Annotated in this window: 90 protein-coding genes, 2 riboswitches and 1 other annotated feature (2 of these 93 cut by a window edge); of the genes, 76 read left to right on the forward strand and 14 right to left on the reverse strand. The window is 32.2% G+C overall.

What is annotated here, in order from left to right:
- The 34 genes from uvrB to pyk all read left to right on the forward strand — a co-directional run.
- On the forward strand, positions 1-57 hold the end of the coding sequence (gene uvrB / locus JHL18_RS06740) for an excinuclease ABC subunit UvrB (protein ID WP_200267395.1). It extends 1,914 nt beyond the left edge of the window; only the last 57 of its 1,971 coding nucleotides appear in the window; its start codon lies beyond the left edge, outside the window; its stop codon occupies positions 55-57.
- A gap of 17 nt (positions 58-74) precedes the next feature.
- The gene (locus JHL18_RS06745; protein ID WP_200267397.1) at positions 75-917 is read left to right on the forward strand and encodes a MurR/RpiR family transcriptional regulator; all 843 of its coding nucleotides are present in this window, start codon (positions 75-77) and stop codon (positions 915-917) included.
- Between the two features lie 304 nt (positions 918-1,221).
- The gene (murQ, locus tag JHL18_RS06750) at positions 1,222-2,130 is read left to right on the forward strand and encodes an N-acetylmuramic acid 6-phosphate etherase (RefSeq protein WP_200267399.1); all 909 of its coding nucleotides are present in this window, start codon (positions 1,222-1,224) and stop codon (positions 2,128-2,130) included.
- A gap of 25 nt (positions 2,131-2,155) precedes the next feature.
- Positions 2,156-3,505: a PTS transporter subunit EIIC gene (locus JHL18_RS06755; protein ID WP_200267401.1), complete on the forward strand. Its 1,350-nt coding sequence runs from the start codon at positions 2,156-2,158 to the stop codon at positions 3,503-3,505.
- Between the two features lie 69 nt (positions 3,506-3,574).
- A complete protein-coding gene (locus JHL18_RS06760) occupies positions 3,575-4,678 on the forward strand; it encodes a DUF871 domain-containing protein (protein WP_243277816.1) in 1,104 nt (367 codons plus the stop codon).
- Between the two features lie 389 nt (positions 4,679-5,067).
- Positions 5,068-7,890 (forward strand): excinuclease ABC subunit UvrA, encoded by a 2,823-nt coding sequence (gene uvrA / locus JHL18_RS06765; protein ID WP_200267403.1) that lies wholly within the window; start codon positions 5,068-5,070, stop codon positions 7,888-7,890.
- Between the two features lie 543 nt (positions 7,891-8,433).
- Positions 8,434-9,684, forward strand: coding sequence for an ATP phosphoribosyltransferase regulatory subunit (hisZ, locus tag JHL18_RS06770; RefSeq protein WP_200267405.1), 1,251 nt, complete (start codon positions 8,434-8,436; stop codon positions 9,682-9,684).
- Positions 9,671-10,327 (forward strand): ATP phosphoribosyltransferase, encoded by a 657-nt coding sequence (gene hisG / locus JHL18_RS06775; RefSeq protein WP_200267407.1) that lies wholly within the window; start codon positions 9,671-9,673, stop codon positions 10,325-10,327. Before hisZ ends, hisG begins: the two co-directional genes overlap by 14 nt.
- Entirely contained in the window at positions 10,320-11,609 is a 1,290-nt protein-coding gene (hisD, locus tag JHL18_RS06780) for a histidinol dehydrogenase (protein WP_200267409.1), read from the forward strand. The genes hisG and hisD overlap by 8 nt, the downstream gene beginning before the upstream one ends.
- Positions 11,602-12,666: a histidinol-phosphate transaminase gene (hisC, locus tag JHL18_RS06785; RefSeq protein WP_200267411.1), complete on the forward strand. Its 1,065-nt coding sequence runs from the start codon at positions 11,602-11,604 to the stop codon at positions 12,664-12,666. The genes hisD and hisC overlap by 8 nt, the downstream gene beginning before the upstream one ends.
- 1 nt (position 12,667) lies before the next feature.
- Entirely contained in the window at positions 12,668-13,255 is a 588-nt protein-coding gene (gene hisB / locus JHL18_RS06790; protein WP_200267413.1) for an imidazoleglycerol-phosphate dehydratase HisB, read from the forward strand.
- 130 nt (positions 13,256-13,385) lie between these two features.
- Positions 13,386-13,988, forward strand: a complete 603-nt coding sequence (hisH, locus tag JHL18_RS06795) for an imidazole glycerol phosphate synthase subunit HisH (protein WP_200267415.1) — start codon at positions 13,386-13,388, stop codon at positions 13,986-13,988.
- A complete protein-coding gene (gene hisA, locus JHL18_RS06800; RefSeq protein ID WP_200267417.1) occupies positions 13,985-14,704 on the forward strand; it encodes a 1-(5-phosphoribosyl)-5-[(5-phosphoribosylamino)methylideneamino]imidazole-4-carboxamide isomerase in 720 nt (239 codons plus the stop codon). The genes hisH and hisA overlap by 4 nt, the downstream gene beginning before the upstream one ends.
- A gap of 122 nt (positions 14,705-14,826) precedes the next feature.
- Positions 14,827-15,588: an imidazole glycerol phosphate synthase subunit HisF gene (gene hisF, locus JHL18_RS06805; RefSeq protein ID WP_200267419.1), complete on the forward strand. Its 762-nt coding sequence runs from the start codon at positions 14,827-14,829 to the stop codon at positions 15,586-15,588.
- Between the two features lie 28 nt (positions 15,589-15,616).
- On the forward strand, positions 15,617-15,922 hold the full coding sequence (hisI, locus tag JHL18_RS06810) for a phosphoribosyl-AMP cyclohydrolase (RefSeq protein ID WP_200267421.1): 306 nt from the start codon (positions 15,617-15,619) through the stop codon (positions 15,920-15,922).
- A 136-nt stretch (positions 15,923-16,058) separates the two neighbouring features.
- Positions 16,059-16,385 carry a phosphoribosyl-ATP diphosphatase gene (hisE, locus tag JHL18_RS06815; protein ID WP_200267423.1) on the forward strand — a complete coding sequence of 109 codons (327 nt, stop codon included), beginning with the start codon at positions 16,059-16,061 and terminating at the stop codon, positions 16,383-16,385.
- Positions 16,386-16,749: 364 nt separating this feature from the next.
- Complete coding sequence (locus JHL18_RS06820) at positions 16,750-17,190, forward strand: FHA domain-containing protein (RefSeq protein WP_200267425.1); 441 nt, start codon at positions 16,750-16,752, stop codon at positions 17,188-17,190.
- A 32-nt stretch (positions 17,191-17,222) separates the two neighbouring features.
- Positions 17,223-18,443 (forward strand): FtsW/RodA/SpoVE family cell cycle protein, encoded by a 1,221-nt coding sequence (locus JHL18_RS06825; RefSeq protein WP_200267427.1) that lies wholly within the window; start codon positions 17,223-17,225, stop codon positions 18,441-18,443.
- A gap of 3 nt (positions 18,444-18,446) precedes the next feature.
- Positions 18,447-19,919: a peptidoglycan D,D-transpeptidase FtsI family protein gene (locus tag JHL18_RS06830; RefSeq protein ID WP_200267429.1), complete on the forward strand. Its 1,473-nt coding sequence runs from the start codon at positions 18,447-18,449 to the stop codon at positions 19,917-19,919.
- Positions 19,920-20,131: 212 nt separating this feature from the next.
- Positions 20,132-21,997 (forward strand): excinuclease ABC subunit UvrC, encoded by a 1,866-nt coding sequence (gene uvrC / locus JHL18_RS06835; protein ID WP_200267431.1) that lies wholly within the window; start codon positions 20,132-20,134, stop codon positions 21,995-21,997.
- 21 nt (positions 21,998-22,018) lie between these two features.
- Positions 22,019-22,750, forward strand: a complete 732-nt coding sequence (locus JHL18_RS06840; protein WP_200267433.1) for a phosphatase — start codon at positions 22,019-22,021, stop codon at positions 22,748-22,750.
- 65 nt (positions 22,751-22,815) lie between these two features.
- Entirely contained in the window at positions 22,816-23,736 is a 921-nt protein-coding gene (gene murB / locus JHL18_RS06845) for a UDP-N-acetylmuramate dehydrogenase (protein ID WP_200267435.1), read from the forward strand.
- 301 nt (positions 23,737-24,037) lie between these two features.
- Entirely contained in the window at positions 24,038-25,504 is a 1,467-nt protein-coding gene (locus tag JHL18_RS06850) for a spore germination protein (RefSeq protein ID WP_200267437.1), read from the forward strand.
- Between the two features lie 5 nt (positions 25,505-25,509).
- Positions 25,510-26,700 carry a Ger(x)C family spore germination protein gene (locus tag JHL18_RS06855; protein ID WP_200267439.1) on the forward strand — a complete coding sequence of 397 codons (1,191 nt, stop codon included), beginning with the start codon at positions 25,510-25,512 and terminating at the stop codon, positions 26,698-26,700.
- Between the two features lie 10 nt (positions 26,701-26,710).
- Positions 26,711-27,829, forward strand: a complete 1,119-nt coding sequence (locus tag JHL18_RS06860) for a GerAB/ArcD/ProY family transporter (RefSeq protein ID WP_200267441.1) — start codon at positions 26,711-26,713, stop codon at positions 27,827-27,829.
- Positions 27,830-27,915: 86 nt separating this feature from the next.
- Positions 27,916-28,132, forward strand: a binding site (T-box leader).
- Between the two features lie 438 nt (positions 28,133-28,570).
- Positions 28,571-29,854 carry an aspartate--tRNA(Asn) ligase gene (aspS, locus tag JHL18_RS06865; protein ID WP_200267443.1) on the forward strand — a complete coding sequence of 428 codons (1,284 nt, stop codon included), beginning with the start codon at positions 28,571-28,573 and terminating at the stop codon, positions 29,852-29,854.
- Between the two features lie 490 nt (positions 29,855-30,344).
- Positions 30,345-31,229 (forward strand): RNase adapter RapZ, encoded by an 885-nt coding sequence (gene rapZ / locus JHL18_RS06870; protein WP_200267445.1) that lies wholly within the window; start codon positions 30,345-30,347, stop codon positions 31,227-31,229.
- Entirely contained in the window at positions 31,226-32,548 is a 1,323-nt protein-coding gene (locus JHL18_RS06875) for a gluconeogenesis factor YvcK family protein (protein WP_200267447.1), read from the forward strand. The genes rapZ and JHL18_RS06875 overlap by 4 nt, the downstream gene beginning before the upstream one ends.
- 16 nt (positions 32,549-32,564) lie before the next feature.
- Positions 32,565-33,515, forward strand: a complete 951-nt coding sequence (whiA, locus tag JHL18_RS06880; protein ID WP_200267449.1) for a DNA-binding protein WhiA — start codon at positions 32,565-32,567, stop codon at positions 33,513-33,515.
- A gap of 271 nt (positions 33,516-33,786) precedes the next feature.
- Entirely contained in the window at positions 33,787-34,782 is a 996-nt protein-coding gene (locus JHL18_RS06885) for a DUF4349 domain-containing protein (protein ID WP_200267451.1), read from the forward strand.
- 258 nt (positions 34,783-35,040) lie between these two features.
- Positions 35,041-35,994, forward strand: a complete 954-nt coding sequence (locus tag JHL18_RS06890; protein WP_200267453.1) for a galactose-1-phosphate uridylyltransferase — start codon at positions 35,041-35,043, stop codon at positions 35,992-35,994.
- Between the two features lie 147 nt (positions 35,995-36,141).
- Positions 36,142-39,723, forward strand: a complete 3,582-nt coding sequence (locus JHL18_RS06895; RefSeq protein WP_200267455.1) for a DNA polymerase III subunit alpha — start codon at positions 36,142-36,144, stop codon at positions 39,721-39,723.
- A gap of 704 nt (positions 39,724-40,427) precedes the next feature.
- Positions 40,428-41,387, forward strand: a complete 960-nt coding sequence (gene pfkA / locus JHL18_RS06900; RefSeq protein ID WP_200267457.1) for a 6-phosphofructokinase — start codon at positions 40,428-40,430, stop codon at positions 41,385-41,387.
- Between the two features lie 431 nt (positions 41,388-41,818).
- Entirely contained in the window at positions 41,819-43,237 is a 1,419-nt protein-coding gene (gene pyk / locus JHL18_RS06905; RefSeq protein ID WP_200267459.1) for a pyruvate kinase, read from the forward strand.
- A 609-nt stretch (positions 43,238-43,846) separates the two neighbouring features.
- Here the strand turns inward: pyk and JHL18_RS06910 are convergent.
- Positions 43,847-44,191: a hypothetical protein gene (locus JHL18_RS06910; RefSeq protein ID WP_200267460.1), complete on the reverse strand. Its 345-nt coding sequence runs from the start codon at positions 44,189-44,191 to the stop codon at positions 43,847-43,849.
- A 380-nt stretch (positions 44,192-44,571) separates the two neighbouring features.
- Between JHL18_RS06910 and JHL18_RS06915 the strand changes: the two genes are divergently transcribed.
- Positions 44,572-44,934: a DUF1540 domain-containing protein gene (locus tag JHL18_RS06915; RefSeq protein ID WP_200267462.1), complete on the forward strand. Its 363-nt coding sequence runs from the start codon at positions 44,572-44,574 to the stop codon at positions 44,932-44,934.
- A gap of 296 nt (positions 44,935-45,230) precedes the next feature.
- The gene (rlmD, locus tag JHL18_RS06920) at positions 45,231-46,598 is read left to right on the forward strand and encodes a 23S rRNA (uracil(1939)-C(5))-methyltransferase RlmD (RefSeq protein WP_200267464.1); all 1,368 of its coding nucleotides are present in this window, start codon (positions 45,231-45,233) and stop codon (positions 46,596-46,598) included.
- Between the two features lie 166 nt (positions 46,599-46,764).
- Here the strand turns inward: rlmD and JHL18_RS06925 are convergent, their stop codons facing one another.
- Entirely contained in the window at positions 46,765-47,829 is a 1,065-nt protein-coding gene (locus tag JHL18_RS06925) for a hypothetical protein (RefSeq protein ID WP_200267466.1), read from the reverse strand.
- Between the two features lie 16 nt (positions 47,830-47,845).
- Complete coding sequence (locus JHL18_RS06930) at positions 47,846-48,670, reverse strand: alpha/beta hydrolase (RefSeq protein ID WP_200267468.1); 825 nt, start codon at positions 48,668-48,670, stop codon at positions 47,846-47,848.
- A 114-nt stretch (positions 48,671-48,784) separates the two neighbouring features.
- Here JHL18_RS06930 and JHL18_RS06935 point away from each other — a divergent pair, with 114 nt between their 5' ends.
- A complete protein-coding gene (locus JHL18_RS06935) occupies positions 48,785-49,453 on the forward strand; it encodes a helix-turn-helix domain-containing protein (protein WP_200267476.1) in 669 nt (222 codons plus the stop codon).
- Between the two features lie 20 nt (positions 49,454-49,473).
- Here JHL18_RS06935 and JHL18_RS06940 read toward each other — a convergent pair whose 3' ends face one another.
- Complete coding sequence (locus JHL18_RS06940) at positions 49,474-50,268, reverse strand: SDR family NAD(P)-dependent oxidoreductase (RefSeq protein WP_200267478.1); 795 nt, start codon at positions 50,266-50,268, stop codon at positions 49,474-49,476.
- Between the two features lie 258 nt (positions 50,269-50,526).
- Between JHL18_RS06940 and JHL18_RS06945 the strand changes: the two genes are divergently transcribed.
- The 5 genes from JHL18_RS06945 to JHL18_RS06965 all read left to right on the forward strand — a co-directional run bounded on the left by JHL18_RS06945 (position 50,527) and on the right by JHL18_RS06965 (position 56,429).
- Positions 50,527-51,291: a MurR/RpiR family transcriptional regulator gene (locus JHL18_RS06945; RefSeq protein ID WP_200267480.1), complete on the forward strand. Its 765-nt coding sequence runs from the start codon at positions 50,527-50,529 to the stop codon at positions 51,289-51,291.
- A 331-nt stretch (positions 51,292-51,622) separates the two neighbouring features.
- Positions 51,623-53,203, forward strand: a complete 1,581-nt coding sequence (locus tag JHL18_RS06950; protein WP_200267482.1) for an alpha-glucoside-specific PTS transporter subunit IIBC — start codon at positions 51,623-51,625, stop codon at positions 53,201-53,203.
- 86 nt (positions 53,204-53,289) lie between these two features.
- Positions 53,290-54,615: a 6-phospho-alpha-glucosidase gene (locus tag JHL18_RS06955; RefSeq protein ID WP_200267484.1), complete on the forward strand. Its 1,326-nt coding sequence runs from the start codon at positions 53,290-53,292 to the stop codon at positions 54,613-54,615.
- Positions 54,616-54,656: 41 nt separating this feature from the next.
- Positions 54,657-55,145, forward strand: coding sequence for a PTS sugar transporter subunit IIA (locus tag JHL18_RS06960; RefSeq protein WP_200267486.1), 489 nt, complete (start codon positions 54,657-54,659; stop codon positions 55,143-55,145).
- A gap of 129 nt (positions 55,146-55,274) precedes the next feature.
- Positions 55,275-56,429, forward strand: a complete 1,155-nt coding sequence (locus tag JHL18_RS06965; RefSeq protein ID WP_200267488.1) for an MFS transporter — start codon at positions 55,275-55,277, stop codon at positions 56,427-56,429.
- 85 nt (positions 56,430-56,514) lie between these two features.
- On the opposite strand, the gene JHL18_RS06970 is transcribed toward JHL18_RS06965, so the two are convergent.
- Positions 56,515-58,350 carry an ABC transporter ATP-binding protein gene (locus tag JHL18_RS06970; RefSeq protein ID WP_200267490.1) on the reverse strand — a complete coding sequence of 612 codons (1,836 nt, stop codon included), beginning with the start codon at positions 58,348-58,350 and terminating at the stop codon, positions 56,515-56,517.
- The gene (locus JHL18_RS06975) at positions 58,337-60,082 is read right to left on the reverse strand and encodes an ABC transporter ATP-binding protein (protein WP_200267492.1); all 1,746 of its coding nucleotides are present in this window, start codon (positions 60,080-60,082) and stop codon (positions 58,337-58,339) included. The genes JHL18_RS06970 and JHL18_RS06975 overlap by 14 nt, the downstream gene beginning before the upstream one ends.
- Before the next feature lie 109 nt (positions 60,083-60,191).
- Here JHL18_RS06975 and JHL18_RS06980 point away from each other — a divergent pair, with 109 nt between their 5' ends.
- Positions 60,192-61,004 (forward strand): MerR family transcriptional regulator, encoded by an 813-nt coding sequence (locus JHL18_RS06980; protein ID WP_200267494.1) that lies wholly within the window; start codon positions 60,192-60,194, stop codon positions 61,002-61,004.
- Positions 61,005-61,286: 282 nt separating this feature from the next.
- On the opposite strand, the gene JHL18_RS06985 is transcribed toward JHL18_RS06980, so the two are convergent.
- Together JHL18_RS06985 and JHL18_RS06990 are read right to left on the reverse strand one after the other, a co-directional pair.
- Positions 61,287-62,597 (reverse strand): sensor histidine kinase, encoded by a 1,311-nt coding sequence (locus JHL18_RS06985; protein WP_200267495.1) that lies wholly within the window; start codon positions 62,595-62,597, stop codon positions 61,287-61,289.
- Positions 62,590-63,279 carry a response regulator transcription factor gene (locus JHL18_RS06990; protein WP_200267496.1) on the reverse strand — a complete coding sequence of 230 codons (690 nt, stop codon included), beginning with the start codon at positions 63,277-63,279 and terminating at the stop codon, positions 62,590-62,592. Before JHL18_RS06990 ends, JHL18_RS06985 begins: the two co-directional genes overlap by 8 nt.
- A gap of 164 nt (positions 63,280-63,443) precedes the next feature.
- Here JHL18_RS06990 and JHL18_RS06995 point away from each other — a divergent pair, with 164 nt between their 5' ends.
- From JHL18_RS06995 to JHL18_RS07085, 19 genes are all read left to right on the forward strand, one after another.
- On the forward strand, positions 63,444-64,169 hold the full coding sequence (locus JHL18_RS06995; RefSeq protein WP_200267497.1) for a TVP38/TMEM64 family protein: 726 nt from the start codon (positions 63,444-63,446) through the stop codon (positions 64,167-64,169).
- Positions 64,170-64,173: 4 nt separating this feature from the next.
- Positions 64,174-64,692, forward strand: a complete 519-nt coding sequence (gene pssA, locus JHL18_RS07000) for a CDP-diacylglycerol--serine O-phosphatidyltransferase (protein WP_200267498.1) — start codon at positions 64,174-64,176, stop codon at positions 64,690-64,692.
- A 128-nt stretch (positions 64,693-64,820) separates the two neighbouring features.
- Positions 64,821-65,828 (forward strand): AI-2E family transporter, encoded by a 1,008-nt coding sequence (locus JHL18_RS07005; RefSeq protein WP_200267499.1) that lies wholly within the window; start codon positions 64,821-64,823, stop codon positions 65,826-65,828.
- 339 nt (positions 65,829-66,167) lie between these two features.
- The gene (locus JHL18_RS07010) at positions 66,168-66,491 is read left to right on the forward strand and encodes a PadR family transcriptional regulator (protein WP_200267501.1); all 324 of its coding nucleotides are present in this window, start codon (positions 66,168-66,170) and stop codon (positions 66,489-66,491) included.
- Complete coding sequence (locus JHL18_RS07015; RefSeq protein WP_200267503.1) at positions 66,491-66,838, forward strand: DUF1048 domain-containing protein; 348 nt, start codon at positions 66,491-66,493, stop codon at positions 66,836-66,838. The genes JHL18_RS07010 and JHL18_RS07015 overlap by 1 nt, the downstream gene beginning before the upstream one ends.
- Before the next feature lie 9 nt (positions 66,839-66,847).
- On the forward strand, positions 66,848-67,198 hold the full coding sequence (locus JHL18_RS07020) for a DUF1048 domain-containing protein (protein WP_200267505.1): 351 nt from the start codon (positions 66,848-66,850) through the stop codon (positions 67,196-67,198).
- Between the two features lie 119 nt (positions 67,199-67,317).
- A complete protein-coding gene (locus JHL18_RS07025) occupies positions 67,318-67,506 on the forward strand; it encodes a cysteine-rich KTR domain-containing protein (RefSeq protein WP_200267507.1) in 189 nt (62 codons plus the stop codon).
- A gap of 61 nt (positions 67,507-67,567) precedes the next feature.
- On the forward strand, positions 67,568-68,329 hold the full coding sequence (locus tag JHL18_RS07030; RefSeq protein ID WP_200267509.1) for an ABC transporter ATP-binding protein: 762 nt from the start codon (positions 67,568-67,570) through the stop codon (positions 68,327-68,329).
- Positions 68,330-69,094 carry an ABC transporter permease gene (locus tag JHL18_RS07035; RefSeq protein WP_200267511.1) on the forward strand — a complete coding sequence of 255 codons (765 nt, stop codon included), beginning with the start codon at positions 68,330-68,332 and terminating at the stop codon, positions 69,092-69,094. It abuts the gene before it with no gap.
- 309 nt (positions 69,095-69,403) lie between these two features.
- Positions 69,404-69,517: riboswitch (FMN riboswitch) on the forward strand.
- Positions 69,518-69,851: 334 nt separating this feature from the next.
- Complete coding sequence (gene ribD / locus JHL18_RS07040) at positions 69,852-70,952, forward strand: bifunctional diaminohydroxyphosphoribosylaminopyrimidine deaminase/5-amino-6-(5-phosphoribosylamino)uracil reductase RibD (protein ID WP_200267513.1); 1,101 nt, start codon at positions 69,852-69,854, stop codon at positions 70,950-70,952.
- Positions 70,953-70,958: 6 nt separating this feature from the next.
- A complete protein-coding gene (locus tag JHL18_RS07045) occupies positions 70,959-71,609 on the forward strand; it encodes a riboflavin synthase (protein ID WP_200267514.1) in 651 nt (216 codons plus the stop codon).
- 24 nt (positions 71,610-71,633) lie between these two features.
- A complete protein-coding gene (locus tag JHL18_RS07050) occupies positions 71,634-72,842 on the forward strand; it encodes a bifunctional 3,4-dihydroxy-2-butanone-4-phosphate synthase/GTP cyclohydrolase II (RefSeq protein WP_200267516.1) in 1,209 nt (402 codons plus the stop codon).
- Between the two features lie 73 nt (positions 72,843-72,915).
- Positions 72,916-73,377, forward strand: a complete 462-nt coding sequence (gene ribH / locus JHL18_RS07055) for a 6,7-dimethyl-8-ribityllumazine synthase (protein WP_200267518.1) — start codon at positions 72,916-72,918, stop codon at positions 73,375-73,377.
- A gap of 80 nt (positions 73,378-73,457) precedes the next feature.
- Positions 73,458-73,883 (forward strand): MarR family winged helix-turn-helix transcriptional regulator, encoded by a 426-nt coding sequence (locus JHL18_RS07060; protein ID WP_200267520.1) that lies wholly within the window; start codon positions 73,458-73,460, stop codon positions 73,881-73,883.
- Between the two features lie 21 nt (positions 73,884-73,904).
- Positions 73,905-74,267, forward strand: coding sequence for a VOC family protein (locus tag JHL18_RS07065; RefSeq protein ID WP_200267522.1), 363 nt, complete (start codon positions 73,905-73,907; stop codon positions 74,265-74,267).
- Positions 74,268-74,518: 251 nt separating this feature from the next.
- Positions 74,519-75,250 carry a phage replisome organizer N-terminal domain-containing protein gene (locus JHL18_RS07070; RefSeq protein WP_200267524.1) on the forward strand — a complete coding sequence of 244 codons (732 nt, stop codon included), beginning with the start codon at positions 74,519-74,521 and terminating at the stop codon, positions 75,248-75,250.
- Between the two features lie 204 nt (positions 75,251-75,454).
- Positions 75,455-76,996, forward strand: a complete 1,542-nt coding sequence (locus JHL18_RS07075; protein WP_200267526.1) for a glycosyltransferase family 39 protein — start codon at positions 75,455-75,457, stop codon at positions 76,994-76,996.
- A gap of 686 nt (positions 76,997-77,682) precedes the next feature.
- Positions 77,683-79,611, forward strand: a complete 1,929-nt coding sequence (abc-f, locus tag JHL18_RS07080) for a ribosomal protection-like ABC-F family protein (protein ID WP_200267528.1) — start codon at positions 77,683-77,685, stop codon at positions 79,609-79,611.
- Between the two features lie 45 nt (positions 79,612-79,656).
- The gene (locus JHL18_RS07085) at positions 79,657-79,899 is read left to right on the forward strand and encodes a hypothetical protein (RefSeq protein ID WP_207752979.1); all 243 of its coding nucleotides are present in this window, start codon (positions 79,657-79,659) and stop codon (positions 79,897-79,899) included.
- 138 nt (positions 79,900-80,037) lie between these two features.
- Here JHL18_RS07085 and JHL18_RS07090 read toward each other — a convergent pair whose 3' ends face one another.
- Entirely contained in the window at positions 80,038-81,810 is a 1,773-nt protein-coding gene (locus JHL18_RS07090) for a glycoside hydrolase family 64 protein (protein ID WP_200267532.1), read from the reverse strand.
- Positions 81,811-82,841: 1,031 nt separating this feature from the next.
- On the opposite strand from JHL18_RS07090, the gene JHL18_RS07095 reads away from it, so the two are divergent.
- The 7 genes from JHL18_RS07095 to JHL18_RS07125 all read left to right on the forward strand — a co-directional run bounded on the left by JHL18_RS07095 (position 82,842) and on the right by JHL18_RS07125 (position 102,572).
- Complete coding sequence (locus JHL18_RS07095) at positions 82,842-86,111, forward strand: CARDB domain-containing protein (RefSeq protein ID WP_200267534.1); 3,270 nt, start codon at positions 82,842-82,844, stop codon at positions 86,109-86,111.
- Between the two features lie 287 nt (positions 86,112-86,398).
- Positions 86,399-86,481, forward strand: a riboswitch (cyclic di-GMP riboswitch).
- A 192-nt stretch (positions 86,482-86,673) separates the two neighbouring features.
- The gene (locus JHL18_RS07100; RefSeq protein ID WP_200267536.1) at positions 86,674-93,486 is read left to right on the forward strand and encodes a tandem-95 repeat protein; all 6,813 of its coding nucleotides are present in this window, start codon (positions 86,674-86,676) and stop codon (positions 93,484-93,486) included.
- Positions 93,487-93,852: 366 nt separating this feature from the next.
- Positions 93,853-95,475, forward strand: coding sequence for a glycoside hydrolase family 5 protein (locus tag JHL18_RS07105; protein WP_200267538.1), 1,623 nt, complete (start codon positions 93,853-93,855; stop codon positions 95,473-95,475).
- Positions 95,476-96,045: 570 nt separating this feature from the next.
- Positions 96,046-97,521, forward strand: coding sequence for a methyl-accepting chemotaxis protein (locus JHL18_RS07110; protein WP_200267540.1), 1,476 nt, complete (start codon positions 96,046-96,048; stop codon positions 97,519-97,521).
- A 295-nt stretch (positions 97,522-97,816) separates the two neighbouring features.
- Positions 97,817-99,535, forward strand: coding sequence for an ABC transporter ATP-binding protein (locus tag JHL18_RS07115; RefSeq protein WP_200267542.1), 1,719 nt, complete (start codon positions 97,817-97,819; stop codon positions 99,533-99,535).
- A gap of 3 nt (positions 99,536-99,538) precedes the next feature.
- The gene (locus JHL18_RS07120) at positions 99,539-101,404 is read left to right on the forward strand and encodes an ABC transporter ATP-binding protein (protein ID WP_200267544.1); all 1,866 of its coding nucleotides are present in this window, start codon (positions 99,539-99,541) and stop codon (positions 101,402-101,404) included.
- 187 nt (positions 101,405-101,591) lie between these two features.
- Positions 101,592-102,572: an alpha/beta hydrolase gene (locus tag JHL18_RS07125; RefSeq protein WP_243277817.1), complete on the forward strand. Its 981-nt coding sequence runs from the start codon at positions 101,592-101,594 to the stop codon at positions 102,570-102,572.
- A gap of 163 nt (positions 102,573-102,735) precedes the next feature.
- Here the strand turns inward: JHL18_RS07125 and JHL18_RS07130 are convergent, their stop codons facing one another.
- A complete protein-coding gene (locus tag JHL18_RS07130) occupies positions 102,736-104,031 on the reverse strand; it encodes an Nramp family divalent metal transporter (protein WP_200267546.1) in 1,296 nt (431 codons plus the stop codon).
- 202 nt (positions 104,032-104,233) lie between these two features.
- Here JHL18_RS07130 and mntR point away from each other — a divergent pair, with 202 nt between their 5' ends.
- Positions 104,234-104,704 carry a transcriptional regulator MntR gene (mntR, locus tag JHL18_RS07135; RefSeq protein ID WP_200267548.1) on the forward strand — a complete coding sequence of 157 codons (471 nt, stop codon included), beginning with the start codon at positions 104,234-104,236 and terminating at the stop codon, positions 104,702-104,704.
- 84 nt (positions 104,705-104,788) lie between these two features.
- Here mntR and JHL18_RS07140 read toward each other — a convergent pair whose 3' ends face one another.
- Positions 104,789-105,394, reverse strand: coding sequence for an HAD family hydrolase (locus JHL18_RS07140; RefSeq protein ID WP_200267550.1), 606 nt, complete (start codon positions 105,392-105,394; stop codon positions 104,789-104,791).
- Between the two features lie 212 nt (positions 105,395-105,606).
- Here JHL18_RS07140 and JHL18_RS07145 point away from each other — a divergent pair, with 212 nt between their 5' ends.
- The 3 genes from JHL18_RS07145 (at position 105,607) to JHL18_RS07155 (ending at position 108,426) form a co-directional block, all read left to right on the forward strand.
- Complete coding sequence (locus tag JHL18_RS07145; RefSeq protein WP_200267552.1) at positions 105,607-106,779, forward strand: sensor histidine kinase; 1,173 nt, start codon at positions 105,607-105,609, stop codon at positions 106,777-106,779.
- The gene (locus JHL18_RS07150) at positions 106,779-107,423 is read left to right on the forward strand and encodes a response regulator (RefSeq protein ID WP_200267554.1); all 645 of its coding nucleotides are present in this window, start codon (positions 106,779-106,781) and stop codon (positions 107,421-107,423) included. The genes JHL18_RS07145 and JHL18_RS07150 overlap by 1 nt, the downstream gene beginning before the upstream one ends.
- 85 nt (positions 107,424-107,508) lie before the next feature.
- On the forward strand, positions 107,509-108,426 hold the full coding sequence (locus JHL18_RS07155) for a CPBP family intramembrane glutamic endopeptidase (RefSeq protein ID WP_200267556.1): 918 nt from the start codon (positions 107,509-107,511) through the stop codon (positions 108,424-108,426).
- A 61-nt stretch (positions 108,427-108,487) separates the two neighbouring features.
- Here the strand turns inward: JHL18_RS07155 and JHL18_RS07160 are convergent, their stop codons facing one another.
- Entirely contained in the window at positions 108,488-108,907 is a 420-nt protein-coding gene (locus JHL18_RS07160) for a hypothetical protein (protein WP_200267558.1), read from the reverse strand.
- Between the two features lie 494 nt (positions 108,908-109,401).
- Here JHL18_RS07160 and JHL18_RS07165 point away from each other — a divergent pair, with 494 nt between their 5' ends.
- Positions 109,402-111,060: an oleate hydratase gene (locus tag JHL18_RS07165; RefSeq protein WP_200267560.1), complete on the forward strand. Its 1,659-nt coding sequence runs from the start codon at positions 109,402-109,404 to the stop codon at positions 111,058-111,060.
- 221 nt (positions 111,061-111,281) lie between these two features.
- Here the strand turns inward: JHL18_RS07165 and dhaS are convergent, their stop codons facing one another.
- Positions 111,282-111,836: a dihydroxyacetone kinase transcriptional activator DhaS gene (dhaS, locus tag JHL18_RS07170; RefSeq protein WP_200267562.1), complete on the reverse strand. Its 555-nt coding sequence runs from the start codon at positions 111,834-111,836 to the stop codon at positions 111,282-111,284.
- Positions 111,837-112,158: 322 nt separating this feature from the next.
- Here dhaS and JHL18_RS07175 point away from each other — a divergent pair, with 322 nt between their 5' ends.
- Both JHL18_RS07175 and JHL18_RS07180 read left to right on the forward strand, forming a co-directional pair.
- Positions 112,159-113,865: a potassium channel family protein gene (locus JHL18_RS07175; RefSeq protein WP_200267564.1), complete on the forward strand. Its 1,707-nt coding sequence runs from the start codon at positions 112,159-112,161 to the stop codon at positions 113,863-113,865.
- Between the two features lie 163 nt (positions 113,866-114,028).
- Entirely contained in the window at positions 114,029-114,964 is a 936-nt protein-coding gene (locus JHL18_RS07180; protein ID WP_200267565.1) for a DMT family transporter, read from the forward strand.
- A 197-nt stretch (positions 114,965-115,161) separates the two neighbouring features.
- Here the strand turns inward: JHL18_RS07180 and JHL18_RS07185 are convergent, their stop codons facing one another.
- Positions 115,162-115,343: the end of a DUF1284 domain-containing protein gene (locus tag JHL18_RS07185; protein WP_200267567.1), read on the reverse strand. Its footprint extends 199 nt past the window's final position; the window shows 182 of its 381 coding nt (coding positions 200-381); its start codon lies beyond the right edge, outside the window; it ends in the stop codon at positions 115,162-115,164.

The raw sequence follows: 115,343 nt of genomic DNA on the forward strand, positions 1-115,343 counted from the left end.
TTTGAAAGAGCGGCAGAATTAAGAGACTTAATAAATGGATTAAAGAAGAAAAGTTAGGATTAGGTGATGGTTTTATGAGCTGCATTACAAAGATTAGACAAAACTATGAGTATTTCACCCAAACTGAAAAGAAGATAGCAGATTATGTAATTGAGAATAGCAAGGATGTAATAAATATATCTACACAAGAATTGGCGGAATTAACTAAGACATCTCCAGCTTCTGTAGTTAGATTTTCTAGGAGTTTAGGGTTTGACGGGTTTGGTGAATTAAAGATTGAACTTGTTAAAAGTCTTCAATCCTTTAATGATGAGGAGATTGATACCATCTTAAAGTATGATGATACGGTAGAAGAGATGGTTCAAAAGATAGAAGGAAGAGTACAAAACACTCTAGAAGAGACTGTTAGATTAATTAATTTTAAAAACTTAGAAGAATCAATAGACTCAATAAAAAAAGCAGAAACTATATATTTACTTGGAGTTGGAGCATCAGCTCTAGTAGCCATGGATCTTCAACAGAAGCTTCTAAGGATAAATAGAAGATGTGTGTTTAGTTTAGATAGTAATTTAGCATTAGCAACTTCAGTACATATAACTGAAAGAGATGTTGTTATAGCCATATCATATGGTGGAAGGACTAAGGAGGTTAACCTTGCAGTAAAAAGAGCAAGAGACAATGGAGCAAAATGTATTGCTATAACAAAGTGGGGAAAAAGTCCATTATCAGCTCTATCACATATATCTATATTTTTACCAAACAACGAAGGTGAGCTAAGAATAGGTGCTATTAATTCTAGATTTGCACAGCTATTTATAACAGATGTAATATATTTGGGTATGGCAAAAGAAAATTTTGAATTAACGGAACACCATTTAAGAGAAACCAAAAAGATTGTGCAGCCGCTTAAGGAATAATAAATATGAAACAGCGTAGTTTTATAAAGAGTTTAAAACTCTTATAGAACTACGCTGTTTTTATTCTTTAGAAAATTATGCGTAACAGACTCAAAACATAATATAAATTGAGAAGATATAATCAATTTCTAATTTTAACAATGAAGCTGTGAAAAAATTGAGGTAATACTAAAAATATTAATATAAAAAATATAAGTTAACAATTATTGAAATATTATTTCGTTTTATTAAAGAAAGTATTGAAACAATATTTCTTGGGTGTATAATTATAGATATAAGGTAAATGTTTTCAGGAGGATAAGAAATGAACCTAGATTTGGGAAGTTTGATTACAGAGACTAGAAATAGCAATACAAGAAATATAGACAAGGTATCAACTATTGATATGTTAAAAATGATTAATGAAGAAGATAAGAAAGTAGCTTTTGCTGTTGAAAAGGAAATAGATAACATAGCTATTGCTGTTGATTACATATCCAATGCATTACAGTGTGGTGGAAGATTAATTTATTGTGGAGCAGGGACTTCAGGAAGACTTGGGATTATAGATTCATCTGAATGCCCTCCTACATATGGAGTAAAAGAAGATCTTGTACAAGGGTTAATAGCTGGAGGATATGGTGCAATATTTAAGTCAAAGGAGGGGGCTGAAGATTCAGAAGAATTATGTGTAGAAGATCTAAAAAATATAAGCTTTAGCAAAAAAGACATTTTGGTTGGTATTGCAGCAAGCGGAAGAACTCCATATGTAATAGGTGGATTGCACTATGCAAATTCACTTGGTGCCATAACTATAGGGCTGACATGCAATCCAGATTCAAGTATCTCAAAAATTGCTAAGATATCAATAGCACCTGTGGTAGGACCAGAAGCGATTACTGGATCTACAAGGATGAAGGCAGGTACAGCTCAAAAAATGGTGCTAAATATGTTGTCTACTGGGGCTATGGTTAAAATTGGTAAGGTTTATAGCAATTTAATGGTAGATGTTAAATCTACAAATGAAAAGTTAATAGAGAGAGCTCAAAGAATACTAATGGAAGCTACAGGGATAGCTAGAGAAGAGGCTATAGCTATGCTTGAGCACACTGGGTATGATGTTAAATTATCCATACTGATGGTTATATCAGGATTGCAAAAAAAGGATGCTGAGTGTGTACTTGAGAGTAATAAAGGATATGTAGCAAAAGCTCTTAAGAGTCTAGAAGGTTAATATAAAAAGAATGGGGGTAAGTTTAATGAATAATCGTATTGATGTAAAAGGTGTTGCGGAGCAAATTCTGTACAATGTTGGTGGAAGAGAGAATATATCTTCAGTTGCTCATTGTATGACAAGACTTAGACTAGGAATTAATGAAACTTCTTTATGCAACATTGATGATATTAAAAAGATTGAAGGGGTATTAGGTGTAGTAGAACAACAAGGACAACTTCAAATAATTTTAGGCCCTGGGAGAGTAAATAAAGTCACTGAGGCTTTCGGAGCTATCACTGGGATTAGCGTTGGAGAGGTGGATGATGCTAAAGCTTTAAAGGCAGAGATTAATAAGAAGAATGCAACTCCATTTAAACTATTTTTAAAGAAATTATCCAATATTTTTATACCATTAATACCTGCTTTTATTGCATGTGGACTTGTAACGGCCATATTAAACATTGTCTTGAAGATAGATCCTAATTATGCTAACACAACTATTGGTGGAATATTAAAGATAACAGGTAATGCAGTTTTTTATGGACTTAACTTGTTTATTGGTGTTAATGCTGCTAAAGAATTTGGGGGATCGGCTATGCTTGGTGGTACCATGGCAGCTATAATATCTCATCCGGACTTAGCAAAAGTTACTATAGGTGGTACAGCACTTCTACCTGGAAGAGGTGGAATAATTGCTGTTTTATTGGTAGTTGCATTCTCAAGCTGGTTAGAGAAAAAACTAAGAAAGATTATTCCAGAGACCTTGGATTTATTTTTAACTCCTCTTGCAGTAATACTTATTTCGGCCTTCGCTGCTCTTTTTGCACTTCAACCTCTAGGTGGAATGATATCAGATGGAATTGGATACGCTGCTAAAACAGCTATTTCTGGTGGAGGGGCAATAACAGGATTTATATTAGGTGGATTATTCTTGCCATTGGTCATGACTGGGTTGCATCAAGGATTGACACCGATACATGTAGATTTACTTAAAACTGCAGGTATTAATATCTTACTTCCTATACTAGCTATGGCTGGGGCAGGCCAAGTAGGTGCTGCAATAGCAGTATATTTTAAGACTAAGAATAAAAGGCTGAAAAAGACAATAATATCAGCACTTCCAGTAGGAATTATGGGAGTGGGAGAGCCTCTTATATATGGTGTTACCTTACCACTTGGAAAACCTTTTATAGGGGCATGTATAGGGGGAGCTTTTGGTGGTGCAGTGCAAGCTCTATTTAAGGTTGGTTCAACATCAATGGGATTATCAGGTATACCTCTTGCTGCAATAACTAATAAACCAATACTATTTGTTGTGGGATTGCTTGTTGCTTATGCCGCAGGATTTATAGCTACTTATTTGCTTGGTTTTGATGATCCTGTTGAGGAATAAAGAGTTAAGTTAAAATACGTATTTTTTATATAATTAGAATATTGAAATTAAAAGTATATTACTCTATGTATGAGAAAGGAAGTAACCATGGGAAAAGGAATATCTGTATTTTTAGGTATGGGGTACTCTTTAGATAGTATACTGCAAATTATAAAATTGTCTAAAGAAAATGGTTTTGATAGAATTTTTACATCTTTTCATATACCAGAAGCTAATTATGATATTGTATTAGAACATTTTAGTGAAGTATCAAAGTTGGCACAAAAGTTAAATATGAAGATAATAGCTGATATTTCTCCAAATGCATATAATTTTCTTGGAATAGATGAGGATGATCTGGCAAGAGTTAAAGATTTAGGGGTAGATGTTTTAAGACTAGATTTTGGATATTCTGAAGAATTCATAGCAAATTTAAGTAGGAATAGGTTTGGGTTAAAAGTAGAAATTAATGCATCAACTGTTACTGAGAGGTTCTTTGATGAGTTGCAAAAGCATACTCCTAACTACAGCAATATTCAAGCATGTCATAACTATTATCCCAGAAAAAATACAGGAATTTCAGAAACTTTATTTATAAGAAAAAATCAGTTATTAAGAAGATATGGAATTAGAATTTCAGCATTTCTTCCTTCATTAACAGGAAAGAGGGGACCAATTTATGAAGGCCTTCCTACACTTGAAGCTCACAGATACTTAGAGTCATACACAAGTGCCAGACACTTAATTGCTTTAGGAGTTGATGATATATTCTTCGGAGATGGAAATCCTAGCAACGATGAAATATTATCAGTAGGAGCTATTAAGGATACTGGTATTGAGCTAAGAGTAGTAGCTTATGTAAAAAATTATATAACACAAAGATATATGGAATATGCTTGTTATACTAATAGAGCTGATTGTGCACAAGATGTAGTTAGAGCAGTTGAAAGCAGGAGGTTGCTTATAAATAATGAAGTTATAAAAGCTGATAATTGCGTAAATAGAGAGAAAGGCTCCATAACCTTAGATAACGAAGGGTATATGAGATATATGGGAGAACTTCAGATAACAATGAAAGCATTACCCCAGGATAACAGAGTAAATGTTATTGGGAAGGTAGTGGAAGAAGATTTATTTCTTCTAGACTATATAAACGAAGAAACTAAGTTTTATTTTAAGATTATAGACAATTGATTTTAAATATATTAGGGTTAACCTCTAAAGCTTATTATTGGCTTTAGAGGTTTTTTAATTATTTAGGATATTATATTATGGATAAATCAAATCATCTTAATTGGTAAGTTTATGATTTTTTGTTTGTAAAAATTAATAACTAAAAGTTGACTTATAAATTGTAAAGAATTAAAATAATTACATGCGAACTTATGTTCAAAAAGAATAGCATTAATAATATTGACTAGAATATATAGATAGACCAGTTTTGGATATGAATTAGCTTATCTATATATTTAATTTAGACGTAAATTAATAGATAATCATAATATAAATTCTAGTATGAAGTAGTTTATCTATAGATAAACCAGTTCCAAATAAAACCTATGAAGTAAGTAAGGAGAAATGATATGAAGGATAAGATAGTAATAAAAGGTGCAAAAGTACATAATCTAAAAAATGTATCCTTAGAGATTCCAAGAGATAAACTTGTAGTATTTACTGGTCTATCAGGATCAGGAAAGTCGTCATTAGCTTTTGATACACTGTATGCTGAAGGCCAAAGACGATATGTAGAATCGCTTTCAGCGTACGCTAGAATGTTTTTAGGTCAAATGAACAAACCAGAAGTTGAGTCAATCGAGGGATTGTCACCAGCGATATCCATAGATCAAAAAACTACTAGTAAAAATCCTAGATCAACAGTAGGAACTGTTACTGAGATATATGACTATTTAAGATTACTTTATGCTAGAGTTGGTGTGCCTCATTGCCCAAAGTGTGGTAAAGAAATAACTCAGCAGACAATAGATCAAATAGTGGATAAAGTTATGAATTTTGAGGAGAAAACAAAGATACAGATTTTAGCTCCTATAATTAGAGGTAGAAAAGGCACTCACGAGAAAGTGCTAGAGAATATAAAAAAGAACGGCTATGTAAGAGCAAGAATAGATGGTGAAATATATGATCTTTCTGAAGATGAAGTAACTTTAGAAAAGAATAAAAAGCACAGTATAGAAGCTGTAATAGATAGATTGGTTGTGAAGTCGGATATAGAAGGCAGACTTACTGATTCTTTGGAGACTGCGTTAAAGCTAGCAGAGGGATTAGTAATAGTAAACATATTAGGAGAGCATGATATACTATTTAGTGAAAAGTTTGCTTGTGCAGAATGTGGGATAAGTATAGATGAACTAGCACCAAGATTATTTTCGTTTAATTCACCTTTTGGAAAGTGTGATCACTGTGATGGGCTAGGAACCTTAATGGAGATTGATGAAGATTTAGTTATGCCAAATAAAGATTTAAGTGTTATGGAGGGTGCTATAGCTTCATGGGGAGAAGGAAGGTTAGCAGAAGGAGCTTGGACTTATGCTGTGCTTAAAGCTTTAGAGAAAAAGTATAAATTTGATTTAAAAACTCCAATTAAAGATCTTCCTAGAAATATAGTTGAATTATTATTATATGGAACTAATGGAGAAAAGGTAGAAGTTGATTATACAAAAGAAGGAATTCTGGGAAGATATAAACATGCCTTTGATGGAGAAATTAATTCATTAAAGAGAAGATATATGGAAACTGGCTCTGATATCATAAAAACTGAAATTGAACAATATATGAGTAACAATCCTTGTCCTAAATGTAAAGGTGCTAGGTTAAAGCCAGAAGCTTTAGCTGTTACTGTAGGAGACAAAAATATAAATCAATTCACGAGATTAAGCATTAGAGATGAATTAGATTTTATAAACTCTATAGAGTTTTCAGAGAAAAATAAGATAATAAGTCAGCAAATAGTTAAAGAAATAAATTCAAGACTAAAGTTTTTACTTGATGTTGGACTAGATTACCTGGACCTTGCAAGAAACTCAGGAACTTTGTCTGGTGGAGAATCTCAAAGAATAAGACTAGCAACTCAAATAGGTTCTCAATTAATGGGAGTATTATATATCTTAGACGAACCAAGTATAGGGCTCCATCAGAGAGATAATGATAGACTTATAGCAACCTTGAAACATTTAAGAGACCTAGGCAATACTCTTGTTGTAGTTGAACATGATGAAGATACAATGAGAGAAGCTGACTTTATAGTTGATATAGGTCCTGGTGCTGGAGAGCACGGAGGACAGATAATTGCAGCAGGTCCGTTAGATGTTATAGAAAATACTGAAGAGTCTATAACTGGTCAATATCTTACTGGTAGAAGAAAGATTAATATTCCTAGTGAGAGAAGAAAAGGTAATGGTAATTTTATAACCATCAAAGGTGCTAAAGAGAACAATCTAAAGAATATAAATGCTAAGTTCCCTCTTGGAACGCTTACTATTGTTACAGGTGTGTCTGGATCAGGTAAGAGTACTTTAGTTAATGAAATACTATACAAGGGACTTTATAAAATTGTAAATAAGTCTAGAGTGATTCCAGGAGAGCATAAAGAAATAACTGGATATGAACACATTGATAAAATAATAGATATAGATCAAAGCCCTATAGGAAGAACTCCTCGTTCTAATCCAGCTACTTATACAGGTACTTTTGATATAATAAGAGAACTGTTTTCTAATACAACTGAAGCCAAGATGAGAGGATATAAACAAGGAAGATTCTCTTTCAATGTTAAAGGTGGAAGATGTGAGGCGTGTAGTGGTGATGGAATCATAAAAATAGAAATGCAGTTTTTATCCGACGTATATGTTCCTTGTGAAGTATGTAAGGGTAAAAGATATAATAGAGAAACATTAGAAGTTAAGTATAAGGGTAAGAATATAGACGATGTATTAAATATGACGGTTGAAGAAGCTCTAGATTATTTTGAAAATATACCAAGAATACACAACAAACTTAAGACACTTCACGATGTAGGACTTGGATATGTAAGGCTAGGTCAGCCATCAACTCAGTTATCTGGTGGAGAAGCACAAAGAATTAAGCTTGCATCTGAACTTTCAAAGAGAAGTACAGGAAAGACTTTATATATATTAGATGAGCCTACAACAGGACTACACGTAGCTGATGTAAGTCGACTTATAGAAATACTTCAAAGACTTGTCGATGCAGGTAATACAGTTGTTGTTATCGAGCACAATCTTGATATGATAAAATGTGCAGATCATATAATAGATCTTGGTCCGGAAGGCGGAGACAAAGGCGGGACTATATTATGTACTGGAACACCAGAAAAGATAACACAATATGAAGAGTCGTATACAGGTAAATATCTAAAAAAATATTTATAATTACACTAAAGGGTTCAGTATTAATACTGAACCCTTTAATATGTTAAAAGGAATGTAAACAATATCTTAGGCACAAGTTAGATAATCAATCATCTTGATTAAGCTCGATTAACATCAGTGCTTGAATCAAGTTCATAGGTCAGGACCCTCGAGGGTTTTGAGATATTGCATCATCAAAGTGTTCATACTTCAGATCCGTGTTTCAAATGACAGTAAGATCAATTGGTGCTTTTGAATTTAACTGCAGTTAAAACCAACTTCAGTTCTTATATTGCTACATTCCTTATGATATTAATATAACCGTCCATGAAGAATTAATTCCTTTATGGGCGGTTTAATATATAGAAATACAGGAATTATATAACTATAAGAGTTTAACATTAATATTTGAAGTGATTTTATTAAAAACAGAAAATTATGAGAACTGTATTATGAATAGATATACCTTATATTGACAGAGGATTATTTTTATAGTAGTATTATTTTAATGATTTAGAGTTTTAATTAACTAAAGTGACAAAGTATCAAAAGGTGGGCTATAAGATGAATATATGGAGAAATTATGCTATTGAAGGAACTCAAGATCTTTTATTTGAGCAGTGTGAGATTAAAAATGACATAATATCAAAAAGCAGAAAAGTATTTAAAAAGTTTGGCTTTAACGAGGTACAAACACCAACTTTAGAATTCTATGATGTTTTTAATTTTTCAAATCATCCAATCGAGGATGAAAAAATATATAAATTAATAGATTTTAAAGGAAGAATTCTTACCTTAAGACCAGATTTAACAATACCTATTGCTAGAGTTTATTCTACTAAAATCAAGGACGGAACTGCTATGCTTAGCTATGTTGGGGATGTATACAGAGCTAATGAGCATAATCACGGTAAAAATAATCAGATAACTCAATGTGGAATTGAAATAATAGGTATTTCAAATATTAAAGCAGAAATTCTATTACTTATAACTGCTATTAATACTATAAAAGAAATAGGAATAGAAGAATTCAAGATTGAGATAGGACAGTGTAAGTTTTTTGAAGGAATTCTTGAAGCTATAGATTTTGATGACGAGGAAGTCAGTGAACTTGAAAATTTGATAATGAATAAAAATCTAGGATCACTATATTCTTTTTTAAATAAGAATAAAGATAAATTAGATGAAGAACAATATAAAATTTTAAGAGCTTTACCTCAATTATTTGGTGGAAAAGCTGTAATTGACGAAGCCCAAGAACTTATAAAGTCAGAAAAAGCCATAAATGCATTAAGAGATTTAAGTTATATATACAATACCTTAGAATCCTTAGGGTATTCAGAATATGTTTCAGTAGATTTAGCCATGATTCAAAGTTTTAATTATTATACAGGTGCGATATTTAAAGGTTATACAAAGGAAATAGGTGAAGAAATACTAAGCGGCGGAAGATATGATGGCTTAGTTGGAGAGTTTGGAGAAGATAGTGCAGCAGCAGGTTTAGCTATAAATGTAGATGCTATACAAAAACTTATATATGAAAAAACTAAAACCGGGAAAACTGACGAGATAACAGGGGTAATATTTTTTGAAAAAGACTCCTATGCTAATGCTATAAAAATAATGAATTCATTAAATAAAGGCAACGGAAATTGGCAGCTTAATATACAAGAAAGTTTTGAGGAAGTGGCTGATTATTGTAGGGGTAAAGGAATAAATAGGATAATGAAAGTTAACAGAAATGAAGTAATTGAATATAGGCTCAGCCCTACAGGCGTATTTATAGGAGAGATGTTTAAAAATGGAAAGTATTAGAATAGCACTTACTAAGGGGCGTCTAGAGAAGGATGCTATAGGGATTTTTGATGGTATAGGTATAGACACAACAGAGCTCAAAAATAAGGGAAGAAAGCTTATACTACGAAGTGATAACTATCCTGTGGAATTTGTTTTAGCAAAGGCACAGGATGTTATAACCTATGTGGAGCATGGAGTAGTTGATATGGGAATAGTGGGAAAAGACACTATACTTGAAAATACACCTGATTTTTACGAAGTAATAGACTTAAATAAAGGAAAGTGTTTCTTCGCATTAGCATCATTAGAGAGTTTTAGATTTATTCCTAACTTTAAAAGAAAGGTCATAGCAACTAAATACCCTAAAGTAGCTCATGATTACTTTAGAGAAAAGGGTGAAGATGTTGAGATAATAAAAATTGAAGGTTCAGTAGAGCTTGCACCAATTTTAGGGTTAGCAGATGCCATCGTAGATATAGTTGAGACCGGAACAACCTTAAAGGAAAATGGCCTTATAATATTTGATAAAATTTGCGATATAAGTGCTAGATTAATTGTAAATAAAGCTAGTATGAAAATGAAAAAGAATATAGTTCTAGATTTAGTTGATAAGATTGAGAACTTTTTGAATTCAAGTGAAGGAGAAGCTAATAATGATTAAAATATATGAAGATAATGATTCTATTGGGCTGTTTCTTCGGTTAATGCAAAGAAGAAGTGAAGAGGATAGCAGAGGAGCTTTGGAAGCAGTAGAACGCATAATAAGTGCTGTGAGAAAAGATGGAGATGAGGCTATTAGAACTTTCACTGAAGAGTTTGATGGAGTGACATTAGATCGGTTAAAAGTTAGTGAACTTGAAATAGAAGATGCTTTTAGTAAAGTATCTAGCGGTATAAAGAAGGCATTAGAAAAAGCAATAGCAAATATAGAGTACTTTCACAAAAAGCAAATAAGACAATCATGGGTAAGCACTGAAGAAAATGGAGTCATTATGGGACAAAAGGTATCCCCTCTAGATAAGGTAGGGGTATATGTTCCTGGTGGTAGTGCAGCTTATCCATCATCAGTTCTTATGAATGTAATTCCTGCGAAGCTAGCTGGAGTAAAGAAAATTGTTATGGTAACTCCACCAAAGAAAGATGGAAGCATAGATTCTAATATATTAGTAGCTGCAAAGCTAGCTGGGGTAAGTGAAATATATAAAGTCGGTGGAGCTCAAGCAATAGCAGCCCTTGCATATGGGACGGATACTATTCCTAAGGTCGATAAAATAGTAGGGCCAGGAAATATATATGTAGCTTTAGCAAAAAGAGTTTGCTATGGCAAGGTGGATATAGATATGATAGCCGGGCCTAGTGAAATAACTATAGTATGCGATGAAAAAGCTAATCCTAGGTTTTTAGCTGCAGACTTAATGTCTCAAGCAGAGCATGATAAACTTGCTTCATCTGTGCTTATAACAACTAGTAAAATTTTGGCAGAAGAAGTTAATAAACAAGTAAATATACAAATTCAGAATCTAAGCAGAAAAGAAATTATAGAAGCTTCACTTAAGAATTATGGGGGAATATTAGTTGTTAAATCATTAGATGAAGCTATTGCTATGGCAAATACCATCGCACCAGAACATCTAGAACTAATGATAGAAAACCCTATAGCATACCTTGGAAAAGTTAAAAATGCAGGTTCAATATTCCTAGGACAATATAGCCCGGAACCTTTAGGTGATTATATGGCTGGCCCAAATCACGTGTTACCTACAAATGGAACTGCAAGATTTTTTTCACCTTTATCTGTGGATGATTTTATAAAAAAATCTAGTTATATATATTACACTGAAGAAGCTCTTAGAGAATTAAGTGAAGATATAATTACTCTAGCTAAAGCAGAGGGTTTAGATGCTCATGGAAATTCCATAAAGGTGAGGGTTGAAAATGAATAGTTTATTTAGAAAAGATTTAAGTGATTTTAAACCCTATGAAGCAGAAATGAATAATTGTAAAGTAATTTTAAATGCTAATGAAAGCTTTATAAATATAGAAAAGCAGCTAGAAAAAGAAATAATCAGTGTAATCAAGGATATAAAGATAAATAGGTATCCTGATCCAACTGGAGAAAAGTTAAGAGAAATTTATGCTAACTATTCAGGTGCAGATAAAGAAAAAATAATGATAGGTAATGGATCTGATGAGCTTATATCAATGATTTGCAATACTTTTGTAAATAGTAGAGATAAAATAGTTAAGTTAAATCCAGATTTCTCAATGTATAAGATTTATGGAATTTTACACGGAGCTCAAGTTGTTGAATATGATTTAAAGGAAGATTTTACTTTAGATATTGATGATTTTATCAATTTTATAAACCATGAAAAACCTAAAGTTGTATTTGTTTCAGTGCCAAATAATCCAACAGGTGGAATTGTTAAAAAGTCAGATATATTAAAACTTATAGCATCAGTAAGTTCTATAGTTGTTATTGATGAAGCTTACTTTGAATTTTACGGAAATACAGTAATAGATGACATAGATAACTATGACAACTTAATAATACTGAGAACTGCATCAAAAATAGGTTTAGCAGCTTTAAGGTTAGGTTTCTTAATAACTAACACAACCCTGCTAATGGAATTATACAAGGTGAAACCACCTTACAATGTAAATTCTATCACTCAAGAAATAGGTGCGCTAGTATATGAAAATAAGCAGGTAATAGAAGAAAATATAGCAAGAATTCTAAGAGAAAAATCTTCCTTGCAGATAAGTTTATTAAGTTCATCACAGAAAATAAACTTTAAGCTTTATCCTAGCAACACTAATTTTATCCTAATGGAAATTGAAGAGGCAAAAGAGCTTTATGAATACCTTAAAGATAATGGAGTTTCTGTAAGGTTTTTTGGAAAAGGAAGACTAGAAAATTGCATAAGGATAACAGTTGGAGATAGTGATGAGAACAGACTTTTACTTGAGGCAATAAATAAATTTCTAGGAGATAGATAATATGAGAGAGTCATATATAAAAAGAAAAACTGGTGAAACAGATATTGAGGTAAGCTTGACAATAGATGGCGAAGGTAAATATGAAGTAGACACAGGAATAGGCTTTTTCGATCATATGCTCACTTTGATGTGTAGACATTCTCTTATGGATATTAAGATAAAAGCAAAAGGGGACCTTTATATAGATGGGCACCATACTGTAGAAGATGTTGGTATAACACTTGGAATGGCACTTAGAGAAGCTCTAGGTGATAAAGCTGGTATTAAAAGATATGGAACCTCATATGTTCCCATGGATGAAGCTTTGGCATTGGTATCCCTAGATTTAAGTGGTAGAGATTATTTGGTTTTTGATGCTCCTATTGATACAAGCAAGACTTTAGGTAATTTTGATGTGGAACTGACAGAGGAGTTTTTTAGAGCTGTAGCAGCTAATTGTGGAATAACCTTGCATTGTAAGGTGTTATACGGGAAAAATAATCATCACATGATTGAAGCGTTATTTAAAGCCTTTGGAAGAGCTTTTAGAGAAGCAACCTCTTATGATGAAAAAATAAAAGGTGTTATGTCTACAAAGGGTATATTGTAGTTTATAAAGATGAAACACTTCGAACTTAAAGCTACTTTCAAAACTCCTTTGGGTTCTGAAAGGAAAACTTGGATATATAAATTTAATTACGAAATGATACATTCATATACTAATGAAATGAGGTGAAGATATGATTTCAATAATAGATTACGGAATTGGCAATTTAAGAAGTGTTGAAAAGGCTCTTTGGAGTTTAGGTATAGAATCAAAGATAACTAGCAGTAAAGATGAGATAAAGTCCAGCCGTGGAATAATACTTCCAGGTGTAGGTGCTTTTCCAGCTGCAATGCAAAGTATTAAAGAAAGAGAACTGGATGTACTTTTAAAGGAAGAAGTGAAAGATGGAAAACTTATTATCGGTATATGTCTTGGGATGCAGTTGCTTTTTCAGTCTAGTGATGAAGTTCAATATACAGAAGGATTAGGTTTTATAGATGGACATGTAAAAAAACTTGAAATAAAAGAAAAAGTTCCTCATATGGGATGGAATAGACTTAAGTTCAATGTTCCTAGCGATACCTTAAAGGGAATAGATGAGGGAAGTTATGTTTATTTTGTTCACTCATACTACGCGCAGACTGATAAAGCTAATGTAAATGCTTATGCTGAATATGAAGTAGATGTTCCAGCAGTAATTTCAAAAGATAATGTAATAGGATTTCAATTTCACCCTGAGAAGAGTGGAGATGTGGGGCTTAATATATTGAAGAACTTGAAGGGGCTGATAAAGTGATAATAATACCTGCTATAGATTTGAAAGATGGAAAGTGTGTAAGACTTTATAAAGGTGAGGAAAATACAACTCATGTAGTTGCAGAGAATCCAGTTGAGGTAGCAAAGTCCTTTGAAGATAACGGAGCAGAATTTATTCATATTGTCGATCTTAATGGAGCTTTTAGCGGCAAGCAAGAAAATCTATCAATAGTAAAAGAGGTTGTGAAAAGTGTAAATGTTCCTATAGAAGTTGGTGGTGGTATACGATCAATCGAAGCTATTGATAATTTAATTTCAATAGGAGTTAAAAGAGTTATACTAGGAACTTCAGCAATTAACGATAGTAAATTATTAAAAGTAGCTGTTGATAAATATGGTGAAAAGATAGCAGTAGGAATTGATGCTGCTAATGGGAAAGTTGCAATTAAAGGCTGGGTTGAAGTTACAGAAAAAAACTATATAGACTTTGCTAAAGCGTTAGAAAACATAGGGGTAAAAACATTTATAATCACTGATATCTCAAAAGATGGCACACTAGAAGGGCCAAATATAGATATGCTGAAAGCATTAAAAGAAAATATAGCTAATGTCAATATAATAGCTTCTGGAGGAATAAAAGATTTAGACCATATAAATGAGTTAAACAAATTAGATATTTATGGAGCCATAACCGGAAAAGCTTTATACTCAGGAAATCTTGATTTAAATGAAGCTATAGAACTTACAAAAAGTTAGACTTTGCCATGTCAAAGAATATTATTGAAATCAAGTGGGTATAAGCATCGAATGAATAACTACTTAATTTCAACACAGTGCTTTAATAGTACCCAGATTTTACGTAGAAAGGGGCTGGGATATTGATTACGAAGAGAATAATACCGTGCTTAGATGTAAAAATGGGAAGAGTGGTTAAGGGCATAAATTTTGTTGGATTACAAGATGTAGGTGACCCTGTTGAAATAGCTAAGTTTTATAATGATGAAGGTGCAGATGAATTGGTCTTTCTTGATATAACTGCTAGTCATGAAGGAAGAAAGACAATGCTGGATGTAGTAGAAAGAACAGCAAATGAAGTGTTTATTCCTTTAACAGTAGGAGGAGGAATAAGTACAATAGAAGATATAAAGGCAATACTTAGAGCTGGTGCTGATAAGACTTCAATTAATTCTGCGGCTATAAGAAATCCTAAGTTAATTTCTGATGGTGCAGAACTTTTTGGTGAGCAATGTATCGTTGTTGCTATAGATGGCAAGCTGAGAGAAGACGGCAGTGGATGGAATGTATTTATAAATGGTGGAAGAATAGATACAGGCATTGATGCCATAACCTTTGCTAAAGAAGTAGCTAGAAGAGGAGCTGGAGAGATCCTTTTGACCAGTATGGATGCCGATGGTACGAAAAATGGATATGATATAGACTTTTTAAATGCTATTTGCAGTACTGTCAATATCCCTGTAATAGCATCTGGGGGCTGCGGCAGGATGTCTCATATAAGAGATGTTTTTAAGAATACAAATTCTGATGCTGCGTTAGCTGCTTCAATATTTCACTATAAGGAAGCAGCTATAAGTGAGGTTAAAAAGTATTTAAGAGAGAATGAAATAGAAATTAGAATATAGGTAAAGTAGGCTGTTTGGAGGAGTTACAATGGAACCGAATTTTGAAAAGGGATTAGTACCGGCAATTATCGTAGACGTAGCTAATGGTGAAGTATTAATGCTTGCATATATGAATGAAGAATCCTATAAGAAAACCTTAGACACAAAAACTACTTGGTTCTTCAGTAGATCTAGAAATAAACTTTGGAACAAAGGTGAAACCTCAGGCCACTTTCAAATAGTGAAGGACATATATATTGATTGTGATGAAGATACTTTGTTAGTTAAGGTTGAGCAAAAAGGAGCTGCTTGCCATACTGGTGAAAGAACTTGTTTTTATAGAAAACTTCTTTAAGTTACCTTAGCCTATTTTGGTTGTAGGATGCTATAGAAGGTTATGCTGATATGTTCCTAAAATATTGCTAATACAAAGTATGGGCTATTTTTTAGGTAAGGCTTATGTTTAAAATAGAGGAGGAATTGAAGTATATATGGAAGATGAATTAAAGCAACTTTACGAAGTTATAAAGTTTAGAAAAGAGAATCCTATGGAGGGATCATATACAAATTATTTATTTTCCAAAGGAAGAGATAAGATATTAAAAAAGGTTGGAGAAGAATGTACAGAGGTAATAATTGAAGGCAAGAATGGTAGTAAAGAAAATGGTATAAGTGAAATAAGCGATTTGTTATATCATACTTTAGTTTTAATGGCTGATATGGAAATTGAAGTTGATGAAGTTTATCAAGAGTTGAATAAGAGGAGTCAAAAGATAGGAAATTTGAAAAGAGAAAGAACAGATATTGAAATATTATGATATAAAAAATATATATGCGCAAAAAAAATTACTGAAGAAATTCGCTTCAGTAATTTTTTTCATAAAAGGCATCAATATAATGTGTTACAAATATATTATACAGTAAAAATGCTAAATTTATAGGATTTTATCAAACAAAAAAATAAAAATTTATTGCGAGAATATATTCGGAGATTTATGTGTAATTTAATTTAAGGGGTGGAAATATAAGTATAAAATCTTAAGAAAATATAAAATTTCTCAGTGAAAACGTATGAATTATAATTTGTCATGATTTAAGTTATAATTTATTGTATAATCAATATGGAGAAAGAAGAGAATAAAATATAGGATAATTTTGGGTAATAAAGTTTGAGGTGAAGATATGGATTTTAAAAAGATAATGAGTGCAGTTTTTGGTGCTATATTTATAATAATACTTTATGTAATTATCTACTACGCATTAAAAATAATGTACAAGGATGTTAAAACTGGTGGGAAGAGAAGAACTTCAACAGCAAAAAAGACTCATGGAATTGAAGTTATAAAAGCTTTAGATAATCACCAACTTAAGCCAGGGTCAGTTATACCTGTGATGGATAGCATAACATTAGGAAGAAGAGAAGATAATTCAATAGTCCTAAATGATCAATTTGTATCAGGTCATCATGCAAAGTTATATTTACGAAATGATGAATTCATTTTAGAAGATTTAAATAGTACAAATGGAACCTTTGTGAATGACAACAAGATTAGTGGAAGAGTAAGGCTAAGGGTTGAAGATGAAATAAGATTTGGTAGTACTATTTTTAGAGTTATCGACTAAAGAAAATAAAGTTTTAAGCTTGAGGTGGTCAAATGAGTTCGATAAAATATGAAAGAAGATTATTATTCATATCATATCTTTTATGTATAGCGCTATTTGTGGATTTAGCATTATTAAAAAATCCTATTGATATAGGTGCGCTAGTAATGGGTGGTATAGTAATAATCTTAATTGCTTATGCACATTTTATAATAAAAAGATTTTTTCCAGATGGAGATAAATTTTTACTGATTTTTTCTGCTATCCTATCTTTTATAGGAATAGCTATGTTATATAGAATAAACCCTCAATTTGCAGTGAAGCAGCTAATTTGGTTTATAATAGGAATTACTGCTTATATATTGATAGTTGTTATACTACCTGATTTAAGAAGTTTTACTAAGTATAAATACATATATCTTGGAATTACAGCTGTATTTATGCCAATGGCACTTTTTATAGGGACAGAAGTTTATGGGGCTAAAAACTGGGTTAAATTTGGAGGATTTGGTTTTCAGCCTTCTGAAATAGGGAAAATATTTTTTGTATTATACCTATCTGCGGCCTTAAGCAGCTATGAGGATAAAAAGAATATACTTCAAGATTTCAAGCAGCTTGTAGAGCCAGCGGCAGTTGTAATGGCGGTAATAGGGTGTATGGTACTTCAAAAAGACTTAGGGTCAGCCCTAATATTTTTTGGTATATCTGTTACTATGCTTTTTATAGCTACAGATAAATTGAAATATGTTATTACATGTCTATTGTTATTCTCAGCAGGTGCGGTTGCCAGCTATAATCTTTTTTCTCATGTACGAAAGAGGGTTATAATATGGAAAGATATCTGGAAGTATGCAAATGATCAAAGCTACCAGATAGTTCAAGGTCTATTTTCAATATCTTCTGGAGGTTTTTTTGGAGCTGGGCTTGGACAAGGGTATCCGGGTTTTGTACCAGTAAAAGAATCAGATTTTATTTTTGCAGTTATATGTGAAGAATTCGGAATTATTTTTGGGATAGGAATCATGTTACTTTATTTTTTACTCTTCTATAGGGGCATGAGAGCTGCACTCAGCACTAGTGATAAATTTTCCCAGTTAAATGCAGTAGGATTTAGTGCTATGATAGTAATGCAGGTGCTAGTTATAATAGGTGGAGTTTTCTCAGTAATACCTCTTACAGGAATTACTTTACCATTAGTGAGTTATGGTGGTACATCAATGATGACTATGTTTTTTGCACTAGGGATACTTCAAAAGATTTCAGAGGAGGGCTAAAAGATGAAGGATTTATCAAACAGTATAAAAAAAGTATTGGTTGTTTATCTGGTTTTGATCTTAGCCCTAATTTCATATATTGCCTATTTTCAATTATTTAAAGCTAATGAAATTGCTGCTAAACCACAAAACCAGAGACTATGGGCTAAAAGAAATGAAGTTCTTAGAGGCACTATATATGATAGAAATAAGAGCCCGTTAACAGCCTCATCTAAAAATGATTTGCTTACTCAAAACAGAGAATATAAGGGTGGACAAATATACTCTCAGGTACTAGGATATGTAAATCCTAAGTTTGGAATAACCGGACTTGAAAGCAAATATGATGAACAACTTACAAATTATCATAGTGTAACTCTCAAAACTTTTGTAAAGTCATTAAATGTAGTAGAAGCTTTTAATAATAGAAATAAGACGGAAGACAAAGTAGGTAATAGTATAATTACTACCTTAGATGATAAAATACAAAGAGCCGCTTTTGATGCAATTGGTGATAACAAAGGTTCAGTAGTGGTTTTGAATCCTAAAACAGGTGAAGTGTTGGCAATGGTTTCTAAACCATCATATGATCCAAATAACTTGGATGAGGTTATGAAACAAGCAAATGCAGGAAAATATGAGGATTCTCCACTTATAAATAGAGCGGTTATGGGGTTGTATCCTCCAGGATCAACTTTTAAGATTGTGACCTTAGCGGCAGCTATCGATAATTTGCCAGGTGTAACTGATAGAACTTTTAATGATACTGGTAAGATAGTTTTTAATTCTAAGCAATCTTTAAGCAATCTGGATGGCCATGTATATGGTACGCTTAGCTTAAAGCAAGCATTAGCAGTTTCATCAAATTTTGTATTTGGTAATTTAGCTTTAGAACTAGGAAATGATAAATTAAAAACAATGGCAGAGAAATTTGGTTTTAATAAAGATATTCCAGCAGATGGAATTACATTAGAAGATAGTAGATTTCCTACTTTAAAAAGTAATGAAAAGGGAAGTATAGCTCAATCAGGTATAGGGCAAAGTAGCATTTTAGCTACACCAATGCACATGGCACTGGTAGCAAGTACTATAGCTAATAATGGAATAATGATGGAACCACAATTAGTTAATGAGGTTATAAATAAAGATGGAGAACTTATAAATAAGACTTCTCCTAAGGTTGCTAGAAATGTTATTTCTCAAGATACATCAAATACTATAAAAACTTATATGAAGTATATAGTTGATGAGAGAATGCCTAGAGATCCTAGTTGGAAGACTGCTTTTGGAGGAACTGGAGCAGCAGGAAAAACTGGAACGGCAGACTATCAGTTGCCTAATGGGCAGGATGGTGTTCCACATTCTTGGTTTGTTGGATTTGCTCCAGCAGATAATCCACAAGTAGCAGTTGCTGTAATTATAGAAGGCGGCGGTGCTGGTGGTGTGAAAGCAGCACAGGCAGCAGGTTCTATAATGAAGGCTGCATTAAATAAATAAAAAATAATGAGTAAGGTTTTAGGTAAACAGATATTTCATATTCCTATATTTGTTTATCTAAAACTATTTCTATATTTAAAATTTAAGAAGCGTGGTGTGAAGTTAATTGGTTAGGCATCCAATGCTTTAATGAGCTTACGCAAAGAATTAATTTCAACAAGTTTCTTAAACAAAGGTGAAATTTATTAAATTCATGATTGGGAGGTACAAATATGTTTGATTTTGAACATCAGCTAAAAATACTTCCAGATAAACCTGGGGTTTATATAATGAAAAATTTATTAGGGGAAGTTATATATGTTGGTAAGGCTAAGGTATTAAAGAATAGAGTTAGACAGTACTTCCAAAACTCTAAAAATCACTCTGAAAAAACTAGAGCTTTGGTTAAAAATATTTCTGAGTTTGAGTATATAGTCACTGATTCAGAAATGGAGGCTTTACTTCTTGAGTGTAATCTTATAAAGAAATATAGTCCTAAGTATAATATAGCCCTTAAGGATGATAAGTTTTATCCTTTTATAAAAATTACTACTAATGAAGATTTTCCGAGAGTGTATGTAACTAGAAATTATGCAAAAGATGGCAATAGGTATTTTGGACCTTATACAAATGTGCCTGCTGTATATGAGACAATAGGAATGATAAAAAAGATATTCCCACTAAGGACTTGTAAGAGAGTCATATTGGAAGATGGGGAAAGAACTAGACCCTGTTTGAATTATCATATAAAACAATGTAATGCACCTTGTGGTGGGTTTGTATCTAAAGCTGAGTATGGGAAGATGATTAACGATATAACAAATATTTTAAGTGGTAAGGATACAGAACTTATAAAGAATTTAAGAAGTGAAATGAATATAGCTTCTGAAAATTTAGAATTCGAAAAAGCTGCAAAACTAAGAGATAAAATATTATCAATAGAATTCATAAGTGAGAAGCAGAAGATGTTTACTGCAAGGGAAGCAGACGAAGATTTCATTAATGTTTTTAGTGATGAAAAGGACATTTGTGTTCAGGTGTTTTTCCTTAGAGAAGGAAAGATTACTGGAAGGGAGCACTTTATGTTCCAAGACAAAGCAAATGATGATGTCTCAGAAATAATATCTGAGTTTGTAACTTCTTTTTATGGAGGAACAGCTCAGTTACCTAAAAATGTTTATGTACCTGACATACAAGATATTGATCTGATGGAAGAGTTTTTGACGATTAAAAAAGGGTCTAAGGTTTGGATAAAGATACCTAAAAAGGGCGAAAAGAAAGATATGCTAGAAATGGTTCAGAACAATGCTAAAATGACTCTTGAACAGTTCAAAGACAAGATGTTGAAGGATAAGGAGATAAACAGAGTGTCGCTTGAAGAGCTTGCAGTTCTGCTAAATCTTGAAAGTATGCCTGTGAGAATAGAATCTTATGATATTTCTAATATTCAAGGGGTCGATTCCGTAGGAACTATGGTAGTTTTTGAGGAAGGTAAGTCTAAGAATTCAGATTATAGAAGATTCAAGATAAAGACAGTAAAGGGTGCAAATGACTATGATAGTATGAGAGAAATCCTTGAAAGAAGGTTCTCTCATGGGCTTGAAGAAATAAAAGCTATACAAGAAAGAAATTTAGAGTTTTCTAAGGGCAAGTTCTCAAGTTTTCCAGATTTAATTATGATGGATGGTGGAAAAGGACAAGTGAATGTAGCTCTTGAAGTATTGAAAAACTTTGGAATAGATATTCCTGTTTGTGGCATGGTAAAAGATGATAAGCATCAGACTAGAGGGCTTATATATAATAATGAGGAACTTATTTTAAGTAGAAATTCAAATCTGATGCATATGATAACTAGGATACAAGACGAGGTGCATAGGTTTGCGATAACATACCATCGCTCGCTTAGAGATAAAAGGACACTACATTCAGTTCTCGAGGATATTCCTAATGTCGGTGAAAAGCGAAGGAAAGAACTTCTTATGAAGTTTGGAAGTGTGGAAAATATAAAAAATGCTTCTTTTGAAGAATTGCTTGATACTCCTAGTATAGATAAAAAAGCAGCTGAAAGTATAAAGGGATATTTTGCATCAAAAAAATAACTTTTAAGGAGGGTTTATTATATGAAGTATGTTTTAGATACACATACACACACAATTGTAAGCGGTCATGCATATACTACATGGTTAGAAAACATAAAATGGGCATCAGAAAATGGAATTGAAGTACTAGCAACTACAGATCATGGTCCTAATATGCCTGGAGGACCTCATCTATTCTACTTTAATAATATGAAGGTACTTCCGAGAGAGCTTTATGGAGTAATTCATCTAAGAGGATGTGAAGCTAATATAATTGATTTTGATGGTAATTTAGATATACCTAAAAGAACTCAAGAAAACATGGATATTTTATTAGCTAGCCTTCATGATGTATGTATAGCTCCAGGGAGTAGAGAAGAAAATACAAAAGCATTAATAAATGCTATGAATAACCCTTTAATAGATATTATTGGACATATGGGAAATTCATATTTTCCTATTTATGAAGAAGAAGTTATTAAAAAAGCCAAGATTGAAGACAAAATAATAGAAATAAATAATAGTTCCTTTAAATCAAGGCCTGGAAGTGAAGCTACATGTATGAAGATAGCAAAACTTTGTGCTGAACATGGTGTGAAGGTTGTCTTAAGTTCTGACGCTCATGTATCATTAGATATAGGCAAATTTCCTATATCACATAAGATAATAGAAGAGGCAAGTGTTCCAGAAGAGTTGATACTAAATACAGATAAGAAGAAAATTTTAATTTACTTAAAGAAAAAAGGCAAACTTTCTGATTTAAGCCTTGATTAAAGGGCAATAATTACTTTATACTATTTAATTGAGCGTATTTAATAAAATCATGAGGAGTTTTAATAATGAATAATTATTTGGAGTTTAGTAAGCTGCTTTTTAGTATTTATGATGAAAAAGATATAGAACTAAATTCTCTTATGAGTGAGCACATATATTTTAAAGTTGGAGGTCCAGTAGATATACTAGTTAACCCCAACAATGTTGAACAGGTGAAAAAGACTATTGATTTATGTAAAAAGCATAATGTCCCATATTTTATTATAGGTAACGGCTCTAATATCCTTGTGAAAGACGGGGGAATAAGAGGTGTAGTTATAAAGCTTTGCAAGCTTAATAATATAGTAGTTAAGGGTACGGAAATAGAAGCTGAATGCGGGGCGCTTTTAGCTGATTTATCAAAACAAGCCTTAGCAAATAGCCTAACAGGGTTTGAATTTGCTTGTGGTATACCAGGCAGTGTAGGCGGAGCGGTATTTATGAACGCAGGTGCTTATGATGGTGAAATTGTATTTATAATAAAAGAAGCAATGGTTTTGGATGATAAAAATGAACTGAGAGTTTTAAGAAAAGACGAATTAGAGCTTGGTTATAGGTCAAGTATTGTTATGCAGAAAGGGTTTATAGTTATTAGTGCTACTTTTGAATTAAAAGCTGGTAACTATGAGGCAATAAAACGAAGAGTTGATGAATTAACGGCTAGAAGAGAAGAAAAGCAACCTTTAGAATATCCATCAGCAGGAAGTACTTTTAAAAGGCCTCCAGGCTATTTTGCAGGAAAGTTAATTCAAGATGCAGGTCTTAAGGGCTTTACTATTGGTGGGGCTGGTGTTTCTGAGAAGCATTCAGGTTTTGTTATTAATAAAGGAAATGCAACAGCAGAAGACGTATTAGCTGTAATACATTATGTACAATCTACTGTAAAAGATAAATTTGGTGTGGATCTTCATCCAGAAGTTAGAATTATTGGTGAAGAGGCTAAATAAAGATGAACCATTTCAATCCGAAATCTATTTTCAAAATTCCTCTGGGTTCTGAGAGGAGAATTTGAAAATATAAATTTAATTATGAAATGGTTCATCTATAGATGAACCACTTCGAACCGCAATCTATTTTTAAAACTCTCACGGCTTCTGGTGAGAGAATTTAAAAATAATAAGTTTTATTACGAAGTGGTACATCCATATAAGTTTTCTAACATAAAAGAGTTTATATACTATTGATAGTATATAAGCTCTTTTTTTAGGGAAATTTAATTACAAATAATAGCATTTGGTGGTAGATATTATGAGTGAGATTAGTTCTAAACTTCAAGAAAATTTAACTACCATAAGGGATACACTTGGGTCAAGCAATGATTTAGTAATTAGAGAATTCTCCATAGGAAAAGATCAAAGGATTGATGCATCAATTATATATATAGACGGGCTTTCTGATGATGATACAGTAAATAGCCTTATTTTAAAAGCACTTATGCTAGATGTAAGAATGTCCGATTTAAATCTACCTAATAGTAAAAATATAGATTGGTTTGAGCTTATAAAAAAAAATTCACTGGCCTTTGGTGAAATTGATGAAGTAAATGATATGGAAAAGATATATGAGAGCATACTAGCAGGAGAGACCGCTTTGCTAATAGATAGTAGCAATAAAGGTATTTCAATAGACTCCAAAAATTGGGCTCAAAGAGGCATTGAAGAACCAAGCACTCAGACTGTAATTAAAGGGCCAAAAGAAGGCTTTACTGAAACACTTAGAACTAATACAGCTCTGGTAAGAAGAAGGGTGAAGAATAAAAATATAGTATTTGAAGAGTTTAGAATAGGAACTGTTTCTAAGACAGATGTGTCGCTGGTTTATATAAAAGAAATATGTGATGACAAAGTTGTAGATGAAGTAAGAAACAAACTAAAAAATATAGATATAGAATTTGTAGTAGGTAGCTCAGTTGTAGAAGATTATTTAGAAGGCAATAAAGTTTCACCATTTCCTACTATATACAGTTCGGAAAGACCTGACTTTGTAGCTACAGCTTTAATGAGAGGAAAGATAGCTATATTAGTAGATGGTACACCGTTTGTATCAGTGCTTCCAGCAGTATTTATTAATTTTTTTCAAACAACAGAAGAACTTTATGTAAGAAATTATATGGGGACTTTTATTCTTGTCATTAGATTTATAAGCTATGTGATGGCTTTATTAACCCCGGGAGTATACTGTGCTATACTAACTTTTCATCAAGAGATGATTCCAACCGCTTTATATATAAGCATAGCAGCTCAAAGACAGAGCGTGCCTTTTCCTATAGCTTTTGAAACTTTTACTTTGGAAATAATATTTGATATTTTGAGAGAAGCTGCTGTAAGGATGCCGAGAGTTGTTGGACCAACCATATCTATAGTGGGAGCGTTAATTTTAGGAGAGGCATCTATAGAAGCGGGTATTTTTTCACCAATATTAATAATATTAGTTGCGCTAACCGCTATAGCAACATATGTATGTCCTAATTATATTATGGCTAATGCATCAAGATTATTAAGATACTTAATACTAATTCTCGGAGCTGTGCTTGGACTACCTGGAATAATTAGTGGAGTCATAATTATAGTATTTCATCTATGTAGCATACAAAGTTTTGGAACTCCTTATATGGAACCTGTTGCGCCGAAAACTATGGCTCCTAAAAATATAGCCAACGATTCTAGGATAACTAAAGTTATTAAAATGTTAATTAAAAATATATTTAAGAAGTGATGGATATGAAACTGATTTTTAAACTGATAAGCATAATTCTAATAAGTGTAAGTCTTGTAGGATGCTGGGGGGCGAGAGAGCCTTCACAAATATCTATTGTAACAGCTCTAGGTATAGATAAAGAAGATGAAAATTATTTAGTAACGGTTCAAATACTAAACCCTGGTTCCATTGCTTTAAGTAGAAATTCAGAAGGAACTCCTGTAACAACCTACAGAATGGAAGGAAAAACTATAGAGGAGGCTGTAAGAAGATTAAGTCTGGAGATTCCTAGAAATATATTCCTAGGACATCTAAGATTATTAGTGTTTGGAGAAGACTTAGCTAGAGAAGGTATTGGAAAAACACTTGACTATTTACTAAGAAATACTGAAATAAGAAGTGATTTTTATCTAACGGTAGTAAAGGGCGAAAAAGCAACAGAGGCGCTTAATATATTAACTCCCTTGGAGAGAATACCAGCAAACAAAATCTTTTTTTCTTTAGAGGTATCGGAAAAGATATGGGCTGCAACTGCTAGTGTAAAATTATTTCAATTCATTGAAACATTGCAAAAGGAGGGAGCCGAACCAATACTAACCAGCATATTTGTACATGGCAATAGTGATGTAGGAATGAACATAGAAAATATAGAGAATGTAGATGTTCCATCAAACATACAAATTGGTCCAATTGCTGCATTTAAAGGAGATAAATTGATAGGGTGGTTGAATGACCCTCAGAGTACATTAATAAATATTTTAATAGGTGACTCAAAGGGATTTTTAATAATGGTTCCATGGGAAGACCCTAATGAGTTTGTTAATCTTTCTACTGAAAAACTGAGTAGAAAAGTAATTGTTGAAGAGGTAATGGGAAAACCAAAAATAAAGGTGGATATAAAAATAAAAGCTTCTATTACGGAAGCTATGGGAATTATACCCGTAGATAAACCTGCTACTGTAACACAAATAGAAAAGAAGACTGAAGAATATCTAAAATTAAGATTTAGCAAATCTACAACAGAGATACAAACTCAATTCCAAACAGATATATTCGGATTTGGAGAGATAATTAAGAATGAGAGATTAGATTTATGGAAGAGTATTTCAAAGGATTGGAATAAGGTATTTCCTACTCTTCCTGTTGAGTACAATGTTAAAGTAGAAGTGACAGGCACTGGTACTACTACGAAATCACTTAAGCCTTCGCATTAAGGAGTGTGTTATGAATAATAAAATAAGTTCGAGACAATTTCTTAGGATGATGATTTTATTCCAACTTGGAAGTGCCATAGCCATACCTTTAGCAACAAGTGCAAAACAAGACGCTTGGATTGTTATATTAATAGGAATGGCTTTTGGAACCATATTGACTTGTGTTTATCTTAGCATATTTAACAAAAGTGAAGGAAATAACTTAAGTGAAATATTAGAAGAACTTCTCGGTAGAAAATTAGGTAAGCTTATAGCATTATTATACATAGCATATTTTTTATATACCGCAAACAGAGTAATAAATGACTTTAGGATTATTATAAAATCAACTGCATTACCTCAGACGCCAAATATAATGGTTATATTTATTATGAGTGTTCCAGTCATATATTGCAGTTATTTAGGTGTAGAAGCGATGGGAAGAGGGGCTGTACTGTTACATAAAGTTGTTATGTTTACTATAGTGATACTTTTTTTATTTGCATTTATTAATAAGCTTCCCAAAATAGAAAGATTAGAGCCTGTATTAGAATATGGATGGGAACCTATTCTAAAAGTACTATTTCCGTTAGCTATAGCAGTTCCTTATGGTGAAACTCTAACTTTTATGAATATATATAGTAATGTAAAGGATAAGGACGTACATCAAATAAGAAAAATAGCACTTTTCTCAAATGTAATTAGTGGTTTGATATTAGCTGTGACATCAGCTATTAATGTAGCAATAATTTCAGCAACTGTTGTGGAACTATCAATATTCCCAGTGCTGAAAACAGTTGGTAGCATACAGATTGGGACCTTTATACAAAGGCTTGATGTTCTTGCTATATTACTATTAATGTTAGGTGGGTTTTATAAAATTCTTATATTTTTTTATTGCTCAGTAGAAATGACAATGAGTGTTTTTGAAGTGGATATAAGGTATAGAAGCTTTTTAACAGTAGTTCTTGGAATGATAATGATAGTATTATCTTACTATCTGATGGTTAATCCAATACAACATTTTCATATAGGGTTAGATATAGTACCCTTATATGTACATGTGCCATTACAATTTATTATACCAGGAATTTTATTTATCCTTTCAGTTGCTCGAAAAAAGAATAGATATTCTAAGACTTTGGGATAATATATTAAATACTAATTGAAGTATATTCCACTTGTAATTAAAATCCGTATTTACAATTAATAACAAGTGGTGTATAATCAATAGAAATAAAATCAATGAAGAGAAAAGTAAAAGTGTAATAATAACTTAAGCGAGTGGGGATGGTGTAAGCCCATGTTAAGATACATTTTGAAGGACATCTCTGAGATGCAATGCTGAAAGATTTATCTAGTAGGCTGAGCCGGGTAAAGACCGTTATATTGTAGAGATAGCTTTTGTTAAGTTAATTAGGATGGTACCGTGAGTATAAAACTCGCTCCTTTGGGAGTGAGTTTTTTTTACTGTATAGAAAAGTATGAAATTTTTAAGCTGATTAAACATATATATTTTAATGCTTTTAGAAGCCTTTTATGGCTATACAGTAAAAAAATAACACTTATTTTCCTTCCAGGTTTTTGAAATTGATTAACTTAGTATAAAGCTAAATAGGGTGGCACCGCGTATTTAACGTCCCTTGAATTTATTCAAGGGATTTTTTGCTGTATAGAGAATTATAATGTTTTTAAAGTAGTTAAACCTAGAGATTTCAATGCTTTTGAAAGTTTTTTATTGCTATACAGCAAAAAATAAAACTTGTTCGCTCGCCAAATTTTCCTCATATACATTAGGAAAGGCAGATGCGTAAAAAAAGCTCACCGAAGGAGGTCACTTCAGCGACTTTTTCATTATCCAGGAAACTTAAATAAAGAGGAGGAAATAGTAATGGAAAGAACATTAATCAGTGAACTTAAAAGTGGAGAAAGAGTTAAAATTCAAGGGTGGTTTCACAAGATAAGAAGCTTAAGCAAAGTAAGTTTTTTAGTTATTAGAGATCGAAGTGGTATGATTCAGTGTGTGATAGAAAATGATAAGTTTGAAATGCAAGGGATAAAGTTAGAATCAATACTAGAGATATGGGGAACTGTAGTAGAAGGAAAGAATTCCATTAGGGATATTGAACTTCAAGTAGAAAAGATTAATACAGTGAATTTAGTAGAGGAAGAATTACCTATAACTATTAATACCAGTAAGATTGAAAGTAATCTAGAAACTCAACTAAATAATAGAGTACTAAGTTTAAGAAATGAGAATAATAACTATATATTTAAGATTCAAGCAATGCTTTCACAAGGATTTGCTGAGTTTTTAATAAATGAAGGATTTACTCAAATATATACACCTAAACTCGTTGCTGAGGGGGCTGAAGGAGGGACTGCACTATTTAAGGTTAAGTATTTTGAGAAGCAAGCTTATTTGGCTCAGAGTCCTCAATTTTATAAACAGATGATGGTTGCGTCAGGATACGAGAGAGTTTTTGAGATTGGTCATGTTTATAGAGCAGAAGAGCATAATACATCAAGACATATTAATGAATATGTTAGCATGGATTTAGAACTAGGTTTTATAGAGGATGAACAAGAACTTATAAAATTAGAAACAAGAATGTTGAAATTCATACTTGCTAAGATAGAGGATAATTTTAGCGATAAGCTTAACGCTTTAGGTATATCTGTACCTGAAATACAGGAAGAAATACCACAAATAACGTTGTCAGAGGCTATAGAAATACTAAAAATGAGATATTCACGTGAGGACCTTACCACAGATTTAGATCCTTCAGCAGAAAAACAGATATGTGAGTATGCAAAAAAAGAGCTTAATTCAGAGTTTATATTTATTACAGATTATCCTAGAAGTAAAAGACCTATGTATACAATGCCTAAAGGAGAGCTTGGGACTCGAAGCTTTGACTTATTATTTAGAGGAGTAGAAATAACTACAGGGGGCCAAAGGATTCACGAGTATTCAAAGCTTATAGAAAATATTAAATATAAAGGGTTAAATCCAGAAGACTTTAATTTTTATCTTGATGCATTTAAATATGGTATGCCCCCACACGGTGGATTAGCAATAGGGTTAGAAAGACTAACAGCCCAACTTTTAGGAATTAATAATATAAGAGAAGCTACTTTGTTTCCAAGGGATAGAACAAGGCTAAAACCATAAATAAGTGCTGGTAATTTTAAACACATACCTTAACATGAAAATTGTATATCTATAAAAGTGATAATATGTGGTATAATTTAATATATAAGGACATCTATATTAAGTGAGTATAAGTTATACTGATTGGAAAATCATTGTTCTAAGGATTTTGTATAATTTATAATTTGCATTTAGATATATAAGAATATTGATTTGATTTTTAACATAATTGTTTACTGTAGAGATATCTACGGAAATTTAATTTATATATTTTTCAAGATTATGGTGAAAATAAAATAATCAATAGATAAGTTAACAGTTAAGCGTAATGTGCCGGTTAAGTAACTAAGTGATTTTCAAGCACTTCAATGTTTTCAAAAGAGACTAAGAAGATATAAGTTTGCTTATAGAGTGGTACATCAAAAGATGTGCCACTTTAATCCTTAGATAACTTTAAAATTATAATAGGTTCTCAGTCAGTGACTGGAAGAAATTAGCGAGGAGGATGTTTATGAGATTTGTAATAGTAACTGGTCTTTCTGGAGCAGGTAAGACAGAAGCAACAAGAAGTTTAGAAGATTTGGGATACTTTTGCGTAGATAATTTACCTCCAAAGCTTATAAGTAAGTTTGCAGAGGCGTGTCAGCAAAGTGATGGGAAAATTGATAAAATAGCTCTTGTAATGGATATAAGAGGTGGAATATTTTTTGATGATTTATTTGAAACACTTCATTCACTAAAAGAGAATGAACTTAAATATGAGATATTATTTTTAGAAGCTTCAGATGATGTTCTTGTGAAAAGATTCAAAGAATCTAGAAGGAGTCATCCACTTGCTCCAGATGGAAGAGTTATAAATGGAATAGAAGAAGAAAGAAAAAAGCTTAGAGAAATAAAGGATAGAGCAGACAACATAATAGATACTTCTAAATATGCAATAAGAGATTTAAGAGAAAAGCTAAATCTTTTATATGGTAGTGGAACTACAACTGAAAGACCGTTGTCAATTACTGTAGTATCATTTGGTTTTAAATATGGTATTCCTATGGATTCTGATTTAGTATTTGATGTAAGATTTTTACCTAACCCGTTTTATATACCAGAGCTTAAACCTTTCTCAGGAAATGATGAGCCGGTGAAGAATTATGTATTAGAAAAGGTTGAGACTAAAGATTTTATGTTAAAGATAGAGGATATGCTTAAGTTTTTAATTCCTAACTATGCAAAGGAAGGTAAAAGACAACTTATCGTATCTATAGGTTGTACTGGAGGAAGACATAGGTCAGTAGCTATAGCTAATGCAATCTGTGAAACTTTAAATAGTGATGGATTTAAGGCTAGTATTGAGCATAGGGATGTTAACGAAGATGTTAACAGAGGAGCTAAAAAGCTATGAGGCTAATAGATTGGCTAAAGCCAGGAATTAAACTTAAAAGATGGATAGTGTATGCAATATTAGGTATTCTATTTATAGCGTTTGGTCTAAATGAACTAGTGCAACATAAGATTTATAATATTCCGTATAAGGTGTTTTTTGTTTTTTTAAATATAACAGGAATTTTCATAATTTATGTATCGGTAACAGAAGGTATAAGAGCTGTAATAGCGTTAATGAATAAAGGATATATAAAGGTTTCTTTCGATAACGAAAAGATAGAAAATCTTATCTACGAAAAGAGACTTTTAGTAAAAGGGCCTAAGATTGTAGTTGTAGGTGGAGGTACGGGACTTTCTACTATGCTTAGAGGTTTAAAGTATTATACATCTAATATTACTGCAATAGTCACTGTTGCAGATGATGGTGGAGGTTCCGGAGATCTGCGTGAGGATTTAGGGATTCTTCCTCCTGGAGATATAAGAAACTGTATATTGGCGCTTGCTGATACAGAACCACTTATGGAAGATTTGCTTCAATATAGATTTACTGATGGTAGATTAAAAAACCAAAGCTTTGGTAATCTATTTTTAGCAGCCATGGATGGAATATCTGATAATTTTGAAGACGCAGTTCAAAAAATGAGCTCAGTACTTGCAGTGACTGGTAAGGTTTTGCCGGTGACTTTGGAGAATATGCAGCTCAAAGCAGAATTAGAAAACGGGCAGATTGTTGAAGGTGAATCAATGATTCCTGAGATTGCCTATGAGAATAAAACTAGGATAAAGAAGTTGTCTATAATACCTGAGGATGCAAAGCCTCTAGATGACGCACTAAATGCTATAAGAGAGGCCGATGCCATTGTATTAGGGCCAGGAAGTCTGTATACTAGTGTCATTCCTAATATGTTAGTAAAAGAAATAACTTATGCTGTTAAGAGAAGCAAGGCCTTTAAAATTTATGTATCTAATATAATGACTCAGCCAGGAGAAACAGATGGATTTAAAGTATCAGATCATATAAAAACTTTAAATGACTATTGTGGAAAAGATACAGTTGATTGTGTAATTGCTAATGTGGACAATATATCAGATGACCTTAAAAAGAAATACTTGGAAGATGGATCGGAGATAGTTGAACTGGATTTATTAGAATTACAAAGAATGGGGTTAGAGGTAGTAAAAGCTAATCTGGTAAATATTAATAAAGGACTCATAAGACATGATTCAGAAAGATTAGCTGAGATAATAATGCAGACAGTGATGGAAAAGAAATTACTGTATGATAGAAAAAAGATACTAGAATATATGTACTTATCACAAAGATTAAAGGAAAAGTAGCAAGGAAGGGGTATTTATGTCATTTTCATCAAAGGTTAAAGGAGAAATATGCAGATATACTGATTTAAGCAAAGCTGAGGCCTTAGCTGAGTTATCTGCGATTATGAAAGTCAGCGGAACATTGGCTTTTAGTGGCAGACAGATAAGCTTTAAGATAACCACAGAAAATCCAGCGTGTGCAAGACTTGTTTTTACAATTTTAAAGGATCACTTCACCATACATTCTAGGCTTATGGTAAAGAGAAGTAATTCACTAAAAAAGAATAATATTTATATGGTTCTTATAACCGAGGAGATGGGTGTTAAAGAACTATTAAAAGAAACTGGTATTTTAAAAGAAGTAGATGGAATGACTACCCTTGACTATAGAATAGATGAAGAGCTTATTTCAGATGAAGAAAAAAGAAAGGCTTATGTTAGAGGAGCATTTATTGGGGGCGGTAGCATTAGTAATCCTGAGAAAAACTACCATCTCGAACTAGTTACCCATTCTTTAGAATATGCAGAAGACCTAAGAGATGTAATTAATACCTTTGCACTTAACTCAAAAGTTATTCAAAGAAAAAATAGTTATATTGTTTACATCAAGGAAGGTGAACAAATAGTAGATTTATTAAATGTTATAGGTGCTCATTCTTCTTTATTAGAGCTCGAGAATATAAGAATTATGAAAGAAATGAGAAATAACGTAAATAGACTAGTTAATTGTGAAACTGCAAATTTGAGTAAGACTGTGAATGCTGCTGTAAGACAAGTTGAGAGCATAAAACTTATACAAAGACAGATAGGGCTCGCAAGATTGCCTAAAAATCTTAGAGAGGTTGCAGAACTTAGATTATCATATCCTGATGAATCACTGAAGGAATTAGGTGAAATGTTAGATCCACCTGTAGGTAAATCAGGAATAAACCATAGATTAAGAAAGATAGAAAAGATTGCGGATGAAATAAGATCTGGGCAAATTTAAAATAAAAAAGTTATAGGATTAGGAATAAAAGGCATGAACTTTTTATACCTAATCCTATTTTTGTTGTACAGGAAAATGAAATATTGAAAAAATATGAACTAGTTAATAAAATATTAATAAATTTTGTAATTATGGTGTCTTTATTAAAATAAAATCGTATATATAAGTAAGATGATATTGTTTTCAGAATATTCAGATTTGATTATATTAGTTTGAGTTATCTATAGTTTAAAGGGTTTCAATAAGCAATAAAATATAAAGGGGTAGTGTCATGAGAAAAAAAGTTCTTTTTAAAATTGTTGCAGCTTTAATTATAAGCTCATCAGTAATGCTGACGTCATGTTCTTCTTCTAAAAAAGATATGGGTACATCTAAATCAAGTAGTAGTGCACCTCAAAGTAGCAATGATGGAAAGTTAAGTGTAACCAGTGATGAAGCAGCAAAAGCAAAAAATAGTACTGTGGGGCAAGCAAATGGAGCTGAGAATGGAGCAGGTACTGATCAAAGTAAAAGTAATGCAGATAGCAATGAAAAAAATGATGTTAAAGCTGCAGAACAAAGAAAAATAATAAAAAGCGGAGAACTGACCATACAAAGTTTAAAATTTGATGAAAGTATAAGCTCCATTACAAAGGCAGTTGAAAAGTTGGGCGGGTACATTGAAAACTCATCAATAGATGGTAAGAAAACAGTGGGGCAGGAACAATTTGTGGCTAGAAATGCAAAGCTTCAAGTAAAAATACCTAAGGATAAATTTGATGGCTTTATTAGTGATACAGGTAATTATGGGACGGTTATATTTAAATCTATAAAGGGTGAGGATATTACTTCATCTTATTTTGACACAGAGGCAAGAGTCAATTCTTTAAAAGTTCAAGAGGAAAGGTTATTAGAACTATTAAAAAAATCAGGATCACTTAAGGATGTTTTTGAAATAGAGCAACAACTGTCTAATATAAGATATCAAATAGAATCATTAACTGGAAATCTCAAGAAATGGGATAACCTGGTTGAATTTTCCTCTTTAACTATAAATATAAATGAAGTTGAAGAGATAAAAGCTGTTGATAAGGCTCCTAAAGGATTTGGAGAAAAATTAGTTTATAATTTTAAACAATCAATTATATCCTTAGGAGCACTATTAAAAGGTTTTGTGTTGATTATAGCAAGTGCTTTACCATATCTAGTTATATTAAGTGGAATAGCTTTTGTAGGACTGAAAGTATATAAAAGAGTGAACAAAATTAAAGAAGATAAAAATGTATAAATAAACTACTTCAATTCTTAGACTCAAAATAAAGAATTCGATGGTTCTACGAATTTTTATTTTTATAAGTTTCAAGTAGGAAGTAATTTATCTATAAAATAATAAAAAAAATAAATGCCTAAATTCATGAAAGTTGAGAAAATTGCTATAATGTAATAATAGCAATTTTTTCGTTTTTTAAAGCATTGTGCTTAAAATAATCTAGTTTTAGCAATGGAGATATATAGAAGTGTCCATAATTATAAGGAGTAGGATTATATGAATGAGATAAGAATAGATAATCTAACTGGTAAGCAAGTGATAATAGCTACAAATAGAAGGGCTAGACCTATTGATAATAGGAATAGGCAGGAAGAACATATTAGTTCTGAATTACAATATAACCATAGTGAATGTCCATTCTGTAAAGGAAATGAATCTGAAACACCATATGAAATATTCAAAGTAGGGGATGAAAACTGGAGTGTTAGAGTTGTTAAAAATAAATATCCTACTGTAATAGAAGATGGTGATACAATTAAGGGTTATCACTATGTTGTTATTGAAACGCCAAAGCACAATATAAAACTTTATCAATATAAGGCGGAAAAGTGGAGAGATATATTTGTTGCGTATAAGGATGTAGCTGACAAATGTTTTAGTGATAAGGATATAAAGTATTTACAGATTTTTAAGAATTATGGTAGGGAAGGTGGGGCTTCTTTAGAACATCCACATTCCCAAATTGTTGCCTTGAATTTTACTCCTCAAAGTAAGGTGTTAGATGACAACTATTGTAAGGTATGCGAAGAAGTTGAATCAGAGTTACTTGCAGTAAAAAGAATCATATTAGATAGAGGTAATTATATAGTTTATGCGCCATATGGATCTTCACTTCAATATCAACTAAGAATAGCATATAAACACCATAAAGGTTCTTTTGAAGAAACATTCAGTGAATATGGAATAGATGAACTTTCGAGATTGTTTGAAGATGTGTTTAAGATAATATATGAAAGTCTGGGGGATATACCTCTTAATATATGTTATTACATTTATAAGGATAGTAATTGTTACCACCATTTATATATTGATATATTGCCAAGAGGAAGTTTTTTTGCGGGTTTTGAGATGAGTACTGAAGTTTATATAAATGTTATTTCGCCTGAAGAAGCAGCAAATAAGTTTAGAGAATCTACTGCTTATGTACATGTCAATAAAGTAGAGTTATAATAGTTACACGATACTTTTAATAAGAATAGTTTTTGATAAAAATAGATAAAATACAAAGTTACACTTTCACTAAATTAAGGTGCTGTTAGCGCACCGTGTTGAAATTAAAAAAGGTTATTTAGTATAAACAAAAAGGAGGATACTGGGTTGAGTGATAAGAAATTTACTCATCTTCATCTCCATACTGGATATAGCTTGCTAGATGGATCAGGAAAGATAGATAAGGTAGTAGCTAAGGCAAAAGACCTTGGAATGGATAGTATAGCTATAACAGATCATGGAGTAATGTATGGATGTGTTGATTTTTATAAAGCAGCAAAGAACGTAGGGATAAAACCTATATTAGGCTGTGAAGTTTATGTAGTGCCTAAGTCAATGTATATAAAAAATATCGACTCAGATAATAAAACATATCATCTTGTTCTTCTTGTAAAAAATGAAAAAGGTTATGAAAATTTGATGCAGATAGTATCAAAAGCATCTACTGATGGGTTTTACTACAAACCTAGAACAGATCATAAGTTTTTAAGTGAACATAGTGAAGGATTAATCGCACTAAGTGCTTGCTTAGGTGGAGAAGTTCAATCAAATTTATTAAACGGAAATAGGGAAAGAGCAAAAGAAGCTGCATTATTTTACAAGGAAACCTTTAAAGATAATTTTTATCTTGAGATACAGTATCATGGAACTGATGATGAACGAAAAGTTAATGATATGAATATAGAATTAGCTAAAGAGTTAGATTTACCTCTGGTAGCAACAAACGATGTTCACTATATAGAAAAGAAAGATTCCAGATCTCATGATGTTTTGCTTTGTATACAGACTGGTAAAACTGTAGAAGAAGAGAATAGAATGAGGTATCCATCAGATCAGTTCTATTTAAAATCATCTGAAGAGATGTGGGATATGTTTTCTTATGTTCCAGAAGCATTGGAGAATACCCAAAAGATTGCTGAGCAGTGTAATTTTGATTATGAATTTCATACATCAAAGCTTCCTAAGTTTCCATTGCCTGAAGGAACTGATCCCTTTGAATACATGACGGAGGTCTGCTTTAAAGGGCTGATTGAAAGATACGAAGTGTTCAATGACTTCTTAAATAAGGAATTTGATTTAAATAGAATACTAGAGTTTGGACAAATAAATGAAGAAGCTAAGATTTATATAGATAGATTAAATTATGAATTATCTGTCATAAATCAAATGGGATATGTAGACTACTTTTTGATAGTGTGGGATTTTATAAGATTTGCAAATGAGAATGGAATACCTACAGGGCCAGGAAGAGGCTCTGGAGCTGGTTCATTAGTAGCGTATACACTTGGAATTACAAAGATAGATTCAATTAAATACAGTTTGCTATTTGAGAGATTTTTAAATCCAGAGAGAATAAGCATGCCTGATATAGATAGTGACTTCTGCTATGAAAGACGTCAGGAAGTTATCGATTATGTAGTAGAAAAGTATGGAATACAGAATGTTTCTCAGATTATAACCTTCGGTACTATGGCTGCAAGAGGCTGTATAAGAGATGTAGGAAGAGCAATGAACTATTCCTATAGTGAGGTTGATAAAATAGCTAAGATGATACCTACAATGCTTGGGATAACTATAGAGAAGGCATTGAATTTAAATCCTGAACTAAAAAGTGAGTATGATAATGATCCAAGAGTAAAAGAATTAATAGATATAAGTAGGGAATTAGAAGGGCTTCCAAGGCACTCTTCTACTCATGCAGCTGGAGTAGTAATTGCTTCGAGACCTTTAGTAGAGTATGTTCCATTACAAAGAAATGAAGATAATATAGTAACGCAGTTTGATATGGGTACCCTTGAAGAACTTGGTCTTTTAAAAATGGACTTCTTAGGACTTAGAACTTTAACAGTAATGAAAGATGCTGTAGATATGATTAAGCAGAACCGTGGTATAGACATAGACCTCGATAAAGTGGATTTTGAGGATAAAGATGTGTATAAGATGCTCGGTGAAGGAAAAACAGTTGGTGTATTCCAATTAGAATCAGCAGGGATGACCTCCTTTATGAAGGAACTTAGACCAGATTCTTTAGAGGATATAATAGCCGGAATATCACTTTATAGACCAGGTCCTATGGCTGAAATACCAAGATACATAGAGAATAAAAAAAATCCTGATAAGATAACATATCTGACTCCACATTTAGAACCGATTCTAAAGGTTACCTATGGTTGCTTAGTATATCAAGAGCAAGTTATGGAGATAGTTAGAAAACTCGGTGGGTATTCAATGGGACGTAGCGATCTTGTTAGAAGAGCTATGTCTAAGAAAAAACATAAGGTTATGGAAGAAGAACGTAAGAACTTCATCTACGGAATTGTGGATGAAAACGGAGAAATTGAAGTTCCGGGATGTCTTAGAAATGGTATATCTGAAGAAATAGGCAACAAAATTTTTGATTCTATGATGGATTTTGCTTCGTATGCATTTAATAAGAGTCATGCGGCTGCATATGCAGTAGTAGGATTTCAAACTGCATACCTTATGAAGTACTATCCTGTGGAGTATATGGCGGCTATGTTAAATTCAGTTATGGGTATAAATGAAAAGGTAGCCTACTATATTAACTTTGCTGAAAGTCTTGGAATACAAGTATTGCCACCAGATATAAATGAAAGTTACTCTAAATTTACGGTTAAAGGAGATACTATTAGATTCGGACTTGCAGCTATAAAAAATGTAGGAATGAATGTAGTGGATAGTGTAGTAAAATCAAGACAGGAAAAAGGACATTTTAAATCACTTATTGATTTTGCAAACAAAGTAGATCTTACGACAATAAATAAAAGAGCAACGGAAAGTCTTATAAAGGCTGGTGCTTTTGACTGCTTCAAGTTATTCAGATCAAGACTTCTTGCAGTTTATGAAAAAGTACTAGATAGTATAGGCAATCAAAGAAAAAGAAATATAGATGGACAAATAAGTTTATTTGGAAATGAAGAAAGTTCTGCTTTTGATGCACCAACAATAAAGTATCCTGAAATAAAAGAATTTGATAAAAAATATCTTTTAGCTATGGAGAAAGAGATGACAGGTCTTTATATCACAGGACATCCCTTGGATGAGTATGCCCAGAGCTTAAAGCTTCAAACTTCAATGAGGATTGAAAAAATACTGCTTTCTCACAATCAAGTTTTGGAAGAGGATACTCTGGGGGAAGCAATAGACACTAAAATTATAGTGAATTCATCCGTAAGTGATGGTGAAAGAGTTGTTCTTGGAGGCATAATATCTGAAGTTTCAAGGAAAGTAACTAGAAATAATACAATTATGGCGTTTATAAAACTTGAAGATCTTAGTGGTATAATTGAAGTAATAGTTTTTCCTAAGACTTTAGAAAAAGTAAATAGCCTTATAAATGAAGACTCTCTTGTTGTTGTTAGGGGAAGAGTGAGTTTAAAAGAAGATGAACTCCCAAAGCTAATATGTGAGGAGATACAGCCTCTCGAAAAGTTGAATTCTTCAAAAATATATATAAGAGTCCAGGACAATGAAAAAGCTAGAACAGTAAATAAGCTTTTAAAAAGCATACTAGAACCATTTAAGGGAGATACTCCAGTTTACATTTTTTCAGAAAAGGAAAGACAAAACTTTAGGTTAAGTAAAGATCTTTGGGTATCACTAGATGGTGATATATTATCAACATTAAGGGGATATTTTGGGGATGAAAATATAAAAGTTGTGGATTAAATTTAGGTGCTATTAAAACACTGGGTCAAAATTAAGTGGTTATTCATCCGATGCATTGATGAGCATTCGCAAAGAATTAATATGATTTCTTCATATTCCATGGCTAAAACTGTAAACTCACTACGTTCGAACAATACAGTTTATTAACGCCATTCCATCTGAAAAAATCATTTGATTCTAATAGCTCGCTCATAGAGCATCTCCTGTATAACCACTTAATTTTAATAATAGTCTTTAAGTGAAATTAATATATTCAATTGTTAAATAAATTTAACAGTCTAAGGAAGCTTTAGCTATATGGTGTTCCTTAGACTTTTTTTTTGAAAAAATTTTAAGATTAAGTTAAAGAATTTCAATTATTTTTTAACTAGATATAAAAAAAACACAAAAAGGATATAATAATTTGTATCAATCCCTAATGTTTCGTCAATTATTTCTATATTTCAACACAAAAACATTGAAAATTGTGAAAATATTAGTTAGAATTTACTTGGATGAATTTAATTGGAGTACAGATAATAAGATTTATCAGAATATTCAAATGTTAAGAAGTTAAACTTTATAAAGATATTTTGACTAATTTTCTAATTTTGACATTGAAAAATCTTCGTACTTTATGTAAAATTAATCTAGTTAATAAATGTGGGTAATATTTAGCACGGGTGGGACTCAAAGTGTCCACAATGTGTGGAGGAGGAAATATTATGAAAAAAATTGCTGTTTTAACAAGTGGTGGAGATGCACCAGGAATGAATGCTGCTGTAAGAGCGGTAGTAAGAATGGCTTTACATAATGGATTAGAAGTTATGGGTATAAAAAGAGGTTACGCAGGTCTTATAAATGGAGAACTTTTCAAGATGGATAGAAGTAGCGTATCTGATATTATCCAAAGAGGTGGTACAATCCTAAGAACTGCAAGATGTGAAGAGTTCAAACAAGAAGAAGGAAGAAAAAAAGCTGCAAACATATTGAAGGCTTATGGTGTTGATGCACTTGTAGTTGTTGGTGGAGATGGATCATTCACAGGTGCTAAGCTTATATCTAAGCTTGGTGTTAAAACAATAGGTCTTCCAGGAACAATAGATAATGATTTAGCTTACACAGACTATACTATAGGCTTTGATACAGCTTTAAATACAGTTATAGACGCAGTAAATAAATTAAGAGATACTTCAACATCACATGAAAGAGTTTCTGTTGTAGAAGTAATGGGAAGACACTGTGGAGATTTAGCTTTATATGCAGGTCTTGCTGGTGGAGCTGAAGCTATAGTAGTTCCAGAAAAAGGATTTGACCAAGATGAATTATGCAAAACAATACTTGAAGGCAAGGCTAAAGGAAAGATGCATAATCTTATACTTCTTGCAGAAGGTGTTGGTGGAGCTGATGAGTTAGCTAAGCATATTGAAGAAGTTACAGGATTAGAAACTAGAGCTACAATACTTGGACATATACAAAGAGGTGGTAGTCCATCAGCATCAGATATAGTTCTTGCATCAAGAATGGGAGCTAGAGCAGTTGAATTACTACTTGAAGGTAAGACTTGTAGAGTTGTTGGTATAAAGAACAACCAAGTAATGGATATGGATATAGATGAAGCTTTAGCTATGGAAAGAAAGTTTGATAATGAGCTTTATGATATAGCATCTGCACTTTCATATTAAAATATATTTCATTTTAAGGTAATTATATGATAGAATGTAGTTTGCGTCTGTTTAAAGTTTTATTTAGGGTTTAAAGCTTTATATATACGTAAATGAAAATATTGTTTATATAATAAATATTTATTGCTTGCCAATATTTGTGGACACTTGTTCAGAAAAGGCAGATGCGTAAGAAAAAATCATCAATGAAAAGCGCATTAGCAATTGTTTTAGAGTAATACTAAGAGTATATTATACATGCCAAATTGAAGGTCACTTTTAGGGTAAGTGAATTTTTAATCGATTTATCTATAATAGTTAGATAGTTTTTACTAACATTTAGATAAATCAATGTCATGTTTTAATAGATAGATTAAGACGCTAAAGAAGAATTTAGATGTCACTAAACAACATGTATTTGGGGTTTAAAAAGAAAGAGGGAGTGTATTTTCATGAGAAAAACAAAAATTATTTGTACAATTGGACCAGCTAGTGAAAAAGAGGAAATTTTATCACAAATTATTGAAGCAGGAATGAATGTTTCAAGACACAACTTCTCCCATGGAGACCATGAAGAACATAGAGGAAGAATAAACTCAGTTAAAGAGTTAGCTAAGAAGTATGATAAGCAAATCGCTGTTATGCTTGATACTAAAGGACCAGAAATAAGAACAGGAAAGTTTGAACCAAGTAAGGTTGAATTAACTGTTGGTTCAGAATTCACAATCTATGCAGGTGGAGATGTAGTTGGAGACACAACTCAATGTTCAGTTACTTATGCTGGATTAGGAAATGATGTTAAGCCAGGAAATATGATTTTAATAGATGACGGTCTTGTAGGACTTGAAGTAACATCTGTAGAAGGAAACAAAATAAGCTGTGTGGTTAAGAATACTGGTGTTGTTGGTACTCATAAGGGTGTTAATGTACCAGGAGTTGCTATAAAGCTTCCTGCTATGACAGAAAAGGATATAGCTGATCTTAAGTTTGGATGTGAAGTAGAAGTTAATCTTGTTGCTGCATCATTCATAAGAAAAGCTGCTGACGTTGAAGCTATAAGAAAAGTTCTTGTAGAAAACGGCGGAAGTGATATTCAAATATTCTCAAAAATTGAGAATCAAGAAGGCGTTGACAACATAGATGAAATTATAGCTGTTTCTGACGGAATAATGGTTGCTAGAGGAGATCTAGGAGTTGAAATTCCAATAGAAAAAGTACCTTCAGTACAAAAGCTTATAATTGAAAAATGTAATACAGCTGGTAAGCCAGTTATAACAGCTACACAAATGCTTGATTCAATGATGAGAAACCCAAGACCAACAAGAGCAGAAGTATCAGACGTAGCTAATGCTATACTTGATGGAACAGATGCAATAATGCTTTCAGGAGAATCAGCAAACGGAAGCTGGCCAGTAGAATCAGTTCAAACAATGGCTAGAATAGCACAAGAAACTGAAAAGAAGTTAAGCTACGAATTAGCAGTTTCAACAGCTAAGAAGCATGTGCCTGCAATAGCTGGTGTTATAAGCAGAGCTGCTTGTAATGCTGCCCATGAATTGAAGGCTGCTGCAATAATAACTTCAACTCAAACTGGTGCTACTGCTATGAGAATTTCTCAAAACAGACCAGATTGCCCTATATTTGCAGTTACTCCAAGCGAAAGAGTTGCTAAGAAATTAGCTTTAAGCTTTGGTGTATATCCAATAGTTGCTGAAAAAGCTACAAGCACTGATGAAATAATAGAAGGTTCAGTTAAGACAGTTAAAGCTAGAGGTTTATTAAATAGTGGAGATACTGTAGTAATTTCTGCTGGAGTTCCTGTTGATCAAGTTGGAGCAACAAACCTATTAAAGATAAGCGTTGTTGAATAATTTTTAACATAAAAATGAGTGCAAATTGCACTCATTTTTTTACTTTATAGGAAACTATAAAATTTTTAAAAGCTAAACCTAGAAATACCAAAGGTTTAGAACAGCTATTTAGGATAAACAGTAAAAAATAAATCATATTCGCCTGTAAGTTTCCTCATATACATTCGGAAAGGCAGATGTGAAAAAAAGCTCACTGAAGAAGGTCGCTTCAGCGACTTTTTTATGTTTTAGGAATCACTCATGAAAGCAAAGCCTATACAAATTACAATGAAAAAGAACTTGTCTTTTACATAGCAAATTATAAAAATTTACAAAAAGGTATCATTATATTAATTTTGTTAATAGAAAATTTACAAATTTAAAAATAAATTTTTCCTTTTTTTCTGTATATTTTTTCTATTATATGTGAAAATAATAATAGGGATATAATGGCAACTGATCCTGTAAATCTTGCACCTAGTAATATAGGTGCGCTTTTTTTATTGTATAGGAATCACCGATGCAGATAAGCGCCTCAGAAACAATACTGAAAAAAGCTTGTCTTTTTTACAGAAAATTAAAATTTTGAAGTTAGTTAAATATAGATATTTCAATGGGTTTAGAAGCTTTTTATATTTTTCCGCATTTATGCAAATCCTCTAATATGGACATCTTTTCATTAAATTCTTTATCAGAAAGTATCTTTAAATCTCTCAATTTCCATAAAGCTTCTTTTTCTTCAGTTAACCTTCTTGCACTTTCAGATTTCTTATATTGTTGTATTATCTCTTCTTTTTGTGCATCAGAGATAAATTCTTTCTCATTTAAGTTATGGTGAACTGATAAAGTCTCGCTTTGATTAGACATGTTAAGTGCATTTTCTTCTTGTTTGAAATATCGGAATACGACATAGATTTTTATAGCTACAGCGCTAATAATCAGTAATACAGATATAAGCAATCCAAAGATAACCATTAGATACACTCCCCCTTAATACCCTAAAAGATAACATTTGTTAAATTCAGAATCTTGTGAAATCCTTTACTTAGGTTTATTATACATCTTTTAGTGGTATATTAGAACCCTTGACCGTTATTTTCCAATAAAAAAGAAATTTTCACTCTTTTGCAATTTATACCTTAATTATATCTGTAGTACATCCATAATTATGTGAAAAGGTTTAGGACGTAATATAAGTTAAAGAATAAAAAAAGAAAATATGTCGCTGTAAGATTCTTCACATACGCTCAGAAAAGGGTGATGCGCAAAAAATCCACTAAAGAAGATCGCTTTAGCGAATTTTTAATAATATAAATGATAAAACTATCGTTATATTAAAAAAAGGAGAGATTAATATGGCGAAGCTTAGTTGTAATGCTGAAAATTGTGTAAATAATGTTTCAGGTGCTTTTTGTACTGCTGGAGTGATTCATATAAAAGGAAATAATGCACATAGCTCAGAAGGAACAATATGCTCTACTTTTGCTGAAAAAAACTTCAAGAATGCAGTAATGAGTATGACTAATACTAATTATACTGGCGAGCTTATGCAAGTATTTTCAGGTAATGAGATAGCAGTAAGTCCTGGTATAAAATGTGGAGCTGTAAGATGTGTATATAACGAAAATGAAAATTGTCATGCACCAAATGTTCTTATTAATGGAGAGCATTCAGTAAGTCAATTAAGCACACAGTGTGAGACTTTTGTAGAAAGATAAAGTTAACCTTATACATACAGACTGTAAGATAAATTAATTGTCAAATACTAAATTATATGTTTTCATTAGTAGATGAATCGATATTATAGTGGGCTGAAGAATGTGTCAAATTAAACCGCATATCTTCAGTCCTTTAGTATAAAAAGTAGTATTTATAAATTATGTTGACATAAAGCCTTATTTAAAGGACAATTTATAAGTATGCATGGTTAGGATTTATAAAATAAATGTTTATAAACTCTTTACTATGAGACAATAATGAAAATTATAAAGCAATTACACTGAGGTGAGTTTTAATGATAGAAAAAAATAAAGAATATATTGTAGATATAGTAGCACAAGGTTATGAAGGCGAAGGTATAGCTAAGCTAGAGGGAAACTTTACTATGTTTGTGGAAGGTTCCTTAAAAGGTGAGAAAGTAAAAGTAAGAGCTATAAAAGTAAAAAAGAACTATGCTTATGGTAAGATTATAGAAACCTTAGAAAGCTCAAAAGAGAGAGTGGATCCTGTTTGTCCTATATATAAGAGATGTGGAGGCTGTAGAATTCAACATACATCATATAAAGAACAGCTTAACTTTAAAACTGAGAGAGTTAAAGATTGTATTACAAAGATAGGAAAGTTAAATAGTGATATCGTAAGGGATACAATAGGTATGGGGAATCCTTATAGATATAGGAATAAAGTTCAGCTCCCTATTGGTCTTCAAAATGGAAAGCTAACTATAGGCTTCTTTGCTCCAAGAAGTCACGAGATAATAGATATGGAAGGCTGCCATATACAAGATGAAGTTGCTGATAAAATAGTAAGGCTTACTAGAAAGTGGATTGAGGACTATAAGATTAGACCATACTTCGTTGATGGAAATTATGACGAAGGTGGAGTTCTAAGACATATAATGATAAGACGAGGCTTTAAGACAAATGAAGTTATGGTTGTGATTGTGACCAACGGAAAAGTATTGACTCATAAAGAAGAATTTATAAATATAATAAAAGACAATGTACCAGGAATAAAAAGTATAATACAAAATATAAACAATAAAGCCACTAATGTAATACTTGGACAAGAATCCATAACTTTATGGGGTGAGGATACTATAAGTGATTACATAGGTGAGTTTAAATTTAATATATCTCCTTTATCTTTCTTCCAAGTAAACCCTACACAGACTGAAGTTTTATACTCTAAGGCTTTAGAATTTGCAGAGCTTAAAGGAGAAGAAACTGTCTTTGATGCTTACTGCGGAACAGGAACTATAACACTATTCCTTTCTCAAAAAGCTAAGAAGGTATATGGAGTAGAGATAATAAAAGAAGCTATAGATAATGCATGGATAAATGCGGAAGAAAACTCAGTAAATAATGTAGAGTTCTTTACAGGGGAATCAGAAAAGGTAATACCTGATCTAATAGATAAAGGGATAAAAGCAGATGTTGTAGTGGTTGATCCACCAAGAAAGGGTTGCGATAGAAAGCTGCTAGAAGCTATAACCTCAATAGATGCAAAGAGGATAGTTTATGTATCTTGTGACCCAAGTACTTTGGCTAGAGACTTAGCTATAATTGAAGAGTTAGGCTATAAAACTGTTAAAGTGCAGCCTGTAGACATGTTTCCGCAGACTAGTCATGTTGAGTGCGTTGTTAGAATAGAGCGGAAATAGCCTGTTACAATAGGTGTTGCAGGTTTTGTTAATATTTTTAGGTGTGTTTTAAGTCCTCTCAAACTTAGGTTTGGGAGGACTTAGGGGTTCTGCAGCAGGAGTTCTGGAACCCCATTGGCCATTAGTTGCAAGGTAATAGCCTTAGTCGCCTGACTCATAAAGGTAGTTACTCCATCAAGTACCTCTTCCTCAAATCCACATAGCTCTCAACTTCATTCCAATAATTATCCTCATCTTTAGGAATAGGATTCCAATCATTATCCGGCCAATTGTTTTGAACCTCTTCGAAGTTTTTACCCTCTAAGTATGAATAATCTACTGTGCAGCCCTGCTGTTCTTTTATTGGCTTTGTAAAGATGTAGCCGTCGGACATTTCCTTGAGGGTGAAGGCTTTATAGAGGATCGAGTTGTAGCTGTCATCGGGGATATCGCCCATTACCGTGTTTAGTAAATCAAAGCCAACGGGTTTATTGCCTAAGCTCTTCATAATAGTTTCAATAGTCTTTATTCCGCTTGTGGTATCAGGAAGCAGCGTATTTATGTTCATTGCAGGTTGATGCAGTATAATGTTAAATATTCTTGAACCGAATTTTTCATATAATCTGTTGCCAAGCCATCCACCCTGGAGAATGAAGAACTGATCTGCATTACCATCAAAGATAGGGTTTTTGAATTTGGTGAAGGCGTGGGGAGTCCCTGTTAATATAAGGAGCTTTTCATCCTTGGATAAAATTTCTCTTTCAACAAGATTTGCTCTGAAGGCCTCGATATTTCCTTTGTGAAATATCTTTTTAAAGTTTATGGGAGTTCTCATACCTGAAAAACCTTCCCAGTTATAAATATAGCTAAGGTTTAAAATTCTGAACTTCTTTGCATCTTTTGGCAAGGACCTGTTAAATTTCCAAGCAGCTTTATATATGTCGGTGTATTCATTATAAGCCCATTTAACGTTGTAGTTAAACATCAGGCGTCTTTCTTCCATCTCATCATAATTTTCACCGGTAATAAGCTTGTCTAAGTCTGCTTGGTCTTCGCTGGCTCCAAATTCCATTCCAAAGTTGTATATGCCTGCTTTATATAATAGTGGAATAAGTTTAATGCACAGATCCAGGTTGCTTTTTACAGCATGATCTTCCCCTAATAATATAACATCATGTTCCACAAATTTGCTTATGATATACTGCTCTGGAGTTAAGAAGTTTTCTTTTAAATATTTAATATACTTTTCCATTTAAACACCCCCGAATTTATAAATTAAAGAGCCAATTAATCATGGCTGGAAATCTTTTGCACCAACAGGCTTCATTGTGGATGTCCCCTTCGGCAATTTCATATTTTACATCCTTAAGGTCAAAGCCGACGTCCTTTAAGGTCTGGTAAACATTGTTGTTACAACTCAAATATACTTGCGGAAAATCTGGGTTATTAGGATTGCTTGTTTCGTCTGTACCAACATCCATATATATTCTCATAGTTTCTCTTTTACCTTCACTGATAATAAAGTTTTTAACTTCTTCTTCTGCAAAATACATAGCAGAGGAAAAGGCGGCTATTTTTGAAAATACATCCTGATACTTTATTCCTGTACACATAGATATAAGCCCGCCCATGGAGCTTCCGCAGATCCCAGTGTTGTTCCTATCCTTCAAGGTTTTATAGGTAGTATCAATAAATGGCTTCAAGGTATTTACTATAAAATCAATATATTTAAAACCTTCTCCCCCGAGCATTCCGATAGCCTTCGCATGGGGAAGATATTCACCTCCCACCTCACTGTACCAAGGACAATACTCCGAATATCTGTAATTGCAGCCGTTATCAATTCCAACCACGATATAAGCCTTCTCAGGATTCTCATTGTATAGGTTATCTAAGGTTACAGCTATGTCCCAAATGGTTCCAAAAGATGACGTTTTTACAGTGAAAAGGTTCTGAGCATCATGCATGTATATTACCGGGTAGTGCCTGGCCGATTCATTGTAATGCGGCGGTAAATAAATTCTTATGGTTCTGTATCTATCCAGCTCCGGCATATAAAAATTCTCTATAACATCAATTGTTCCCTTTTTCATTTTCCTTCCTCCATTCATAATCTCATAGCATAATTATAGAACTATATTGGAAGTGAAAATGGTATATAATTATATTAAATTGTACTATATTAATTTAAATTTAGGAGAATGAATATGATAGAAGGCTTTATATCAGACTACTTTATCTTTGTACCTGAATTTGATGCGCTATTGGATATGAATAATATAAGCGAAATTAACCGCCTTATAGAGAGTAAGCATAAGTACGAGCTGGAGGTTGAAAAGAATATTGAAGATAAAAGGATAGATTTGTTTATATGGCAGGGGGTATTGGTGCGAAAAATCTCTCAAGCTAAAAATATGGTTATGAACACTATAATGCATGAAACCTACAATAAATTTTATCAGAGGATTAAGTCCTGCAGAAACTTAAAGGAGCTGCAGAACTTGGAAAATGAAATATTCTCAGTGTACTCGGACTTTGTTATCTACTATTCTGAGGTTACTGACAATTATACTTTGAATAGAATTTTAAAGCATATCCACATGAATATTGAAAGCTATATTTCTCTACAGGATATCAGTGAAGATTTAAACTTATCTAAGCCTTACATAAGTTTAGTGTTCAAGAAGCACATGGGCTTAACGGTGATGGATTATATAATGAACTTAAAGATTAACAGAGCAAAAACTTTTTTGACCACAACCACCCAAAGTATCATGGAAATTTCTCAAATCCTTGGCTTTCATGATTCCAGCCATTTTTGTAAGACTTTTAAGAAGATTACTGGAGTGACGGCAACGGAGTACAGGAAGAGATAGAATACACTCAAGACAACTAATTATTTTTTCTTAAATATATTTTTAACTTTGATAAAAGCGCCTTGACTGGAAGGTGATATATATCTTTCCTTTGGATGTTTGTCTTCTACTGCTTTTATGTATTTATCTATAATAGAATCAAAGTTAGTGGATTCAGTAAGTTTGAACAACATATATTGTTTGCTTTTTAATGAACGTAAATTATCTTTAAAATAAGAATTAATCTTCATCCAATTAAATTGCTTTGATATATTTTTTTGATTAAATCCAGTAGCATAACTTCCAGGTTCTATTAAAATAACAGGAATATGAACATTTTTAAGTTCTTTAAGTTCTTCATTTAGAGACGGAGCTATGGCTTCTAAAGCAAACTTAGTTGCACAATAAGGAGATAAAAAAGGAATGGGTGATCGTCCAGCCAAAGAAGAGACGAAAATTATCCTTCCTTTTTTTCGAGAAATCATTTGTTTTAATACAAGTTGAGTTAATTCAATTGGGCAAAAAACGTTTGTTTCAAAAGTATCTCTATACACATTGATATCTACTTCAGCTACTGAACCAGAATTGCCAATGGCTGCGTTATTTATTAGAACATCAATTTCGAGATTAGCTACCTTCAGTCTATCATCACCATTCAAAATATCCAATCTAAAGCTTTCAAGTGGAAGATTATATTTCTTATTTAAGATGTTTATTCTATTTGCTTGTTCATCGCTATGAGTTGTTGCATACACATAATGACCTCTATGAGCTAAGGCAAAAGCTGCTTCACGCCCAAGGCCAGAACCACAGCCAGTAATTAATATTCTTTTCATGATATCACCTTAATTTCTTTAAATACATTCAATAATAATTATTATTTCTATATTTAATGAAAATATCAATATTTCTTAAATCACTATATGATTTGTTTATTCATCCAATAAGCGAACAAGTGCGTACTAAATAAATCTGCAGTATAATACGCTTGTATAAAATTTAGCATATTGTTAAATAATCTATATTTTACTGAAGAGATTTGTGCTAAAATACAGAATATAGGCATATGACAGGATTATGGGGGGCTCTCTTAAATGAAGTTAGAAGAATTAGTGAACAAGTACTATGATGATTTAACGCCTAATGATTTTCATATATGGAGATATATCGCAAGTAACAAAAGGAAATGCAGTGACCTAAGTATTGAGGAATTAGCCAGCTTATGTAATGTATCTCGAACAACTATATTAAGATTTGCTCAAAAGCTTTCCTTAAAAGGTTTTAGTGAATTGAAGGTGTATTTAAAGTGGGAAACCAGTGAGCAGGTAGAGCTGGAAACTGAGCCTGTTAAGGTTATATGTGAAGGCTATAAGAAAGCTATAAATGATATATTGAAAAAAGATTTTAGTGCAGTATGTAAATTGATATATGAAGCAAATAGAGTATTTGTACATGGTTCAGGAGACATTCAAATGGAGGTTGGTAAAGAATTAAAGAGAATGTTTTTACATGGCGGGGATTGTATTTATGATTTTGAAGGATTAAGTATTGATCCGGCTTTCTTTAGTCTAGTAACTCCAAATGATTTAGTTATTTTAATATCCTTAAGCGGTGAGTCCAGTAGGGTAGTTGAATTAGCTAAAAAACTGAAGCTTCTTAATGTAAAAGTAGTATCTATTACAAAATTGAAGGATAATACTCTTGCTAGTTTAAGTGATGAGAATATATATATTACAACATCAGTAGTGAACATTAATAGTGATCATAGGTCCTATGAATCAACAGTAATTTTACGTATTATTGTTGAGATGCTGTTTGTTAATTATAATATCTATAAAAAACTAAGAGGAAATAAATAAGGGCAATAATAGAGACAGTTTCTTTCGTTTAATATGCAAGAAGCTGTTTTTTTACTGTAAAGGAATTAATCATGAAGTTGAGTGTTTTATAAAGTATAATAGAAAAAAGTTTGTGTTTTCCAAATAAAGTATAAATTTAAAAGGTTAGATAAACCTAGATATTTCAATGGGTCTAGGAACCTTTTATTACCTGTGAAAAATCACAGGTAATGTGATTAAACACAGGATTGATACATTGTACCTAAAACGATTACAAGTATTGAAAAGGAAACCGAATGTAGTTATTATATAGCTATCGGGCCTGAAAAAAATTGAAGGGTGGTAATTCACAATGATGAAAAAAATTCAGCGTTTTGGTGGAGCGATGTTCACTCCTACGCTACTGTTTGCCTTTGCGGGTATTGTAGTTGGTTTCGCAATTCTATTCACTAATACAGCAGTTATGGGAAGTTTAGCTAATCCAGATGGAAACTGGACTAAGTTTTGGAATATCATAGCTCAAGGTGGATGGACAGTATTCATGCAGCTTCCTCTACTTTTTGTAATCGGTTTACCAATAGGACTCGCAAAAAAACAAAATGCAAGAGCATGTTTAGAAGCAGTAGTTATTTATCTTACATTTAATTATTTCCTATCACAGATATTAACTTATTGGGGTTCAAGCTTTGGCGTTGATATGAAGGCTGCAACAGGAAGTTCAAGTGGACTAACAATGATTGCAGGTATTAAGACCTTAGACACTGGTATGATCGGAGCTTTAATTATTTCAGGAATCGTAATTTATATTCATGATAAGTATTTCGATATAGAATTACCAGAAGCTTTAGGTATATTTAAAGGTTCAACATTTATATACATGGTAGGATTTTTCGTGATGATTCCTCTTGCCTTTGCGTTTGCAATTTTATGGCCACAAGTGCAAATAGGTATACGTTCTATGCAAGGCTTCTTCATCTCCTCAGGAGCTATCGGAGTTTGGGTATATTCCTTCTTAGAAAGAATATTAATACCAACAGGTTTGCATCACTTTATTTATTCACCATTTGTATACGATAACGCAATTGTACCTGGCGGTACAGCTTCTTATTGGATAAAACATTTAGGAGACTTTGCTACATCCTCAAAATCATTAAAAGAAATGTATCCAGTTGGATTCTCATTATCAGGTATGTCGAAGGTATTTGGTTCTATCGGTATAACACTGGCATTCTTAAAAACTGCTAAACCAGAAAAGAAAAAAGCTGTTTTAGGATTAATGATTCCAGTTGCAACAACAGCAATATTAACTGGTGTAACAGAACCAATAGAATTTACTTTCTTATTTATAGCTCCAGTATTATTCTTAGTTCACTCTTTATTAGCAGCAACAGTTTCTACAATAGCATTTCAATTTGGAGTTGTTGGTGACTTTGGAGGAGGTATCATTAACTGGTTTGCAGTAAACTGGATACCACTAGGAAAATTCCACTTTAACACATATTTAACTCAAGTTATTATTGGAGTAATCTTCGCTATTCTTTGGTACTTTATATTTAAATTCTTAATTGAAAAATTGAACTTAAAAACACCAGGAAGAGAAACTGATGAAGAAGAAACAAAGCTATATTCTAAAAAAGAATATAACGCTATGAAAGAAGAAGGAAAAGGTAAGAAATTAAATCAAAATGCTATAAAAGCAGCAAGTTTCCTAGAGTTATTAGGAGGAAAAGAAAACATAGTAGATGTTACTAACTGTGCAACAAGATTAAGGCTTACAGTAAAGGATCCAGCTAAAATTGCTCCAGCTTCAGAATTTAAAAAAGCAGGTGCACATGGCTTGGTTAATAACGGAGATGCAATTCAAGTTATAGTTGGATTATCTGTTCCTTCTGTAAGAGAAGAGTTTGAAAATTTATTGACTGTATATAAATAAACTAATCAAGAAGAATTTCAAAGTATAAATTTAAGTAAGAAATGAATCATCTATAATAATAGAATAAATGGAAGAAGGTTGAAAATATGAAGAAGAATTCAGTACTTATTGCAGGTGGAGGAAGTACCTATACACCTGGTATCGTAGCAACTTTGTTAGCAAATATGGAGCAATTTCCAGTTAGACAAATTAAATTATATGATAACGATGAAGAAAGACAAAAAGTTCTAGCTGAAGCCTGTAAAGTGATAGTTGCAGAAAGAGCTCCAGAGGTTAAATTTTCTTATACAACAGATCCTGAAGAAGCTTTTACAGATGTAGATTTTGTTATGGCTCAACTTAGAGTTGGAAAGTATGCAATGCGTGAAATGGATGAAAAAATTCCATTAAAATATGATGTGGTTGGACAAGAAACTTGCGGACCAGGTGGAATAGCATATGGTATGAGATCAATTGGACCTATAATTGAATTAATTGATTATATGGAAAAGTATTCACCAAATGCTTGGATGCTTAACTATTCAAATCCTGCAGCCATTGTAGCAGAAGCAACTAGAAGATTAAGACCAAACTCAAGAATTATCAATATTTGTGATATGCCAGTTTGTCTTGAAGAAATAATGGCAAGAGTATTAAAGCTAAAATCAAGAAAAGATATGGAAGTAAGATACTATGGTCTAAATCATTTTGGCTGGTGGACAAGTATTGTAGATAAAGATGGAAATGACTTAATGGAAAAAATTAAAGAACATGTAAGCAAGCGTGGTTATGAGGAAGACTATCCAGCTGGTCAACACAAAGAAGAAAGCTGGCTTGAAGCAATGAGAGCTGCAAAGGATCTTCTTGAAATTGAACCAACAACTTTACCTAACACTTACTTAAAATATTACTTATTGGCGGATGAGACTGTAGAACATGCAAATAAAGAATATACAAGAGCAAATGAAGTTATGGATAGAAGAGAAGTAGAAGTATTCTCAACTTGTAGAAAGATTGCTGAAGAAGGAACTTCAAAGGGTTACTTCGAAGTGGCAACAGAACACTCTTCATATATTATTGACCTAGCAAGAGCACTTGCATATAACACAAAGGAAAGAATGCTTCTAATAGTTGAAAATAAGGGTTCAATCGAGAACTTTGACAGTACTGCTATGGTTGAAATACCATGTATTGTAGGAAAAGATGGATATGAGCCTTTAGTAATGGGACCTATACCAACCTTCCAAAAAGGTTTAATGGAGCAACAAGTTGCATCTGAAAAATTAGCAGTTGAGGCTTGGATTGAAGGTTCTTACCAAAAATTATGGCAAGCTATTACTATGTCAAAGACTGTTCCAAGTTCAAAAGTTGCAAAGCTTATATTAGATGATTTAATTGAAGCTAATAAAGGCTACTGGCCAGAGTTAAAGTAAAAGAGGTTTACAATATAGGAACAGATTAAGGAGTATGTGCTATGTTTGATTTTTTTAAAAAGACAAGTTCAGATTGTGTAATTAAGGCACCGGTTAGCGGCAAGTGTGTAGCATTAGAGGATTTGAAGGATGGAGTGTTTTCTGAGAAGATGCTTGGTGAAGGTGTTGCTATTGATACAACGGGAGATGTGGTGTGTGCACCTTGTGATGGTGTGATTGCTACAATTGTACCTTCTAAACATGCTTTTGCTATGAAACTTAAGAATGGATTGGAGATACTCGTTCACATTGGTCTTGAAACTGTTTCTTTAAACGGTGAAGGTTTTACTATACTTGCAGAGGAAAATGAGAAAGTGAAACTAGGAACTCCCATCATAAAAATAGACCGTGCTTTTATTGAATCAAAAGGAATATCACTTATTACACCGGTAATCATAGTAGGAGAGCAGCAATATGACCTTAATAAATGCGCTATTGGTGAGCAAGTAACTAAAGCCGAAAGCAGCATTATAGAATGTAAGCTTAAATAATTTTATAGATATACCACTTCGAAACGAAAGCTATTTTTAAAACTCTGACGGCTTCTTATAAGATGATTTTAAAATAATAAGTTTTATTACGAAGTGGTACATCCGTAAATAGAGACAGCAGGTAACGAAGTGGAAAAAAGTAAACAAAAATATTTATATGCATTTTCATATATACTTCTATATATGGCCTTCTCATTTGCTATGACACAATTTACGCCGTTTTTATCTAAGCTTGGCTATGACTCTATGCAAAGGGGGATACTTTTATCCTCCTATGCATTTACTACCATTGTATTTCAAATGCTGTTTGGATTTCTTTGTGACAAGTATGGCTCAGTAAAGAAGTTTGTAGTAGCGGCTTTAATGATTTATGCGGTTTCAACTTACTTATTTTATAGCATGGAGACACAATTTTTCATATATCATGTGATTGTAATTGCCTTTAGTGGTGGACTAGTAAATACAACCTGTGGCTTGTGTGATGCATGGGTGCTTGGGTCTGACAAGCATTTAAGAAAGAACCTTTCATTTATAAAGACCTTTGGATCAATGGGATGGGCAGCCGGCAGTATTATTTTATCCTCCATTATTTCAAGATTTGGGTATAGCGGTGTAAGTAATGGTATCCTAATTTTATGTATTCTTTCACTAGGAGTATTACATTTTATAAAGGATGTAGACAGACATAAGGATAAAAACACTGGAAAATTAGGATTAGCTGATATAAAAGAGCTTATTTTAAATAAAAGATACAGCTTACTAGTTTTTATACTTTTCTTAATGTACTGTGTTATTATAACCAATAATACAGCGGTTGTAGATAAAATGCTAGCAATTGGAGCTACGGATTTACAAATTGGCTATAAGTGGTCAATTCAATCTATGATAGAAATTCCAACATATTTATTTGGTAGTTACTTTTTGAGAAAGTATAACCATTACTTTCTGTTAAAAGTTTCAGCTTTGGCTCTGACTATACAATTTGTTTTATTGGGAATGAGTAGCAGCATAACACAGATTATTGCATTAAGCACATTTCAAATGTTAACAACTCCATTAGTGATGATTACCTCGCAAACCTTAATATATGGGTTAACCAGTGAAAAAATGAAAGCAACAGGTCAGCTTTTTGCACTAAGCATTTTTACTGGGGTATCATCCTTGATAGTTCCAGCAGGTGCAGGGGTTATGACAAGATATTTTAACCCTAGTACAACACTGTTTGTTGCAGCTAGCTTTGGAGCTTTGGCATTTGCTTTAATTAATGTTTTGAAAAAAATATAATATTACTTATAAAAGGACTGCTGTAGAGTGAGTTGGAAATTCATTCTACAGCAGTTTTTTACTTCAATGATATTCTTTTTTATTTTTAATTTACTAACTCAAATTGGCTATAATAAAGAGAAGCATAGAAACCATTTTGTGATAAAAGATTCTTATGGTTGCCTCTTTCTATAATATCTCCATCTTTTACTACTAGTATCATATCTGCATTTTGGATAGTAGAAAGTCTGTGAGCAATTACAAAGCTTGTTTTATCTCTCATTAGTCTTGATAAAGCTTTTTGAATTTGTAATTCTGTTCTTGTATCTACACTTGAAGTAGCTTCATCTAATATCATAATGCTTGGGTTAGTTAGCATAGCTCGAGCTATAGTTAAAAGTTGCATTTGCCCTTGAGAAATATTCGAGGTGTCACTTGATATAACAGTATCATATCCATGTTCAAGCGTACGAATAAAGTGATCACAGCTGGCAGCTTTTGCAGCCGCTATAATCTCGTCCCTAGTAGCATCTCTCCTACCATAAGCGATGTTTTCAGCTATTGTTCCTTCAAATAGCCATGTATCTTGAAGTACCATACCAATTTGCCTGCGAAGTATATTTTTAGGTATCTCTGTAATATTAGCTCCATCTATTGATATAGTTCCACCATTTAATTCATAGAAACGCATAATTAAGTTAATTAATGTAGTCTTTCCTCCGCCTGTTGGTCCAACAATCGCTACCATTTCATTTGGTTTTACTTCAAGGTTTAAATTCTTTATCAAAGTTTTTTCCTCAGTATATCCAAACCTTACATTCTCAAAGTTTACTCTACCCTCAGTTATAGTATTTATATTAATAGAATTATCATTTTGCACATTGTCTGTAACTTCCTCTTCTTCATCTAATAATTCAAACACTCTCTCGGCTCCAGCAATAGCTGATTGCAAAGACATGATGGTATAAGAAGCTTGCGTAACAGGTTCGGACACTTGATTTACATATTGTAAAAAGGCCTGAATACCACCTAAGGAAATTTGCCCGTTGAGAGTCATTATCCCACCTACAACCGCTGTTACAATAAAACCTAATTGATTTAAAAATCTTATTAATGGATATATTGCAAAATCCAGAAATAGAGCTCTTCTGTTTGTTTCAAACTGCTTCTTGTTTAGCTTACTAACTTCATCTATTATATCAGCTTGCTTATTAAATACTTTTATGATACGATTTCCGGAATATACTTCTTCAACTTTTCCACTTAATTCACTAATAGCGGCAAAGTTAGCAGCATAGTAACGTTGGCTTAAGAGTGATACGCAATTGGTTGCTATAACACTAATTCCTATAAAGATAAAAATCAATAAAGATAGTTTTAGGTTTAGGATGAGCATTGCAATAACAGTAAGTATAATAGTAAATGAAGAAGAAATTAGTTGCACAAATCCAAGCTGCATTACTTGTGATACTTTTTCAAGGTCAGTAGTTACTCTATTCATGACATCTCCTGTTTTATGGGAGTCAAAGTATTTAAGTGGCAGCTTATTTATTTTAACACTTATATCTTGGCGTAGTGAGTAAGTTAGATTTTCACCAATGCTAGCTACAATATACTGCTGAATATAGGAAAGTAAACTGCTAATGATAGCAATAGCTACTACCCCTAAAACAGGAAAGAGAATTGCCTCTTTTAGCATAGCTACAATGCTTACAGATCCATCAAAAATTTCAATTGCTTTTACTAAATTATTTATTGCACTTCCAACTAATAACGGCATGCCTGCGTAAGCTGCACTTCCAAGTAATGTTGATATGCCTACAATTATTAGCTTTTTCTTTTGATCTGCTAATTTCATAATCAGTCTTTTGACAGTTTTTTTTGTGTTTTTAGGAATATCTTCACTAAAATCTATTGAATCCATTTCTTTATCCTTCTTCATGAAATGCCGCCTCCTTTGTATCCATCTGGCTTTTAGCGATTGCTTGATAAACAGAACACCTTTTCATTAATTCATTATGTTTTCCACTATCAACGAGTTTTCCTTCATCTAATACAAGAATTTTATCTGCATCTATAATAGTGCTTACTCTTTGTGCAATTATTATTTTGACTGCATCTGACATATTTTCTTTAAGAGCTTTGCGGAGAGCCAAGTCTGTCTTTAAATCTAAAGCCGAGAAGCTGTCATCGAAAATATAAAGTGGCACTTTTCTTACAAGAGCTCTGGCTATAGATAAACGTTGTTTTTGTCCACCAGAAAAATTAGAACCTCCTTGAGACACCTGTTCTTTTAACCCCATAGGTAATTGATCTACAAAATATTCTGACTGAGAGATTTTAAGTGCTCTTCTCATTTCTTCGATAGTTACATCCTTATTGCTCATTTTTAGGTTGTCTTCTATTGTGCCGCTAAATAATAAGGCTTTTTGGGGAACATAGCCTATTTCATTTCTTAGGTCATATTGTGAGAAACTTCTTATATCAGTTCCATTAATACGAATTTCTCCGCTATCTATATCGTGCAGCCTTAAAATAAGATTGGCAATAGTACTCTTGCCAGAACCTGTACTACCTATAATAGCAATGGTCTCTCCTTTATTGCCGAAAAAGGATACGTCCTTAATAACTGGATATTCAGCTCCATGATAGCTAAAAGATACATTTTCAAATTTAACAACGGGAGAATCTCCATTAATACCTTCTTTTTCTACATTTAAATCTTGAATCTCTGTATTAATTTCTAAAACTTCCTCTATACGGTTAAGTGAAGATACCATCTTAGGAATAGTAACACAAGTTGATGTAGCCATTATTAAATAACTAATAGTAATAATTGAATATTCTATAACTGATGTGATTTGCCCTATTTGCATGGTTCCCTTCATAGCAAAGACACTACCTAACCATAGCATAATAGCCATAGTTAGTCCCATAATAAGCCACACAACTGGATTAAGTATAGCAAACAGCCTATTTAGCTTTATCATGTCTGTAGCATATACATTAAAAGACTTTTCAGCTCTTTGTTCTTCATACCTCTCATTTCCAAAGGCTCTAACAACTCTAATTCCAGTGATAGCCTCTCTAATTACCTGATTAATGCGATCTAACCTACTTTGGACTCGTTTAGAAATAATTATTGATTTTTTTAGTACTAATCCAGCAAAAGCTAAAAATATTATTATAGATGCAATAAGTATTAAAGCTAAGGTTAAACTAGTTTTTGCTGTCATAAAAATAGATGCAATTATAATTAGTGGCGCTGGAATTATAAGTTGAATAATTAGCCCAAAGGTTTGTTGCAGATTAGAAATATCTGAAATTGTACGAGTTATCATTGAGGAAACTCCGATGGTATCAAATTCACGAATAGATATTTCCTGACTTTTACGAAAAATCTTATCTCTCATTTCATAACCTAAAACTGCAGCGAGGTCAGCAGAATAATAACTTCCTATTACAGCTGCTAGTGTTGTTATTAGAAGTACTACTAGCATTTGTGCGCCTATATAAAGAATTTTATTTATATCACCTTTTAAAATTCCATCGTCAATAATTCCTGCTATTAAGAACGGTATTAGTAATGTTCCAACTACTTGACATAAAAGTATGAATTGCGTAATTAATATTTTTACTTTTTTTTCTTTTAAGAATAGTTTTAAATACTTCATAATTTACCTCCAGTGATCATGTATTCTTGCAAGTATTTACTGTAATTGATATTATAAAGGTTAAAGTAACTTTAATGTCAATGTATTATCTATAGTTTAGGAGGACATTATGAAAGATAAATCTTATATGACAATTAATAAATTCTCTTTTTTGACTGGTATCAAGCGTGAAAACTTAAGATATTATGACCAAGTTGGATTATTATCACCAGAGTTTCGTGGCGATAATGGATATCGCTACTATGCTAGGAATCAATTAACAACAGCATATTTAATTAGTTCTCTTAGAGAAATTGGCATTGGAATTGAAGAAATAAAAAGATATATAGATATACGAACTCCTGAAGAGATGTTTGCTTTATTTAGTTCTCAAAAAAAACATATATTAAGTGAGATAAAAAAGCTTAAACGTATACTAGAGGTTATGCAACTTTATGTGGATATGGCTGAGGAAGCTATGAAATACGAGGAAGGTAGTATAAATATTGAATATAAAAATAAACAGCCAATCTTTTTAAGTAATACAGTTTCAAAGGCTCCGCTTGATGAGTACTCAGAAGATTCTGCTATATCTTTTTATAATTATGCATATGAAAATGGAATTAATATAGGGTATCCCCTTGGTGCTATCATTAGTAAAGAAGACGGTGAGTCTGAAAAAAACTTACAGTCTATTCAATATTATTTTAGAACTTTAAATGATTATAATTCGTATAAACCTCAAGGTAAGTATGTGGTCTATTATGGAAGATGTGCTTATGGAGAGTCTCATATCCTTTATGAAGAATTATACAAATTTATAAAAGAAAATAATTTGCGCATTTGTAGTAATTCCTATGAGGAATATCCTCTAAATGAACTTTCAGTTAAAGATGAAGATCAGTACTGTGTTAAAATAGAAATAATGGTTGAAGATATTTGATTGAATCCATCAATGTCTTAATAATATTTTGCGTTTTATTTAATCTGCTATAAATGCGGAGTTTTCTAGCAAAATCTTCTATAGAAATTAAAAGTGTCTTAGATAATTTAAATTAATTTCTAAGACACTGAATTTACTATATTTTAAACTTTTCAACATACTTTTTTTATATATGAGTTAATCCAACTTGTTTTATTTATTATATTGCTTATTTTTGATAAACTAACGCTAATTTCTTCTGTAGAACTAGAAGTTTTTCTTGATAGTATCATACCTACTTTTTCATATGTGTATGTTTAAAGTTATTATAACTAAAAATGTGTCTCCAGTTTTTGAGATACAGATGTTGCCTTTATGGCTTTCTATAATCTTTTTGCAGGTCTTTAGACCTATGCCTGTGCTATCTGCTGATTTTATATTATTTATTTTGTTTTCTACTGTAATAAATAATTCTTTATTTTTAACATAGTAATTTACTTTAATTACCTTAGAACTATCAGCATGTTTGGAGATATTAGAAAAAATGTTATCAAAAACTCTTCTCATTGATATTAAATTTATTTCAAGAGAAAAAGGTGTATCACTAGAGGTGATATCGAATTGAAAACCTTTGTTATCCAACATAAAAATTTGTTCTTGAATCAACTGTTCTAGAAGTTCATTTCCATTGAAAACTTCAAATTCTAAACTATCACGAGTGTTAAAGACTGTAAAATATTCGAATAGTTTATCAGATAGATATTTAATTTGATAAGCTTTTTCTCTGCTATTATGTATATACTGATTGAAAGCCTCATCCGTTTTATATTTCTTATATTCAATTATGTCCAAATAACCGACTAAAGCTGTTAGTGGAGTTCTTAAATCATGTGACAATGCTGTAATCAATTCACTATTTGCGAGTTTTGCTTCATCTTCGTTCTCTAATCTTTCAATAAAGGATTTTCTCATATCATTAATACTTTGAGCTAGTGAGGAAAGTTCATCATTGCTTCCTATAGTAATCGGATATGTTAAATCTCCGCCCTCCAATATTTTTATTTCATTTTCAAGCAGTCCAATATAAGTTATTTTTTTGTTAATAAAAAATAATATAAGAATTATAAAACAAAATAGTGATATAGCTACTCCAAAGAAAATTGAAATATAGTAATACTTGTATTCAAAAAAGCATTCCATATATATCTTTGCATTAGCATCAGTAAACGATATATCAACAAGAGCATTACTTGGGAAAATTGGTTTCTCTTTATATTGCTCATAACTGGTCAATTCATTATTTTTATCAGGGTAATAAACTAAATTATTGTCTTTATAAATAAAAAGATTCACATACTTATTTTTACGATTCCAGCTTTTTAACTTATCATAATCATTTATTGATAAATTATTATCTAATACATAGGTTTTAAATTCTGATATAGCCTGTATTTTTTGATTTGCTAGAAAGGAAGTTTTGTCAAAGTAATTGTTTAATAACTTATCTCCTAGTGTTTGTGTTAAAAGAAATATAAACACAGATATAATAAATGAAAATATTAGTGATGCTATTAATTTAACTTCTAATTTAGTAGACAAAAACTTCCTATTCAATCCTGTACCCCTTTCCCCAAACTGTTTTTATATATTTAGGATTCTGCGGATCTAGCTCTAATTTACTTCTTAAATTTCTTATATGAACCATAACTGTATTGTTACAAGAATAAAAATATGGTTCATTCCAGATACTTTCATATAAATTTTGGGCTGAAAAAATCTTTTTACGATTTTGAGACATTAATAAAAGAATATTGTACTCGATTTCCGTTAAAATAATTTCTTGTTCATCTATTGAAACTTCATTTGACGTTGTACTTATTTTCAATCCATTAATAGTAATTAAATCTGTCACATCGATTGTTTCTTTTCCCTTATACACATAGTATCTTCTAAGCAACGCCTTAACTCTTGATACCAATTCAGTATATGAAAATGGTTTTGAGAGATAATCATCACTTCCAGCAGAAAAGGCCATATATTTATCTGAATCTTGAGATTTTGCGGTTAGAAATAAAATAGGCGCACTTGTCTTTTCTCGAATTTCTATACAGGCTTTAAAGCCTGTTTTTTTAGGCATTACGATATCCAGTATTATTAGATCTATGCTGTCATCAACTTTGTTTATAGCGTCTTCACCATCTACTGCCTCTATTACATTGTAACCTTCACTCTCCAATAAAACTCGAACTATTTCTCTTATCTCATCATTATCATCTGCAATTAATATATTTTTCATAATATTTATTAATCACCTCCGCTTGCTATTAGTATATAATGCACTCCATCTTAAAGCTATAAGATTAAGATGACTTAAGAATTCTTAAGATTTGACATGTACAATTCTTAAGATGTTATAGATAGACTATTAATCATTAGATTCATCAAAGAAAGGAGCAAATTATGCATAGAACAAAAGTTGTATTATTAAGCAAAATACTACTGGCAGTATTGGGAGTATTAGCAGTTGTATTAACTATTAAATATTTACCATACCTAATTGAAATTACTATATCACTTGATAAATTCAGAGAATATATAATTTCAACTGGTAGATTTGGAGTTATAATATTCATTTCTTTTCAAATACTACAAACTGTTATTGCACCTATTCCTGGTGAAGTAATTCAAGTTGCTGGTGGATATATATACGGTACACCTCTAGGATTATTATATACAGTACTAGGAATGTTACTTGGATCTATTATAGCTTTTTATTTCACAAGATTAATAGGAGGTTCATTTATAGAAAAGCTTATTAAAAAGAAAAATTCTCAATGGATGTTAGATATTATGGACAGCAAAAAATTCTCTATTACTTTATTTATCTTTTTTATTATACCTGGGCTACCAAAAGACTTCTTAATATATATTGCAGGCTTAACACCAATTAAACCAGCAAAATTTTTTGGGATTTTACTTGTTAGTAGATTCCCTTGGCTCTTAGCTTCCGTTAGTATAGGCTCTAATATTCATTATGGAAACTATATATCAACGGTAATAATTTCACTTGTAGCTTTAGTATTATTTGTACTCGTAATAATTTATAAAGACAAGCTAATAAGTAGATTATCACAGGTTAAAGAAATTAATAAAATATGTAATTATCAATCTAAACAAGAGGAGTAGATATATGTTGAAAAAGTATATACCAAATATATTAACGTTTATGAATTTATCATTCGGGGTTATTTCAATAATTGAAGTTTTAAATAAAAACTTTTTAGGTGCAGCCATATTTATAATATTAGCAGCTTTTGTTGATAGATATGATGGCAGGATTGCAAGATTTTTAAATGTGCATAGTGAACTAGGAAAAGAGTTAGATTCTTTGGCAGATTTAATTTCATTTGGAGTTGCTCCAGCCATATTACTATTTGTTAAATATATTTTCCCTACTCAAGCTTTTAGTGTTATAGGAGTTATTCTCGTACTAACTTATGTAATATGTGGTTGCTATAGACTGGCTAAATATAATGTGAGTGAATTTGATGGTACTTTTACTGGAATACCAATAACACTTGCGGGGTTTATTGTTTCAGTATTTTCTTTGTTTGTACCTACTAATAATATAGCTATAATTTTATTTAGCATTTTAACGGTAATTCTTGCTTATCTGATGATATCAAAACTTAAGTTAAAAAAGATTTAGTTTGAAATAGTTAGTTTAAAACAAACTTTCTAGAATAGAACTTAAAAACAAAAAAATATGTAGCAGTACATGTGTAGATTACTGATATTTAAAATAAGTATTATTGCCTAAAGAGGAGGATCTTTTGTATGGAAGCAGAAAAAGAAGAATTTTGGAAAAGCGTAATAAGAACTAGTGCTGAATTCATACTTATAGCTTTAATAATATACCTTATGAGAAATTTATTTAATGTAGTTATTTTTACATTTATATTTTCTTATCTAATGTACAACTTACAAAAATATATTGTAGATAAATCACATTTGCCAAGAACAGTAGTAATAGTTGTTTTATATGTTGTTATTGTTGGATTAATAGGATTTATTATTTATAGATATATTCCCGAAATTATAAAAGAAGTTCAGGTTATATATGGAGAAGTATCGAAAATTAACATTCCTGATCAGTGGTCTGAATATATAGAAATTTTAACTAAGCAGATCGACATATCAAAATCATATGAGACTTTTATGAATACTTTGGTTGTTACAGGTAAAAGTTTATTGCAAGGAAGTTTTAATTTATTTATTTCATTAATATTAAGTATGATTTTCATTTTAGATATAGAAAGAGTGAAGAAGTTCTTACGCAAATTTAAGACTAGTAAGGTATCTAAAATTTATAATCGTCTTGAGTATTTTGGTACAAACTTCTTAAACTCTTTTGGAAAGGTAATACAAGCTCAAATTTTAATAGCTTTAGTAAACTCTATTCTTTCTACAATAGCTTTATGGATTATGGGATTTCCACAACTAATAGGCTTAGGTTTTATGATATTTGTATTAAGTTTTATACCAGTTGCTGGTGTTATAATATCTTTAATACCACTTTCTTTAATAGCATTTAATATTGGTGGCATAATCAAATTAGTATCTGTTATTATAATGATTGTTCTATTACATAGTTTAGAGAGTTATATATTAAATCCTAAATTAATGTCTGATAGGACCTCCTTACCAGTACCTTTTATATTTATAATACTAATTCTTGGAGAGGAATTAATGGGCACATGGGGGTTGTTGCTAGGAATACCTTTAGTTATTTTTGCTTTGGATATTTTAGATGTTAGGATATCGGATGAGTCTAAAAAGAGTTAAAATTTGAGATTAATATAATAAACTAAAAAACTTAAGGACATTTTATCCTTGAGAAAGTTCAATGGTGATTTACTAAAAAGACTATAAATATATAAAACGTACCCTGTAAAGTAGATATTAAAATATACTACTTTACAGGGTATTTTTTAATGTCCTTTACAAAGAGTATAGTCTAAGTAATTCTGAGAATTCTTTAATATAAATCAACTATATTATTTTAAATGCCACTGATAAAAATAAAAAATATTATATTGACTCTATCACTACTACGTGATACTATATAGTAGTAGTAAGTAATACTGAATACCAGTAATACTAGATAGTGAAGAGGTGATATATTTGGATAATATAACAGAAATGTTAAAGGGTGTACTAGAAGGCTGTGTTCTTGAGATAATCAGCTATGAGGAGATATATGGTTACGAGATTACTAAGAGGCTCAATGCACTGGGATTTTCCGATATCGTAGACGGTACAGTCTATACAATATTGGTTAGGCTAGAAAAGAATAAACTAGTAGAAACTACGAAAAAACCATCTGATATGGGACCTCCGCGAAAGTTTTTCACCCTCAATGATGCAGGACGTGAGGAATTGAAGAAGTTTTGGGAAAAGTGGGAGTTTGTATCATCAAAAATCAATGAGTTAAAGGAGAGGAAATAATGAATTTTTGGGAGAAGATTACGGGAAGCGATATGACTAAAGAATTTAAAAATTTTGAAGCACGAGCGAAAGTGCTACCTGAGGATTATCAAGCTGCATGGGAAAAAATCAAGACTAATCTTTGGCAGCACTCAGATTTTACCGGTCGTAACCTCATGCCAATTCTTGATGGTGTACTTGGTCTGCTAGAAGAAACTGCTGCGGACGGTCAGAGTATACAAGAGGTTTTAGGTGAGGATATCAAAGGCTTCTGTTCAGCGTTAGTTGGAGAAGAAGGGGCAAAGTCTTATCGTGACAAGTGGCGCGAGCAACTCAACAATAATATCGCTAAAAAGTTAGGTAAATAGGAGGATAAAATGAGAATACAAGATATAATTGAAGGCAAAAAGGAATGGAAAGCACATGTGGCTCGTGTCAAAGCACTACCTAAAGATTATCAGATCGTTTATAAAGAAATTCAAAAATATCTTTTTAAGGTAGGACCTGTTGAACTAACTGATGGAATAGGGTTACTCTCTGGTATTATTGATCTTTTTGAAGAAGGTGCGTCCTTAGGAAAAGGTGTGTTAGAAGTGACTGGTAGTGATGTAGCGGCTTTCTGTGACGAGCTAATTAAAGACTCAAAAACTTACGCTGACATCTACCAAGAATCTGTTGACCAAAAAGTTAGCAAGGCCATGAAAAAGGTTACGGATAAAACAAAGTAAATTGAAAGTAGCGTAATGTTTATAGTATCTAATGTACAACCAATTAATTACAACAATATTCTTAAACAGGACCTAAAGTTATATTGATCAACAAAAACATCAAATAAGGGGATGATAAAATGTGTGAATACCAGTGGATATTATGCCCGGTATGTGGAAACAAAACAAGGGTTAAGATAGGTGCTGATACAGTGCTTGAAAACTTCCCCCTATTTTGTCCTAAGTGTAAGCAGGAAACAATAATAAATGTAAGGAAACTTAAGGTATCAGTTATTAAAGAGCCAGACGCTAAGACGCAGAGCCGATAACATGTGAGTGAAATCACAGTTATCGGCTCTTTTTACTGTAATTGTAGAGGAGGAAAATAAATTGAAAAAAAATATCATACAGCTTAAAGGTGTAAAAAAGTCTTACAAAAGTGTAGAAGTACTCAGAGGAATAGATTTAGAAATAGAACAAGGAGGTATCTTTGCATTACTAGGGTCAAATGGAGCAGGAAAAACAACAATGATTAGAATTATGGCTACTTTACTTAAAGCAGATGCTGGAAGTGTCGTAATAAATGGCTTTGATATTGAAAAAAGTCCGAGAGACATTAGAAATTCTATCAGTCTTACTGGGCAGTTTGCTGCTATTGATGAAGTTTTGACTGGACGTGAAAATCTTCAAATGATAGCAAAACTAAGGCATCTTAAAAATCCAAAACAAGTAGCAGATGAATTGATTAATCGTTTTGGTATGTCAGAGGCAGCAGACCGCAGGGTGGGGACTTACTCAGGAGGCATGAAAAGAAGAATTGATATTGCAATGAGTCTTGTGGGAAATCCAAAAATTATTTTCTTAGATGAGCCAACAACAGGACTTGATCCAGAGGCCCGTTTAGAGGTCTGGAAGATTGTAAAAGAGTTATCGGCTAGAGGAACTACAGTATTCTTAACAACTCAATACTTAGAGGAAGCAGAACAACTTGCAGATAAAATTGCTATTCTTCATGGTGGAAAAATAATTGCTTTAGATACACTAGAGGGATTGAAGAAATTATTTCCGCCTGCAAAGGTTGAATATGTTGAAAAACAGCCTACCTTAGAAGAAATATTCCTAACAATCATTGGTAAAGGAGAGGAAAAATAAATGGAATCAACAAATAAATATTTTTTAAAAGATATAAGCGTCATGTTTGGACGTTCTATGCGTCATATTTTTAGAAGTATGGATACAATCATCACAGTATGTATTACGCCAATTGCCATGATGTTATTATTCGTATATGTATTTGGCGGTGCAATTAAAACTGGTACAGAAAATTATGTTGATTATCTATTACCAGGTATTATGCTAATGACTATTGGTAGTGGGATTGCATATGTAGCTTATCGTTTATTTATAGATAAAGAACATGGTATCTTCGAACGTTTTCATTCTATGCCTATCGCTCGTTCTACAGTATTGTGGGGACATGTATTAACCTCATTAATTTCCAATGGAATTTCTATAGTAGTGATTATACTTGTTGCGTTATTAATCGGCTTCCGATCTTCAGCAGGAATCTTAGAATGGTTATCTGTATTTGGGATCCTTGGGATATTTACACTTGCTTTGACCTGGATTGCTGTAATTGCAGGACTTGCTGCAAAAACACCAGATGGTGCAGGGGCATTCTCTTACCCAATAATCTTCTTGCCGTTTATTAGTTCTGCATTTGTACCAACAGATACTATGCCTTCAGCAGTGCGTGCCTTTGCAGAAAATCAGCCTGTAACTCCTATAGTAGAAGCTATTCGTAATTTATTAGCAAATAAACCAGTAGGAAATGATATATGGGTTGCGCTAGCTTGGTGTTTAGCAATAACAGTTGTTGCTTATATTTTTGCAATGAGGAGTTATAAAAAATTATAAATTATCTTTATATTAAGTATAAACTAAAATTCTTGAAGGCTTTTAAAGCTTATAAGTTTCAATGTTACTTATGTTATTCTTATAGGATTCCTGACTAAACTATTAAGTTATACCTGCCAGATAATGCCCAGAAGACGGGATTATCGAACAAGTATAACTTAAGTTTCGGTATAAGAATCCTTGACTTGTGATACTTATAAAATGCTTGGTTATTAATAGTTGATAATGGATTATAATGATGAAGTAAGAATAAAATAGCTATATTGACATATTTATTTCATTATGATAAAGTTAGGCTGTAAAAATTAAATATATCTTCAGGGCAGGGTGTAATTCCCTACCGGCGGTATAGCCCGCGAACCGTAAGGTTGATTCGGTGAAACTCCGAGGCCGACAGTAAAGTCTGGATGGAAGAAGATGAGTAGTATACTCTTGATGCATAGTTCTATGGTTTTTACTATAGTATTTATAATCAAGATATTTTGTGGATTTTTAGCGCCCTGAGAATTATTTTCTCAGGGCTTTTTTAATGTATATGAAAGCATATAAATTCTGTGCTAAGCAAGCTTAGTATAAAGTTTTTAACTTAGCTAAGTCTATATATTTCAATAGCTTTATAAGTTTTTTGTGCTATACAGTAAAAAATAAAGTTTATTCACCTGTCGGTTCTTCCATATATAGATGCATTAAAGGGTCGCTGAAGAAAATTACTTCAGCGACCCTTTTTCATTTTTAAGTAATTGATTGGAGTGATGGTATGGATATTAAGTACATGCAAAGAGCGCTTGAACTGGCGAAAAAGGGGATAGGATACACCAATCCTAATCCGCTGGTAGGTGCAGTGATAGTAAAAGATGGCAGAGTGATCGGTGAGGGATATCATGAGGTTTATGGAGGTCATCATGCGGAGGTTAACGCCTTTTTAAATTCTACAGAGGATGTTAAAGGTGCAACTATGTATGTTACTCTTGAACCTTGCTCTCACTATGGTAAGACCCCACCTTGTGCCAAGGCAATAGTGGAAAAGGGAATAAAGAAAGTAATTATAGGAATGGAAGATCCTAACCCGCTAGTATCTGGGAGAGGAATAAAGATTATTAAAGAGGCTGGTATAGAAGTAATCACTGGAATCCTTGAAGAGGAAGGAAGAAAGCTAAATGAAGTATTTATTAAATATATAAGCACAAATCGCCCCTTCTGCACGATGAAAACTGCAATGACTCTTGATGGTAAGATAGCTACTTATACAAATGCTTCTAAGTGGATTACCGGAGAACTTTCTAGAAAATATGTACATGAACTTAGACATAGGGTGGCAGGTATAGTTGTAGGAATAGGTACAGTGCTTGCAGACGACCCAGCTTTAACCACGCGATTAGAAGATGGAACAGGAAATGACCCAATAAGAATAATCATAGACAGTAGTGCAAGTATACCACTTGAAGCAAAAGTTCTAAACCTAAAATCAGACAAGAAAACTATTATAGCAACTACTGAAAAAGCTGATAAAAGCAAGCTAAAGGCACTGGAGGAAAAGGGTGCTGAAATTATAATTACACCTTCTAAAAATGGAAGAGTAGATTTACCCTTGTTGATGAAGGAGCTTGGAGTGAGGAAGGTTGACAGTGTTCTTCTTGAAGGTGGCAGTGAATTGAATTATTCGGCTCTAGAGGAAGGGGTTGTAGATAAAGTAAATGCTTTTATAGCTCCTAAAATTATTGGAGGAAATGAGGCAAAGACCCCGGTAGGTGGTAGGGGAAAAGCATATATGGGTGAGGCAATAAAACTTAATAACATAGATATTTACAGGCTTGGAGATGACATGATGATAGAAGGATATATTAAAAAGGAGGTTTAGCTTTTAATGTTCACTGGATTGGTAGAAGAAATAGGTAGAGTAGAGTCAGTTCTTAAATCAGAAAAATCCGCAAGGATAACTATTAAAGCTAAAACTGTTTTACAGGGAGTAAAGTTAGGTGACAGTATCTGTACCAATGGAGTATGCCTTACTGTAACTTCTTTTGACAGTTCTAGGTTCACAATAGATGCAATGGCAGAGACAATGAGACGAAGTAATCTAGGAAAGCTTTCTCCTGGTGACGAAATTAATCTTGAAAGAGCTTTAAAGGTAGGAGACAGACTGGGAGGTCATATTGTAAGTGGTCACATTGACGGAATTGGAATTATAGAAGATTACCAGGGGGAAGACAACGCAGTATGGATTACAGTTGGTGCTTCATCAGAAATTCTAAGATATGTTGTCCAAAAAGGCTCTATTACAATAGATGGAGTAAGTCTTACAGTGGCATATGTAGATGATTCGATATTTAAGGTTTCTATTATTCCCCACACTAAGGACATGACTACCTTGCTTCGTAAGAAAATTGGGGACGAGGTAAACCTTGAGTGCGATATGATAGGAAAATATATTGAAAAGTTTCTTGGTGCTAAAGAGCAGGTATCAGTAAAAAAGGATATAGATTTTAATTTTTTAAGTGAAAATGGATTTGCATAAATATTAAAGGAGGATTGGAAAGCGATGAAATTTAATTCAATTGAAGAAGCTATTGAAGATATCAAAGCAGGAAAAATGATTGTTGTAGTTGATGACGAGGACAGAGAAAATGAAGGAGATCTTATTATAGCGGCAGAGAAGGTAACACCAGAGGCTATAAACTTTATGGCGAGGTTTGGTAGAGGCCTTATCTGTATGCCTGTTACTGGAGAGAGATTGAGGAAACTTAACATTCTTCCTATGGTGGAGAAAAATACAGATTCCCACGAAACAGCCTTTACTGTATCAATAGATGCTGCCGAAACATCTACAGGAATATCAGCTTATGAGAGAGCTGACACAGTGCTCAAGGTTATTGATCCAAGTTCGTCAGAGATGGATTTTAAGAGACCAGGTCATATGTTTCCACTAGAAGCTAAAGAGGGTGGAGTATTAAAAAGAGCGGGGCATACAGAGGCAGCTGTAGATTTAGCAAGAATGGCAGGTTTTTGTCCTGCTGGTGTTATATGCGAAATAATGAATGAAGATGGAACTATGGCTAGGCTTCCACAGCTTATGGAATATGTAAAAGAACATAATCTTAAGATAATAACAATTGCTGATCTCATCGCTTATAGAAGAAAAAATGATTCATATGTAAATAGAGTAACAGAGGCAATGCTACCTACAAAATATGGTGAGTTTAAGATGGTAGGATATGAAAATACTTTAAATGGTGAACATCATGTTGCTTTAGTAAAAGGTGATATTTCAGGTGAGGAGCCAGTTCTTATAAGAGTTCACTCGGAATGTCTCACTGGTGATGCCTTTGGATCTTTAAGATGTGATTGTGGGGAGCAGTTTGCTGTAGCTATGAAAGAAATAGAAAAGGAAGCTCGAGGAATACTCCTTTATATGAGACAGGAAGGTAGAGGTATAGGACTTATAAATAAGATCAAAGCTTATGCATTACAAGATTCTGGGATGGATACTGTAGAAGCAAATCTTGCGTTGGGATTTCCAGAGGATTTGAGAGACTACGGTATTGGAGCTCAGATTCTTTCAGACCTTGGGGTACAAAAAGTAAAACTAATGACCAATAACCCAAAGAAAGTTTCAGGGCTTATAGGTTATGGGATAGAAATTGTGAGTAGAGTATCGATACAAATGAATCACAATGAAAAGAATGAGTATTACTTAAAAACTAAAAAGGAAAAGTTAGGGCATATATTGGATTTCGGTGAAAACAACTAAGTTAAATAATAGATTTATAAAAATTAAGAGCTTATAAATTTAGTAAATAAGATTAAAAATGGAGGAGTTAAAAATGAAAATGTATGAAGGAAAGTTAGTAGCAGAAGGATTAAGGTTTGGTATTGTAGTAGGTAGATTTAATGAATTTATTGGAGGAAAACTTTTAGGGGGGGCTTTTGACGCTTTAAAGCGACATGGTGTAGAAGAAAATGAAATTGAAGTAGCATGGGTCCCAGGCGCATTTGAGATTCCACTTGCAGCAAAGAAAATGGCTAAATCAAATAAGTATGATGCAGTTATCTGTCTTGGAGCGGTAATAAGAGGGGCGACACCTCACTTTGATTATGTAGCAGGTGAAGTATCAAAGGGGATTGCAAGCGTATCTTTGGAAACAGAAGTTCCGGTAATATTCGGTGTAGTAACCACTGATACAATTGAGCAGGCCATAGAGAGAGCAGGAACAAAGGCAGGAAATAAGGGATACGATGCAGCAGTTACAGCAATTGAAATGGCAAACCTTCTTAAACAGTTCTAGTATTAAGGATTGTTAAGCTTGACTGATAAATTTTATAGCATTACAATATAGTTGTTGTGACAACCAAGGTGGTGATGATTATGAAATTTAATTTAGAAGATTCCCTGGGATTTATTCTAAATAGGGTGAATACAAAATTTAAAAATGAACTGTTTCAGAGACTAAAGGAATATGATGTGACACCAGAGCAATGGTCCGTACTTAATTGTTTATGGGTGCAAGAAGGTGTCACTCCTAAGGAATTGGCAGATATAATCTTTAAAGATAAGCCAAACACTAATCGTATTCTTGAAAAGTTGCAAACAAAAGAATTGATTGTTAGAAAGCCTCATCCATTAGATAAGAGGGCCTTTCAAATCTTTTTGACTGATCGTGGGCTGGCATTAAAGGATGAATTAATTCCTAGGGTTGAGCAGTTATTGGAGGAATCAACAAAAGGAATAGAAACACCCAAAGTTGAAGAGATGAAAAGGCTTTTAAATCAGATGTATGATAATATAAAATGATTTTTCAGGAGGTAGTAAATTATGAATTTTTGTTGGGTAACATTATATGTAAAAGATATGGAGGAATCTCTTAAATTCTATAATGAGATAATTGGATTAAAAATTGCAGAGAGATTTAACGCAGGAGAAGAAATGCAAATTGCGATGCTTGGGGAAACTGATGGACCAAAAGTTGAATTGATATATGATAAAAATCAGAAAGCTTTTGGATTCAAGGAAGGGATCTCTATTGGATTTCAAGTTGAATCACTTGATAAGGCTATGGAACTATTAAAAGACAAAGATATTCCAATAAAGAGAGGTCCGATTTCACCTAATCCATCAACTAAGTTTTTCTTTGTAGATGATCCAAACGGTATAGAGGTTCAAATAGTTCAACATTAGTATATATAGGTGTAAAAGCTATTTAAGTAAAATATAAAATTAGTTATTTTAGTATTAGAAATAACTGTTAAGTGTTAAGGAGTTTTATAAATAAACCCGTTAAGTGCTTTTAGAAGCATTTAGCGGGTTTATTTATAAAAAAATTTTAAATAACACTGTAATATCATCTTTTAGAGCATATATACTTTTTAGAAGACATAACAAAGCAACTAAAAATATAGAAAAATAAAACTTTAAGGAGAATGAGATTTATGAGAGAAAGAAAATATGTAAAGTTCAGAGTTGATATGTATGAGGATACTAAATTTAAAATAATAGATATGAAACCAGAAAGAGATGTAATCCATTATATATGGAATAGGTTGGTATTGCTTGCGGGAAAAGTTAATCTAGAAGGAGATATGTTTCTTTCAAAGAACATTCCATATACAATAGAGACTTTAGCAATAGAGTTTAATAGGGATGCATCTCAAATTAAGCTGGCATTGGATGTGTTTATTGAACTTGAGATGATTGAGGTAACCAGTGAAAAGATATTTGTAGTGAAAAATTTTGCTAAGCATCAAAATATTAAAGTGAAGAAAAAAGAAGTATCTAAGAATGAAGCCATTGAAGTGAAAAACTCTACTTCTTTTTTAAATGAACAAACTGCAAATATAACTTCTAAGAGTAATATAGAAAATGATAAAAATGCTAATGGGCAAATTATAAAAATTAGTAATAAAGATCTTGATACGGTTAACGGTAGTAGAAATGATAATACTGGCAGCGGCACTTTATTAGAGTATAATTCTAAAACCCTGAAAAATAAGAAGATGGCAGGTGGTAATAAAAGGAGGAAAAAGGGCAATTCAAAAGAGGATAATGTTGACGAAATAGTTAGCTATGATGGAGTAGCGGATGATGTAGAAGAATGTGTATCCGATGGAGTAAGGCCTTTAGGGAGAGGTGAAATAAGTATTAATGAGTGGTCCTTTGGATAATTTTCTTTTTCAGATTAATTTATAAAAACTATAGTTGAGTGTTGATTTTACCATGGGAAAAAGTTTATTATATGGAAATTACTAAGAAAGGTTATAAAATGCGATAATTCACTCAATATATTGGCAATGGCTTAAAATCAATGATTGCGTATTCTGTTTACTCTCGTGTACAATTATGGTATACGTTGATTAAGGAGTTATTATATGAAGTGTTTATTAAAGTTTTTAAAAGAAAATTGGAAAGTAGTATCTCTAATTGTAATAGGAATAGTAGTTAGAATAATTTATCTTGGAATTGTGCCTGGTGGTATTAATCAGGATGAGGCATTTGCAGGATATGAAGCCTATTCATTATTGCGTTATGGAATAGATTCAAGTGGATATCATTTACCTGTCTACTTTGTTTCTTGGGGCAGTGGGATGAATGTCTTAAATAGTTACCTCATGATCCCATTTATTATGTTGTTTGGACTTGAAACCTGGGTAATCAGATTACCGCAGGTATTGGTAGGGTGTGCTTCACTTCCAGTATTTTATCTTCTTTTAAAGAAGGTTTTTGGAGAGAAGACAGCTTTGATTGGTTTATTTATATTAACAATTTCACCTTGGCATATCATGATGACTCGTTGGGGGTTAGAATCCAATCTAGCACCAGGATTTCTTTTATTCGGACTATATTTCTTTATACTTGGAATAGAAAATAATAAGTATATGATTCTGTCTGCATTATTTTATGGGCTTGGATTATATACTTATGCAGCCATTTGGACAGTAACAGCTTTGATTATTATGATAAGCATAGTTTATTATTGCTATAGTAATAGGCCACGAGTAAACAGGTATTTGATGATTTCGTTAGTAATACTAATTGTATTTGCAATACCGCTTTTATTATTTATTATGGTGAATAAGGGACTAATTAATGAAATTAAAACACCGTTTATTTCTATTCCTAGAATGGTTTATTATAGGGGGGGAGAAGTATCTCTCAAGAACATATCTGACAATATGAAGACTTTGTATGGAGTTGTGGGAAAACAATCAGATGGTCTTTTATGGAATGAAATAGATAAGTTTGGTTTGTATTATAAATTTAGTATGCCATTGATTTTTATTGGACTAATCTATTTAGTTGTGAAGATATTTACTAAGATAAAGTCTGGGATGCATAGCATGGAGATGTTTATATTAATTCAGCTCTTAGCTGCAACTGTACTAGGATGCTTAGTTTCAGTGAACGTAAATAGAGTGAACTCTATACATATTCCTATTCTCATTTGTTTAACACTTGGTATTAGTTTCTTCAGTGAAAAGATAAATAAGAAAATTGTTTTTGCTATAGCTTTCATATATTCGGTTAGCTTTGTTTCATTTTTTAATAATTATGTAACTGACTATAATAAAGATATTTCAGTCAGTTTTCAGAGGGGATTAGAAGATGCAGTGGGTTTTGCAATGAAATTTGATGATGCGCAAGTTTATGTAACAGATGGTATACTTTATCCAAAAGTACTTTTTTACTCAAAATTTCCTACAGATGAATACGTAAAAACTGTTAAGTATAAAAATTATCCGGCAGCCTTTTTAAGTGTTTCTTCTTGCGGAAATCTTCATTTTGGAATAAATAAATCAGAATTAAATCCTGAGAAAGTATACATCATCAATAACAACGAGTTTAAAGATTATGCAGACAGAGGCTATAATATTGAGCATTTTGAAAATTTTTCAGTTGCTTATATGAAATGATAAGATGGATATAGATTAGTAATAAATTTGATTCTTTTATGTTTACATAAATTACAAGTTATGATATTATAAAGAAAAAGTTATTGAAAGGGGAAAGTAAGTTATGACACCAGCTAATTGCTAATATTAATTTAATTAAAAATTAATAGTTATTTTGTAACGAGTTTTAATTTGCCTAATTATTATTAGGTTTTGTTGTTATACTCTTTATGGAATAAGGCATTTGGAAGGTAACTTACTTTACTGAAATAGATATTTTAATTTATTTGTTTAGTATTTCAATAATGTTTTGGAATATTTATATAGACTTCCTTAGGAAGTTGATGATTAGATAGTTAAGCTTAATAAGATAATGTTTGTGATGATATTGATCTGATATGAATATTATTTTGCTTATCATATGTATTGATGGTCATAGCTGTTTTTATGGTGAAAGTTTTGGATTTATATCTTGAAAAACTAGTATAGCTATGAACTGAATATGAATCTAATCTAGATAAATTATAATAAAAGCAAATTTCGGACTGTAAGAAGATTAATCTTCTTACAGTCCTTTTTAGTGTTTAGTAAAATATAGCTTTTGTAATAATAGCTCTTTTTAGTTTCGGTTGTGCTAAAGAAGAGATATTGTATATGCCTATTCATAGAAAGAGTAATCTAGATTATAGATGAAAGAAGGAATATTTATGTTTGAATTATCGTTAAATGGTGTAAAAAAATATATGGAAGCTACTCAAGTGACTGAAAATATAACCTTTGAAGTTTATTCAGGTGAAAAGGTTGGCATAGTAGGAGCAAATGGAAGTGGAAAGAGTACTATCTTAAAGTTAATAGCAGGCATAGAACAAATGAACTACTATCCAGGTTATCCTCAAACTTCAAGTTACGGATATGATGAAGGTTTTATCAATTTACCAAGAGAAGCTACCGTTGCATACCTTGAGCAAATACCTCAATATGCAGATGGCTTGAAGGTTATTGATGTGTTAAATTTAGCTTTTCAAGAAGTTCATGATATAGAGGGAAAAATGCGTAAGTTAGAGGAAGATATGAAGGGTCTCAGTGATGACGAGCTTGAAAGAGCATTGAGAAAATATAGTACTTTAGTGCAGCAGTTTGAAGTAAAAGGTGGATATGAGATAGAAGAAAAGCTAGGAAAAGTATGCACAGGGTTAAAATTAAATGAAAGTTTCTTAAACAAGGATTTTAGTTTATTGAGTGGTGGAGAGAAAACTACGGTTGTACTCGGAAAGCTTCTAATAGATAACCCAGATATACTGCTTTTAGATGAGCCCACAAATCATTTAGATATGGATTCTATTGAATGGCTAGAAGGCTATCTTAATGGATATAAGGGAATTGTAATAATTGTCTCTCATGATAGGTATTTTTTAGATAATGTAGTAAATAAGATTGTAGAGATTGAAGATATGGAATCCATGACCTACAAGGGTAATTATTCATCCTATGTAAGACAAAAAGAAGAGAATATGAGAGTACAATTTGAGCAGTTTAAAGAACAGCAAAAACAGATAAATGCTATGGAAAAGCAAGTGAAGGATTTGAGAGACTGGGCGATGAGGGCTGATAATAACAAATTCTTCAGAAGAGCTGAAAGCATACAAAAAAGACTGGATAAGCTAGAGAAAATTGATAAGCCAGTGTTTGATAAGCAAAATATGAAATTAAGCTTTAAGGCAACTGGAAGATCAGGTAACGAAACTATAAAGGCTGAAAAACTATATAAGAGTTATGAAGACAAGGTGATTTTTAATAATGCAGAGTTGCTTATTAACTATGGTGAAAGAGTAGCGCTTATAGGACCTAATGGATGCGGAAAAACTACTTTCCTAAAGCTGCTACTCGGAGAAGAGTTAGCGGATTGTGGGAAGGTAGAACTGGGTGCTAGTGTGATGGCAGCCTACCTACCTCAAAACATTATTTTTGAAAATGAAGAGATAACAATACTTGAATGCTTTAGGGAGGATATCTATATACTAGAGGGTAAAGCAAGAGAATATCTCTCTAAGTTTATGTTCTATGGCAGTAGTGTATTTAAAAAGGTAAAACATTTATCTGGTGGTGAAAAAATTAGGTTAAAGCTTGCTAAACTGCTTTATGAAGATATAAATCTTCTTATATTGGATGAACCAACTAATCATCTTGATATTGATTCTATAGAAACCTTTGAAGAGGCTTTGGAAGAGTTTAAAGGAACTATATTCTTTATATCTCATGATAGATATTTCATAAACAAAATTGGCGAAAGAGTAATTTCTGTTGAGAATAATGGATTTAAGAGCTATCTAGGAAATTACGATTATTATAAAACTGAAAGGGAGAAGTTTAAGCAACAGACGGTTGAAGAAGTGGTGGTAAAAACAGAGAAGCCAAAGAAAGTAAGAAGTATAGATGAAAACAAGAAAAGAGAAGTTGAAAAAGAGAAAACTCTAAGAAAGCTTGAAAGCCTTGAAAAAGAAATAAATGATATTGATTTAGAGATGAGTAGCTCAGGCGTACACTATGATGAACTCAATAAGCTTTATTTGAGAAAAGAAGAATTAAATAAAGAATTAGATGGGATCATGGAAGTATGGTTAAGCTTTGAGGTCTAATTTTAAAATAATAAATTTTAATATGAAGTGGTACATCCATATATGATGGAGAATAAGATTGGAGATAATGATATGTTAATAGAATTAAGTGGAGATATACAATGGATATGTCTTATAATAGAATGGATTCTACTTATGTACCTTTACTATAAATATAGAAAGAATAGAGATAGTGACGGTGATAAAGTAATCATAACTAAAAAGAATGGCCAAATAGTAATGGTTTTACTGGTAGTAGTAAATGTTATATTGGTAATATCAAAAATTATTGGCATGTTTAAAAATTAGAAAGTTTACTATAAATTAATTTATAGTAATTAATAAGAAAAGAGATGCCACATTAGTAGTAAAAAATACTGATGCGGCATCCTTTTTATTATTTATTTAGTATATTCTTAATATACTGAGTTAATAGTTTTTTAGTTATTACCAGCCTACATTGATTATTGCATACTTAGGGTCTGGAGTATTTAATGTACTGCTGTAGTCAAAAGCGTCATCATAGCAGAAGCCATAGGCTCTGTTTTCATATGAATGATCATGCCAGAATTTTGCAAAGTAGTTTGCAGGGCCAGCTTTATAGAAGTAGTTTGAATCAGACCAATGTGCAGGGTCAAGCATTACATGTCTGTTGAAGGCTGCACAAAGTTGAGTTTTGATAGCTTTTTCATCATCATTTCCGCCATCCAATATTCCGTTTCCTAGTAAAACTTCTTGTGTAGTTGGTTTTCCATGAACATAAAGGTTATATGCTCCGTTATCTTTTTTGAACACAAAGTCACTACCTACTACATGACCGCTATAAGTTCCACGATCGCATTTAAATACTAATTCATGAGTTGTGTAGTAGTTATAAACTTCATTGATATAGCTGTCAAAATAATGAGCGTTAGCTCTGTCTGCAGTGAAAGTACCTAGTCCTTGAGCAGGAGCATAAATTCTATCTCCAGCTTTAACTAATGATTTGAATTCAGTAGGTACTGAGTTTTGGTAGTCAGCGATTAATTGGTCACGTGTACCTATATCTCCACCTATTCTGTTATATCCATTGTTTCCTACCAACTGTATATTGTATGAATAGCAGAATTGGTCAACTCTTGTTGTATTTATCCAGAAACCATCTGAAGTCCATGCAAATTCAGCCCATTCAAACATGATTCCAGTGTTAGGATCTGAAGTGTTAGCTAAGTTTGGACCAGCATAACCGATTAATCCATCAGCTGCTTGATTAACTCTCATATATAGAGGTTGTCCATAGCTTACATACATTCTTGCTCCAATGATCTTTGGAACATAAGCATAGCTTTGTTGACTAGCTTTATAGAAATAATTTGGGTAATTAAAAGTACCATCTGGAGTTGTTTTTGTTAAATGTCCAGCAGCATCATTGTCTGAAACTTGCATAGGAATAAGGTTTCCGTTTAAGTCTAAATGAACAAACTTTTTAGTTATTGGGTCTTGTCCAACTATAGCCCAATAAACTTGATCGTTTGAGTACTTACCATTTGTTTGATTGTTTACTTGTAAAGTAACGAAACCAGACTTAAGTGGTGGTGTTGTAGGATTTGTAGGTGAGCCGATGTAGATTTTAACTGAAGTCATTTTATCGTTAGCAGAATCACCAATCCATGATGAGCTTGCAGTAAAGGTCCATTTTGTGCCAGTAAAGTTATCGCCATCATATGCCTCAACTGTCCAGCCACTAGGTACTTTAAGTGAAGTCATCCAATTGTCTTGAATTCCAGCAGCTTTCATTTGTGCCAATGTGTAGTTTCCAGGTTGTAAAGATACTGAAGTTCCACCGTAGTTTATATCTTGGTAAAATACAGCTGCAGTAGTAGGGTTAGTTGGGGTGGTTGAACCTACTGTATAGGTGAACCAAGTTGTATCATAAGCAGCTGTGCCGTTGTTATATGTAAATGAATACTTAATAACATCGCCAGGTGCTACAGTAACTTTTTGTTCATATCTACCCGAAGAGCTGTTGTAAGTTGTTCTTAGATTTTGTTGAGCTCCAGAATTTACCATGTAATGAGCATCAACCCAAGTAGTATTTACAGAAGATTTTAGCCATATAGTAGCAGTAGTTCCTGATACATCTACGCCGTTGGTAAAGTCAGCTGCTAAGACTTTAACGGTAGATAGTGGACAAATAAGCATAGCTAACATAGAGAATGCTAATAAAAGTTTTTTAAACATAAAGAATACCTCCTAATTATATTATTTAGAAAACGTTTTCTAATAGACCTTGTTTATATATTTCATTAATCTTGTAAAGCTTTATATTTTATGGTGTATTCCAATGGCATGTGGAAAAATAATTTTTACATCACCTCTATCCTCTAAAAATCCATGCATTGAATGAATACACTGATTTGATTAATGCCATGATTAAATAAAAAAGATTTATTTGTAGACAAAAGAATAATTTTAGTTAGTGCGATTAAATGAGTATGTATTTTATTGAAAATTAAAATAGGATTTATGATTGAAATATCTAGAAGGGTATCATAATGATACAGGTTTAATGGTTATAGGGTTTTACTACATATAATTTCATTAGTATGATATTGCTAATGAAAAATTGCAATTATGTGACTGATTTGTTAATCATCTATAGACATTGTACCATTTTTATGGATTTATTGGAATACATTTCTTTTAAAATTTTGCAAATAAACATATTTTTTATTTATTTATCAGATAAATTAGCATATAGGAACATAAAGAGTTGACTTAGTGTTTAACATAATATAACTATATAATGTAAAGAAAGGCTAGTAATTGATTCGTAATCATATGATGTCTGATATAATCATTTCAATAAAAAAACAAATAGTTTCATATAGGTTAATAAAGTGTGTAGTATTGCAAACCAATTAGCATAATAGTCTACTTTTTTTGAAACATAGAAAATAGTATAGTTATGTTATTAAATCGTTTACGGAAGTCTAATAGATGATTATCCAATAATTACAGCTTATATCCGCTTATATTTTTACAATTCTAGAATACCTCTAACACTCTCTATATAAAGTAACAAATTATATATTTTCATAGCTTATAAAAATGTACTGCTTTAATTTGATAAATTAAGAGGCTTAGATTAAATCTCGTGAGTCCAAACCAATATTAAATTGCTAATTTTTAAATTTATAGTTTGCTGAGTAAGATTCATATAATTATAAATTTAATTATTAAGATTAAAAATTAAAAATGGAGGTAAAAACATGAAGGGAGTCTTTAAAAAGTTAATGACTACCTTGCTTGCAACTACTGTGGTATTTGCACAAGGCTTGGTACTTTCAAAGACATCTTATGCTGCAGATGCAGTAAACTTAGCAGCTGGTAAATCCATAGTGTCAAACAATTATACTCAAACCTATGTGGCTGCCAATGCAAACGACGGAAATGTTAATACTTATTGGGAAGGGGCATCATATCCTAGCAATTTAACAGTTGATTTAGGATCAGTTCAGACTGTAAATAAGGTTGTGTTGAAACTGAACCCAGATAGTGTTTGGGCTAAAAGAACTCAAGCTTTATCGGTTTTAGGAAGTACAGACAATTCAACCTATAGTACAATTGTAGCATCAAATACTTATACTTTTGATCCCGCAACAGGAAATACAGTAACAATTAATTTCTCAAATACAAGTCAAAGATATGTTCGATTAAATATCACTGCTAATAGTGGTGCTACAGGAGGACAAGTAGCAGAGTTTGAAGTTTATGGTTCTGCTACATCAGTAGGGTCACCAGACTTAGTGGTTACAGACATAACTTGGAATCCTGCAAGTCCAGCAACTAATAATGAAGTTACTTTTAGTGCAGTAATAAAGAATCAAGGAACTGGAGCAACACCAGCTGGAGTGAAACATGGTCTTAGTATATTTGTAGATGGAACTCAAGTTAACTGGTGTGATACCTTTAATTCGTCTTTACCATCAGGAGGAACTGCTACTTTAACTTGTAATGGTGGACCAAACTCTAAAGCTACCTGGACAGCTACAAGTGGAATTCATACTGTTAGAGCGTTCATTGATGATGTAAGTTTAATAGGTGAATCAAATGAAAGTAATAATAATTTAGAAAAAAGTATAACCGTATCCTCAAATACTGCTAAAGCAGATTTAGTAGTAACAGGTTTAACCTTTGCCCCAATAAATCCAACAGCAGGTCAAACAGTAACCTTTACTGCAACAGTTAAGAATCAAGGTGCTGCGGCTACAACAGCTGGTTTAAGTAATGTAGTTGGTTTCAATATTGGAAGCACAAAGGTTACAGGATCAACTACAGCATCAATACCTGTAGGTGGAACTGCAACAGTTACTGGAACTTGGACATCAGTAGCAGGAACCTTTACACCTTCAGCTAATGCAGATGATACAAATGTTATAATTGAAAGTAATGAGTCAAACAATTCTTATACAAGTTCAACACAATTAGTGGTTACAGCACCAACTAAACCGGATTTAGTGGTTACAAACGTATCCTGGAATCCATCAAATCCTCAAGCAGGAAATACAGTTACTTTAACTGCAACTGTTAAGAATCAAGGGGCAGCAACAACTGCAGGAGTATCAAATGTTGTTGGCTTTAATGTGGGTAGTACAAAGGTTACTGGCTCAACTACTGCTTCTATAGCAACTGGTGCAACAGCTACAGTAACTGCAAACTATACAGCAGTATCAGGAACTTACACAGTTTCAGCAAATGCTGATGATACAAATGTTTTTGCTGAAATAGATGAAACAAATAACTCTTATACTAGTGGAACTCAAATGGTAGTAACAACTCCATCTGTTCCAGGAAGCCGCGGAGCTACAGTACCTTATACAAGATATGAAACAGAAGATGCTTCAATAGGAGGAGGCGCAGTATTACGTACAGCTCCAACCTTTGATTACTCACTTATAGCTTCTGAGGCTTCAAATCAGAAATATGTAGCTCTTCCAACTAACGGTTCCTATGTAGAGTGGACTGTAAATCAAGGTGGTGCAGGTGTTGATATGCGATTTACAATACCTGATACAGCTGATGGAATGGGTCTAAATGGTTCATTAGATTGCTATGTAAATGGTACAAAGGTTAGTACTATTTCACTAACTTCCTACTACTCATGGCAGTACTTTACAAGTGATCAGCCTGCAGATGCTCCAAATGGAGGTCAAGCAGCATTTAGATTTGACGAAACTCACTTTAAACTTCCTACAGCTCTTAAAGCTGGAGATAAGATAAGAATCCAAAAGACAAATGGTGATAGCATTGAGTATGGAGTTGACTTCTTAGAAATTGAACCAGTTCCAGCTGCTATTTCAAAACCAGCTAATGCTCTTTCAGTAACAGACTACGGCGCAACACCAAATGATTCAACTGATGACCTTGCAGCCTTTAACTCTTGTGTAAATGCAGCAGCTTCTTCTGGAAAGACTGTATATATACCTGAAGGCAAGTTTAACTTAGGTGGTATGTGGACTATAAATGCAAATAATATAACTATCACTGGTGCTGGAATGTGGTATACAAACCTTCAGTTTACATCACCAAACTCAGCAAGTGGTGGTATATCCTTAAGAGTTACTGGAACAATTGATTTCAGTAATGTATATATGAACTCTATGCTTAGAACTAGATATAATCAAAATGCAATATACAAAGCGTTTATGGATAACTTCGGTACAAACTCTCGTATCCACGATTTCTGGGAAGAGCATTTTGAATGTGGTTTCTGGGTAGCTGATTATGCTCATACTCCAGCCATACCAGCAGATGGATTAATAATATCTAATGGACGTGTTAGAAATAATTTAGCCGATGGTATAAACTTCTGCCAAGGTACTAAAAACTCTACAGTCCAAAACTGTAGCGTAAGAAACAATGGTGATGATGGTTTAGCTATGTGGCCTGACAGCACAATGAATGCTCCAATGGAAGTAAACAACACCTTCAGTTATAATACAATTGAAAATAACTGGCGTGCAGCTGCAATAGCTATCTTCGGAGGCTCAGGACACAAAGCAACTAACAACTATATCAAGGATTGCTTTATGGGATCAGGTATTAGGTTAAACACAGTATTCCCTGGGTACCATTTTGAAAATAACACAGGAATTACTTTCTCAGACACTACAATAATAAACTCAGGTACAAGTAAGGATTGTTATAATGGAGAAAGAGGGGCTATAGATCTAGAAGCATCAAATACTGGAATTAAGAATATAACTTTCTCAAATATAGATATCATAAACTCTCAAAGAGATGCAATACAATTTGGATATAGTGGGGGGTTCTCTAATATTAACTTCAATAATATCACTATAGATGGAACAGGAAAAGATAATATAACTACTTCAAGATTCTCACAGCCACATTTAGGTGAAGCTATCTACACTTACACAAATAACGGATCGGCTACCTTTACTAATCTAACTATGAGAAACATTGAAGCAACTGATCCTTATCTAATTCAAAATGGGTTTGTTGTAACAGTGAAATAAATTATATAGGTACTAATAAAAAAGATAAGTGAAACTATTATGTTTCTCTTATCTTTTTTTATATTTAATTTAAATAATATAGCATCTATTTAAAGGGTAAGAAAAATGATAATTTCATAAAAGTAATATATATATAAATTGACATATATATGTAATATAATGTAGAATTATGGGTATAAAAGTAGAACTTTAGTAAAATGCAGATAAATTACATCTTAAGCAGTTCTCTAAACTTATGTGTATAAAGTTTACTAATTATGTATAGTTAATAAGTTTTATAAAGTTCGTATCAAAATGGGAACTGTGAACTACGTGCTTATTTGGGCACTTTGTACGTGGTGAGTTAGTAGTGCAACCGACCAATTATTTAAATTGGTCGGTTTTTTTTTATTATTTTAGAAGCCATAAAGTTTTTACGCTAGCTAAATATAGATATTTTAGCAGTTAAAACAAAGCTTATTCGCCTTAAGAATCTTCCTTATATACATTTGGAATGGAAGATGGGTTAGAAAGTTCACTTAAAGTATTAAAAATTTTACTAATGGTTAAAGGAGTATTAGATATGCTTAGAAATAAAAAGAAGTTAATGGTTTTAATTGCATTAGCTGCAACAGTTTATAATGGTTATATGCATACAACTGTGGTTAAAGCAGAAGGAAGTAGAGAATTAGTAAATACTTATAATCAATCGACCAATCAGTATGTCAATAATGGTGGATATAGACCGTTTTTATGGGCATCAACTGACACAACAGCAGGTATAACAAGAAAAACAACCTTTAATGTTTATGTTAAGCAAGGAGAAACTCTTAATTTTGGATCTAGTGTTGCTCAAACAGGAAGCATATTAGTGAAAAAACCAGGAGCCACTAGTTGGTCTCCATATACTGTTTCATCATCAGGAAGTAAAGCTGGATTTATTGAGAATGTTGCTCAGGAAAAGATAGGAGCTAATGCTGGAGGATATGTTCCTATTACTTTAAATGTAGGTGCTACTGAGGCTGGTATATGGCAATTTCAGTTTGTAGGACCAACAGGAACTACAAGTAATCCTACTTTTCAGAAGGGGTCAAGTGAGTTCTTAACTGCACAGAAAAGTACTATAGCAGCTTGGGATGTAACTGTTAAAGATTCAGAAGGTAATGAGAAGAAGGGTAGAATGTATGCACCTTATATTGCTATGATAATGGGAACTAATTCTACAACAAATTCAAGTGCTACATCCACTTCAAATGCTGAGAAGGTACTAAACAATGATTTCTATGTATTAACAAAAGACGGTTATGTATATCAAACCTCAATGAATGGTATAGACCCAAATGGATTTGTTTTCTGGTCTAATAATAGAGGATATATAGACAAAACAAATGATAAGACTTTATATCATTCTATTATGGATGGTGGAACTGGTACCGAAGTAGATAAGTTGGCAAATATTTTAGGAAATATTGCGCCTCAGCTTCCGACTGATACGGATACTGAAACTAATATAACTCATAAAGTATTTGTTAATAATCCAAATAAAGATTTACCTGCGAACCTTTCACCAGTTGCCATTTCACCTGCAATTCCTGAGAATTTCAACTTTAAAGGTAGTTCCAATGTAGACCTAAAGACAAACGTGTCTACTGGAGGAAACTTTACCTTTATAGCAGATAAAGCTGGTAGCTATAGACTGACTATTAATACCGATGGAAGTGAAGGATATAATCTTTCAACAGACATGGTAATAGAAAATGTTTGTAGGGCAGGTGTAAACACAATTACTTGGGATGGAAAAGATAAGAATGGTAACAAGTTGCCTATAGGTACATACACTGCTCAATTAATTATGAAGGGCGGAGAATACCACTTTCCAATGCTAGATGCAGAACACAACCCTTTTGGAATAAAAGTTAAGCTTATTAATGCACCTGGATATAGTGATCCAGAAACTTATGCTGATAAATATAAGGTATATTATGATGAAAGTAATTATACTTCTGCCAATGGTACTTCTGTAAATCTTGATGCAAGTAAACTTGAATATCATATTAATAAGATTGTTGGCTTGTCAGGAGTTGATAGCAGTCAGGGAGCTCATGGTTATTTCCAACAATATGGTAATGGTAAAGGGATAGATACTTGGACTTACTTCCCAGGAACTCCAGCTACTTTGAGTTTTGAGGTGACACCTGTTTCAGCTAATATAGCTAAAAGTGGTGTGGAAGATATTATTATACCATTTACAATTGCTGATTTTACTAGCAAGTTTACAGATGGTGCTAATAATTCATTAAATAGAATTAAGATAGTAGATCTTCCTGCTAATGGAACCTTGAAGCTTTATGGTACGCCTGTTACGATCGGACAAGAAATAATAGTATTAAACTTATCAGGGTTAACTTTTACTCCTAATAAAGATTGGAATGGTAATACAAGCTTTAATTGGAATGGAAGCAATGGTTCAGTATATTCTGCAAACAACGCTAGCGTAAGCATTACAGTAACTCCTGTAAATGATGCACCAGTTGCAAGTAATGATACATCATCAACAAATGAGAATACGCCAATTGATTTAAGTGTACTTAATAATGATAGTGATGTAGAGAGAGATACTCTAACTATAACATCAGTTACCAATCCAACACACGGAACAGCAGTAGAAAATGAAGATGGTACAATAAGATATACACCAAATACTAATTACAAAGGCGAAGACAGCTTTAGCTATACAATAAGTGATGGTCATGGTGGAACAAGCACAGCGACTGTAAATATAACAGTAAATGCCGTGAATAATGCGCCAAATGTTGGAAATGTAGTGAAACATGGGTTAGAAGACACTGATGTAAACTTCACTTTTGAGGACTTTATTAATAGGTTTGCAGATATTGATGAGGATGCTCTAACTAAAATAAGGATAGAAAGTTTACCAAGTAATGGCGTATTAAAGTTAAACGGAGCCAATGTAAGGCTTGGTGACGAGATTTTAGTATTAGATTTATCAAAATTAACTTTCACTCCAAATTCAAATTGGAATGGAAGTACAAGCTTTCAGTGGAATGGAAATGACGGTACAGTATATGCTAATGAAAGTGGTACTGTAAACATAACGGTAGTACCAGTGAATGATGCACCAGTAGCGTTAAATGATATAGCAACAGTATCTGAAGATGGAACAGTAAAAGTTAGTGTTCTTAACAATGATAGTGATGTAGAGAGAGATACTCTAACTATAACATCAGTTACTAAGCCAGCGCATGGAACGGCGGTTATAAATGAAGATGGAACAATAAGCTATACACCAGATGCTAACTACAATGGTACCGACAGCTTTAACTATACAATAAGTGATGGACATGGTGGAACAAATACAGCAACTGTAAATATTACAGTAAATGCAGTAAATGATGCGCCAGTAGTAGTAAATGATACAGCAACAGTATCTGAAGATGGAACAGTAAAAGTTAGTGTTCTTAACAACGATAGTGACGTAGATGGAGATCAATTAACTATAACTTCAGTTACTAAGCCAGCACATGGAACGGCGGTTGTAAATGAAGATGGAACAATAAGTTATACACCAGATGCTAACTACAATGGTAACGATAGCTTTACTTATACAGTAAGTGATGGACATGGTGGAACAAATATAGCAACTGTAAATGTTACAGTAAATGCAGTAAATGATGCTCCAACTGTTAGTAACATAGTTAAGAGTGGACTAGAAGACACTGATATAAACTTTAACGGTGGAGATTTTAGTAGTAAGTTCTCAGACATCGATGGTAACAGTTTAACCAAGATAAAGATAGAAAGCTTACCAAGCGAAGGAGTACTGAAATTAAATGGGGTTAATGTGAAAGTTGGAGACGAAATATCAGCAGCAGATTTGTCAAATTTAACTTTTACACCTAATTCAAATTGGAATGGAAATACAAGCTTTAAATGGAATGGAAATGATGGAATAGTATATGCTACAGAAACTGGTACTGTGAATATAAATGTAACTCCAGTAAATGATACGCCAGTATCAGCAGGTGATATAGCAACAGTACTAGAAGATGGAACAGTTAAAATTAGTGTTCTCACTAATGATAGTGACGTAGATGGAGATCTGTTAACTATAACTTCAGTTACTAATCCAGAACATGGAACAGCAGTAGTAAATGAAGATGGAACAATAAGTTATACACCAGATGCTAACTACAATGGTGCTGATAGCTTTACTTATACAGTAAGCGATGGACATGGTGGAACAAATACAGCAACTGTAAATATTACAGTAAATGCGGTAAATGACGAACCAACTGTTGGTAATATAGCTAAGAGTGGATTAGAAGACACTAATATAAACTTCAAGTTCGAAGACTTTAGTAGCAAGTTCTCAGATGTAGATGGTAACAACTTAGTTAAGGTAAGGATAGAAAGCCTGCCAACTAACGGAGTATTAAAGCTAAATGGAAATGAAGTAAAGCTTGGAGATGAAATATTAGTATTAGAGCTATCAAAGTTAACTTTCACACCAAACTCAAATTGGAATGGGAGTACAAGCTTTAGATGGAATGGAAATGACGGAACAGCATATGCTACAGAAAGTGGTACTGTAGATATAACTATAACTCCAGTAAATGATGCACCAGTAGCAGTAAATGATAAGGCAACAGTATCTGAAGATGGAACAGTGAAAATTAGTGTTCTTAACAATGATAGTGATGTGGATCGAGATGCGTTAACTATAACTTCAGTTACAAAGCCAGCTCATGGAACAGCAGTTATAAATGAAGATGGAACAGTAAGTTATACACCAGATGCTAACTACAATGGTACCGATAGCTTTAGCTATACAATAAGTGATGGACATGGTGGAACAAGTACAGCAACTGTAAATATTACAGTAAATGCAGTAAATGACGCACCAGTAGCATCAAATGATACGGCAACAGTATCTGAAGATGGAACAGTGAAAGTTAGTGTTCTTAACAATGATGGTGATGTGGATGGAGATGCATTAACGATAACTTCAGTTACTAAGCCAGCTCATGGAACAGCAGTTATAAATGAAGATGGAACAGTAAGTTATACACCAGATGCTAACTACAATGGTACCGATAGCTTTAGCTATACAATAAGTGATGGACATGGTGGAACAAGTACAGCAACTGTAAATATTACAGTAAATGCAGTAAATGACGCACCAGTAGCAGTAAATGATACAGCAACAGTATCTGAAGATGGAACAGTGAAAATTAGTGTTCTTAACAATGATAGTGATGTGGATCGAGATACATTAACTATAACTTCAGTTACAAAGCCAGCTCATGGAACAGCAGTTATAAATGAAGATGGAACAATAAGCTATAAACCAGATGCTAACTACAATGCTACCGACAGCTTTAGCTATACAATAAGTGATGGACATGGTGGAACAAGTACAGCAACTGTAAGTATTACAGTAAATGCAGTGAATGATGCACCAACAGCACCAAATTATAGCAGAGTTACACCATACAATAAGTCAGTAACAGGTAGAGTCGTAGGAAATGATATTGATGGCGATAGATTAGAGTATTCGTTGAAGACATCCCCAGTAAAAGGATATGTAGAAGTAGATAAAACTGGAGTATGGACATATGTTCCTAATATAAATTACGTTGGAACAGATAGTTTCGCTGTAGAAGTAAGTGATGGACATGGTGGGAAAGCAGTTTCCACTATAGATATTACAGTAAGAGATAGAGCAGATTTAGTTGGAACGGTAGTAAATAAAACAACAGGAAAAGTTATTCCTAATACAGCTATTCAGTTAAGTGATCAAAGTGGACATGTGATATATACTACAACTACAGATTCAAATGGAAACTATACTATAAATAATGTTAAGTTAGGTATATATGGATTTAAGGTTTCAAATCCTTCTTATGAGACTCAGAATATAGATTTTGATATTGAACCAACTAGTGAAACTAACTACACAGTTAGAAAGGACTTCCAGGTGTATGAGGCTATAGGATATTCTTTAAACTTAACTGCTAATCCAACTACTATATTGGGAGATGGAAAAGCAACTACTGTGCTTTCAGCAAAGATAGTGGACAAGAACAATAATCCATTAGCAAATGTAGAAGTGAACTTTTCAGCAGCTGAGGGAAGCTTCCCTAATGGTACAGTTGCAATAACTGATAAAAACGGTATAGCAACTATATTATTTAAATCAAGTAAAGTTGATGGTACACAAAACAGAAACATACCTGTAATAGCTACAGTTAACGATAAGGCTCATAATCTACAGGTTTCAGATCAAATTGTAATGGTGTTTGAACCTGGAATAATTAGTGGACTAGTTGTTGATAATGAGACAGGGCGTCCAGTAACTAATGCAATAGTAGAAGTTTCTAAGGATTTTGATGGAGATGGAATTGATGATTTCTATTCAAAGATGATAACTGGAGCAGATGGAAGATATGCAATAGCTATTCCTAAAGGAAATGTTCAGTATAGGATTAACGTTACAAAACCAGTAAGAGTTGGAAGTAGTTATGTTAATGTTAAGTTTACTCAAAATAATCAAACTGGTAATATAACTGGTGCAGGAAATGAAGATTATTCTTCAGTAAATACAGCAGCGGGAGTAATACTTGTAAAACAACCTAATGGAAATGTATCTCTTCTAAGTGATAGTTCAGTTTTTAGCGTTGAAGTTGTAAATAAGTCAGATTCAAGCAGTTTAGATAAAGGTAAGATATCTCTAAATAATGGAGTATTTGAAGCTGAAGGTTTAGAAAAAGGCAAAGTTTATACTGTTGCAATAAACTACACTTTCCCTTCAGGTGAGAAGATAGTGGTTGGAGCAGTTAATGTAACAGTAGATTCAGATGGACAGCTTAATTTAAGCTCTGCTTTAATAGATCCTTATGGAACAATTACAGATGCATTAACAAAAAACAATATCGATGGAGCTAAGGTTCAGTTGTATTATGCTGATACAGCTAGAAATAGAGCAGCAGGAAGAATTCCAAATACATTGGTTAACCTACCTAAGGTACCAGGTTTTGCTCCAGCAGATAATCTAAATCCACAATTGGATGATATAAATGGAAAGTATGCATTCATGGTTTTCCCAGATACAGATTACTATCTTGTGGTTACAAAGGATGGTTACGATACATTTACAAGTGAGACTATCTCAGTAGCAAAAGAAATAGTAAAAAGAGATATACAAATGAACCAACAAAAGAAACAACCTGATAAGCAAAATAGTGAACCAACAAAGATAGTGGCAGAATTGCCTAAGACAGGTTCGCCAATAGGAACTGAGGCTATAAGTCTTATAGGCTTTATAGCACTAGCAGCAGGAATTGGAGTATTAACTGCAGCTAAGAAGAAGAATTAATAACAAATAGTTTTATATAAGGGACATGTAAATCAGAAATGAAGTACATGTCCCTTTTTGCTATTTAATTAGTAAATAACTATTGAAGTTATTTTTGAAATTAACTAAAAAAAACCCCCTAATCCAAATAAAAGCTACTTTGGTTTGTGGAAGATTATTAATATAATTATGTTTGTGATATTATGAAAACAGTTACAAATAAAAGTTGAGTTTATAAATACGAATCATATATTAGAATTCCTAACCAAACTATTAAGTTATACGTGGCCGATAATCACCAGAAGCCGCGATTTTAGAAAAAATATAAATTAAGTTTCGATATAGGAACTCTTTAGTAATATTTTTGCGATAAAAGGAGAAATAGATATGAACGAAAAGTTGAGTAACAGAAGGGTAAAAGGTTTTTTGAGAGCAGAGGGTACATCGATAGTGAATGAAGATGGAGAAGAGATAATACTAGCTGGGTGGGGACTTGGAAATTGGCTTCTTCAAGAAGGTTATATGTGGAAGGCTAAAAACACCAGGTTTGATAGACCACATCGCATAGAGGGCGTAATAAGAGAATTAACTGGAAGTAAATATTCAGAAGAATTTTGGACAAAGTTTAGAGAAAATTATATAACTAAAGAAGATATAAGGCTTATGGCAGAACAAGGATATAACTCAGTAAGAATCCCATTTAACTGGAGGGTTTTAATGGAGGATGAGCCGGGTATAGCATGGAAGGAAGACGGATTTAAGCTTTTAGATAAATGCATAGATTGGTGTGAAGAATATAAAATTTATGTTTTTCTAGATTTGCATGGCGCTCCGGGTGGACAAACTGGTGCAAATATAGATGATTGTGTTGATGATATCCCTAGATTATTTACAGATAAAGATAGCTGGGATAAGGGAATTAGTTTATGGAAAAAGTTAGCTGAGAGATATAAGGATAGATGGATTGTTGGAGGCTATGATTTGTTAAACGAACCAATAAGACCAGGATCTCCACAAGTTAAAAATGTAGATCATTTACTGCCAAGGTTGGTTAAGTTCTACGAGGAAGTAATCGCAGCCATTAGACAAATAGATACAAGACATATGTTATCAATTGAAGGACATCATTGGTCCACTGACACAAGTATATTCTACAAAAAGTACGATGATAATATGGTAATACATTTTCATAGATATGCCTGCTTACCACAATTAGATTCCTTAAAGGAATTTATAGAAGTTTCAGAGAGGCTAAATCTTCCATTATGGCTTGGTGAGACTGGTGAAAATATACATCAGTGGTATACAGCCTTATATCCATTATCTGTAGAATTAAATATAGGATACAATTTATGGCCTTGGAAAAAGATGAGTTGTACCAACTCCCCATATTCTGTAGAAATGCCTGAAGGCTGGGATAAGATAATAGGGTATATTGATGGTGAAGTACATCCAGGCTACGAAGAAGCTACTGAAATATTAAATGCTTATTTAGAAAATATAAAAGTAGAAAACTGTAAATATAATTCTGAAGTTAGAACTCATGTATTTAGAACTCCAGGATGCACAGTTCGTGCCACTGATTTTGATGAGCTTCCTGGAAAGGGAATATCATATAGTGGGCAAAGAGAAGAAGGAAACATGTATAAGTACAGAGATAACACAGGAATGAGAATAATAGAAGAAATACCTGTAGAGCAGCTTGAAAGAAGATTTGTTTTTGACTGCTTATGGGATAGATTTTTGTTAGAGTTAAAAGAAGAGGAATTTGTGACCTATTCAATAAATGATACCTCAAATGATAGTAGTATTTCATTTGTATACAGTTGCAGCGAAACTGCATCAGTAACTATAACTCAGGATGATAAAGAGTTATGTACATTGGAACTAGCGGAAAGCGAGAACAAAAAAGCAATTGAAGCTATTAAGCTTTTTGAAGCTAGCGAGGCTAAGATAAAAATTGCTGTTATTAAAGGTAAGGTGCGCCTAGAAAAAATATTTTTTAACTAGGATTGAATGGAAAGTTATCATAGATATATTAGTGTCTAATTAAGTACATTAAGGTTTAACATGGTATATAACCGGAATATATAAAAACGGTGAAAAAGAGGAACAAAACATTCTTCTTCTTTACCGTTTTTATTTTTATCTTATAACTAAGAAAAGTTACAAATATGTGAACAAATCACACCGTTTTACGATATTTTTTGATATAATATACATAAAGATGAACCACTTCGATCCGAAATCTATTTTTAAAACTCTCACGGATTCTGGTGAGAGAATTTAAAAATATAAATTCTATTACGAAGTGGTTCATCTATATAAACGACAAAATGATTTAAATAATATTAAATTATTGTTAAAAGATAGTGTTGAAATTAATTAATTTATCGATAATTAGATGTAGTAATTTTACGCTTTTAGGGTGTGTAGTAAAAATCGAACCCTAGTAATCTGCCATGTTTTTTAAACTATGTTTTGAAAGGCAGATTCATATAAAGTCACTGAAGAAAATTGATTCAGCGACTTTTTCATATAGATAATATCATATAGGACAATCAAGGAGAGAAAAAAAGGATGGAAAAGGGTTTGACAAGTAATATAGGACAAGGGTTTATGAAGGAACACTTGAAAAAGGTAAACAAGGTGGTAGCTATCATTATAGGGTTACTATGTGCATTTTTGATTTTCTTAGGAATATCGCAAAAGACTCCAACAACTTTTGCAACTGCAGGAGTTATAGCATTAATTTTAGCGGTTTCTATTTTTTCAATCATTAAGCAGAAATACGAGATTTTAGTTGCGTACATAACAATCGTTATTATGAGTATGACTACAGCTAGTTCTACATCAAGTGTAAATTCTGTATATTTAATTATTTTACCAATAAGTATCTCGGCATTATATTTAAATACAAGTATATTTATTACTAGTGCACTTCTTTCAAATCTATCTATGATTGGAAAGTTGGCATTAATAGGACAACTAAACACAAGTTCAGTTATACAGATAGTAATTGTAAATATTATAGTTTTAATAATCTTTTTCATGACTAAGTGGGGAAAGGATATGATCAAATTAGCTGGGGAAGAAGCTAAGAAATCAGGAAGTTCTTTAGAGGGTTTAAAGGTTACTATGGGTGCAATAAATACGAATACAGTAGCCCTAGGTGAAGATATAACGAGCTGTTTTACTAACTTACAATCTGTAAAAGAGATCAGCGAAACAATGGTTGAGACTGTTAATGAAGTAGTTACTGGAGTTACTGGACAAGCTAATGCAATAAATGAAATTAGTAATATGATGAATATTGCTGATGAAAAGGTTCTAGAAACTCAAGAAATTTCAAAACAGTTAGGTGATATTTCTCGTAGAACAAGCGGATTAGTATCTAAGAGTTCTGAAAAAATACTACAGATGGATAAGCAGATGAATATAATAAGTACTGCAGCAACTGAATCTGTGGCTACAGTGAGTGAATTGCAGTCTAATATGGATATAATAAATAATTTCCTTTCATCAATTGTGCAGATTGCGGAGCAGACTAATTTGTTAGCACTAAATGCTGCGATAGAAGCTGCTAGAGCTGGTGAGTCAGGCAGAGGATTTGCAGTTGTAGCTGATGAGGTAAGAAAGCTTGCAGAGGAAAGTGCGGACACTGTAAAGCAGATAAATGAAGTCATCACTACAATAAATGCTAAGACACAAAGGGTTTTAGAAACAGTACAAAACGGTAATGATGCTGCTAAGATCGGAGAAGTGATTACAAAAGATGTAAATGAAAGCTTTGAAAATATTAAGCAAGCTTTTAAAGAAATAGATAAGAATATATCTACGGAACTTAAAGCTATTGAAAATACTAAGACAATCTTCGATAGAGTAAGCAGAGAATCTGAAAGCATGGCATCTATTGCAGAAGAACATTCAGCAGCTACAGAAGAGATGCTTGCAACCATTGAAGAAAATAATTTAAATGTGGATAACATATTTAACTTGATGAATAAGATCAATACTTCAAGTGAAAACTTGAGAAACACCATGAAGCAGGAATAAGTACATAAAAGTTTTTGAAAGTAAAAGTCATGTATGTAAGAGAAGAGATTTTCTTAACTATACATGGCTTTTGTTTTTATACAGAATGAGTTATATTTTTAGAAACAAAAAATTAACATCTGAAAACCTATACTAATTAGTTAGAGTTATTTTTATAAAAAATAAAAGGTGTATAATAATGTATGAAATTTATAAAAACTAGTATATTTTTATTTAGATACTGCATACAGTTGTTATCGTGTGCAAGTTAAGCTGTCTAAGTTAGAATTCCTTTAACGAAAGAAGGGTTAGAGAAATGGGTTTATATAGCAAATATTTTAAACGGTACAAGGTTCCTTTTTTGACTGCTGTTTTTTGTGTTGCATTGGAAGCGGTATGTGACCTGCTTGGTCCAACACTTATGTCAAACATAATTAATACAGGAATAGAGCAAGGGGCCCTCTCTAAGGTTTACTATTGGGGAGCACTTATGGTTGTAGTAACTTTTATAGGGGCATGCTTTGCAGTAACAAGAAATATATTAGCAAGCAAGGTTTCACAAAGAATGGGAGCAGATTTAAGATATGATTTGTTTGAGAAGATTGTTCACTTTTCTGAATTAAGTGCAGATAAACTTGAAAGTGGCTCCCTAATTACACGCATGACTAATGATACTTCTCAAATTACCCAGTTTGTGAATGGTATTATGAGAATTTTTCTTAAGGCACCTATAACTTGTATTGGAAGTATTGTGCTTGCAAGCTTACTTAATTTTAGGCTAAGTCTTATTATTTACGGGGTAGTTGCAATAGTTGCTATACTCATTATAGTAAGCATGCAGCTTAGTTATCCACGTTTTTATAAGCTTCAACAAGCTATGGATAAGGTAAACTCTGTGGTTCAAGAGTATTTAATAGGTATACGTTTAGTTAAAGCTTTTGGAACCTATGATAAGGAAACTGATAAGTTTGAAACTGCAAACACTAATCTTATGGAAAAAGGTGTAGCTTCACAAATTATCGTGACTTTAACTTCGCCTTTAATCGCCATTACAGTTGGAATCGGTACGGTTATTGTGATTTTGACTGGTAGCAGTATGTTTGTTTCAAAACTTGCTAATCCGGGAGATATAGCGGCATTTACTATTTATATGGCGCAAATTCTTACTTCTTTAATAATGATAACTAATATATTTAATACCTTTGTAAGAACTAAAGCTTCCACTGTACGTATCAAGGAAGTGCTTGATAGTGAAGAAGATTTTAGTAATAGGAGTGAGAGAAAAGAGTTAAGTGGAGATATAGAATTTAGAAATGTCACTTTTGCCTATCCTAGTGGAAGTGGTGTGCCAGCCATAAAAGAACTATCTTTCTCTATAAACAATGGACAAAGTTTAGCTATAATTGGTCCAACCGGCAGCGGAAAGTCTACTATTGCTTGGTTACTTTTAAGATTTTATGACATAAATAGTGGAGCTATATTGATAAATGGCCATGATATAAAAGAACTAGAGGTGGAGTTGGTTAGAGATAATATTTCGATAGTTCCTCAAAAGCCAATGCTTTTTTCAGGTTCTGTGGCAGAAAATATAAGATGGGGTAATAAAGAAGCAACAGAAGAGTTAATGTATGAAGCTGCTAACAAAGCTCAAGCAAGCTTTATAAGTAATATGCAAAATGGCTATGAAAGTACTTTAGGAAGCGCTGGAGTAAACATTTCTGGTGGTCAAAAACAGCGTATATCTATTGCTCGTGGGATTCTTAAGGATTCCTCAGTACTTATACTAGATGATGTAACTAGTGCTTTGGATGCGGTAACCGAAGCTAAGGTAAGGGAGAATCTTGATCCTAAGGCAATAAATAAGACTGTAATAACTATCACTCAACGTTGTGGTACAGCTATGTTTGCAGATAAGATTTTGGTGATGAATAATGGTGTCAAAGTAGGCTATGGAACTCATAGTGAGCTTATGCAAACCTGTGAAATATATCAGGATATCTATAAGACACAAATAGAAAGCAGCAAGGAGGCGTAAGTTATGGCACAGCAGATTCCTAGACAAGATATGAAGGCTCCATCTATTGGAGGGAGACCAGGTGGTGGAGGACCTAATAGATTTGCACCTACTGCAAAACCTAAAAATCCAAAAGGTACCTTAAGCCGTATAATAAAGATATATATGAGATGGGCTAAAACAATCCTTGTTGCTATTATACTTACAGTTTTCTCGTCAGTAATTTCAGTAGCAATACCTTATTTTATAGGAAAGACCTTTAATACTTTTAAGATTTCAAATAGAACAGTTGATACGAAAATCCTGATGGGCTTAGTATGGATAATCATAGCCTTATATGTAGCTAATTGTGTAATAGCTTGGATTAATGGGGTTATAATGCTTAAGGTTTCCCAAAGGTTGGTGCTTGTATTACGTACAGAATTCTTTGAGAAGATGCAAAAGCTTCCATTGAAATTTTATGATACTCGCTCCCATGGAGACACTATGAGTAGAATTACAAACGATGTAGATAATATAAGTTCTACTATTGCTCAGACAACTACACAATTGGTATCAAGTGTTTTAACCTTGCTTGGCTCCTTTGTGGTTATGATTACTTTAAATGTACCTCTTACCCTTGTTGTATTGTTATGTATTCCATTAGTAGTTCTTTTGACTCGTATGATAGCAACAAGAAGTCGTTCGTACTTTTTAGCTCAACAGAAAAGTTTAGGCTCACTTAATGGAGTTGTTGAGGAAAATATACTAGGATTAAAAATGGTTAAGGCTTTTGGCAAGCAGCAGGATGTATTAGAGAATTTTAAAGAAATAAATGAGAGATTATTCGAAAGCAGTAGTAAAGCTCAAACTTGGGCTGGATATATGATGCCTCTTATGAATGTTATTAATAATTTTATCTTTGCAATAGTAGCAATTGTGGGAGGAATATTATCTGTAGGATATGGGCTAGCTGTTGGAACAGTTGTAAGCTTTTTAAGTTATTCCAAGCAGTTTGCACAGCCTCTTAACTCTGTTGCAGGTATGTTTAATACTATTCAGTCAGCTCTTGCAGGTGCAGAGCGTGTATTTGAGATTTTAGATCATGAAGAAGAAACAGCAGATATAGAAAATGCCATTGATATCAAAAATCCAAGAGGAGATGTTGCTTTTGAGAATGTATATTTCTCCTACAACAAAACAACTCCTATTTTAAAGGGTATAAGCTTTAGCGTAAAAGCAGGAGAAACTGTAGCTTTAGTTGGAGAAACTGGAGCTGGTAAAACCACTATTGTTAATTTACTTACTCGTTTTTATGATGCTGATAGGGGAAGAATTCTAATAGATGGAGAGCCAATTACAAATTTAAAGAGAGAAAGTCTTAGGAACTGTTTTTCAGTAGTGCTTCAAGATACTTGTCTATTTACTGGTACTATTATGGATAACATAAGATATTCCCAAAAAGATGCAACAGATGAACAAGTTATAGAAGCAGCAAAAATATCTCGTGCTCACGATTTTATAGATAAGCTTCCCAAAGGTTATAAGACCATGGTATCAGGAGCTACAGATAATTTAAGCCAAGGACAACGTCAGCTTATCTCCATTGCTAGGGCGGTATTATGTGACAGTCCTATTCTAATACTAGATGAGGCTACCAGCAGCGTTGATACAAAGACAGAAAAAGATATACAAAAGGCTTTAACAAGACTCATGAAAAACCGTACCAGTTTCCTAGTAGCACACCGACTATCTACCATTAGAGATGCAGACCATATAATGGTTATTGGGAGAGGAAACATATTAGAAAGTGGAGATCATAAGAGTTTAATGGAGAAAAGAGGACGTTATTATGATATGGTTATCAGTCAGATGGGAAAACTGCCAGAAGGACAGTCTTCTGTAGAGTAAAATCCTTCTTATATTTAAGTTGATAATTTCTTGTTAAGCTTAAAAAATCATCATAATAAAGTTATATAGAAGAAGTTTGTAAAATTAAGTGGTTGTACAAAAAATGCAACCACTTTTACTATTTATGATAAAATTGTAATATAAATTTCGCAATTAAGTTTAAAATAGTATGAAGGAGAAGTAAGCTTTGAGGGGGATAATAGCAAAGATAGCAGATAGCTATGGACTAATGGGTCTGCATAAAGAATACAGTAAGACAGATCAATTTTATTTTGATGAAGAAGAGTTTTCCTTAATTGATGGCGACCATGAGACGTTTTATATTAAGCCAGCTTTACCAAAGATTAAATTAGAAGAAGATAGACTTGAAGATGGATATTCCAAGGGGAAATTAAAGTTTTTAAGTGAAATAGATAATGGAGAGAGTAATGCTGAATCTATTTTTTATTATAGCTTATGTAAAGAAGAGCCTAAAAACACAAGTGTTATATTGATACATGGTTGGAGATCTGAAGAGCTTAACAGGTTGGAAAATGTGTTTTTAAACAGCTTTATTGAGGAAAGATATGATGTTTATAGTTACATATTACCTTTCCATATGGAAAGATGTCCAAATGAATCTCTATATAGTGGAGAGTACTTTTTCAGTTCTAATGTAAATAGAACTATTAAATCAGTACAGCAGTCAATTAGTGATATTAGAGCGTTAATAAGATACATAAAGGAAGAAAGAGGCGACAAGGTAATTGTAATTGGTCTAAGCTTGGGCGGGATGATATCTAATCTACTATGCGAAGTTCAGGAAAATATTGATATATTAATTTCATTATTTTACGCCAACGACTTACATTATACTGCATATGAAACTATAGTAGGTAAATTTGTAAAAGAAGATTTTTTAAGGAATGGTTTCGATAGAGAGAGTTTAAAAAGAAGCTGGAGTATTATAAATCCAAGCTTGAAGAAACCTTTGATTGATAAAGAAAAAATACTTCTTGTATCAGGCTATTATGATAAATACATAATGAATAAAGATAGTGATGTATTATGGACTAGTTGGGATAAACCAAAGAGGTATGTATACAAGTGTGGTCATTCTGGTATTGTACTAAATAAAAGTAAAATCAGAAATGATGTATTAAACTTTATTCACGAAAGAGAGTTGTAATATGGTATTAGTTTGGAACTTTAAATTTTATCAACTTTAAAATTTAATCAATCTATTAGATAGAAAAAATAAGTGACTAGGAAGATATATTTTATAGTATCTTCCTAGTCACTTAACTTAATTGAAGATAATTAAGCTTAGAAGCCTTATCTATGAGTAAATTCTACGCCTGTCCAGTTAAAGCAAAATATATCAATAAAGCATTCAAGCTTATAATAATTATGGCAATGATCCATCCCAAGTACTTGACTATAGGTTTATTTACAAAGGTACCCATTAAATCTTTTCTACTAGTGATTATCAGCATACATATAATTGTAACTGGTAGAACAAAACTTAAGCATACCTGACTCATTACTAGCGCCTTCATAGGATTTATTCCAATTAAGATAACCACTATTCCCGGAAGCATTATTATTACTCTTCTAACAATTGACGGAATTTTTAAATCTACAAACCCATCCATAATTGTTTCACCAGCCATAGCTCCAACTGACGATGAGGAGAAGCCAGATGCTAATAAAGCTGCTCCGAAGGCTCCACTTGAAAGCGTACCTAAAAGTGGTTCTAAGGATCTATGAGCTTGTTCTATTGAATCAACAGCTATTCCTCTGCTATAAAATACTGAGGCAGAAACAATAACCATTGCTGCATTTACTATAAATGCAATATTCATTGCCACCAAAACATCGATTTTCTCCATTTTTAAATGGTTCTTTTTTTCTTCTAAGGTCATGTTGTCATTACGATTTTGAACTAACTGTGAGTGAAGATATATAACATGAGGCATAACAGTAGCGCCGAGCATTCCAACAGCAATTAAAAGTGCTTGACTGTTTGGAAGAGATGGAAGTAATGTGTGTAGTGCCACTTGAGGCCATTCAGGTTTTGCAAGGAATAACTCAATTGTATAAGATACACAAATAACAGCTATAAGTATAGTTATGACTATCTCAACAACTCTTTGGCCATATTTTTGTAGATAAACAATCATTAGAGTTATTATGGCAGTTAAGGCTACCGAATAGTTAATTGGTATACCAAACAACAAATATAGCCCTAGTGCCCCTCCAATAAATTCAGCCATAGTTGTAGCTATTGCAGCAAGGGTTGATACTATATAAAAGAACCAATTCATTTTTTTAGAGAACACGTCTCTACACATTTCTGTTAGGTTTTTACCAGTGGCAATACCAAGCTTTGCAGACATTATTTGAAGAAATATTGCCATTAAGTTACTCCATAGAATGACCCATAAAAGACTATAATTAAATATTGACCCTCCACTAATATTTGTGGCAAAGTTACCTGGATCAATATATGCAACACTTACAATAAAAGCAGGACCGAAAAACTTTAATGCTCCTCTAAATTTGCTTAATAAGCTTAGAGGATTATTTATTGTATGCTTTGTAGTTTCTATGCTACTAGGCTTTTTAACTGAATGTTTTTTGCTCATATTTAATTCACCTTCTGTATGAAATATGATAAATAAGGATTTGAAAAATGTACTGGTTATAAAAGTTAGCCTATGCTAAAACTTTTACCCTAATTTAATTTATGAAGGAATATATAAAAATGTTACTCGAGGGTAATTTTTTTACACTCCTGTGCATATAATTTACTAAGGCTTTATAAACCTTAAAAGTAGGTGAGAAATTTTGGACAATAAAGCTTTTCATACCTTTAGTGAATATATGAAAAATGAAGAGAATTTGCTTACAGCATCTATGGAAGATTACTTAGAGATGATATATAGATTATCCATAGATAAGGGCTTTACTAGAATAAACGAATTATCTGAAGCTCTCAATGTACATCCACCTTCTGCTACTAGAATGGTACAAAGGTTAGGTGAATTAAATCTCTTATTATATGAAAAGTATGGAGTCATAATATTAAAAGATGAAGGGAAGAAATTAGGAGAGTTTTTGCTAAAAAGACACAAAACTATAGAAGCTTTTCTGAGATTACTTGGCATAACTGAAGAGAAGATATTAAAAGAAACAGAAAAGGTTGAACATACATTAAGTGATGAAACCACAAGATGTTTTGAAAAATACATTTGTTTTATAAAAGATAATCCAGATGTGATTAGCAGATTTGATGATTACAAAAAGTCAAAGTCATAGATATGAGGTTATAATGAGCCTAAAAAAAGATACTTAATAAGTTAAGATATATCCTAGCTTATTAAGTATCTTTTTAGTATATATTTATAGATAAATATTGTATGTTTTTAAATGCTCTTTTAAGCTAGTAGGATCTTTAAGTAATATCGTATTGATACCTAGCTTTCTAGCACCTTCAACATTTTCCTCTACATCATCTATAAAAATCGATTCTTCAGGGATAAGGTCATATTTTTCTACTAATCTTCTATAGATAGCTTCCTCAGGTTTTATAAGTTTTTCTTTATAAGATACAATGCCACCATCAAAGAGTTTAAAGAAATCATATTTTTCAATTATATGTTCAAAGGCAAGTAAGTGGAAGTTTGATAAAAAGTAAACCTTGTAATCTGAAGCCTTTAGTAGCTTTAATACTTCAACTGATGGCTCAATAGCGGTAAGAAGGTCATACCAATTTTCGAAGGAAAGCTTTATTAAATCTCCGTTATTTATGCTTCTGGTTATGATAGCATTTTTTGCATCTTCTTCTGTTATGGTACCTCTATCAAGCATTATCCATTCTTCACTTTGAAATAATTCTTTGTGTACTTCTAAAACTTTTTCAGGCTGCTTAATTTTTGAGCTTAGGTACTCAATAGGGTTAAAACTCAGTAATACATTTCCTATATCAAATATAATATTTTTATACATTATTAATACCACCTTATGAATGTTATAGATTATAATTAATTGAAGCTAGTTGTCTTTATGGAAATTAATAGATAATGACATAATTATATATTTTTAAAAGAGAAGTGTAAATAAAGATATTTTTACACTATGTATTTTAATAATTAAAGTTAGTACCTAAAATTATGTTTATATTAAGATTACTGTGAATTAAATTACCGGGGGTAGAGGGATTGGATGATAAAAATATAAGAATATTTTCTGTGGTAATGAATGTGATAAATCTACTAGTTGCTGTAGTTATCTTAAATAATAATACTATGGAAAATCGAACAATGTTATTGGTTGCTTTTATTGTATTGATAGCGCTATATTTTATTAACAACAAAAAAATTAATAAAAATCTGCCTAAACAAGGAAATGTACTTGGTGTCATGAATACTTTAATTATTCTATTTATAGTATTTTTAGATACTACAGGAGCTTCAATCGTATTGTTATTAGTTAATGTTGGTACCGCTATTATTAATAATTCCACTAAGGTTGCACTAGGTTTTGCTTTAACTAATTACGTAGTATATATGCTGGTGGTGTTCTTTAAACATGAAGTGCTAAATCTGTACAATGTATCTATAATTACTATAAACTTTACGTTTGCATGTGTTTTAACAATAGCAGTTAAGTATGAATTAAATGAAAAGACAAAGGCTCAATTAATATCTAAAGAATTAGAAGAAAGAACTGATGAATTAGAGAGGGCATATGAGAAGCTTCAAGAGTTATATGAAGATAAAGAAGAAATAATAGTACTTAAAGAAAGAAATAGGATAGCTGGAGAGATTCATGATACAGTAGGACATATTTTAACTACTGTCACTATACAACTAGAAGCTAGTAAAAGATTAATAAAAAAAGATCCAGACTTAGCCTTAGAAAAATTAAACTCTGCTCAACAGCAGGTTAAGACAGGCCTTAGTGATATTCGTAAATCAGTAAGAGCCTTGAAGGATGGAGAACATTTATTAGATTTTGTAGATATATTAAGGACTTTTGTAGAAGAAGTTAAGAAAAACAATGATTTGGATATAGAATATGATTTAGCAGCTATACCTAAACTTGATGGGAAAATAGAAAATATAATTTACAGAGCTCTTCAAGAAGGCATAACTAATGGAATTAGGCATGGAAAAAGCAAACGGTTTAAGGTTAATTTAAAATGTGAAAATAATACAATAAAATTTATCTTACAAGATGAGGGACAAGGATTTGACAAATTTAAACCAGGCTTTGGTATAAATAATATGAGGTCGAAGGTAGAGGATGTAGGTGGAATATTTAATATTGAATCTAAAATAAATACTGGAGTTACTATAAAAATCGAAATACCTATGGTGGAGGAAAATTAATGCTGAGAATTCTAATTGTAGATGATCAAACTTTAATGAGAGATGGCTTAAAGACAATTTTAGATCTAGAAGATGACTTAGAGGTAATTGGTACTGCAAGTAATGGCAAAGAAGCCTATGAGCTAGTGGAAAAGCTAAAACCTGACGTTATATTAATGGATATAAGGATGCCTATACTTAATGGAGTAGAAGCAACAAAAATAATTAAAGCTGAATTTAAGGATGTTGCAATAATAATGCTTACAACCTTTGATACAGATGATTTGATAATTGAAGCTCTAGAGTGCGGAGCTGATGGGTATTTACTAAAAGATATTGATGCAGACAGATTGATTCAATCAATAAAAGAGGCAGCTAATGGAGATATGCTATTACCTGCTAAAGTAGCTGCAAAACTAGTCAATAGAGTTTTAAAGACAAAGAGTGAAAGTGATGAAAATGCGGTGGATTTTGATGCATTTAAAATAACAGAAAGAGAAAAAGAAATTTGCATGCTGCTTTGTGAAGGATATTCAAACAAGCAGATATGTGACAAGCTTTTTTTAACCTTAGGGACAGTAAAGAATTATATTACTAATATATATAGCAAATTAGGGGTTACCAATCGTACAGCGGCGATTTTATTCTTGAAGAAAATTATATGACCATAAATATGACCTTAGTGAATATTCATATTACCTTCTCTTAGTATATTATTAAAACATAGAAAAGAGTAAGGGAGATATGGTCATGAAAATAAAGGATAACAACGTTAAGAATCCAATAAAATTAGCAATTTCAGTTGTAGTTGGTTCATTTATAGGAGTATATGCTTGGATGATATTGCTTCACATAGGTGTTGAGGTATATGAAAGCAAGCTTCTTGGAAGTAGAGAGTTGGGTAAGGCAGCTAGTGAGAATTTATTCAATAACAGTACTGCATTAGCAATTATATCCTATGTAATCATGGAAATAATTATTGTTTTGATTGCTATTTTCATGGTCAAAAGATTTAATAAACAGAAATTTAATTTAGAGCACATAGGGATGAAGTTTAGTAACAATAGTATTAGAAATATCCTGATTGGTTTTGCAATAGTTTCAATTATGTACATTTTACTTTATTCATCAGTGAATTTGTTAGGAATTGTACAGTTTAAAGGCTACGGATTCAGTGATCAATCACCTCTATATATGATTGGAACAGTTGTACTAGTGCTAATCACCACAGCTTTCCCTGGATTTTGTGAAGAGATAGTGTTTAGAGGTGTTATACAAAATTATTTAATGAGAAAATACAGTACTCCAGTAGCTATTATAGTAAGTTCATTATGTTTTTCTATATTACATGTTGGAAGGTATAGTGATTTAATGTCATTATTGACTATAGTTATAATAGGTATTACTTTAGGATATATATTTGTAAAAACTAAATCTTTATATCTTTCTATAGGAATACATTTTGCATGGGATTTCTTTGGATCAGTAATTGGTATAGGCAAGTCTATGTTTAATACAGATTTATTGATGAATTTTGAAAACCTTAAAAATGGAGACTTTATTGCAAACCTAATGACTATAGTTTTATTCATAGGATTACTTATTGCAATTAAATTTATATATAAGAAGTTTGATTCTAATAGTATGTTAGAAAGCAATAGAATATGATACGCATTAATTACACTTTAGAGAATGATTATTTTAAATAATCATTCTCTTTTTTATAAAATTATTTCTGCTTATATGCGCCAAATCCAGTGATGATTAATTTATTCCAACCAGTTACTTCATCTTCAATCCAACTGAACTCAATATTAAGTTCCTTAAGCCATGCATTAAGTCCATTACTTTTCTTGCTTACGTTTGGAGATTGTCTTCCGAACTTTTCTTTAATTAATTCAAGTAATTGAGATTGTTCCTCTTGAGCTAATTCCTTACCTAACATTTCTTTGATGATTTCACGGCATTCTGAATAGGATAGATGATCTTCAGAATATATCTCGTTAGCTAATAATTGTCTCTTGTTATTTAAACTAGCAATTACTTCATTTATTTCATCTCTATTGGATAGATACTTTTTAGCTACATTTATAGATACAATATCATTGTCGATTCTAATTATTGATTTTTCTAGTTTTTCATTTCTCATCTTAGTATTCTCACTTTACTTTTTTATTTGGTTGTTATTTTGATTTTTACATAAGTAAGTGTAAATCTAAAGCTAGAACTATTTCTAAAGCCCTAGTGATTTATTATCGAACTTATGTGTCTTTAATAACAATAAGCAATTATAGCACTAAATCAATAATCTTACAAAATAAACTACTCAGTATTTCTTATAACACGATATATATTTAAATGAAATTAACTAAGAAAAAACAGATAAAAGTATATTATGTTTTACATTCTATGGTTAAAGTCTAAAAAGCAGACACTTTTAATATTGTGTATGTTTTTTAGACAAACCTTAAAAATTGATTATTCAACATCTTTTTAATAAGCATTATATTAAAAATGTACCAATTAAATCTGTAGTATATTTTCAAAACTCTCACAGATTATTGCGAGAGAAGTGGTACATATACACCTATAAAGTAAGTTAAGTGCACTTATAAAAATGTTATAAAGAGAGGTTGATAAAAGATGAGGTTTAATTTTGATAGGCATTTAGAGGTTGATAAAGTACAGGCTTATTTAGTTGGAGGTGGGATTGCATCACTTTCTGCTGCTGTATATCTAATTAGAGATGGGCATGTTCCAGCAAAGAATATTCATATACTTGAACAAAGCAGTATAACAGGTGGTAGCATGGATGGTAATGGCAATCCTGAAACAGGTTATATAATTCGTGGTGGAAGAATGTTTGATGAAGAGGCATATGAATGTATATTTGGAATAATGGAATGTATTCCTTCATTAACTGATCCTAACGTTTCAATAATGGATGAGTTCAGAGCTTTTAATAAAAAAATCCATACATCAGCAAAGGCTAGATTAATAGATAATGATGCTAAAATATTAGAATCATCAAAGCTTGGATTTAATCGTGAGGATAGATTAGCATTAATAGATATTTTAATGCAATCAGAAGAATCTTTGGGCACTAAGGATATTACATCATGTTTTCCAGAATCATTTTTCAAAACTAATTTTTGGTTTCAATGGACTACAACCTTTGCATTTGAACCTTGGCACAGTGCAGTAGAATTCAAGAGATATCTTCATAGATTTTTCCATGAGCTGCCAAGAATTAGTGATTTATCTGGAGTGCGACGTACGCCATACAATCAATATGATTCAATAATACTACCTATGACTCAGTGGCTTAAAGCTCAAGGTGTTGATTTTCAATATGAGTGCTTAGTTACTAACTTAGATTTTAAAACACAAGAAGATAAAAAGACTGTTGTAGGTATTGATTATAAAAAAGGTAATAAAGAAGATAAAATAATAGTAGAAGATAAGGATTTTGTTTTTGTAACAATTGGTTCTTTAACAGCAGGAGCTAGTCTTGGTTCTATGACAAGTGCTCCAATGTTAAATGACAAGACAGTCGGTGGTGACTGGGAGCTTTGGGAAAAGATTGCTAAGGAATCGCCAGAGTTCGGAAGACCACAGGTCTTCAACCAAAGAGTAGAGGAATCAATGTGGGAATCTTTCACAGTTACCCTTAAAGATCCTACAATGGTAGATAAAATAGTAGAGTATACAGGAAATCAACCAGGAACAGGCGCTCTTATGACCTTTAAAGACTCAGGTTGGTTTATGTCAATAGTGCTACACAATCAGCCTCATTTTCTAAATCAGCCTGATAATGTTCAAGCTTTTTGGGGGTATGCTTTATTCCCATACAACGAAGGTGATTTTGTAAAGAAGAGAATGATAGATTGCACCGGTGAAGAAATATTAACTGAGCTTTTATATCATCTTAATTTTAAAAATGATATGGAAAAGATTATGAGTACATCAATTTGCATTCCTTGTATAATGCCATTTATAACTAGTCAATTTTTAACAAGATCAAAAGGGGATAGACCACAAGTAGTGCCAACCTGTTCAACTAACTTAGCTTTTCTTGGACAATTTGCTGAAATACCAGATGATGTTGTATTTACAGTAGATTACTCAGCAAGATCTGCACAGATGGCTGTTTATAATTTTCTAGACTTAGATAAGGAAGTTACTCCTATATATAAAGGGCAATATGATGCTAGAGTACTTCTTAATTCAGCAATGGTTATGATGAGAGATGATAATTTGCGTGAAGAGATTATGGCACTTAAATCAATGTTTATGAAATAGTTTAATTTAAAGGTTTCCAAGCTGAAGATGTATCATTTCGAACCAAAATTATTTTTAAAATTCCCGCTGCTTCTGGTGAGAAAATTTTAAAATATGAATTTAAATACGAAGTGGTACATCTAAATCTGTAAAAAAAGCTTGGAAACCTTTATTACTTAATTTAAGAGTTTGCTTTACTTATAAGCCAACAGATAGTAAATTTATTTATTAGCTTAGAGACTTTAATATCTAGATAATGCCCCAAGCATACTACCTTCGACGATATTTTTAACTTGATCTACTAAGGTTTGGCAAGATTCCTTCATTCCTGCTTTAATCCATTGAACTATTATGCCAACAAATGCATGAGTATAAAAATCACAGATAAATTTTTTGTTGGCATCAGAGACTTTCATTCCTAAGGAGATATCATTAACAACTCCCATGATTAATTCATAACTAAACTCGAAGAAATAACTATCGAAAGCATTTTGTCCAGGAGTATTAAGTGCGTTAATATAAAAGGATTTATTTTGTGATAGATAACATAAAGTTCTATACATACCATCAGTCCAGTTATCATAATGTCTGCAGTTTGATATACTTTCTGTGACTTCAGTATAATAGATCCAATTTACAAGATCGAATTTATCTCTAAAATGATAATAGAAGGTTTGTCTATTTACGCCGCAGTTGTCTGCAATTTCTTGTATAGATATTTTAGATAGCGGAATAGTTTTCATTAATTCCTTAATAGAAACAGCAAGAGCTTTTTTGGTTATCAATGATTCTGACATATCAATCTCCTATAACTGTTGTTATAAATAACAAGGTAGTTTACTAATATTAACTGATTATAAATAATATTATAATAAATTGCTATTTATCCTTCAATTATATACTTTAATGTAATTATATTGAAGGTAAGAATTATTAAGGATGAAAGTGAAGTTTTTTTTATTTAATAACATCACTGGAGTATGTTGAAATTTTTATCTTGTAGGTATAACTTAATTGTTAAATTGGTAATCCTATGCAGTATAGCATTATATATGTAAGATAAATTAAATAGTATAACTAATATATTTGGCGTTTAGATATGACAAGGAGCAAAAGATAATGAAATATGAGGTAATTAGAAAAAATATTCCTTACAAGTTAGATTCAGATTTGTGTGCAAAAGAAACTGTTGTTATCAATTTTTTAGATGATGATGATGAAGTTTCTGAAACAAAGGAATTTGGGTATCTAAGTAAAGATGAACTTTTAACTATAATGAATCAATTCCCAGATTTCAAGCTCAGAAACTTATATTTTATGGACTTTTCAATTAACGAGTATAGGGAGCTTTTTAGTTGGCATGAAAGTATTCTTAAAAGTTTTTATGCAGAAAAATGCTTTTTTGATGGCGATTCAGACTTTAAAAATATTAACTTTGGAAAAGATGGTTTTAGTCTAGCCTATTCGTTTTTTGGAAACGGTAAAATAGAATTTGAAAAATCAACTTTCCTATCAGAGGCAGTTTATTTTAATGGAATAAGGTTTGGCAATGGAGAAAAGGATTTTTCTTTTTTACGGTTTTATGGTAAAGATATAAACTTTTATGGAACTCAATTTGGGGACGGGAAGATTAGTTTTAGAGGTAATATACTTGAAAGTGGACATCTAAATTTTAGCGGAGCAACTTTTGGTAGAGGAAATATTGATTTTGGATTTTCTATTTTTGGTATTAATGGAGTAGATTTTAGTGGCGCTAATTTTGGTGAAGGAGACGTGTCTTTCATAAATGTGAATTTCAATAATGGAGATATTATATTTTTTGGTTCTTCTTTAGAACTTGGAAAGCTTTCCTTTAGTGGAGCTGCATTTGGTAATAGTAATATTGATTTTAGCTTCTCTACATATAATAATTGTAATATTCACTTTAGATATGTGGTGCTTGGTAGCGGAAAATTTAATATGAGTAATATTAATTTAGAAAAAGGAATGATTCTATTCAAAGCAGTAGAATTTAAAGGTAAGCCTATAAGTTTTGCTGAGAGTAATATCTATCAGCTTATATGCAGAGATTCCTTATTTACTGAACATGTAAATATGACCTTGAAAACTTGTAGTTTACTAACCTTAGAAAATTGTATTATAGAGAAAACCTTTGATTTAGCTTCTAGCACTAAAAGATCAATAAATATTCAATGCTTAAATATATTAAATACAAAAAACTTAGGACAGATATATATAGATTGGAGAATGAATGCTGTTAAAAATATGATTTATTCTCAAGGAATTACTACTAACTATCAAGAAAAGGCCAATCAGTTTAGATTACTTAAAGAAAACTTTAGAAACATAGGAAGATATAATGACGAAGATTTAGCTTATCTTGAGTTTAAAAGATGTGAAAGTGTTTATAAGTTAAAGGGTGAGAATCTTCCTGATGAGTATAATAGAGGGATTAAGAAACTAAAAAGATATACACTTTACCCTTTTAAGTGGTTTTTACTTGATTTTGTAGGGCACTATGCCACAAATCCATTTAGAATTATGTGGACTATGCTTATTACAATTGTTACATTTGCAGGAATATACATGATGCCTTTCGTAAGCTTACATGGCAATAAATTTAGTGAATATTCAAGTGATAGCCCGTTGTTGCAAAGGTTGCTACAATCTTTATATCATAGCATTGCAACAATACTAACTATAGGATATGGTGATGTAAACCCAGGCAATGTTTATGCAATGTTACTTTCTGGGTTTGAAGGCTTTATAGGAGTTTTTCTTATGTCTTACTTCACTGTAGCTTTTGTAAGAAAGATACTTAGATAAATATTTCACCATCAATGTTTAATAACAGAGTAGGTCTTATAAACTGAATTATCGTTGTTTTTTTCTCCGATATTTTATAATATATTTATTAGAATCTTTTAAGTACTTTGATTAAGAAAGTTAATAATTTAAATATAATCAAAATTAAATAGGAGAAATACAAATGGATAAAAGTTTTTATACAAACAGAAAAAACATCATATTACTGGCAACTTTATGCTGTGTACTATGGGGAAGTGCATATCCATCCATAAAGATTGGATATATACTATTTCATGTAGGTGCAAATGATATAGGTTCAAAGTTAACTTTTGCAGGATATAGATTCACAATGGCAGGAGTTTTCGTTCTTTTATTAAGTGTACTTACTAAGAAAAAAATATTTAACTTTAATAGAAAACAATTTGGACAAGTCATCTCTCTTGGTTTTTTACAAACAGCTCTTCAATATATTTTTTTCTATATTGGAATGTCCTATACTACAGGAGTTAGAGGATCTATTATAAATGGGACAGGTACTTTTATAAGTATTTTATTAGCTCATTTTATTTATAAAAATGATAGATTAAATTTCAATAAGGTAGTTGGCTGTATTGTTGGGTTTTCCGGAGTTATAATTGTAAATCTTAATGGTCAATCAAGTGGCGGAACTTCTTTTTCCTTTAAAGGAGAAGGCTTTATACTTATTTCTACAGTTATTTTTGCTATATCTGCAATTTATGGAAAGAGAATAACACAAAAATCAGACCCATCCATAGTTACAGGTTATCAGCTGTTCATAGGTGGAATTATATTAACAGCATTAGGATTTATTTTAGGAGGAAGACTCCAAGGTTTTACGCTTCAATCTACTTTGCTTCTAATATATATGGCATTACTTTCTTCAGTGGCTTTCGTATTATGGACGCAACTACTAACATATAATAAAGTTGGTTTAATATCTGTATTTAATTTTTTGATACCTGTGTTTGGAACACTTCTATCAGCGTTGTTCTTAGGAGAAAATATTTTTGATTTAAGAATTTTAATTGCGCTTATACTAGTATGTTATGGAATATTCCTAGTGTATAAGGTAAAAAGAGAAGATAGATTAGATTAGATGTTATTAGTTATTATATTATTTTACGCATTTTATCAAATAACATTTCAGTATAAGAATATCTTATGGAAGCTACTATTTTGATAGCTAGATTCCATAAGATATTTTTTACTGTCTAGGAATAACATATGAAGGTAAGATCTTCACAAAGTATAATGAAAAACAACTTGTATTTCTTTGAAGCAAAGCATAAAAGTCTACTTGTAAAGATTTTCGCAAATATAAAGCCATTCACAATTTACGCAAACTTCCTTAAGTTTATTAGGTTCCAATATTGATGTTTGTATCTTTTTCTTAAAGTCCTGCCAATACAGGGTGTCTCCAAAGTTTAAACCACATAGTTCAAGGCAAGCTCTGTCGTAGTAATCAGGTTTTTGGC

Source organism: Clostridium yunnanense (assembly GCF_016595795.1).
GTDB lineage: Bacteria > Bacillota > Clostridia > Clostridiales > Clostridiaceae > Clostridium_AR > Clostridium_AR yunnanense.

Bases quoted from the DNA above. Each gene is read 5' to 3' on its own strand.
- JHL18_RS06755 (WP_200267401.1), top strand. From the start codon at position 2,156: ATGAATAATCGTATTGATGTAAAAGGTGTTGCGGAGCAAATTCTGTAC.
- JHL18_RS06875 (WP_200267447.1), top strand. From the start codon at position 31,226: ATGAGGCTAATAGATTGGCTAAAGCCAGGAATTAAACTTAAAAGATGG.
- JHL18_RS06950 (WP_200267482.1), top strand. From the start codon at position 51,623: ATGATGAAAAAAATTCAGCGTTTTGGTGGAGCGATGTTCACTCCTACG.
- uvrA (WP_200267403.1), top strand. From the start codon at position 5,068: ATGAAGGATAAGATAGTAATAAAAGGTGCAAAAGTACATAATCTAAAA.
- JHL18_RS07075 (WP_200267526.1), top strand. From the start codon at position 75,455: ATGAAGTGTTTATTAAAGTTTTTAAAAGAAAATTGGAAAGTAGTATCT.
- JHL18_RS07105 (WP_200267538.1), top strand. From the start codon at position 93,853: ATGAACGAAAAGTTGAGTAACAGAAGGGTAAAAGGTTTTTTGAGAGCA.
- JHL18_RS06990 (WP_200267496.1), bottom strand. From the start codon at position 63,279: ATGAAAAATATATTAATTGCAGATGATAATGATGAGATAAGAGAAATA.
- JHL18_RS06830 (WP_200267429.1), top strand. From the start codon at position 18,447: ATGAAGGATTTATCAAACAGTATAAAAAAAGTATTGGTTGTTTATCTG.
- JHL18_RS07050 (WP_200267516.1), top strand. From the start codon at position 71,634: ATGAAATTTAATTCAATTGAAGAAGCTATTGAAGATATCAAAGCAGGA.
- JHL18_RS07120 (WP_200267544.1), top strand. From the start codon at position 99,539: ATGGCACAGCAGATTCCTAGACAAGATATGAAGGCTCCATCTATTGGA.
- JHL18_RS07130 (WP_200267546.1), bottom strand. From the start codon at position 104,031: ATGAGCAAAAAACATTCAGTTAAAAAGCCTAGTAGCATAGAAACTACA.
- hisC (WP_200267411.1), top strand. From the start codon at position 11,602: ATGAATAGTTTATTTAGAAAAGATTTAAGTGATTTTAAACCCTATGAA.
- JHL18_RS06940 (WP_200267478.1), bottom strand. From the start codon at position 50,268: ATGAAAAGAATATTAATTACTGGCTGTGGTTCTGGCCTTGGGCGTGAA.
- hisE (WP_200267423.1), top strand. From the start codon at position 16,059: ATGGAAGATGAATTAAAGCAACTTTACGAAGTTATAAAGTTTAGAAAA.
- JHL18_RS07060 (WP_200267520.1), top strand. From the start codon at position 73,458: ATGAAATTTAATTTAGAAGATTCCCTGGGATTTATTCTAAATAGGGTG.
- dhaS (WP_200267562.1), bottom strand. From the start codon at position 111,836: ATGTCAGAATCATTGATAACCAAAAAAGCTCTTGCTGTTTCTATTAAG.
- JHL18_RS06840 (WP_200267433.1), top strand. From the start codon at position 22,019: ATGAAGTATGTTTTAGATACACATACACACACAATTGTAAGCGGTCAT.
- JHL18_RS07085 (WP_207752979.1), top strand. From the start codon at position 79,657: ATGGAGAATAAGATTGGAGATAATGATATGTTAATAGAATTAAGTGGA.
- JHL18_RS07090 (WP_200267532.1), bottom strand. From the start codon at position 81,810: ATGTTTAAAAAACTTTTATTAGCATTCTCTATGTTAGCTATGCTTATT.
- ribD (WP_200267513.1), top strand. From the start codon at position 69,852: ATGGATATTAAGTACATGCAAAGAGCGCTTGAACTGGCGAAAAAGGGG.
- ribH (WP_200267518.1), top strand. From the start codon at position 72,916: ATGAAAATGTATGAAGGAAAGTTAGTAGCAGAAGGATTAAGGTTTGGT.
- whiA (WP_200267449.1), top strand. From the start codon at position 32,565: ATGTCATTTTCATCAAAGGTTAAAGGAGAAATATGCAGATATACTGAT.
- hisH (WP_200267415.1), top strand. From the start codon at position 13,386: ATGATTTCAATAATAGATTACGGAATTGGCAATTTAAGAAGTGTTGAA.
- JHL18_RS06960 (WP_200267486.1), top strand. From the start codon at position 54,657: ATGTTTGATTTTTTTAAAAAGACAAGTTCAGATTGTGTAATTAAGGCA.
- JHL18_RS06945 (WP_200267480.1), top strand. From the start codon at position 50,527: ATGAAGTTAGAAGAATTAGTGAACAAGTACTATGATGATTTAACGCCT.
- JHL18_RS07025 (WP_200267507.1), top strand. From the start codon at position 67,318: ATGTGTGAATACCAGTGGATATTATGCCCGGTATGTGGAAACAAAACA.
- JHL18_RS06850 (WP_200267437.1), top strand. From the start codon at position 24,038: ATGAGTGAGATTAGTTCTAAACTTCAAGAAAATTTAACTACCATAAGG.
- JHL18_RS07035 (WP_200267511.1), top strand. From the start codon at position 68,330: ATGGAATCAACAAATAAATATTTTTTAAAAGATATAAGCGTCATGTTT.
- JHL18_RS06930 (WP_200267468.1), bottom strand. From the start codon at position 48,670: ATGAAAAAGGGAACAATTGATGTTATAGAGAATTTTTATATGCCGGAG.
- JHL18_RS06890 (WP_200267453.1), top strand. From the start codon at position 35,041: ATGAATGAGATAAGAATAGATAATCTAACTGGTAAGCAAGTGATAATA.
- JHL18_RS07165 (WP_200267560.1), top strand. From the start codon at position 109,402: ATGAGGTTTAATTTTGATAGGCATTTAGAGGTTGATAAAGTACAGGCT.
- JHL18_RS06935 (WP_200267476.1), top strand. From the start codon at position 48,785: ATGATAGAAGGCTTTATATCAGACTACTTTATCTTTGTACCTGAATTT.
- uvrC (WP_200267431.1), top strand. From the start codon at position 20,132: ATGTTTGATTTTGAACATCAGCTAAAAATACTTCCAGATAAACCTGGG.
- JHL18_RS07115 (WP_200267542.1), top strand. From the start codon at position 97,817: ATGGGTTTATATAGCAAATATTTTAAACGGTACAAGGTTCCTTTTTTG.
- hisZ (WP_200267405.1), top strand. From the start codon at position 8,434: ATGAATATATGGAGAAATTATGCTATTGAAGGAACTCAAGATCTTTTA.
- JHL18_RS06975 (WP_200267492.1), bottom strand. From the start codon at position 60,082: ATGAAGTATTTAAAACTATTCTTAAAAGAAAAAAAAGTAAAAATATTA.
- JHL18_RS06925 (WP_200267466.1), bottom strand. From the start codon at position 47,829: ATGGAAAAGTATATTAAATATTTAAAAGAAAACTTCTTAACTCCAGAG.
- hisG (WP_200267407.1), top strand. From the start codon at position 9,671: ATGGAAAGTATTAGAATAGCACTTACTAAGGGGCGTCTAGAGAAGGAT.
- JHL18_RS07175 (WP_200267564.1), top strand. From the start codon at position 112,159: ATGAAATATGAGGTAATTAGAAAAAATATTCCTTACAAGTTAGATTCA.
- JHL18_RS06980 (WP_200267494.1), top strand. From the start codon at position 60,192: ATGAAAGATAAATCTTATATGACAATTAATAAATTCTCTTTTTTGACT.
- murQ (WP_200267399.1), top strand. From the start codon at position 1,222: ATGAACCTAGATTTGGGAAGTTTGATTACAGAGACTAGAAATAGCAAT.
- pfkA (WP_200267457.1), top strand. From the start codon at position 40,428: ATGAAAAAAATTGCTGTTTTAACAAGTGGTGGAGATGCACCAGGAATG.
- JHL18_RS07180 (WP_200267565.1), top strand. From the start codon at position 114,029: ATGGATAAAAGTTTTTATACAAACAGAAAAAACATCATATTACTGGCA.
- JHL18_RS06910 (WP_200267460.1), bottom strand. From the start codon at position 44,191: ATGGTTATCTTTGGATTGCTTATATCTGTATTACTGATTATTAGCGCT.
- JHL18_RS07015 (WP_200267503.1), top strand. From the start codon at position 66,491: ATGAATTTTTGGGAGAAGATTACGGGAAGCGATATGACTAAAGAATTT.
- JHL18_RS06745 (WP_200267397.1), top strand. From the start codon at position 75: ATGAGCTGCATTACAAAGATTAGACAAAACTATGAGTATTTCACCCAA.
- abc-f (WP_200267528.1), top strand. From the start codon at position 77,683: ATGTTTGAATTATCGTTAAATGGTGTAAAAAAATATATGGAAGCTACT.
- JHL18_RS07095 (WP_200267534.1), top strand. From the start codon at position 82,842: ATGAAGGGAGTCTTTAAAAAGTTAATGACTACCTTGCTTGCAACTACT.
- hisI (WP_200267421.1), top strand. From the start codon at position 15,617: ATGGAACCGAATTTTGAAAAGGGATTAGTACCGGCAATTATCGTAGAC.
- JHL18_RS06760 (WP_243277816.1), top strand. From the start codon at position 3,575: ATGAGAAAGGAAGTAACCATGGGAAAAGGAATATCTGTATTTTTAGGT.
- JHL18_RS07045 (WP_200267514.1), top strand. From the start codon at position 70,959: ATGTTCACTGGATTGGTAGAAGAAATAGGTAGAGTAGAGTCAGTTCTT.
- JHL18_RS06855 (WP_200267439.1), top strand. From the start codon at position 25,510: ATGAAACTGATTTTTAAACTGATAAGCATAATTCTAATAAGTGTAAGT.
- JHL18_RS07070 (WP_200267524.1), top strand. From the start codon at position 74,519: ATGAGAGAAAGAAAATATGTAAAGTTCAGAGTTGATATGTATGAGGAT.
- JHL18_RS06970 (WP_200267490.1), bottom strand. From the start codon at position 58,350: ATGAAGAAGGATAAAGAAATGGATTCAATAGATTTTAGTGAAGATATT.
- JHL18_RS06860 (WP_200267441.1), top strand. From the start codon at position 26,711: ATGAATAATAAAATAAGTTCGAGACAATTTCTTAGGATGATGATTTTA.
- JHL18_RS07020 (WP_200267505.1), top strand. From the start codon at position 66,848: ATGAGAATACAAGATATAATTGAAGGCAAAAAGGAATGGAAAGCACAT.
- JHL18_RS06995 (WP_200267497.1), top strand. From the start codon at position 63,444: ATGCATAGAACAAAAGTTGTATTATTAAGCAAAATACTACTGGCAGTA.
- JHL18_RS06820 (WP_200267425.1), top strand. From the start codon at position 16,750: ATGGATTTTAAAAAGATAATGAGTGCAGTTTTTGGTGCTATATTTATA.
- JHL18_RS06885 (WP_200267451.1), top strand. From the start codon at position 33,787: ATGAGAAAAAAAGTTCTTTTTAAAATTGTTGCAGCTTTAATTATAAGC.
- JHL18_RS07150 (WP_200267554.1), top strand. From the start codon at position 106,779: ATGCTGAGAATTCTAATTGTAGATGATCAAACTTTAATGAGAGATGGC.
- hisD (WP_200267409.1), top strand. From the start codon at position 10,320: ATGATTAAAATATATGAAGATAATGATTCTATTGGGCTGTTTCTTCGG.
- JHL18_RS07160 (WP_200267558.1), bottom strand. From the start codon at position 108,907: ATGAGAAATGAAAAACTAGAAAAATCAATAATTAGAATCGACAATGAT.
- JHL18_RS06825 (WP_200267427.1), top strand. From the start codon at position 17,223: ATGAGTTCGATAAAATATGAAAGAAGATTATTATTCATATCATATCTT.
- JHL18_RS06955 (WP_200267484.1), top strand. From the start codon at position 53,290: ATGAAGAAGAATTCAGTACTTATTGCAGGTGGAGGAAGTACCTATACA.
- pssA (WP_200267498.1), top strand. From the start codon at position 64,174: ATGTTGAAAAAGTATATACCAAATATATTAACGTTTATGAATTTATCA.
- JHL18_RS07155 (WP_200267556.1), top strand. From the start codon at position 107,509: ATGAAAATAAAGGATAACAACGTTAAGAATCCAATAAAATTAGCAATT.
- JHL18_RS07005 (WP_200267499.1), top strand. From the start codon at position 64,821: ATGGAAGCAGAAAAAGAAGAATTTTGGAAAAGCGTAATAAGAACTAGT.
- JHL18_RS07110 (WP_200267540.1), top strand. From the start codon at position 96,046: ATGGAAAAGGGTTTGACAAGTAATATAGGACAAGGGTTTATGAAGGAA.
- JHL18_RS07140 (WP_200267550.1), bottom strand. From the start codon at position 105,394: ATGTATAAAAATATTATATTTGATATAGGAAATGTATTACTGAGTTTT.
- aspS (WP_200267443.1), top strand. From the start codon at position 28,571: ATGGAAAGAACATTAATCAGTGAACTTAAAAGTGGAGAAAGAGTTAAA.
- murB (WP_200267435.1), top strand. From the start codon at position 22,816: ATGAATAATTATTTGGAGTTTAGTAAGCTGCTTTTTAGTATTTATGAT.
- hisB (WP_200267413.1), top strand. From the start codon at position 12,668: ATGAGAGAGTCATATATAAAAAGAAAAACTGGTGAAACAGATATTGAG.
- rlmD (WP_200267464.1), top strand. From the start codon at position 45,231: ATGATAGAAAAAAATAAAGAATATATTGTAGATATAGTAGCACAAGGT.
- pyk (WP_200267459.1), top strand. From the start codon at position 41,819: ATGAGAAAAACAAAAATTATTTGTACAATTGGACCAGCTAGTGAAAAA.
- JHL18_RS07100 (WP_200267536.1), top strand. From the start codon at position 86,674: ATGCTTAGAAATAAAAAGAAGTTAATGGTTTTAATTGCATTAGCTGCA.
- rapZ (WP_200267445.1), top strand. From the start codon at position 30,345: ATGAGATTTGTAATAGTAACTGGTCTTTCTGGAGCAGGTAAGACAGAA.
- JHL18_RS07065 (WP_200267522.1), top strand. From the start codon at position 73,905: ATGAATTTTTGTTGGGTAACATTATATGTAAAAGATATGGAGGAATCT.
- JHL18_RS06915 (WP_200267462.1), top strand. From the start codon at position 44,572: ATGGCGAAGCTTAGTTGTAATGCTGAAAATTGTGTAAATAATGTTTCA.